The organism is Rhizobium sp. BK212 (assembly GCF_014197475.1).
Taxonomy (GTDB): Bacteria; Pseudomonadota; Alphaproteobacteria; order Rhizobiales; family Rhizobiaceae; genus Rhizobium; species Rhizobium anhuiense.
Window position 1 is genome coordinate 798,277 of record NZ_JACIFS010000001.1, and the last position, 115,343, is coordinate 913,619.

106 protein-coding genes and 1 pseudogene (2 of these 107 only partly in view) are annotated in these 115,343 nt (G+C 61.4%); 57 read left to right on the plus strand and 50 right to left on the minus strand.

Features of this window, described 5'->3' with window-relative positions:
* The 4 genes from FHT79_RS03810 to FHT79_RS03825 form a co-directional block, all read left to right on the plus strand.
* Positions 1-524, plus strand: partial view of an ABC transporter permease gene (locus tag FHT79_RS03810; RefSeq protein WP_028755717.1) — the 3' portion only. It extends 484 nt beyond the left edge of the window; only the last 524 of its 1,008 coding nucleotides appear in the window; the start codon falls outside the window, past its left edge; its stop codon occupies positions 522-524.
* Complete coding sequence (gene rhaM, locus FHT79_RS03815) at positions 521-841, plus strand: L-rhamnose mutarotase (protein ID WP_028755716.1); 321 nt, start codon at positions 521-523, stop codon at positions 839-841. Before FHT79_RS03810 ends, rhaM begins: the two co-directional genes overlap by 4 nt.
* Positions 838-2,217 (plus strand): FGGY-family carbohydrate kinase, encoded by a 1,380-nt coding sequence (locus FHT79_RS03820; RefSeq protein WP_183902973.1) that lies wholly within the window; start codon positions 838-840, stop codon positions 2,215-2,217. Before rhaM ends, FHT79_RS03820 begins: the two co-directional genes overlap by 4 nt.
* 79 nt (positions 2,218-2,296) lie before the next feature.
* Entirely contained in the window at positions 2,297-3,055 is a 759-nt protein-coding gene (locus FHT79_RS03825) for a fumarylacetoacetate hydrolase family protein (RefSeq protein WP_183902974.1), read from the plus strand.
* Positions 3,056-3,068: 13 nt separating this feature from the next.
* Here FHT79_RS03825 and mmsB read toward each other — a convergent pair whose 3' ends face one another.
* From mmsB to FHT79_RS03860, 7 genes are all read right to left on the minus strand, one after another.
* On the minus strand, positions 3,069-3,950 hold the full coding sequence (gene mmsB, locus FHT79_RS03830) for a 3-hydroxyisobutyrate dehydrogenase (RefSeq protein WP_183902975.1): 882 nt from the start codon (positions 3,948-3,950) through the stop codon (positions 3,069-3,071).
* Between the two features lie 9 nt (positions 3,951-3,959).
* Positions 3,960-5,555, minus strand: a complete 1,596-nt coding sequence (locus FHT79_RS03835; protein WP_183902976.1) for a GMC family oxidoreductase N-terminal domain-containing protein — start codon at positions 5,553-5,555, stop codon at positions 3,960-3,962.
* A gap of 137 nt (positions 5,556-5,692) precedes the next feature.
* The gene (locus tag FHT79_RS03840; protein ID WP_028755711.1) at positions 5,693-6,682 is read right to left on the minus strand and encodes a branched-chain amino acid ABC transporter permease; all 990 of its coding nucleotides are present in this window, start codon (positions 6,680-6,682) and stop codon (positions 5,693-5,695) included.
* Position 6,683: 1 nt separating this feature from the next.
* On the minus strand, positions 6,684-7,571 hold the full coding sequence (locus FHT79_RS03845) for a branched-chain amino acid ABC transporter permease (protein WP_047612951.1): 888 nt from the start codon (positions 7,569-7,571) through the stop codon (positions 6,684-6,686).
* A gap of 4 nt (positions 7,572-7,575) precedes the next feature.
* Positions 7,576-8,277 carry an ABC transporter ATP-binding protein gene (locus FHT79_RS03850; RefSeq protein WP_028755709.1) on the minus strand — a complete coding sequence of 234 codons (702 nt, stop codon included), beginning with the start codon at positions 8,275-8,277 and terminating at the stop codon, positions 7,576-7,578.
* Positions 8,277-9,059, minus strand: coding sequence for an ABC transporter ATP-binding protein (locus FHT79_RS03855; RefSeq protein WP_047612949.1), 783 nt, complete (start codon positions 9,057-9,059; stop codon positions 8,277-8,279). The genes FHT79_RS03850 and FHT79_RS03855 overlap by 1 nt, the downstream gene beginning before the upstream one ends.
* 5 nt (positions 9,060-9,064) lie before the next feature.
* On the minus strand, positions 9,065-10,270 hold the full coding sequence (locus tag FHT79_RS03860; RefSeq protein ID WP_028755707.1) for an ABC transporter substrate-binding protein: 1,206 nt from the start codon (positions 10,268-10,270) through the stop codon (positions 9,065-9,067).
* 174 nt (positions 10,271-10,444) lie between these two features.
* Between FHT79_RS03860 and FHT79_RS03865 the strand changes: the two genes are divergently transcribed.
* Entirely contained in the window at positions 10,445-11,395 is a 951-nt protein-coding gene (locus FHT79_RS03865; RefSeq protein WP_047614914.1) for a LysR family transcriptional regulator, read from the plus strand.
* Here FHT79_RS03865 and FHT79_RS03870 read toward each other — a convergent pair whose 3' ends face one another.
* A complete protein-coding gene (locus FHT79_RS03870) occupies positions 11,396-11,734 on the minus strand; it encodes a cupin domain-containing protein (protein WP_028755705.1) in 339 nt (112 codons plus the stop codon).
* Positions 11,735-11,907: 173 nt separating this feature from the next.
* Between FHT79_RS03870 and FHT79_RS03875 the strand changes: the two genes are divergently transcribed.
* From FHT79_RS03875 to FHT79_RS03890, 4 genes are all read left to right on the plus strand, one after another.
* Positions 11,908-13,095 carry an acyl-CoA dehydrogenase gene (locus FHT79_RS03875; protein ID WP_063476028.1) on the plus strand — a complete coding sequence of 396 codons (1,188 nt, stop codon included), beginning with the start codon at positions 11,908-11,910 and terminating at the stop codon, positions 13,093-13,095.
* Between the two features lie 82 nt (positions 13,096-13,177).
* Positions 13,178-13,639, plus strand: coding sequence for a DUF4126 family protein (locus FHT79_RS03880; RefSeq protein WP_183902977.1), 462 nt, complete (start codon positions 13,178-13,180; stop codon positions 13,637-13,639).
* The gene (locus tag FHT79_RS03885; protein ID WP_028755702.1) at positions 13,636-14,997 is read left to right on the plus strand and encodes an FAD-containing oxidoreductase; all 1,362 of its coding nucleotides are present in this window, start codon (positions 13,636-13,638) and stop codon (positions 14,995-14,997) included. The genes FHT79_RS03880 and FHT79_RS03885 overlap by 4 nt, the downstream gene beginning before the upstream one ends.
* Before the next feature lie 41 nt (positions 14,998-15,038).
* Entirely contained in the window at positions 15,039-15,608 is a 570-nt protein-coding gene (locus FHT79_RS03890; RefSeq protein WP_028755701.1) for a DedA family protein, read from the plus strand.
* Positions 15,609-15,633: 25 nt separating this feature from the next.
* Here the strand turns inward: FHT79_RS03890 and FHT79_RS03895 are convergent, their stop codons facing one another.
* Positions 15,634-16,677, minus strand: a complete 1,044-nt coding sequence (locus tag FHT79_RS03895) for an NAD(P)-dependent alcohol dehydrogenase (protein ID WP_097543456.1) — start codon at positions 16,675-16,677, stop codon at positions 15,634-15,636.
* Positions 16,678-17,170: 493 nt separating this feature from the next.
* On the opposite strand from FHT79_RS03895, the gene FHT79_RS03900 reads away from it, so the two are divergent.
* The 7 genes from FHT79_RS03900 (at position 17,171) to FHT79_RS03930 (ending at position 26,120) form a co-directional block, all read left to right on the plus strand.
* A complete protein-coding gene (locus FHT79_RS03900; protein ID WP_082008793.1) occupies positions 17,171-17,260 on the plus strand; it encodes a K(+)-transporting ATPase subunit F in 90 nt (29 codons plus the stop codon).
* A gap of 68 nt (positions 17,261-17,328) precedes the next feature.
* On the plus strand, positions 17,329-19,032 hold the full coding sequence (kdpA, locus tag FHT79_RS03905) for a potassium-transporting ATPase subunit KdpA (protein ID WP_183902978.1): 1,704 nt from the start codon (positions 17,329-17,331) through the stop codon (positions 19,030-19,032).
* Positions 19,033-19,241: 209 nt separating this feature from the next.
* Positions 19,242-21,302, plus strand: a complete 2,061-nt coding sequence (gene kdpB, locus FHT79_RS03910) for a potassium-transporting ATPase subunit KdpB (protein WP_028755698.1) — start codon at positions 19,242-19,244, stop codon at positions 21,300-21,302.
* A 36-nt stretch (positions 21,303-21,338) separates the two neighbouring features.
* Entirely contained in the window at positions 21,339-21,908 is a 570-nt protein-coding gene (gene kdpC, locus FHT79_RS03915) for a potassium-transporting ATPase subunit KdpC (protein ID WP_183902979.1), read from the plus strand.
* 302 nt (positions 21,909-22,210) lie between these two features.
* Positions 22,211-24,919 (plus strand): sensor histidine kinase KdpD, encoded by a 2,709-nt coding sequence (locus FHT79_RS03920; RefSeq protein WP_183902980.1) that lies wholly within the window; start codon positions 22,211-22,213, stop codon positions 24,917-24,919.
* A complete protein-coding gene (locus FHT79_RS03925) occupies positions 24,916-25,608 on the plus strand; it encodes a response regulator transcription factor (protein ID WP_047612934.1) in 693 nt (230 codons plus the stop codon). Before FHT79_RS03920 ends, FHT79_RS03925 begins: the two co-directional genes overlap by 4 nt.
* 56 nt (positions 25,609-25,664) lie before the next feature.
* The gene (locus tag FHT79_RS03930) at positions 25,665-26,120 is read left to right on the plus strand and encodes a PTS sugar transporter subunit IIA (protein WP_028756383.1); all 456 of its coding nucleotides are present in this window, start codon (positions 25,665-25,667) and stop codon (positions 26,118-26,120) included.
* A gap of 50 nt (positions 26,121-26,170) precedes the next feature.
* Here FHT79_RS03930 and FHT79_RS03935 read toward each other — a convergent pair whose 3' ends face one another.
* Positions 26,171-27,187, minus strand: a complete 1,017-nt coding sequence (locus FHT79_RS03935; RefSeq protein ID WP_028756382.1) for a porin — start codon at positions 27,185-27,187, stop codon at positions 26,171-26,173.
* A 361-nt stretch (positions 27,188-27,548) separates the two neighbouring features.
* On the opposite strand from FHT79_RS03935, the gene FHT79_RS03940 reads away from it, so the two are divergent.
* The 5 genes from FHT79_RS03940 to FHT79_RS03960 all read left to right on the plus strand — a co-directional run bounded on the left by FHT79_RS03940 (position 27,549) and on the right by FHT79_RS03960 (position 32,448).
* Positions 27,549-28,574 (plus strand): sulfate ABC transporter substrate-binding protein, encoded by a 1,026-nt coding sequence (locus tag FHT79_RS03940; RefSeq protein ID WP_047612933.1) that lies wholly within the window; start codon positions 27,549-27,551, stop codon positions 28,572-28,574.
* Between the two features lie 8 nt (positions 28,575-28,582).
* On the plus strand, positions 28,583-29,440 hold the full coding sequence (gene cysT / locus FHT79_RS03945; RefSeq protein WP_183902981.1) for a sulfate ABC transporter permease subunit CysT: 858 nt from the start codon (positions 28,583-28,585) through the stop codon (positions 29,438-29,440).
* The gene (cysW, locus tag FHT79_RS03950) at positions 29,430-30,302 is read left to right on the plus strand and encodes a sulfate ABC transporter permease subunit CysW (protein WP_047614903.1); all 873 of its coding nucleotides are present in this window, start codon (positions 29,430-29,432) and stop codon (positions 30,300-30,302) included. Before cysT ends, cysW begins: the two co-directional genes overlap by 11 nt.
* A gap of 10 nt (positions 30,303-30,312) precedes the next feature.
* Entirely contained in the window at positions 30,313-31,353 is a 1,041-nt protein-coding gene (locus FHT79_RS03955) for a sulfate/molybdate ABC transporter ATP-binding protein (RefSeq protein ID WP_047614902.1), read from the plus strand.
* A gap of 252 nt (positions 31,354-31,605) precedes the next feature.
* Positions 31,606-32,448 carry a cell wall hydrolase gene (locus FHT79_RS03960; protein ID WP_047614901.1) on the plus strand — a complete coding sequence of 281 codons (843 nt, stop codon included), beginning with the start codon at positions 31,606-31,608 and terminating at the stop codon, positions 32,446-32,448.
* Positions 32,449-32,573: 125 nt separating this feature from the next.
* Here the strand turns inward: FHT79_RS03960 and pepT are convergent, their stop codons facing one another.
* The 8 genes from pepT to FHT79_RS04000 form a co-directional block, all read right to left on the minus strand.
* Positions 32,574-33,806, minus strand: a complete 1,233-nt coding sequence (pepT, locus tag FHT79_RS03965) for a peptidase T (RefSeq protein WP_097543460.1) — start codon at positions 33,804-33,806, stop codon at positions 32,574-32,576.
* A 101-nt stretch (positions 33,807-33,907) separates the two neighbouring features.
* Complete coding sequence (locus FHT79_RS03970) at positions 33,908-34,660, minus strand: metallophosphoesterase (protein WP_097543461.1); 753 nt, start codon at positions 34,658-34,660, stop codon at positions 33,908-33,910.
* A 68-nt stretch (positions 34,661-34,728) separates the two neighbouring features.
* Positions 34,729-35,787 (minus strand): sn-glycerol-3-phosphate ABC transporter ATP-binding protein UgpC, encoded by a 1,059-nt coding sequence (gene ugpC, locus FHT79_RS03975; RefSeq protein WP_047612917.1) that lies wholly within the window; start codon positions 35,785-35,787, stop codon positions 34,729-34,731.
* Between the two features lie 5 nt (positions 35,788-35,792).
* Positions 35,793-36,623, minus strand: coding sequence for a carbohydrate ABC transporter permease (locus tag FHT79_RS03980; RefSeq protein WP_047613474.1), 831 nt, complete (start codon positions 36,621-36,623; stop codon positions 35,793-35,795).
* A 4-nt stretch (positions 36,624-36,627) separates the two neighbouring features.
* Entirely contained in the window at positions 36,628-37,563 is a 936-nt protein-coding gene (locus tag FHT79_RS03985) for a sugar ABC transporter permease (protein WP_097543462.1), read from the minus strand.
* A gap of 97 nt (positions 37,564-37,660) precedes the next feature.
* Complete coding sequence (locus FHT79_RS03990; protein WP_097543463.1) at positions 37,661-38,920, minus strand: sugar ABC transporter substrate-binding protein; 1,260 nt, start codon at positions 38,918-38,920, stop codon at positions 37,661-37,663.
* A 35-nt stretch (positions 38,921-38,955) separates the two neighbouring features.
* The gene (locus tag FHT79_RS03995; RefSeq protein WP_097543464.1) at positions 38,956-40,128 is read right to left on the minus strand and encodes a PLP-dependent transferase; all 1,173 of its coding nucleotides are present in this window, start codon (positions 40,126-40,128) and stop codon (positions 38,956-38,958) included.
* Positions 40,125-40,847 (minus strand): FadR/GntR family transcriptional regulator, encoded by a 723-nt coding sequence (locus FHT79_RS04000; protein ID WP_047612905.1) that lies wholly within the window; start codon positions 40,845-40,847, stop codon positions 40,125-40,127. The genes FHT79_RS03995 and FHT79_RS04000 overlap by 4 nt, the downstream gene beginning before the upstream one ends.
* 255 nt (positions 40,848-41,102) lie before the next feature.
* Here FHT79_RS04000 and FHT79_RS04005 point away from each other — a divergent pair, with 255 nt between their 5' ends.
* The gene (locus FHT79_RS04005; protein WP_183902982.1) at positions 41,103-42,728 is read left to right on the plus strand and encodes a carboxylesterase family protein; all 1,626 of its coding nucleotides are present in this window, start codon (positions 41,103-41,105) and stop codon (positions 42,726-42,728) included.
* Between the two features lie 284 nt (positions 42,729-43,012).
* On the plus strand, positions 43,013-43,588 hold the full coding sequence (locus tag FHT79_RS04010) for a hypothetical protein (protein WP_097543540.1): 576 nt from the start codon (positions 43,013-43,015) through the stop codon (positions 43,586-43,588).
* A 54-nt stretch (positions 43,589-43,642) separates the two neighbouring features.
* Here FHT79_RS04010 and FHT79_RS04015 read toward each other — a convergent pair whose 3' ends face one another.
* Positions 43,643-44,458 carry an endonuclease/exonuclease/phosphatase family protein gene (locus FHT79_RS04015; RefSeq protein ID WP_047612893.1) on the minus strand — a complete coding sequence of 272 codons (816 nt, stop codon included), beginning with the start codon at positions 44,456-44,458 and terminating at the stop codon, positions 43,643-43,645.
* 186 nt (positions 44,459-44,644) lie between these two features.
* Positions 44,645-46,108, minus strand: a complete 1,464-nt coding sequence (locus FHT79_RS04020; RefSeq protein WP_047613468.1) for a phosphatidylserine/phosphatidylglycerophosphate/cardiolipin synthase family protein — start codon at positions 46,106-46,108, stop codon at positions 44,645-44,647.
* Positions 46,109-46,319: 211 nt separating this feature from the next.
* On the opposite strand from FHT79_RS04020, the gene FHT79_RS04025 reads away from it, so the two are divergent.
* The 5 genes from FHT79_RS04025 to FHT79_RS04045 all read left to right on the plus strand — a co-directional run bounded on the left by FHT79_RS04025 (position 46,320) and on the right by FHT79_RS04045 (position 50,795).
* Positions 46,320-46,961, plus strand: coding sequence for a UdgX family uracil-DNA binding protein (locus tag FHT79_RS04025; protein WP_097543541.1), 642 nt, complete (start codon positions 46,320-46,322; stop codon positions 46,959-46,961).
* A gap of 142 nt (positions 46,962-47,103) precedes the next feature.
* Positions 47,104-47,358 carry a DUF2934 domain-containing protein gene (locus FHT79_RS04030; RefSeq protein WP_097543466.1) on the plus strand — a complete coding sequence of 85 codons (255 nt, stop codon included), beginning with the start codon at positions 47,104-47,106 and terminating at the stop codon, positions 47,356-47,358.
* A 137-nt stretch (positions 47,359-47,495) separates the two neighbouring features.
* Positions 47,496-47,678, plus strand: coding sequence for a hypothetical protein (locus tag FHT79_RS04035; RefSeq protein ID WP_097543467.1), 183 nt, complete (start codon positions 47,496-47,498; stop codon positions 47,676-47,678).
* Positions 47,679-47,687: 9 nt separating this feature from the next.
* Complete coding sequence (locus tag FHT79_RS04040; RefSeq protein WP_164735898.1) at positions 47,688-47,861, plus strand: hypothetical protein; 174 nt, start codon at positions 47,688-47,690, stop codon at positions 47,859-47,861.
* 216 nt (positions 47,862-48,077) lie between these two features.
* Positions 48,078-50,795, plus strand: coding sequence for a response regulator (locus tag FHT79_RS04045; protein ID WP_097543468.1), 2,718 nt, complete (start codon positions 48,078-48,080; stop codon positions 50,793-50,795).
* Positions 50,796-50,819: 24 nt separating this feature from the next.
* Here the strand turns inward: FHT79_RS04045 and FHT79_RS04050 are convergent.
* A pseudogene (locus tag FHT79_RS04050) lies at positions 50,820-51,207 on the minus strand (hypothetical protein).
* Positions 51,208-51,386: 179 nt separating this feature from the next.
* Between FHT79_RS04050 and FHT79_RS04055 the strand changes: the two are divergent.
* Genes FHT79_RS04055 through FHT79_RS04065 form a run of 3 tightly spaced genes read left to right on the plus strand, consistent with a single transcriptional unit; the run spans position 51,387 to position 52,801 of the window.
* The gene (locus FHT79_RS04055; RefSeq protein ID WP_097543469.1) at positions 51,387-51,716 is read left to right on the plus strand and encodes a plasmid stabilization protein; all 330 of its coding nucleotides are present in this window, start codon (positions 51,387-51,389) and stop codon (positions 51,714-51,716) included.
* A gap of 56 nt (positions 51,717-51,772) precedes the next feature.
* Complete coding sequence (locus tag FHT79_RS04060) at positions 51,773-52,063, plus strand: DUF3175 domain-containing protein (protein WP_063476017.1); 291 nt, start codon at positions 51,773-51,775, stop codon at positions 52,061-52,063.
* Between the two features lie 6 nt (positions 52,064-52,069).
* Complete coding sequence (locus FHT79_RS04065) at positions 52,070-52,801, plus strand: glutathione S-transferase (RefSeq protein WP_097543470.1); 732 nt, start codon at positions 52,070-52,072, stop codon at positions 52,799-52,801.
* A 12-nt stretch (positions 52,802-52,813) separates the two neighbouring features.
* Here the strand turns inward: FHT79_RS04065 and ligD are convergent, their stop codons facing one another.
* From ligD to FHT79_RS04125, 12 genes are all read right to left on the minus strand, one after another.
* On the minus strand, positions 52,814-53,692 hold the full coding sequence (gene ligD / locus FHT79_RS04070) for a non-homologous end-joining DNA ligase (RefSeq protein ID WP_047612878.1): 879 nt from the start codon (positions 53,690-53,692) through the stop codon (positions 52,814-52,816).
* Positions 53,689-54,696, minus strand: a complete 1,008-nt coding sequence (locus tag FHT79_RS04075) for a DNA topoisomerase IB (RefSeq protein WP_063476015.1) — start codon at positions 54,694-54,696, stop codon at positions 53,689-53,691. Before FHT79_RS04075 ends, ligD begins: the two co-directional genes overlap by 4 nt.
* Positions 54,697-54,711: 15 nt before the next feature.
* Positions 54,712-56,868: a glycogen debranching protein GlgX gene (gene glgX / locus FHT79_RS04080; protein ID WP_097543471.1), complete on the minus strand. Its 2,157-nt coding sequence runs from the start codon at positions 56,866-56,868 to the stop codon at positions 54,712-54,714.
* A 95-nt stretch (positions 56,869-56,963) separates the two neighbouring features.
* Positions 56,964-57,758, minus strand: coding sequence for an SDR family NAD(P)-dependent oxidoreductase (locus FHT79_RS04085; RefSeq protein WP_018448491.1), 795 nt, complete (start codon positions 57,756-57,758; stop codon positions 56,964-56,966).
* 158 nt (positions 57,759-57,916) lie between these two features.
* Positions 57,917-59,833 carry a sugar phosphate isomerase/epimerase and 4-hydroxyphenylpyruvate domain-containing protein gene (locus tag FHT79_RS04090; protein ID WP_097543473.1) on the minus strand — a complete coding sequence of 639 codons (1,917 nt, stop codon included), beginning with the start codon at positions 59,831-59,833 and terminating at the stop codon, positions 57,917-57,919.
* 41 nt (positions 59,834-59,874) lie between these two features.
* On the minus strand, positions 59,875-60,324 hold the full coding sequence (aroQ, locus tag FHT79_RS04095; protein WP_028756371.1) for a type II 3-dehydroquinate dehydratase: 450 nt from the start codon (positions 60,322-60,324) through the stop codon (positions 59,875-59,877).
* 1 nt (position 60,325) lies between these two features.
* Positions 60,326-61,435 (minus strand): Gfo/Idh/MocA family oxidoreductase, encoded by a 1,110-nt coding sequence (locus tag FHT79_RS04100; protein WP_097543543.1) that lies wholly within the window; start codon positions 61,433-61,435, stop codon positions 60,326-60,328.
* Positions 61,436-61,457: 22 nt separating this feature from the next.
* A complete protein-coding gene (locus FHT79_RS04105; RefSeq protein WP_179867822.1) occupies positions 61,458-62,264 on the minus strand; it encodes a sugar phosphate isomerase/epimerase family protein in 807 nt (268 codons plus the stop codon).
* 16 nt (positions 62,265-62,280) lie between these two features.
* Positions 62,281-63,042, minus strand: a complete 762-nt coding sequence (locus FHT79_RS04110) for an amino acid ABC transporter ATP-binding protein (RefSeq protein WP_280178056.1) — start codon at positions 63,040-63,042, stop codon at positions 62,281-62,283.
* Between the two features lie 31 nt (positions 63,043-63,073).
* A complete protein-coding gene (locus tag FHT79_RS04115; protein ID WP_164735896.1) occupies positions 63,074-63,913 on the minus strand; it encodes a transporter substrate-binding domain-containing protein in 840 nt (279 codons plus the stop codon).
* A gap of 2 nt (positions 63,914-63,915) precedes the next feature.
* Positions 63,916-64,605, minus strand: coding sequence for an amino acid ABC transporter permease (locus FHT79_RS04120; protein ID WP_183902983.1), 690 nt, complete (start codon positions 64,603-64,605; stop codon positions 63,916-63,918).
* Between the two features lie 5 nt (positions 64,606-64,610).
* Positions 64,611-65,180, minus strand: coding sequence for an amino acid ABC transporter permease (locus FHT79_RS04125; RefSeq protein WP_246713899.1), 570 nt, complete (start codon positions 65,178-65,180; stop codon positions 64,611-64,613).
* A 500-nt stretch (positions 65,181-65,680) separates the two neighbouring features.
* On the opposite strand from FHT79_RS04125, the gene FHT79_RS04130 reads away from it, so the two are divergent.
* Positions 65,681-66,388 carry a TetR/AcrR family transcriptional regulator gene (locus tag FHT79_RS04130; protein ID WP_052213310.1) on the plus strand — a complete coding sequence of 236 codons (708 nt, stop codon included), beginning with the start codon at positions 65,681-65,683 and terminating at the stop codon, positions 66,386-66,388.
* Between the two features lie 48 nt (positions 66,389-66,436).
* On the opposite strand, the gene FHT79_RS04135 is transcribed toward FHT79_RS04130, so the two are convergent.
* The 5 genes from FHT79_RS04135 to FHT79_RS04155 form a co-directional block, all read right to left on the minus strand.
* Entirely contained in the window at positions 66,437-67,651 is a 1,215-nt protein-coding gene (locus FHT79_RS04135; protein ID WP_097543475.1) for an MFS transporter, read from the minus strand.
* A gap of 131 nt (positions 67,652-67,782) precedes the next feature.
* Positions 67,783-68,265, minus strand: coding sequence for an N-acetyltransferase (locus FHT79_RS04140; RefSeq protein WP_097543476.1), 483 nt, complete (start codon positions 68,263-68,265; stop codon positions 67,783-67,785).
* Positions 68,266-68,351: 86 nt separating this feature from the next.
* A complete protein-coding gene (pcaF, locus tag FHT79_RS04145; protein ID WP_183902984.1) occupies positions 68,352-69,557 on the minus strand; it encodes a 3-oxoadipyl-CoA thiolase in 1,206 nt (401 codons plus the stop codon).
* A 9-nt stretch (positions 69,558-69,566) separates the two neighbouring features.
* Positions 69,567-70,256, minus strand: a complete 690-nt coding sequence (locus tag FHT79_RS04150) for a 3-oxoacid CoA-transferase subunit B (RefSeq protein WP_047612856.1) — start codon at positions 70,254-70,256, stop codon at positions 69,567-69,569.
* Entirely contained in the window at positions 70,253-70,960 is a 708-nt protein-coding gene (locus tag FHT79_RS04155) for a 3-oxoacid CoA-transferase subunit A (RefSeq protein ID WP_047612854.1), read from the minus strand. The genes FHT79_RS04150 and FHT79_RS04155 overlap by 4 nt, the downstream gene beginning before the upstream one ends.
* Before the next feature lie 260 nt (positions 70,961-71,220).
* Between FHT79_RS04155 and FHT79_RS04160 the strand changes: the two genes are divergently transcribed.
* Entirely contained in the window at positions 71,221-71,979 is a 759-nt protein-coding gene (locus FHT79_RS04160; RefSeq protein WP_063476007.1) for an IclR family transcriptional regulator, read from the plus strand.
* Between the two features lie 96 nt (positions 71,980-72,075).
* Here FHT79_RS04160 and FHT79_RS04165 read toward each other — a convergent pair whose 3' ends face one another.
* The gene (locus FHT79_RS04165; RefSeq protein WP_097543479.1) at positions 72,076-73,620 is read right to left on the minus strand and encodes an acid phosphatase; all 1,545 of its coding nucleotides are present in this window, start codon (positions 73,618-73,620) and stop codon (positions 72,076-72,078) included.
* Positions 73,621-73,817: 197 nt separating this feature from the next.
* On the opposite strand from FHT79_RS04165, the gene FHT79_RS04170 reads away from it, so the two are divergent.
* The 12 genes from FHT79_RS04170 (at position 73,818) to FHT79_RS04225 (ending at position 87,361) form a co-directional block, all read left to right on the plus strand.
* Positions 73,818-75,107: a cytochrome c peroxidase gene (locus tag FHT79_RS04170; protein WP_097543480.1), complete on the plus strand. Its 1,290-nt coding sequence runs from the start codon at positions 73,818-73,820 to the stop codon at positions 75,105-75,107.
* Positions 75,108-75,233: 126 nt separating this feature from the next.
* A complete protein-coding gene (locus tag FHT79_RS04175) occupies positions 75,234-75,482 on the plus strand; it encodes a plasmid stabilization protein (RefSeq protein ID WP_027687869.1) in 249 nt (82 codons plus the stop codon).
* Positions 75,479-75,901 (plus strand): type II toxin-antitoxin system VapC family toxin, encoded by a 423-nt coding sequence (locus tag FHT79_RS04180; protein WP_097543481.1) that lies wholly within the window; start codon positions 75,479-75,481, stop codon positions 75,899-75,901. The genes FHT79_RS04175 and FHT79_RS04180 overlap by 4 nt, the downstream gene beginning before the upstream one ends.
* Positions 75,902-76,016: 115 nt before the next feature.
* Positions 76,017-76,943 (plus strand): ArsR family transcriptional regulator, encoded by a 927-nt coding sequence (locus FHT79_RS04185; protein WP_174824429.1) that lies wholly within the window; start codon positions 76,017-76,019, stop codon positions 76,941-76,943.
* Between the two features lie 210 nt (positions 76,944-77,153).
* The gene (locus FHT79_RS04190) at positions 77,154-78,662 is read left to right on the plus strand and encodes an alpha-N-arabinofuranosidase (protein WP_097543482.1); all 1,509 of its coding nucleotides are present in this window, start codon (positions 77,154-77,156) and stop codon (positions 78,660-78,662) included.
* A gap of 165 nt (positions 78,663-78,827) precedes the next feature.
* Entirely contained in the window at positions 78,828-80,732 is a 1,905-nt protein-coding gene (locus FHT79_RS04195; RefSeq protein WP_028759135.1) for an ABC transporter substrate-binding protein, read from the plus strand.
* Between the two features lie 113 nt (positions 80,733-80,845).
* Positions 80,846-81,850 (plus strand): ABC transporter permease, encoded by a 1,005-nt coding sequence (locus FHT79_RS04200; protein ID WP_097543483.1) that lies wholly within the window; start codon positions 80,846-80,848, stop codon positions 81,848-81,850.
* A gap of 3 nt (positions 81,851-81,853) precedes the next feature.
* On the plus strand, positions 81,854-82,711 hold the full coding sequence (locus FHT79_RS04205; protein WP_047612835.1) for an ABC transporter permease: 858 nt from the start codon (positions 81,854-81,856) through the stop codon (positions 82,709-82,711).
* A gap of 1 nt (position 82,712) precedes the next feature.
* Positions 82,713-83,702 (plus strand): ABC transporter ATP-binding protein, encoded by a 990-nt coding sequence (locus tag FHT79_RS04210; protein ID WP_183902985.1) that lies wholly within the window; start codon positions 82,713-82,715, stop codon positions 83,700-83,702.
* Positions 83,699-84,511 carry an ABC transporter ATP-binding protein gene (locus tag FHT79_RS04215; protein WP_063476002.1) on the plus strand — a complete coding sequence of 271 codons (813 nt, stop codon included), beginning with the start codon at positions 83,699-83,701 and terminating at the stop codon, positions 84,509-84,511. Before FHT79_RS04210 ends, FHT79_RS04215 begins: the two co-directional genes overlap by 4 nt.
* A 107-nt stretch (positions 84,512-84,618) precedes the next feature.
* Positions 84,619-86,847 (plus strand): EAL domain-containing protein, encoded by a 2,229-nt coding sequence (locus tag FHT79_RS04220; protein WP_183902986.1) that lies wholly within the window; start codon positions 84,619-84,621, stop codon positions 86,845-86,847.
* Positions 86,848-87,082: 235 nt separating this feature from the next.
* Entirely contained in the window at positions 87,083-87,361 is a 279-nt protein-coding gene (locus tag FHT79_RS04225) for a hypothetical protein (protein ID WP_047612826.1), read from the plus strand.
* A 236-nt stretch (positions 87,362-87,597) separates the two neighbouring features.
* Here the strand turns inward: FHT79_RS04225 and FHT79_RS04230 are convergent, their stop codons facing one another.
* The 3 genes from FHT79_RS04230 to FHT79_RS04240 all read right to left on the minus strand — a co-directional run bounded on the left by FHT79_RS04230 (position 87,598) and on the right by FHT79_RS04240 (position 91,731).
* Entirely contained in the window at positions 87,598-89,691 is a 2,094-nt protein-coding gene (locus FHT79_RS04230) for a carboxy terminal-processing peptidase (RefSeq protein WP_097543485.1), read from the minus strand.
* Between the two features lie 256 nt (positions 89,692-89,947).
* A complete protein-coding gene (locus FHT79_RS04235) occupies positions 89,948-90,412 on the minus strand; it encodes an NUDIX domain-containing protein (RefSeq protein WP_097543546.1) in 465 nt (154 codons plus the stop codon).
* Positions 90,413-90,513: 101 nt separating this feature from the next.
* The gene (locus tag FHT79_RS04240; protein WP_097595680.1) at positions 90,514-91,731 is read right to left on the minus strand and encodes an NAD(P)/FAD-dependent oxidoreductase; all 1,218 of its coding nucleotides are present in this window, start codon (positions 91,729-91,731) and stop codon (positions 90,514-90,516) included.
* Between the two features lie 100 nt (positions 91,732-91,831).
* Between FHT79_RS04240 and FHT79_RS04245 the strand changes: the two genes are divergently transcribed.
* Both FHT79_RS04245 and FHT79_RS04250 read left to right on the plus strand, forming a co-directional pair.
* A complete protein-coding gene (locus FHT79_RS04245) occupies positions 91,832-93,373 on the plus strand; it encodes a cation:proton antiporter (protein ID WP_097543486.1) in 1,542 nt (513 codons plus the stop codon).
* Between the two features lie 304 nt (positions 93,374-93,677).
* Positions 93,678-93,983: a hypothetical protein gene (locus FHT79_RS04250; RefSeq protein ID WP_047612813.1), complete on the plus strand. Its 306-nt coding sequence runs from the start codon at positions 93,678-93,680 to the stop codon at positions 93,981-93,983.
* A gap of 92 nt (positions 93,984-94,075) precedes the next feature.
* On the opposite strand, the gene FHT79_RS04255 is transcribed toward FHT79_RS04250, so the two are convergent.
* Positions 94,076-94,972, minus strand: coding sequence for a GGDEF domain-containing protein (locus tag FHT79_RS04255; RefSeq protein ID WP_047612810.1), 897 nt, complete (start codon positions 94,970-94,972; stop codon positions 94,076-94,078).
* Between the two features lie 204 nt (positions 94,973-95,176).
* On the opposite strand from FHT79_RS04255, the gene FHT79_RS04260 reads away from it, so the two are divergent.
* The 7 genes from FHT79_RS04260 (at position 95,177) to FHT79_RS04290 (ending at position 103,182) form a co-directional block, all read left to right on the plus strand.
* On the plus strand, positions 95,177-95,611 hold the full coding sequence (locus tag FHT79_RS04260; protein WP_097543488.1) for a hypothetical protein: 435 nt from the start codon (positions 95,177-95,179) through the stop codon (positions 95,609-95,611).
* 511 nt (positions 95,612-96,122) lie between these two features.
* Positions 96,123-99,113 carry an adenylate/guanylate cyclase domain-containing protein gene (locus FHT79_RS04265; RefSeq protein ID WP_097543489.1) on the plus strand — a complete coding sequence of 997 codons (2,991 nt, stop codon included), beginning with the start codon at positions 96,123-96,125 and terminating at the stop codon, positions 99,111-99,113.
* A 15-nt stretch (positions 99,114-99,128) separates the two neighbouring features.
* Positions 99,129-100,277 (plus strand): YcaO-like family protein, encoded by a 1,149-nt coding sequence (locus tag FHT79_RS04270; RefSeq protein WP_097543490.1) that lies wholly within the window; start codon positions 99,129-99,131, stop codon positions 100,275-100,277.
* Entirely contained in the window at positions 100,270-101,034 is a 765-nt protein-coding gene (locus FHT79_RS04275; protein ID WP_097595654.1) for a TfuA-like protein, read from the plus strand. Before FHT79_RS04270 ends, FHT79_RS04275 begins: the two co-directional genes overlap by 8 nt.
* A gap of 42 nt (positions 101,035-101,076) precedes the next feature.
* Complete coding sequence (locus tag FHT79_RS04280) at positions 101,077-102,297, plus strand: hypothetical protein (protein ID WP_183902987.1); 1,221 nt, start codon at positions 101,077-101,079, stop codon at positions 102,295-102,297.
* 19 nt (positions 102,298-102,316) lie between these two features.
* Positions 102,317-102,793, plus strand: coding sequence for a hypothetical protein (locus FHT79_RS04285; RefSeq protein ID WP_047614865.1), 477 nt, complete (start codon positions 102,317-102,319; stop codon positions 102,791-102,793).
* 23 nt (positions 102,794-102,816) lie between these two features.
* Positions 102,817-103,182, plus strand: coding sequence for a hypothetical protein (locus FHT79_RS04290; RefSeq protein ID WP_097543493.1), 366 nt, complete (start codon positions 102,817-102,819; stop codon positions 103,180-103,182).
* A gap of 97 nt (positions 103,183-103,279) precedes the next feature.
* On the opposite strand, the gene FHT79_RS04295 is transcribed toward FHT79_RS04290, so the two are convergent.
* From FHT79_RS04295 to FHT79_RS04320, 6 genes are all read right to left on the minus strand, one after another.
* Positions 103,280-104,650, minus strand: coding sequence for an alpha-glucosidase/alpha-galactosidase (locus FHT79_RS04295; RefSeq protein WP_047614861.1), 1,371 nt, complete (start codon positions 104,648-104,650; stop codon positions 103,280-103,282).
* 22 nt (positions 104,651-104,672) lie between these two features.
* Complete coding sequence (locus tag FHT79_RS04300; RefSeq protein WP_047614859.1) at positions 104,673-106,340, minus strand: ABC transporter ATP-binding protein; 1,668 nt, start codon at positions 106,338-106,340, stop codon at positions 104,673-104,675.
* Between the two features lie 10 nt (positions 106,341-106,350).
* On the minus strand, positions 106,351-107,487 hold the full coding sequence (locus FHT79_RS04305) for an ABC transporter permease (RefSeq protein ID WP_047613456.1): 1,137 nt from the start codon (positions 107,485-107,487) through the stop codon (positions 106,351-106,353).
* Between the two features lies 1 nt (position 107,488).
* A complete protein-coding gene (locus FHT79_RS04310; protein ID WP_047613455.1) occupies positions 107,489-108,496 on the minus strand; it encodes an ABC transporter permease in 1,008 nt (335 codons plus the stop codon).
* 173 nt (positions 108,497-108,669) lie between these two features.
* Positions 108,670-110,757, minus strand: coding sequence for an ABC transporter substrate-binding protein (locus tag FHT79_RS04315; protein WP_047612783.1), 2,088 nt, complete (start codon positions 110,755-110,757; stop codon positions 108,670-108,672).
* A gap of 122 nt (positions 110,758-110,879) precedes the next feature.
* A complete protein-coding gene (locus tag FHT79_RS04320; protein ID WP_047612781.1) occupies positions 110,880-112,346 on the minus strand; it encodes an alpha-glucosidase/alpha-galactosidase in 1,467 nt (488 codons plus the stop codon).
* Positions 112,347-112,591: 245 nt separating this feature from the next.
* Here FHT79_RS04320 and FHT79_RS04325 point away from each other — a divergent pair, with 245 nt between their 5' ends.
* Entirely contained in the window at positions 112,592-113,434 is an 843-nt protein-coding gene (locus FHT79_RS04325) for an AraC family transcriptional regulator (protein ID WP_047612778.1), read from the plus strand.
* 19 nt (positions 113,435-113,453) lie between these two features.
* Here the strand turns inward: FHT79_RS04325 and FHT79_RS04330 are convergent, their stop codons facing one another.
* Positions 113,454-114,515 (minus strand): class I SAM-dependent methyltransferase, encoded by a 1,062-nt coding sequence (locus tag FHT79_RS04330; RefSeq protein ID WP_097630772.1) that lies wholly within the window; start codon positions 114,513-114,515, stop codon positions 113,454-113,456.
* A 329-nt stretch (positions 114,516-114,844) separates the two neighbouring features.
* Between FHT79_RS04330 and FHT79_RS04335 the strand changes: the two genes are divergently transcribed.
* Together FHT79_RS04335 and FHT79_RS04340 are read left to right on the plus strand one after the other, a co-directional pair.
* Positions 114,845-115,165, plus strand: coding sequence for a helix-turn-helix transcriptional regulator (locus FHT79_RS04335; protein WP_097595650.1), 321 nt, complete (start codon positions 114,845-114,847; stop codon positions 115,163-115,165).
* Between the two features lie 3 nt (positions 115,166-115,168).
* Positions 115,169-115,343, plus strand: partial view of a hypothetical protein gene (locus FHT79_RS04340; RefSeq protein WP_047613454.1) — the 5' portion only. The gene runs 86 nt beyond the window's last position; the window shows 175 of its 261 coding nt (coding positions 1-175); its start codon is at positions 115,169-115,171; its stop codon lies beyond the right edge, outside the window.

Below are 115,343 nucleotides of genomic sequence, written 5' to 3' on the forward strand. Positions count from 1 at the left end.
ACCCGGCCGATTTTGCCTATTTCGGCCAGGGTTATGTCGTCTGGGTGTTCTCCTTCGAATTCGTGCTCTTCATCGTGCTGGCGATCCTCTTCGCCATCCTCTTGCATGCGACGAATTTCGGCCGGCAGGTCTATGCGATCGGCAATAACGACTTCGCCGCCCGCTTCTCCGGCATCCCGGTCGAGCGCGTCAAATTCATCCTCTTCCTGCTGACCGGCGTCATGAGCGGCGTCGCCGCCGTCTGCCTGACCTCGCGCCTCGGCTCGACCCGGCCGTCGATCGCCCAGGGCTGGGAACTCGAGGTCGTCACCATGGTCGTGCTCGGCGGTATCTCGATCCTCGGTGGCTCCGGCACGATCGGCGGCGTCGTCATCGCCGCCTTCGTCATGGGCCTCGTCACCTTCGGCCTCGGCCTCTTGAACGTGCCCGGCATCGTCATGTCGATCTTCATCGGCCTGCTTCTGATCATCACCATCGCCATCCCGATCATCGCCCGCCGCGTCAAGCTCATGAGTTCCCGATGACAGCAGAGAAACACGCTTTCAAGATGCAGCTCCATCCCGGCATGGAAGCCGAATACCGCAGACGGCATGACGAGATCTGGCCGGAACTGGTCGATCTCCTGCACAAGTCCGGCGCCAGCGACTATTCCATCCATCTCGACCGCGAGACCAACACGCTGTTCGGCGTGCTGACGCGGCCGGCCGACCATACGATGGCGAGCCTGCCGGACCACCCTGTGATGAAGAAATGGTGGGCCCATATGGCCGATATCATGGCGACGAATCCGGATAATTCGCCCGTGCAAAGCGACCTCGTCACCCTCTTCCATATGCCATGAACGCCCCCTCCTATCACCGCATCGCCGTCCTCGACATCGGCAAGACCAATGCCAAGGTCGTCGTGCTCGACAGCGAGACCGGCGCCGAAATCGCCGTGCTGAAGCGACCGAACATCGCGATCAAAACGGGTCTCTATCCGCACTACGATATTGAGGCGCTCTGGTCCTTCGCCCTCGATGCGCTGAAGAGCCTTGCGCGTGAGCCGGGTTTCGACGCCATTTCGATCACCACCCATGGCGCCTCCGCAGCACTCCTTGCCCGGGACGGCGCGCTTGCCATGCCTGTTATCGACTACGAGCACGAATATCCGCAGGAGATCCGCGATGCCTATACGGCGTTGCGTCCCTCCTTCGACGAAACCTTCTCGCCGCGCCTTGCGATGGGCCTCAATGTCGGCGCGCAGCTGCACTACCAGAAGACCGCCTTTCCCGAGGAATTCGCTAAAGGTGCGACCATCCTCACCTATGCGCAATATTGGACGGCGCGGTTGACGGGTATTGCCGCCAATGAGCTGACCTCGCTCGGCTGCCATACCGATCTGTGGAACCCGAGAGTCGGCAACTATTCCTCACTCGTCGACAGGCTCGGGATCCGCGACCTGATGGCGCCGATCCGCTCCGCCTTCGATGCGCTCGGCCCGGTCCTGCCCGAGATCGCCGCAGAACTCGGCCTTGCCGCACCCGTGCCGGTCTATTGCGGCATTCACGATTCAAATGCCTCGCTGCTGCCGCATCTGGTCCATCGGGAGGCGCCCTTCGCCGTCGTCTCCACCGGCACATGGGTGATCAATTTCGGCGTCGGCGGCGATCTCGACCATCTCGACCCCAACCGCGATGCGCTCGCCAATGTCGATGCCTATGGCCGGGCCGTCCCCTCGTCGCGTTTCATGGGCGGCCGGGAATTCGAGATCCTTTCTGCCGAAATCGGCCCAGTCGACGAAAAGGCCGTCCAGGCGGCAATCGGCCCGGTCATCGACAAGGGCATGATGCTCTTGCCGAATATCGCCGCCGGTTCCGGGCCTTTTCCGGGAAAGGCAAGCCGCTGGATCGGCGCCGAAGAGGCAAGCCGCGAGCAGCGCTATGCAACTGCCTGCCTCTATCTCGCTTTGATGACCGATGCCTGCCTCGGTCTGATCGGCGCCAAAGGCCCGGTTATCGTCGAAGGGCCTTTTGCCCTGAATGGCACCTATCTCAAGCTGCTCGCCGCCCTAACCGGTCGTGAAGTCATGGCCCTTCCGGGCTCGACCGGCACCAGCCAGGGGGCGGCCCTTCTGACCGGCATCCGGCCGGCGTCGGGTACCGAGACGCATATTCCGCCGACCGATATCCCGGGTCTGACCGCCTATCGCACCCACTGGTACGCGGCGATGGAATAGGAGCTTTTCCAAGAACGGACCTTGTTCATCCCTGTCTTGTGGTTAGTGTGCACCTCGAAAATCAGGTCGAGGAGATAGCATGACAGAGACATTCGATCCGCGCGCCCTTGCAACCAGGCTTCACGGCCTGCACCAGGCCGGCCGGCAGGAGGCAACGAGCACTTTCGCGCTGCCAGCCGATCTGCATCAGGCGATGGCGGTGCAGAATTTGCTGGCCGCCGCAGACGGCGTTTCCAGCAATGCCTGGAAGGTGACGGTCTCGCCGCAGGGCCAAGCGGTCGCTGCTCCGCTGCATCCCTATGCCGAAGCCGTTTCGGGCGCTGATATTCCCTGGTATCCGGGCCTGAAATTCGAGACCGAGATCGCGGTGCGCCTCGGCAGCGACCTGCCGATCCGCGCGGGCACAGCCTACAGCCGCACCGAAGTGGTCGGGGCGATCTCCGCTGTCCATCTCGGCGCCGAGCTGCTGGTCAGCGCCGTCAGCGAGAGCGGCAGCGTTTCGTTTCTGCTGTTCGTCGCCGACCGACTCGGCAATAGCGGCTATGTGCTCGGTCCGACGCTCGAAAAAAGCGTCGTCGACACCGTCGGCGGAACGCCGCTCAAGGTCACCCATGCCGGCCGCACGATCTATGATGGCCCGGCGCAGCATCCGAAGGGCGACGTTCTCACCTGGCTGATCGATTACGCCAATGACGGTTTGCGCCCCGAGACATCGCTGAAGGCAGGCGCGCTCATCACGACGGGCACGTTGAGCGGCGCGATCGAACTGACCGAACCCGGCGACATCGACATCCTGCTCGGTGACGCCAGGTTGAGCTTCTCGGTGTCGAAGGATTGATTGACCGCGGTGCCTACGCCTTCTCGCGAAACATCTCGATGATCGCGGAAAAATCCTTTCCGCCATTGCCCAGCTTCTCGAAGAGCGCAAAAAGCTGTGCTGCTTCCGCGCCGAGTGGCGTGGAAGCGCCGCTCGTCAGCGCCGCTTCCTGGGAGAGTCTCAGATCCTTCAGCATCAAAGCCGCGGCAAAGCCCGGCTTATAGCCGTTGTTCGCGGGCGAAGTCGGCACCGGCCCCGGAACCGGGCAATAGGTATTGAGCGACCAGCATTGGCCCGACGAGGTCGAGGCGACATCGAACAGTGCCTGATGCGAAAGCCCGAGCTTCTCGGCAAGCACGAAACCCTCACAGACACCGATCATCGAAATGCCGAGGATCATGTTGTTGCAGATCTTCGCCGCCTGGCCGGCGCCGGCCTCACCGCAATGGACGATCTTCTTTCCCATCGCCTCCAGGATCGGCTTTGCCTTGGTGAAGGCCTCTTCCGCGCCGCCGGCCATGAAGGTCAGCGTGCCGGCGGTCGCCCCGCCGGTACCGCCGGAGACGGGGGCGTCGAGCGACAGGCAGCTGGCGGCCTTGGCCATCTCATGCGCCTTGCGGCTGCTTTCGACATCGATTGTGGAGCAATCGATGACCAGCGTGCCTTGCGCAGCCGACTGCAGGATATCGGCCCAGGCCGTCAGCACATGTTTGCCCTGTGGCAGCATTGATATGACGATGTCGGCGTCCTTGACCGCCTGGCTGGCATGGCTAGCCGGCTTGACCCCGCTCTCCTCGGCCGCCTTCAGCACCGACGCCGCGAGATCGAAGCCGAGGACCTCGTGACCTGATTTGACCAGATTGGCCGCCATCGGCCCGCCCATGTTGCCAAGCCCGATGAATGCGATCCTTGCCATGGTCTTCTCCTATCGATTGTCTTCGAGGATCATCGCTGCCGCCTTTTCGGCGATCATGATCGTCGGCGAATTGGTGTTGCCCGAGGTGATCGACGGCATCACCGAGGCGTCGGCGATCCTGAGCTTTCCGAGCGCCCGGAATTTCAGCCTGGGATCGACGACGCTGTCCCTGTCGGCGCCCATCCGGCAGGTGCCGACGGGATGGAAGATCGTCGTCCCGATATCGCCCGCCGCCCGCTCCAGATCGGCCTCCGTCTGATAGCTCGGCCCCGGCTTGAATTCTTCCGGCCTGAAACGGGCAAAGGAAGGCTGCGCGACGATCTTGCGCGTCAACCGTATAGAACGGACAGCTATGTCACGATCGCGCTGCGTCGAGAGGTATTTCGGACTGATCGTCGGCTGGGCGGCAAAATCCGGGCTCGACAGATGCACCGAACCCCGGCTTTCCGGCCGGAGATTACAGACGCTCGCAGTGATCGCCGGGAAAGGATGGACGGGATCGCCGAACTTATCCAGCGAGACCGGCTGCACGTGATATTGCAGATCCGGCGTTTCCCGGTCCGGGCCGGAGCGGGTGAAGATGCCGAGCTGGCTCGGCGCCATCGCCATCGGCCCGGAGCGGCGCACGAGATATTCAAGCCCGATCGCCGCCTTGCCGATCAGCTTCGTCGCCTTCTCGTTCAGCGTCGGAACACCCGTCACCCTATAGGCGAGACGCAGCTGCAGATGATCCTGCAGGTTCTCGCCGACACCCTTCACTTCCGCGACGACATCGACGCCGGCTTGGCTGAGAACCTCGCCCCTGCCGATACCGGACAGTTCCAGGATATGCGGCGAGCCGATCGAACCGGCTGAAAGGACGGTTTCTTTGGCGGCATAGGCGCGCTTCGCCTCACCGCGATGCTGGAATTCGACGCCGGCAACGGCGCCTTCCTCCACCAGCAGCCGCCGGACCTGCGCCTTGGTGAGCACCGTCAGGTTGGAGCGCTTCATCGCCGGGCGCAGGAAGGCCTTCGAGGTGTTCCAGCGAATGCCGGAACGCTGATTGACGTCGAAATAGCCGGACCCTTCGTTGCTGCCGCGGTTGAAATCCGCGATCTCCGGGATGCCCGCTTCCCTGGCCGCCTGTTGGAAGGCATCGAGCACGGCCCAGCGCACACGCGCCTTCTCGATGCGCCATTCGCCGCCGGCGCCATGCATCTCGTCTTCGCCGCGATAAAAATCCTCGGACTTGCGGAAGAAGGGCAGCACATCGTCCCAGCCCCAGCCGCTGCAGCCCATCTGCCGCCAGAGGTCGTAGTCGCGCGCCTGACCGCGCATGTAGATCATGCCGTTGATCGACGAACAGCCGCCGAGCACCTTGCCACGCGGATAGCTCAGCGCCCGGCCATTCAGACCGGCTTCCGGCGCAGTGGTGAAGCACCAGTCGGTGCGCGGATTGTTGATGCAATAGAGATAACCGACCGGAATATGGATCCAGTGGTAGTTGTCGCTGCCGCCGGCTTCGAGCAGCAGCACCCGGCTCCTGTTATCAGCGGATAGCCGGTTTGCGAGCACGCAGCCGGCGCTGCCTGCCCCGATGATGATGTAGTCGTAACGATCCATGTGCCCTGCACGAAACTCCAGATGCTTGCCGCTTCCCCCTCCCCGCAGCGCGGGGAGAGGAAGAGTCGCAGCGCCGCCGCCCGTCTCCTTTCCCGGGAAAGAGGGATTCTTTCCTGGAAAAAGAGAGGTCCGCCCGTTCAGCGGCGATAGACGAAGCCCAGTTTCCGCCCCAGCCGCGAGGCGTAGAATTCACCGATGATGCCGCGGCGGAAGATCAACACGCAGACCATGAAGACGATGCCGGTGATGATCGTCACCGGGAATTCCGACGTGGCCAGGTAGTTTTCCAGCGCCACCACCAACCCGGCGCCGAAGAGCGGGCCGATCAGCGTGCCGATGCCGCCGAGCAGCGTCATCAGGATCACCTCGCCCGACATCTGCCAGGCGACGTCGGTCAGCGTTGCGAACTGGAAGACAATCGATTTGACAGCACCCGCGAGCCCGGCAAGCGCTGCCGACATGACGAAGGCGCCGAGCTTGTAGCGCGCCACGGAATAACCGAGCGAGATCGCCCGCTGCTCGTTTTCACGGATCGATTTCAAGATCATGCCGAACGGTGAGTTGATGAAACGCCAGATGATCAAGACGCCAATGATGAAAACAGCCAGCACGAAATAATACATGTTGGTCGAGCTGTTCAGATCGATGAAACCGAAGAGATGGCCCCGCGGCACGGACTGGATGCCGTCCTCGCCCTCGGTGAACTCCGCCTGCAGGCAGAAGAAGAAGAACATCTGCGACAGCGCCAGCGTGATCATCGCAAAATAGATGCCCTGGCGGCGGATGGCGAAGAAGCCCATGACCAGGCCGAGAAACGCCGCACCCACCACCCCGATCAGAATGCCGAGTTCCGGCGGCAGGCCCCATGTCTTCACCGTGTAGGCGGTGAAATAGGCCGCTCCCCCGAAGAAGGTGGCATGGCCGAAGGAAAGCAGGCCGGTATAGCCGAGCAGCAGGTTGAAGGCGCAGGCAAAGAGGGCGAAGCAGAGCAGCTTCATCAGGAAGATCGGATAGAAGAAGAACGGCGCCAAGAGCAGGAGCAGCAGCCCCGCCAGCAGGAAACCCGCCTGCACCGACAGAGCGGTTCGGTTTTTTTCCGTTCGGATGGTTTCGGTGATGTCAGCCATGTCAAGCATCCCGTCCGAAGAGGCCCGCGGGCCTGATGAGAAGCACGATCGCCATGATGACGAAGATCACGATGTTGGAAGCCTCGGGATAGAAGACCTTGGTCAGACCCTCGGCGATGCCGAGCACATAACCGGTGATGATCGCGCCCATGATCGATCCCATGCCGCCGACGACGACCACGGCGAAGACGACGATGATCATGTTCGATCCCATCAGCGGCGAGACCTGGTAGATCGGCGCCGCCAGCACGCCGGCAAAGGCGGCAAGACCGGCGCCGAGCGCGTAGGTGAGCGTCAAGAGCACCGGCACGTTGACGCCGAACACCTGCACCAGCACGGCGTTTTCCGTGGCGGCCCTGAGATAGGCGCCGAGCTTGGTCTTCTCGATCAGCAGCCAGGTGCCGAGGCAGACGACGAGCGAGACGACGACCACCCAGCCGCGATAGATCGGCAGGAACATGAAGCCGAGATTGGCCCCGCCGGCAAGCGCTGCCGGCGTCGCATAGGGCTGGCCGGAAGAGCCGTAGAGATAGCGGAAGGTGCCCTCGACCGCGAGCGCCAGGCCGAAGGTGAAGAGCAGGCCGTAGAGCGGATCGAGATCGTAGAGCCGGCGGAGGAACAGCCGCTCGATGATGGCACCGGCAAGGCCGACGATGACGGGCGCCACGATCAATGACGGCCAGTAGCCGATGCCGGCATAGGTCAGCAAGAGGTATGCGACGAAGGCGCCGAGCATATATTGCGCGCCGTGGGCGAAGTTGATCACCCGCAGCAGGCCGAAGATGATGGCGAGGCCGAGGCTGAGCAGCGCATAGAAGGAGCCGTTGATCAGGCCGATCAGCAGCTGGCCGAACAGCGCCTGCAGGGGAATGCCGAAGATCATCGTCATCTGGTCACACTCCCAGAACCTTGTGCAGCGTATCCATGCGCTGCGGCAGTTCACCGACCGGGAATTCCGACACCATCTGCCCATGATCCATCAGATAGAAGCGATCGGCAATACGGCTGGCGAAACGGAAATTCTGCTCGACGAGCAGGATCGTCATGCCGCGCTCCTTCAGCGTCTTCAGCACCTCGCCGATGCGCTGGACGATAACGGGGGCAAGCCCTTCCGTCGGCTCGTCGAGAATGAGCAGCTTGACGCCGGTACGCAGGATGCGGGCGATCGCCAGCATCTGCTGCTCGCCGCCGGAAAGCTTGGTGCCCGGGCTGCCGCGGCGCTCGTAGAGATTGGGGAAGAGCTCGTAGATTTCGTCGAGCGTCATGCCGCCCTCTGCCACGACAGGCGGCAGCAGCAGGTTTTCCGAAACGGTGAGCGTCGAGAAGATACCCCGCTCCTCCGGCACGAAGCCGATGCCCCGGTGCGCCGTCTTGTGCAGCGGCACCTGCATCATATCGCTGCCGGCAAAACTGATCTTGCCCTTGCGGGCGCGGACGATGCCGGTGATGGTGCGCAGCGTCGTCGTCTTGCCGACGCCGTTGCGGCCGAGAATGGTGATCGTCTCGCCTTCGGCCACCCGCATGTCGACGCCGTGCAGGACGTGACTTTCGCCGTACCAGGCATTGAGCCCCTGGACTTCGAGGAGAGCGGCCATCAATGCTCCTCCGTGCCCATATAAGCCACGCGGACGCGCTCGTCCTGGCTGACGGTGGCATAGTCGCCCTCGGCGAGGATCTCGCCGCGCTGCAGCACGGTGACGTGCTGGCAGATGTTGGCGACGACGGAGAGATTGTGCTCGACCATCAGCACCGCGCGCTCGCGGGCAACCTCGCGGATGATGGATGAAACGACGCCGACATCCTCCAGCCCCATGCCGGCCATCGGCTCGTCGAGCAACAGCACTTTGGGATCGAGCGCCAGCGTGGTGGCGATCTCCAGCACGCGCTTGCGGCCATAGGAAAGATCGGCGGCGATATGATCGCGCTCCTTGGAGAGCCCGACGCTGGCGAGCAGTTGCTCGGCGCGCTCGTTCAGCCGGTCGAGCGCCGACAGAGGCCGCCAGAACTGCGTGGAGAGATTGTTCGGCCGCTGCAGCGCCACCCGCACATTGTCGAGAACGGTGAGGTGTGGAAAGACCGCCGAGATCTGGAAGGAGCGCACCAGTCCCATGCGCGCCACCTTGTCGGGCGGCGTCCCGGTGATGTCGGTGCCCATCAGCGTGATCGTGCCCGATGTCGGCTGCAGGAACTTGGTCAGCAGGTTGAAGACCGTGGTCTTGCCGGCGCCGTTCGGGCCGATCAGTGCATGCACGCTGGCGTCATGCACGTCGAGATCGACATTCTTGACGGCCGTGAAGCCGCCGAAATCGCGGCGCAGGCCGCGGGCGGAGAGTACCACCCGCGGCTTTACCTGAGTTTCTATTGCGGAAACCGCCATCGTGCTTACTTCACCAGATCGCAGCCGCTCTTGGCGGGATCGATATAGGCTTCCTTGCCGGGAATGGTGGCGAGCACGTTGAAATAATCCCACGGCTCCTTGCTTTCGGACGGCTTCTTGACCTGCAGCAGGTACATGTCGTGGATCATGCGGCCGTTGGCGCCGACCGTGCCGCCACGGCCGAAGACGTCATCGACCGGCATTTCATGTAGTTGCTTGGCGACGGCTTCCGTTTCGTCGGTGCCAGCCTTCTGCACCGCCTTCAGATATTGCGTCACCGCCGAATAGGTGCCGGCATGGATCATGTTCGGCATCTTGCCGGTGCGGGCGAAGAACTTCTTGGCGAAGGCGCGGCTCTCGTCGTCGCGGTTCCAGTAATAACCTTCCGTCAGCGTCAGCCCCTGCGCCGCCTCGAGCCCGAGGCCGTGCACTTCGGCGAGCGTGAACAGCAACGCCGCCAGATGCTGGCCACCCTGGGTGATGCCGAATTCGGCCGCCTGCTTGATGGCATTCGAGGTGTCGAGGCCGGCATTGGCAAGGCCGATCACCTTGGCGCCGGATGATTGCGCCTGCAGCAGGAAGGACGAGAAGTCCTGGCTCGACAGCGGATGCCGGACGGCGCCGACGACCTTGCCGCCGCTCGCCTTGACGTAATCGCTGGTCTGCTGCTCGAGCGAATAGCCGAAAGCATAGTCGGCGGTCAGGAAGAACCAGCTGTCGCCGCCCTGCTTGACGAGTGCGCCGCCGGTGCCGACGGCGAGCGCATGGGTGTCGTAGGCCCAATGGAAGCCGTAAGGCGAGCAGGCCTTGCCGGTGAGATCGGTCGTCGCCGCACCGGTGACGATATCGATCTTCTTCTTCTCCTTGCCGATCGCCTGCACGGCGAGCGCCACCGACGAAGTCGTCAGTTCCATGATCGCATCCACCTGCTCGGTGTCGTACCACTGGCGGGCGATGTTGGAGGCGATATCCGGCTTGTTCTGGTGGTCGGCATCGACGATCTCAACCGGCACATCGAGCACCTTGCCGCCGAAATCCTCGACCGCCATCTTGGCGGCTTCGACGGAGGACTTGCCGCCGAAATCGGCATAGACACCCGACTGGTCGTTCAGGATGCCGATCTTGACCTTGCCGTCGGTCGCGCTCTGCGCGAGCACTGCGGTGCTGCTCGCAAGCAGAAATGCAACTGATGCAATAAGATTCTTACGCATTTTCTCTCCTCCCAGAGATTGGCCAGATTGCGGATCTGTTCAAATTTGGCCAGCCGCACTCCTCAGAACGACGGACCCTCACCTTACGATCACGGAAATTCCGCCCTGAGGCAACGGGTGGTTTACAACTAATTCCAAACAGTATCTGTTCATTTTTGAACAGAGGGGATCGCGATGAACAATCCACCGCAGTTTACTTGGGACGATCTGCAGTTTTTTCTAGCCGTCGCCCGCACCGGACAGCTGTCGACGGCGGCGCGCCAGCTGCGCTCCAGCCATGCCACCGTCTCGCGCCGCATCGACCGGCTGGAGTTCACCCTCAAGGTCAAGCTGTTCGAGCGCAATCCGCGCGGCTATGTGCTGACCGCCATGGGCACGCGCTTCGTCGAGACGGCCGAAAGGATGGAGCAGGAGACCGAACGGCTGCGCGCCGACCTTGCCGACGGCTCGATGGCGCAGCGCGGCCTGGTGCGCCTCAGCGCGCCAGAAGGTTTTGCCAATTTCTTCTTCGCGACCGTGCTGCCGCAGTTTGCCGCCCAGCATCCGCATCTGTCGCTGGAACTGGTGACGATCCAGCAGATCATGTCGCTGTCGCGCAAGGAGGCCGATCTTTCCGTCGTGCTCGACGAGCCGAAGGGCGGGCCTTATTTCGCCGAGAAACTGACCGACTACCATCTGCAGATCTACGGCTCGCGCGACTATCTGGCGAAGGCGCCTGCGATCACCTGCCGCGAAGACCTGCTTGAGCATCCCTTCGTCAGCTATATCGAGGAAATGATCTTCGCGCCGGGCCTGGACTATCTCGGCGACGTGCATCCGCGCATCAAGCCGCAATTCCAGAGCTCCAGCATCTTCGCGCAGCTCACCGCCACGAGAAACGGTCTCGGCCTCTGCATCCTGCCCTATTTCTTCGCCAGCCGTTATCCCGAACTGGTGCGCGTGCTGCCCGAGGAAATCGACCTCAAGCGCCATTACTGGATTACCTGCCACCGCGACCTGAAACAGGCGCCGCGCGTGCGCGCCGTCATCGATTTCCTGCGCGAGGCGGTGCGCGGCGAGGATACGCGCTTCGTGCCGCCCTATGTCACCGCCGCCGGCCCGGCGCGCCGGGCAAGGGAAAGCTGATTATTTCAGGAATTCAGCCCGGTGCGGGGTGAACGTATCGATCAGCCGGCCCTTTTCCAGGGCCTTGACGCCGTGGACGAGATTGGGAGGCACGATGAAGCTGCCCCCCTGCTGCAGGACTTCGGTCCGGCCATCGATCGTCACCTCGAAACTGCCTTCGGCGACATAGCTTGCCTGGATATGCGGATGCGAATGGGCAGCCCCGACGGCGCCGCTTTCGAAGGCCACTTCCACCATCATCATCTCGGGCAGATAGGTCATGATGCGCCTGACGACGCCGGGCTCCGGGTTGACCCATTCGGCGCCTTCGGCCGATACGAACAGATCGCTTGACGACATTTCCGCCTCCTCGTTGCAGAATCGATCGCGGGCAAAGTGGAGCATGCCGAGACTTTTGAAAAGATGGCGCGGCCCGTCTTTTCGAGACTGCCGCCTTCTGTTGACGCGGTCGGCTGGCGGGTCTATGGCCACTTAAGCGAGGCAAGCCAGAACCGGGATGAGGAGACGCGGCCATGCAGCATACGCGCGAAGTTTTCGACTGGGCCGATCCATTCCGGCTGGTGGAGCAACTGACCAGTGAAGAGCGCATGGTGCAGGACACCGCCCACGCCTATGCGCAGGAAAAGCTGGCGCCCCGGGTTCTCGACGCCTTCCGCCATGAAAAGACCGATCCCGAAATCTTCCGCGAAATGGGCGAACTCGGCCTGCTCGGCCCGACGATCTCTCCCGACTACGGCGGCGCCGGCCTCGGTTACGTCGCCTACGGCCTGATCGCCCGCGAGGTCGAACGGGTCGATAGCGGTTACCGCTCGATGATGAGCGTCCAGTCCTCACTCGTGATGGTGCCGATCGAAACCTTCGGGTCGCAGGCGCAGAAGCTGAAATACCTGCCGAAACTCGCCACCGGCGAATGGATCGGCTGCTTCGGCCTGACCGAGCCCGATCACGGCTCCGACCCCGGCTCGATGGCGACGCGCGCCAGAAAGGTCGACGGCGGTTACAGCCTCACCGGCTCGAAGACCTGGATCTCCAACGCGCCGATCGCCGATGTCTTCGTCGTCTGGGCAAAGACCGAGGATGGGCTCATCCGCGGCTTCATCCTCGAAAAGGGCTGGAAAGGGCTTTCGGCGCCCGCCATCCACGGCAAGGTCGGCCTACGCGCGTCGATAACAGGCGAAGTGGTGATGGACAGTGTCTTCGTGCCCGAGGAAAACCTTTTGCCTGGCGTCACCGGCCTCAAGGGACCGTTCACTTGCCTGAACTCGGCCCGCTTCGGCATCGCCTGGGGCGCGCTCGGCGCGGCCGAGGATTGTTATGCGAGAGCACGGCAATATACGCTGGAGCGCAAGCAGTTCAGCCGGCCGCTTGCCGCCAACCAGCTGATCCAGAAGAAGCTCGCCGACATGGCCGCTGAGATCTCGCTCGGCCTTCAGGGCTGCCTGCGGCTCGGCCGCATGAAGGAGGAAGGCCATCCGCCGGTGGAACTGACCTCGATCCTCAAGCGCAACAGCTGCGGCAAGGCGCTGGAGATCGCGCGAGCAGCCCGCGACATGCTCGGCGGCAACGGCATCTCCGACGAATTCGGCATCGCCCGTCATCTCGTCAACCTCGAAGTGGTCAACACCTATGAGGGCACGCACGACATCCACGCACTGATCATCGGCCGGGCAATCACCGGCATCGCCGCCTTTGCGAACTAGGCCGGGAAGGCGAATTGCCACGCGCCTGACAATGTGCAACTTTCCTTAATTGCGGCAAGCGCCGGCAAAAAGGGGGTCATGCATGTTTCTGCTTCTTGCATTGCTGATCGGTGTCATATCGGGCCTTCGCACCATGACCGCACCGGCCGCCGTCGCCTGGGGCGCAGCACTCGGCTGGTTCGACGTGTCGCAGACGCCGCTTGCCTTCATGGGGTACCGATGGACGCCGTGGATCTTCGCGGTTCTCGCCATCGTCGAACTGATCGCCGACCAGCTGCCGTCCACGCCGTCGCGCAAGGTGCCGATGCAGTTCGGCGCCCGCATCGTTTCAGGCGCCTTGGCAGGGGCGACGATCGGCGCCGCCAGCAGCCTGCTCTTCGGCGGGCTGATCGCCGGGGTGATCGGCGCCGTCATCGGCACATATGGCGGCGCTGCCGCCCGTAGCCGGCTTGCCGCCTCGTTTGGCAAGGACCTGCCGGCGGCTCTCATCGAAGACGCCGTCGCCGTCATCGGCGCGGTACTGATCGTGGCGGCCGTGCCATGAAGAGCTTCGACGCCATCGTTATCGGCGCCGGCCAGGCCGGTCCATCGCTTGCCGCCCGCATGGTCGAAAAGGGCATGAAGGTGGCGTTGATCGAGCGCAAATTCCTCGGCGGCACCTGCGTCAATGCCGGCTGCATGCCGACGAAGACGCTGGTCGCCAGCGCCCGCGCCGCCCATGTCGCAAGAACCGGTGCCGCCTATGGCGTCAATATCCCGGGCGAGATCGCCATCGACATGAAGGTGGTCAGGGCTCGCGCCGAAACGGTGACGATGAATGCCCGCAACGGCCTGATCGGCTGGCTCGCCGGCATGGACGGCATGACGGTGGTCTACGGCCACGCCTGTTTCGAAGGCCCGAAGACCGTCAGCGTCAACGGCGACACACTGACGGCACCGCGCATCTTCCTCAACGTCGGGGCGCGGCCGGTCATCCCCGCGCTACCCGGCATCGACGACATCGACTACCTCACCAGCACCTCGATCATCCAGCTCGACACGGTGCCGCGGCATCTCACCATCATCGGCGGCAGTTATATCGGGCTGGAATTCGCGCAGATGTATCGCCGCTTCGGCGCCGAGGTCAGCGTCATCGAGCATGGCCCGAAGCTCGCGTCGCGCGAGGACGAGGATATATCCGACGCGATCGCCGATGTGCTGCGCTCGGAGGGCATCGACATTCATACCGGCGTCAGCGACATCGCCTTCGCCAGGAGCAGCGACGGGATAACGGTCGCCACCGATTCAGCGAGGATCGATGCGAGCCATGTGCTGATCGCCACCGGCCGTAAGCCGAATACCGACGATCTCGGCCTCGATGCCGCCGGCGTCATTACCGATCAACGCGGTTTCATCACCGTCGACGACAGGCTCGCCACCAATGTCGAGGGCATCTGGGCGCTCGGCGATTGCAACGGCCACGGCGCCTTCACCCACACCTCCTACAATGATTTCGAGATTGCCGCCGCCAACCTGCTCGATGGCGACGACCGCAAGCTCTCGAGCCGCATCCCGGCCTATGCGCTCTACATCGACCCGCCGCTCGGCCGCGTCGGCATGACGGAAAAACAGGCGCGCGCTTCCGGACGCAAGATCATGGTCTCGACCCGGCCGATGAGCCGAGTCGGCCGCGCCAATGAACGCGGCGAGACCAAGGGTTTCATGAAGGTGGTTGCCGATGCCGAGACAAAGGAAATCCTCGGCGCGGCGATCCTCGGCATCGAGGGCGACGAGGTGATCCACGGCCTCATCGATGCGATGAATGCGGGAACGACCTATCCCGCATTGCAATGGTCGGTGCCGATCCATCCGACGGTGTCGGAGCTGATCCCGACCCTGCTTGGGGATTTGAAGCCGGTTTAGCGGTAGAAACCCAGGGGCAAGGACGGCTGGAGGCGGACTGCGTGTCTATCGAACTGCTGATCGAGAATTACGGTCTGCTGGCCATCTTCCTGGGCGCCGCCTTCGAAGGCGAAACAGCCGCGTTTCTCGGAGGCGTGATTTCCCATCGCGGGCTGCTGACTTATGGGGCGGCGTCGCTTGCGGCAACGGCGGGCTCCTTCGCCGGCGATCAACTATGGTTCTTCGTCGGTCGTTACGCCGCGCAATGGGGCTTTGTCCGCCGGCTGATGGAAAAGCCGGCCCTGGCGCGCGCAACCGGGCTTCTGGAAAGATATCCCACCGGCTTCATCTTTGCGTTTCGTTTTCTGGTGGGGTTGCGGACAATCAGTCCGATCGTCATCGGCACGACGCGGATTCCGACCGGAAAATTCGTCGTCATGAATGCCGCAGCCGCGTTGGTGTGGGGGCAGCTGTTCACGGGGCTCGGTTATCTCTTCGGGCATGGCGTCCAACAGACATTGGGCCACCTTCCGCTTCACCGCCACCTGCTGATCGCAGTCGGAGCCGCGGCTGTCGTCGCAGCCGCGGCGCTTGCCTTTCGCAAGATGAAACTGAGTGCCAGGCACTCATAGGAGCAGACTGGGGAGCAGACTGGCTCTATTCCATCACGATCTGCAGCTTCACATCGCTTGGCCGCGCCTCGACGGCGCGATCGAACGCCTTGATCGAATCTTCGAATTTGAAGGTCTCTGATATCAGCGGCTTCAGGTCGACGCGGCCCGAGCCAAGCAGCGCGATCGACCGCTCATACTGATGCGCGTAGCGGAACACCGTCTCGATGCGGATTTCCTTGGTGGATGCAGTCGAGACGTCGAAGCCGATCGGGTTGACCGGCAGGCCGACGACGACGATGACGCCGCCCGGGCGCGGCAGCGCCATGATCGTCTCCCAGGCCTTCGGCGAACCGGAGCATTCGAAGACGACATCGGCGCCCCAGCCGTCGGTCAACCGGCCGACCTCTTCGCTCAGGTTCTGCTCGCGGATATTGACCGGAATGACGCCCTGGTATTGCGCGGCGATATCGAGCTTCGGCTGGGCGAGATCGGCAACGATCGCCCGGGCACAGCCGCCGGCAAGCGCGGCGATCGCCACCATCGTGCCGATCGGTCCGGCCCCGAGAACGACGGCAGTATCACCAGGCGTTATCTTCGCCTTGGCTGCCGCCTGCATGCCGACGGCGAAGGGCTCGACCATGGCGCCTTCGGCAAAGCTGACATTGTCGGGCAGCTTGAAGGTGTAATTGGCGGGATGCACGACCTCCGGCGTCAGCACGCCGTGGATCGGCGGGGTCGCCCAGAAGGTCACGGCCGGGTCGATATTGTACAGGCCGAGCCGGCTTGCCTTGGAATTCGGATCGGGAATGCCGGGCTCCATGCAGACGCGGTCGCCGACTTTCAGATGCCTCACGCCGGCACCGACCTCGACCACCGTGCCCGCCGCTTCATGGCCGAGCACCATCGGCGCGTTGACGATAAAAGGACCGATCTTGCCGTGCGTATAATAATGCACGTCCGAACCGCAGACACCAACGGTGTGGATCCGGATCTTCACCTCGCCGGGGCCGGTTTCGAGCGGTAGATCGATATCGCGAAGCGCAAGCTCATGCTGGCGCTCGAGGACAAGCGCGCGGACTTTGGTCATCGTCGGTTTCCTTCCCTAGTGGCTTGCCCATGACTCCATCGGGCAGCGTCGAAGCTGACTATAAGGCCCGAAGCCGTCCCAATTCAACCGGATTGCGAAGGCTTTTGCTCAACAAATGAAAAAATGCTCACAGCAAAGATCCAGGGCCGAGGATCGGCTCGCCCGCTGGTCCGATGGCGGTCGGCCTCGCAAGGGCATTTATAAGATTTTTATATTGACGGTCCGTCGCCCGTCTCGAACCTTTATGCCGTTCGGCTCCATATTGATGTCCGAGAGATCGAAAAGATCATCTCCACGCCAGAAAGCATGAAAGGCGACGTCCCTGGATCCGGCCTGAATCCGGATAGCGCCCTTTGTCTTGTCTGACTCCAAGAAGAACAACAGGAGTCACGATCATGATGGATATCATTCTACTCGCCACGGCGATCATATTCTTCGCGCTGTGCTTTGCCTATACCAGAGCCTGCGACAGGCTTTGACAGGAGAAACGACGATGATCCTCGATTATGTCTTGAGCGGTGCCGTAACCGTGTTTCTCACCGTTTACCTCACCTACGCTCTCCTTCGCCCAGAACGCTTTTGAAGAGAACCGGCGCTTCTCGGTCGCGCATGCGCGCCCTCAGATGCAGCCGGGTATTGAAAGTTTACCCCATGAACCTCAACGGATGGCTTCAGATCCTGCTTTACTGCGGGATCGTTCTTGTGCTCGTCAAACCGCTCGGCGGCTATATGACGCGTGTCTTCAACGGCGAGCGCACCCTCCTCTCACCCGTGCTCGTTCCGATCGAACGGGGACTTTACCGCATTGCCGGCACTCGCGAAGGCGAGGAGCAGCATTGGACCTCCTATGCCTTCGCCATGCTGATGTTCAACCTTCTGGGCGTCATCGTGCTTTACGCGCTGCAACGCCTGCAAGCCGGCCTTCCCTATAATCCGGCCGGCATGGCAGCCGTCCCGCCGGAGCTTTCCTTCAACACCGCCGTCAGCTTCGTCAGCAACACCAACTGGCAGAATTACGGCGGCGAAAGCACCATGTCCTATCTGACGCAGATGGCCGGCTTCACCGTCCAGAACTTCGTCTCCGCGGCGACCGGCATTGCCATCGCCCTTGCCTTCATCCGCGCCTTCTCGCGCGCCTCGGGCAAGGCCATCGGCAATTTCTGGGTCGATATGACGAGGGCCACCTTCTATGTGCTGTTGCCGATCTGCATCGTGCTGACGCTGGTCTATGTCTATCTCGGCGTGCCGCAGACGCTTGGCCCCTACGTCAATGCGACGACGCTTGAGGGCGCGCAGCAGACGATCGCCGTCGGCCCCGTCGCCTCGCAGCTTGCCATCAAGATGCTCGGCACCAATGGCGGCGGCTTCTTCAACGCCAATTCGGCCCATCCGTTCGAAAACCCCGATGCGATCTCCAACCTCATCCAGATGGTGTCGATCTTCGCGATCGGCGCGGCTTTGACCAACGTCTTCGGCCGCATGGTCGGCAATCAGCGCCAGGGCTGGGCGATCCTCGCCACGATGGGCGTCCTGTTCGTCGCCGGCGTCATCGTCACCTATTGGGCGGAAGCCGCCGGCAATCCGCTGATGCATGCCTTTGGCCTTGGCGGCGGCAATATGGAAGGCAAGGAAGTCCGCTTCGGCATCGCCCTATCCTCGCTGTTTGCGGTCATCACAACGGCCGCCTCCTGCGGCGCGGTCAACGCCATGCACGGCAGCTTCACCGCCCTTGGCGGCCTCATCCCGCTGATCAACATGCAGCTCGGCGAAGTCATTGTCGGCGGCGTCGGTGCCGGTTTTTACGGCATTCTGCTCTTCATCATCGTCGCCGTCTTCGTCGCCGGCCTGATGGTCGGCCGCACCCCGGAATATCTCGGCAAGAAGATCGAGGCGAAGGAAATGAAGATGGCCGTTCTCGCCATCCTCTGCCTGCCGCTCGCCATGCTGGTCTTCACCGCGATCGCAAGCGTCCTTCCGAGCGCAGTGGCATCGGTCGGGACTTCCGGTCCGCACGGCTTCTCCGAAATCCTCTATGCCTATACGTCGGCTGCGGCCAACAACGGCTCGGCTTTCGGCGGCCTGACCGGCAATACGCCCTGGTACAACATCACCCTTGGCCTCGGCATGCTGATGGGCCGCTTCCTGGTCATCATCCCGGCTCTTGCCATTGCCGGTTCGCTGATCGCCAAGAAGTCGGTTCCGGCCTCGGCGGGCACCTTCCCCACGGATGGTCCGCTCTTTGTCGGCCTGCTCGTCGGCACGATCCTGATCGTCGGCGGCCTGACCTTCTTCCCGGCCTTGGCCCTTGGCCCCATCGTCGAGCACCTGGTCATGATCGCCGGTCAGACCTTCTGAGGTGATGCCATGATCCTCCGTCACAGGCTTCGCAATGCCTTCCACCCACGTCCCGGTGCGCCGGGACGTGGGAATGGCCCGGGGCCCCAGGCCTCCGACATCATCCTGGTGATGATGGCAGGCCTCCTCGTCATCGCCGCCATCTTCAAAATCCTACAGGGCTGACCGGCTTCCGGTTCGCCATCCTCGTTTCAAAGCTGGAGTCTCTTATGAGCCAGGCAAAATCCGCGAGCATCATGGATTCTCGCATCCTCATTCCGGCGGTGAGCGCCGCTTTCAAAAAGCTCAACCCCCGGGCGCTTGCCAGAAATCCGGTCATGTTTGTCGTCGCCACGGTTTCGGTGCTGACCACCGTGCTTTTCCTGCGCGATCTTGTGGCCGGCAACGGCAATCTCGGCTTCTCGTTCCAGATCAATCTCTGGCTCTGGTTCACCGTGCTGTTTGCCAATTTCGCCGAAGCCGTCGCCGAAGGCCGCGGCAAGGCGCAGGCGGATTCGCTGCGCAAGGCGCGCACCGAAACCCAGGCCAAGCTGCTGACCGCCAATAATGGCAGCGGCTACCGCATGGTGCCGGGCACCAGCCTCAAGGTCGGCGACGTCGTGCTCGTCGAGGCCGGCGACATCATCCCGTCGGACGGCGAGGTTATCGAAGGCGTGGCCTCCGTCAACGAAGCGGCGATAACAGGCGAATCCGCCCCGGTTATTCGCGAATCGGGCGGCGATCGCTCGGCGGTCACAGGCGGTACGCAGGTGCTGTCCGATTGGATCCGCGTGCGCATCACCGCCGCGGCCGGTTCGACCTTCCTCGACCGGATGATCGCCCTGGTCGAAGGTGCCGAGCGTCAGAAGACCCCGAACGAGATCGCGCTCAACATCCTGCTCGCCGGCATGACGCTGATCTTCGTGCTTGCGACGGCGACGATCCCGAGCTTTGCCATCTATGCCGGCGGCTCGATCCCGATCATCGTGCTGGTCGCCCTCTTCGTGACGCTGATCCCGACGACGATCGGCGCACTGTTGTCGGCGATCGGCATCGCCGGCATGGACCGCCTCGTCCGTTTCAACGTGCTCGCCATGTCTGGCCGTGCCGTCGAAGCCGCCGGCGACGTCGACACGCTGCTGCTCGACAAGACCGGCACGATCACGCTCGGCAATCGCCAGGCGACGACCTTCCGCCCGGTTCGCGGCGTTTCCGAACAGGATCTCGCCGATGCCGCCCAGCTCGCCTCGCTTGCCGACGAAACGCCGGAAGGCCGCTCCATCGTCGTGCTCGCCAAGGAAAAATACGCGATCCGCGGCCGCGACATGGCAAGCCTGAAGGCCACCTTCGTACCCTTCACCGCCCAGACCAGGATGAGCGGCGTCGATCTCGAAGGCTCTTCGATCCGCAAGGGCGCCGTCGATGCCCTGCTCGCCTATGTCAACGGCGACGCACCTTCGAAGAACGGCAGCGAAGTCATGCGCGAATTGCAATCGATATCAGACGAGGTCGCCAAATCAGGCGGCACGCCGCTGGCAGTCGCCCGCGACGGCCGGCTGCTCGGCGTCATCCAGCTGAAGGATATCGTCAAGGGCGGCATCCGCGAGCGCTTCACGGAACTCCGCCGCATGGGCATCCGCACCGTGATGATCACCGGCGACAACCCGCTGACGGCAGCCGCCATCGCCGCCGAAGCCGGTGTCGACGACTTCCTTGCCCAGGCAACGCCCGAGATGAAGCTGGCGCTGATGCGCGAGGAACAGTCGAAGGGCAAGCTCGTCGCCATGTGCGGCGACGGCACCAACGATGCGCCGGCCCTTGCCCAGGCCGACGTCGGCGTCGCCATGAACACCGGCACGGTTGCCGCCCGCGAGGCCGGCAACATGGTCGATCTCGACTCGGACCCGACGAAGCTCATCGAGATCGTCGAGATCGGCAAACAGCTGCTGATGACGCGCGGCGCGCTGACGACGTTTTCGATCGCCAACGACATCGCCAAGTACTTCGCCATCATCCCGGCGATGTTCCTGACCTTCTACCCGCAGCTCGGCATCCTGAACGTCATGGGACTTTCGACGCCGCAAAGCGCCATCCTCTCGGCGATCATCTTCAATGCGCTGATCATCATTGCCTTGATCCCGCTGTCGCTGAAGGGTGTTCGCTACCGTCCGATCGGCGCCGGCGCGCTGCTGTCGCGCAACCTGCTGATCTACGGCCTCGGCGGCATCATCGTCCCCTTCATCGGCATCAAGGCGATCGACATGGCCGTCGCAGCCCTCGGCCTGGCCTAACAAAATTGGCCTGAAACACTCCAAGGAGTCAGAACAATGTTGAAAGAACTTCGTCCGGCGGTCGTCATGATTGTCGCCACCACCGCCATAACAGGCCTTCTCTATCCGCTCGCCATGACCGGCGCCGCCCAGGCCCTCTTCCCAACCCAGGCAAACGGCAGCCTGGTCGAGAAGAACGGCCAGGTGATCGGCTCGACGCTGATCGGCCAGGCCTTCACCAGCGACAAGTATTTCCACGGTCGCCCGTCGGCCGCCGGCGACGGCTACAATGCCGCCGCCTCCAGCGGCTCGAACCTCGGCCCGACCAGCCAGAAGCTGATCGACCGCGTCAAGAGCGATTATGAGGCCGCCAAGGCGGCAAACCCGAGCGCGGCGGTACCGGCCGACCTCGTCACCGCTTCGGGCAGCGGCCTCGATCCCCATATTTCGCCGGAGGCCGCCTATTTCCAGGTGCCGCGCGTCGCCAAAGCGCGAAGCCTGGATGAGGCCAGGGTCAAGGCGTTGATCGATGGCGCCGTTCAAGGCCGCGAGCTCGGCCTTCTCGGCGAACCCACTGTCAATGTTCTGGCGTTGAACCAGAGCCTTGATGCTTCTATGACTGAGTGAGGGTTGGCAGGTTCAGTGCCGGTTTGGCAACAAGGCCAACCCCATCCTCCGTCATCCTCGGGCTCGACCCGAGGATCCATGCCGCAGCTAACGGTGGATGCGGCTGTGGATGCTCGGCTCAAGACCGAGCATGACGGAGGATGGGGCGGGCGTAACGCACCACTTACGGCGCAGACATTTGTGTCAGGAATGCCATCCGCCAGCTGAGCCAAACCATGCCGGCACCTCGGCTAAACTGAGTTGACGAGGGATACGTAGACGTAACGCATTCTCGGTGGCCATCTGCAGAAAGACCGAACTACATGCTAGACGACAATCGCGACCAGGCCGGCAGGCCCTCGCCCGATGCGCTTCTCGAAAAAGCCAGGGCGGAGTCGCGTGGCCGTCTGAAGATTTTTCTGGGTGCCGCGCCCGGCGTCGGCAAGACTTACGAGATGCTGATCTCCGGCCGGGCCAAGATCGCCGACGGTCTCGATGTCGTCATCGGCGTCGTCGAGACCCACGGTCGCAAGGAGACCGAAGCGCTCGTCGCCGGTTTCGAGATCATTCCCCGCGTCGAAATCAGCTACAAGGGCCGGCCGCTCGAGGAAATGGATCTCGACGGTATCCTCGCCCGCCGGCCTGATCTCGTGCTGGTCGACGAACTCGCCCATACCAATGCAGAGGGCAGCCGCCATCCGAAGCGTTACCTCGACGTCAAGGAATTGCTCGATCGCGGCATCGACGTCTATACGACGCTGAACATCCAGCATGTCGAGAGCCTGAACGACGTCGTCTCACAGATCACCCGCATCCGCGTGCGCGAGACGGTGCCGGACTCGATCATCGACCTTGCCGACGACGTCGAGATCATTGACCTGACGCCGGATGATCTGATCAAGCGCCTGCAGGACGGCAAGGTTTATGTGCCACGCACCGCCGAGCGGGCGCTGACCAATTATTTCACGCCCGGCAATCTGACGGCGCTCAGGGAACTGGCGCTGCGCAAGACCGCCCAGCGTGTCGACGACCAGTTGCTCACGCACATGCAGGCCCATGCCATATCGGGCCCCTGGGCGGCGGGCGAACGCGTTCTCGTCTCGATCGACCACCATCCGCGCTCCGCCTCGCTGGTGCGCTACGCCGCCCGCATGGCCTCGCGGCTGCGCGCGCCCTGGGCCGCCGTCTATATCGAGACCAACCGCTCGATCAATCTCACCGAGGCCGAGCGCGATACCGTTGCATCCACGCTGCGTCTTGCCGAGCAGCTCGGCGGTGAAGCGATCACCCTTCCCGGCCGCGAGGTGGCCGAAGAACTCGTCCGCCACGCCACCGCCAACAACGTCACCCATATCGTCATCGGCGCCCCGAAGAAGCCGACATGGCGCGACTGGTGGCATCACTCGATCACCGACGAACTGATCCGCAAGACCGGCGAGATCAGCGTCCATGTCATTTCAGGCAATGAGAAGGACGGCACCACCGCGCGCGGCGTCAGGGCGGCCGCCACGGCGCCGGAACTGGATTTCAAGGCCTACCTGCTGGCGACCGGTTATGTCGCCATCGCGCTCGGCGTCAGCGTCGTGCTCGACCAGGTGCTCGACGTGCGCAACCTCGCCCTCGTCTTCCTGATGGCGGTGCTGACCTCCGCCGTCCTCCATGGACTGCGGCCGGCGCTTTACAGCTGCATCCTCAGCGCTCTATCCTTCAACTTCTTCTTTCTGCCGCCGCGCTACACGCTGACGATCAGTGATCCGGAAAGCGTGCTGGCCCTGTTCTTCTTCCTGGGCGTCGCCATCATCGCCAGCAATCTGACCGCCACCGTGCAGCGCCAGGCGGCGTCCGCGCGCCAGCGGGCGCGCACGACGGAGGATCTCTATCTCTTCTCCAAGAAACTCGCCGGCACCGGCACGCTCGACGATGTGCTCTGGGCGACCGCCTTCCAGCTTGCCTCGATGCTGAAGGTCCGCGTCGTGCTGCTGCTGCCGGAAGACGGCACGATCGCCGTCAAGGCCGGTTATCCGCCCGACGACACGCTCGACGATGCCGACATCGCCGCCGCCCGCTGGGCCTGGGAGCACAATCACGCTGCCGGCCGCGGCGCCGATACCCTGCCCGGCGCCAAACGCCTCTACGTGCCGCTCCGAACCGGGCGCGCCGCCGTCGGCGTCATCGGCCTCGACAGCGACCGCCGCGACGGTCCGCTGCTGACGCCGGAGCAGCAGCGGCTGCTCGATGCGCTGGCCGACCAGGCAGCCCTTGCCATCGAACGCGTCCAGCTCGTCGCCGATGTCGACCGGGCAAGACTTGCGGCCGAAGCCGACCGGCTGCGCTCGGCTCTGCTGACCTCGATCTCGCACGATCTGAAGACACCGCTTGCCGCCATCCTCGGCGCCGCCGGCACGCTGCGCGACTATTTCGACTCGATGCCGGTGGAGGACCGCAGCGACCTGCTGTCGACCGTCGTCGACGAATCCGAGCGCCTCAACCGCTTCATCGCCAACCTGCTCGACATGACCAAGATCGAATCCGGCGCGATGGAGCCGAACCATGCGCTGCATTATGCCGGCGATATCATCGGCAGCGCGCTGCGCCGTGCCGCCAAGATCCTCGACGGCCACAAGACCGAGATGAGCATTCCCGCCAACCTCCCGATGGTGCGCGTCGATCCCGTCCTGTTCGAGCAGGTGATCTTCAACCTGCTCGACAATGCCGCGAAATACGCGCCCGAGGGATCGGTGATCCATATCGAGGGCTGGGCCGATGCCGACAACGTCGTCATCCAGGTTTCGGACGAGGGCCCGGGCATCCCGCCGGCCGATCTCACCCGAGTCTTCGATACCTTCTACCGCGTGCGCAAGGGCGATCAGGTGCGCGCCGGCACCGGGCTTGGCCTTTCCATCTGCCGCGGCTTCATCGAGGCGATGGGCGGCACGATCACCGCCGGCAACCGGACGGGCCGTCCGGGCGCCGTCTTCACCATCCGCCTGCCGAAACCCAACGACATTCCGAAACTGGACGAACTCAGATGACCGGTTCAGCCGTCAAAATCCTCGTCGTCGACGACGAGCCTCCGATCCGCAAGCTGCTCCGCGTCGGCCTGACCGCGCAGGGTTACGAGGTGCACGAAGCCCCGAACGCCAGCGCCGCCCGGCAGTCGGTCGCCGACGACATGCCCGACCTTATCGTGCTCGACCTCGGCCTGCCCGACAAATCAGGCCACGACCTCTTACAGGACTGGCGCGACGAAGGGCTTTCCATGCCCGTCGTGATCCTGTCCAGCCGCACCGACGAGGCCGGCATCGTCAAGGCGCTGGAAAGCGGCGCCGACGATTACGTCACCAAGCCCTTCGGCATCAACGAGCTCGGCGCCCGCATCCGCGTGGCGTTGCGCCATCGCCTGCAGCAGCAGGGCGAAAAGGCGATCTTCCAGACCGGCGGCCTGTCGATCGATCTCGTCAAGCGCATCGTCAAGGTCGACGGCAACGAAATAAAATTGTCGCCGAAGGAATACGACATCCTGCGCGTGCTCGCCCAGCACGCCGGCAAGGTGCTGACACACCAGTTTCTTCTGAAGCAGGTATGGGGGCCGGCGGCGGATGTGCAGTATCTGCGCGTCTACGTCCGGCAGCTGCGGCAAAAGGTCGAGCAGATTCCCGACCAGCCGCACTATATCACCACCGAGACCGGCGTCGGCTACCGGCTCAGGGAACCGGATTGACCTCCCCTGCCTCCCGCTGCCCGAACAGTATTGAGCCGAACAGCATTGAGAATGACATGAATCTTCCCAACATCATCCGGCCGGAACACACCTTCATCGGCGTGTCGGCGCCGACCAAATGGCGCGCGCTGCAGACCATTGCGGACAAGGCGGCCAAGGCTTTTTCCGTCGACGGCCAGACCATCCTGAAGGCGCTCGAAGCGCGTGAAAAGCTCGGCTCCACCGGCATCGGCAACGGCATCGCCATTCCCCATGCGGCAATCGACGGCATGACCAGCCCGCGCGGCCTTCTCCTCCGCTTCGCCCAGCCGCTGGATTTCGAAGCGATCGACGATATTGCGACGGACATCGCCGTCGTGCTGCTCTTCGGGGAAAACAATCGCGGCGAATATCTGAACGTGCTGTCCGCCATCGCCAGGCGGCTGCAATCGGACGGCGTGCTTGCCGCCATGCGCAAGGCAAGAACGGTCGACGAATTCTATTCCGATTTCATCGCCGATTCCCGGGTGTGAAAAAGGCGCGACCTTCGGGCCGCGCCCCATTTGTCTGCAATCAGACGATCTTAGAAATCGCGCTGGAAGCGCAGGAAGCCGAACACTTCGTCGTCGCCTTCGTCCTCATCGTGATATTGCACGCTGAGCTTCGAACGCAGGTCTTCGACGATCTGATAGTCGATCGTGACACCTGTGGTGTAGGCGCTGCCGCCGGTGAAGCCATTGCCGTCAGCTTCGAGAGCGATGTTTTCGAAGTACTGGAAGCCGGGGGTGACCGACCACTTGTCGTTGATCTTCAGGGCGTATTCTGCTGCGATCGTCCATTCGGACTCTTCGTAGTAGTAGTTGGCGCCGCTCGCCCATACGCCGGCAATGCCGAGCGTGCCAGGGCCGATATCGGCATAGACGATGCCGCGGACAGCGACTTCGCTGGTGTCGGTGTCATAACCGGCAAGCAGGTAGGCGCTGATGGCGCCGGCCTTGTAGGAGACCTGGCCTGCGACACCGAAGTTGTTCGGGCCTTCGCCCGGCTTGGTGGCGTAGTCGTCTTCCAGCTCGTCGACCGAAATGCCGGCCGCGAAAGCGCCGGACTCATACTGATAACGGATCGAGTTATGGGTCGTCTCGTTGCTGGCGAGCGTATCGGTCTCGCCGCTCATGTCGTCATCCCACCAGCTGTACAGCTTACCGACGCGGAAGCCGGCGATGTCGAGATAGCCTTCGTCAAGCAAGGCTTCCTGGTCGGAGGCATTGTCGACATTGTAACGCAGGGTGATGACGCCGGTGAGCGTACCGTACTCGGTGTCGTTCTTGGCCTGGAAGGTGACCTGACCGCGAGTCCAGAAGTTTACGTCGGAATCGCCGGCTATGTCGTCACCGAAACGCACTTCGGTACGGATGTAACCGCCGATCGAAAGGCATGTTTCCGTCCCCGGAATATAAAAATAGCCGGTCCCGTAGGCGTCGCAAACGCGAACATATTCCACGGGCTCGGGTTCCGCCGCCACGATGGCGTCGGCTGCGCGGGCTCCGGAGGCCGCGGCAAGGGCGGCAACGGAGGCAAAAAGCATAGTTCTGATATTCATTTTGAATGGCCCTAACAGGTTTGGAATGCGAGGCGCACTTCAAGGGTTGCCCCCGCGTAGCGGCCGGTGAATACGACCGCACGGAGGCCATATAGGAATCCGCAAGTGTCATCGCGGCAAAATCCAGGCAAAAATCTGCCGGACCATGTCGTTTTCGTGGAGGAACTGTGGCGAAAAAAACACGGTCCTGCCGCACGGCCGTAGCTGACCCCATTGGCCGCGGCCAACTTCGGCACGTCCATTTCCAAATTGCCCCTTAAATGGAATGACATTCTAACGGCAGTGCCGGAACCGGAAGAACCTTCGTTTCATTATACGACTGACTTGATAGTGTTTAGGCACAAACACGGAGGGTTCCCCAATGCAGACACAACGGCTCACCCGGCTCATCGCAGCCGCGGTCATGGCAGGCAGCTTCGCAATCGGGAGCATCGCTCCTGCATTCGCGGATCAGACGCTTCTTAACGTTTCCTACGATCCGACCCGCGAATTGTATAAGGATTTCAACGCCGCCTTTGCCGCCAAGTGGCAGAAGGACACCGGTGAAACCGTGACGATCCAGGCATCGCATGGCGGCTCCGGCGCGCAGGCCCGCTCCGTCATCGACGGCCTCGACGCAGACGTGGTCACCCTGGCCCTCGAAGGCGATATCGACGCCATCGCCAAGAAGACCGGCAAGATCCCGGCCGACTGGAAGTCCAAACTGCCCAACAATTCAACGCCCTATACGTCGACGATCGTCTTCCTGGTCCGCAAGGGCAACCCGAAGGGCATCAAGGATTGGGGCGACCTGATCAAGGACGACGTGCAGGTCATCACCCCGAACCCGAAGACCTCGGGCGGCGCCCGCTGGAACTTCCTGGCCGCCTGGGCATGGGCCAAGCAGGCGAATGGCGGCGACGACGCCAAGGCGCAGGAATATGTGACGAAACTGCTACAGCACGTTCCGGTTCTCGATACCGGCGCCCGCGGCGCGACGACCACCTTCGTCCAGCGCGGCCTCGGCGACGTGCTGCTCGCCTGGGAAAACGAAGCCTATCTTTCGCTTGAAGAGCTCGGTCCCGACCAGTTCGAGATCGTAACGCCGGCCTTCTCCATCCGCGCCGACCCGCCGGTCGCCGTCGTCGACGGCAATGTCGACAAGAAGGGCACGCGCAAGGTCGCCGAAGCCTATCTCAACTACCTCTATTCGGACGAAGGCCAGAAGATCGCTGCCAAGCACTTCTACCGGCCGATCAAGCCTGAAGCCGCCGATCCGGCCGACATCGCCCGCTTCCCGAAGCTGACGCTGGCGACCATCGACGACTTCGGCGGCTGGAAGGACGCACAGCCGAAATTCTTCGGCGACGGCGGCGTATTTGACCAAATCTACAAGCCGGCCCAATAATAGACTTCATGAAAGCACATAGCCCCACGCGGTGGCGGTTCAAGCGGCCGAGCGTCATTCCGGGTTTCGGAATGGCGCTCGGCCTTACCTTGACCTGGCTCACCCTTCTGATCCTCATCCCGCTCTCGGGCCTTGCCGTCCGGTCGAGCGCCCTCGGCTGGGAGCAATTCTGGTCGATCGCGTTCGATCAGCGCATATTGAACGCGCTGCGCATCAGCTTCGGCAGCGCCTTCATCGCCGCGACCATCAACGCCATCTTTGGCATCATCCTTGCCTGGGTGCTCGTGCGCTACCGTTTCCCCGGCAAGCGCGTCATCGATGCCATGGTCGACCTGCCCTTCGCGCTGCCGACCGCCGTCGCCGGCATCGCATTGGCGGCGCTCTATGCGCCGAATGGCTGGGTCGGCCAGTTTCTGACGCCGCTCGGTATCAAGATCGCCTTTACGCCGGCCGGCATCGTCGTGGCGCTGATCTTCGTCGGCCTGCCCTTCGTGGTGCGCACCGTGCAGCCGGTCATGGAGGAAATCGACAAGGAAGTGGAGGAAGCCGCAGCAACGCTCGGCGCCAACCGCTTCCAGACGATTTTCCGCGTGTTGCTGCCGGGGCTGGCGCCTGCCGTGCTCACCGGCTTCGCGCTCGCCTTTGCCCGCGGCGTCGGCGAATACGGCTCGGTGATCTTCATCGCCGGCAACCTGCCGTTCAAATCGGAGATCGCGCCGCTGCTGATCATCATCAAACTCGAAGAGTATAATTACGCGGCAGCGACCGGCATTGCGGCAATCATGCTGGTGATCTCGTTCGCCATGCTGCTCGTCATCAACATCATCCAGAGCTGGAGCAGGCGGAGGTACGGCTATGGCGCTTGATGCGACCGTTCAACCCGCGAAGCTGCGTTCGGTGACCACCGAAAACAGGATCGCGCGCTTCACCCTGATCGCCATCTCGCTGATCTTCCTGCTGCTGATCCTGCTTCTGCCGCTTGCAGCCGTCTTCGTCGAGGCCTTCCGCAAGGGGCCTGCCCCCTTCTTCCAGGCGCTCGCCGATACCGAGACCTTCTCGGCGATTCGCCTGACGCTGATCGTTGCCGGCGTCAGCGTGCCGCTCAACCTCATCTTCGGGGTTGCCGCCGCCTGGGCGATCGCCAAGTTCGAGTTCAAGGGCAAGGCCTTCCTGACGACGCTGATCGACCTGCCCTTCTCGGTCTCGCCCGTCATATCCGGTCTGGTCTTCGTTCTGCTGTTCGGCTCCAGCACCTGGCTCGGCCAGTGGTTCAGCGCGCACGACATCAAGATCCTGTTTGCGGTGCCGGGATTGATCCTCGCGACGATGTTCGTCACCTTCCCCTTCGTCGCCCGCGAACTGATCCCGCTGATGCAGGAACAGGGAACGGCCGACGAGGAGGCAGCCCTTTCGCTCGGCGCCAGCGGCTGGCAGACCTTCTGGTACGTGACGCTGCCGAATATCAAATGGGGCCTGCTCTACGGCGTGCTGCTCTGCAACGCCCGCGCCATGGGCGAATTCGGCGCCGTCTCGGTGGTGTCGGGCCACATCCGCGGCCAGACGAACACCATGCCGCTGCAGGTGGAGATTCTCTACAACGAGTATAATTTCACCGGTGCTTTTGCCGTCGCCACGCTTTTGGCCTTGCTCGCGCTCTTGACTCTTGTTTTGAAGACGCTGCTGGAAATGCGCTATAGCGCTGAAATCGCCGCCAGCCGGCGGCACTGAAGGATTTGGAATGGAAGTACGCGTTCAAAACATTCGCAAGGAATTCGATCGCTTTCCGGCGCTGCACGATGTCTCGCTCGACATCCGCTCCGGCGAGCTGATCGCACTGCTCGGCCCTTCGGGCTCCGGCAAGACGACATTGCTGCGCCTGATCGCCGGCCTGGAAAGCCCGACCGAGGGACTGATTTTCTTCGGCGACGAAGATGCCTCGAAGAAATCGGTGCAGCAGCGCAATATCGGCTTCGTCTTCCAGCATTACGCTCTGTTCCGCTACATGACGGTGCTCGAAAACGTCTCCTTCGGTTTGAAGGTCAGAAGCGGTGCGCGGCGGCCGCCTAAGGCCGACATTCGCCGGCGGGCACTGGAACTGCTCGAACTCGTCCAGCTTTCCGGCCTTGAGAAACGTTATCCGGCGCAGCTTTCCGGCGGCCAGCGCCAGCGCGTGGCGCTCGCCCGCGCCATGGCCGTCGAGCCGAACGTGCTGCTGCTCGACGAACCCTTCGGCGCGCTCGATGCCCAGGTGCGCAAGGACTTGCGCAAGTGGCTGCGCGAGATCCACGACCGCACCGGACACACCACCGTCTTCGTCACCCACGACCAGGACGAGGCGCTGGAGCTTGCCGACCGCGTCGTCGTCATGAGCCAGGGGGCGATCGAACAGGTCGGCACGCCGGACCAGGTCTACGACAATCCGAATTCTCCCTTCGTCTTCGGCTTCATCGGCCAGTCGAACTGTCTGCAGGTCGAGATATCGGACGGCGACATCCGCTTCGACAGCCGCTCGCTCGGCCTCAATGCCGAGGGCGAACCGGATGGCGCGGCGCAGCTCTACTTCCGCCCGCATGACGTCAGGCTCTGCGAATCAGCTGAAAACTGCATCGCCGGCCAGCCGGTCTCCAGCCGCCGCGTGGCGGGCACCCGCCATATCGAACTCGATATCGGCAACGACCGCCCGCATATCGAGATCGAGCTGCCGCCGAGCGAGGCGGAAAGACTCGACCGCAATCGCGTGGCCTTCAAGCCGACCCGCTGGAAGCTGTTCCGCAGTTGATGGAGATTATTCCGCGCGTCTTTTTAGGCCGCGCAAACGGCGCTGTAACCTTTTGAGTTGCTGCATAATTCCTTAATTTTCAGGAATTATGCAGCAGGCGGCATCGGGGCTTATCGCCGAAGTCGCACATGGCGAGAGTCCTTCAGGCTTTTTGTGATCTAAGGTTGTTTGTATTTCAGTCATATGACGAGTAAAAGATTTTGCGCGTTAATCATAAAGGGCTGGACTAATCCCGATAGGAGGCACCTGGCGTTGAGGGCGGAGATTTCCTTTGGAAAATCCCTGATCGGGATTTTGTTCGTAGGACTGGCAGCCGCAGGCTGCACGACGACATCGAAACCGGCGGCAACGGCGGCGAAGACCACGACGAAGCAGGTTCAAACCGCAAAGGTCACCTTCAATTATACGGCCAAGGATCGCGAGTGCCTGCAGCGCGCCATGTATTTCGAATCGCAGCATTCGGATGAGGACGGCTACATGGCTGTCGGGACCGTTGTCATGAACAGGCTCACCTCAGGCGCCTATCCCACGTCAATCTGCGGTATCGTGGCCCAGAAAAGGCAGTTCGCGCCCGGCGTGATGACTCGCGAAGTCAAGCCGCAAGCGGAAACGGAGCTTGCCAGCGCGGCGGATGCGATCCTTATCAAGGGCGCGCGCCATCCGGCGGTGAAGGATGCGATGTTCTTCCACACCGAAGGGCTGAAATTCCCCTACGACAACATGCATTATGTGACGGTCGCCGGCGGCAACGCCTTCTACGAGAAGCGCGATTCCAACGGCATGCTTGAAACGCCGCCGCCGCTGCCCTCCTACGAGGTGGCAATGAATTATGTGCCTGGCGAAAGCATGCTGCCGCCGCAATTCGAGGCGCTGATCCCTTCGGCCGTTCCCGTTCCTCTGCCAGCTCCCGACCCCATGGCCACGGCGAGCACGGCGTCGATGCAGATCACGGCGCCGGTGACTTCTCCGGGGCCGGCACCGTCAATCGAGCCCGAGCCGGGAATGCCGATTGCAATCCCCATTCCCCGCCCGGCCTATGACAGCGTGATGCTGCGCGAAAGCCTGCCGGCGAATGTCGCTAAACCCGCCATTTGAGAACTGCCCATAGCGCCGTGCGTCCTTTCGGACGCACAAAGGACGCACTGACACTTTCACCGCTCGCATCGTGCTTTCAAAAATCGATTCCGATTTTCGCGCCGATGCGCTGGAGGCAAGAAGCTTTAGGCGCGCTCTTCCCAGACCTTCGCCAGTTCCACGATCGTCTTAACGGCCTTTTCCATGTCCTGCCGGCTCACCCATTCGAGCGGCGAGTGAAAAGCATGGCCGCCGGCGAAGATGTTCGGGCACGGCAATCCCATGAAGGAAAGGCGCGAGCCATCCGTGCCGCCGCGGATGCTGCCGCGCACCGGCGTCATGCCCGCCCGGCGCACCGCCTCGACAGCGTTGTCGACGATCTCCGGGTGACGGTCGAGCACCACCTTCATGTTGCGATACTGCTCCTTCACCTCGAACCGATAGGTCGAGCCCGGATAGGCTGACATCACGTCCTTGACGATGGCTTCGAGCATGGTTTCCTTTTCCACCAGCCCCTTGTCGGTGAAGTCGCGGATGATCAGACTGAGCATCGCCTTCTCCATCGAGCCGGTCACACCTGTGGGATGAATGAAGCCCTGCTTTCCCTCGGTGGTCTCAGGCGCGACATCCCTAGGCAGCCGGTCGATGATGGCGCCGGCGATCTTGATGGCGTTTTCCATGCGGTCCTTGGCGAAACCGGGATGGATCGCCACACCTGATATGCTGATCTCGACGCCGTCGGCCGAGAAGGTCTCGTCCTCGATATGGCCTGATGTCTCGCCGTCCATCGTATAGGCGAAGTCGGCGCCGAGCTTCTTCAGGTCGACCTTGTTGACGCCGCGCCCGACTTCCTCGTCTGGTGTGAACAGGATCTTGATCGTCCCGTGCCTGATATCGGGATTGTCGACGAGGATCTGGGCGGCGGCCATGATCTCCGCCAGTCCGGCCTTGTCGTCGGCGCCGAGCAATGTCGTGCCATCGGTGGTGACGATGTCGTTGCCGATCTGGTTTTTCAGTTCGGGATGATCGCTGACGCGGATCACCCGGCTGGTGTCGCCGGCAAGCTCGACATCGCCGCCGGCATAATTCCTGACGATCTGCGGCTTGACGCCAGTGCCGCTGAAATCGGGCGCCGTATCCATGTGCGAGCAGAAACAGATGACCGGCACCGTCTTGTCGCTATTGGCCGGAATGGTCGCATAGACATAGCCGTGTTCGTCGAGATGTGCGTCCGCAAGACCTATCTTCAGCAGTTCCTCGACCAGAACCCGGCCGAGATCCTTCTGCTTGCCGGTGGTCGGCTGCGTCGACGAGGAAGGATCGGATTGCGTGTCGATGACGACATAGCGGAGAAAGCGGTCGAGAACAGTGTCGGTCATAGCATCCATTCCAGCAAGAGCACGCGAAGGATATAGCCCTCATGGGCGATGCGGCAAAAGATTTTTCCGCGCGGCACGTGAGGAATGACCATGCAATCCTTTCATACGCCCATGTCGGATGCCGGAACCGAGACCACGTGCGAAACCAACCTGCCGTCGCTGACCTCATGCATAAGAAAGGACGGAGCGTCGATCACCGAAAGATCGGGCCGGCCTTCCAGCAGAAGCGGATTGGGCGGGCAGAGGGAGCCGCAGGTCTGGACAGGGATCGATCCCAAAAGACCAAACGCGGGGCGGTGGACATGGCCGCAGAGAATCGCCAGCGGCAGCTTGTGCATCGTCTCGAGGCAGCCGAGAAGCGCACTGCCGTTCCTGCATCCGACCTGGTCCAGCGCCTCGATGCCAATCCTAAATGGCGGCTGATGCATGAACAGAAGGGAGGGCATCGTCACGTCGGCAAACACGCTCATCAGCCACGGCAGATGCGGCAGGACGTCGCCGTAGCTCTGACCGGCGACGGTCAGATCGACCCCGAAGAGAGTCAGGCCATCGACGGCTGTCCGGAAGTGCATCGGGCCCGTCGCGTTGATCCACGTGCCAACGGCGGCAAGTTCGGACCGCATCAATCGCACATCGTCACCGTTGCCCGGCAACAGGTGGACAGGGCAGTCCAGCGACCGCAGGCATTCGGCGACCAGGCGATAGCCTTGCCGCCATCCGTCGTCCACCAGATCTCCGGTGACAACAAGCGCATCCGGGCGGAACATTCTCAGCCAGCCGATTGCTCGCTCCAGCGTCTGGAGCGACGAAAGGTCCGGCCTGGCATGGATATCGGATATCTGCGCGACGAGCATATCGTCTCCCATCTCTGCCGGAGACAGTATGCCGAAACCGACAGCATCGGGCTACCGGCCTTAACCTTTCAATCGACGCGTTTTCCCTCGTCGTCGAACACATGCAGATATTGCGCCGGGAAGGCGACGTTGACCTTCGGGCCGGCCTTCAGCGCTTCGCGGTTCAGCGTGAAGATCTTGAACGGCAGGCCATGCAGGGAAAGGTGCAGGATGATGCCGAAGCCTGTGGGTTCGACGAGTTCCACATCCGTGGCAAGGCCCGCGCCGCCGTTGCTCATCACTACATGCTCCGGCCGGATGCCGAGCGTCACCTTTGCCCCGTCGGCAAGCGGCAAAGGCTTTGCAAGCGGCACGATCGTGCCGTCCTTCAGCCTCACGCCGCCGGCATCATAGGTGGCCTCGAGGAAGTTCATCCCCGGCGATCCGATGAAGCCGGCAACGAAGAGATTGGCGGGGCGGTCGTAGAGTTCGAGCGGACTGCCAACCTGCTGGACCACCCCGCCATGCATGGCGACGATCCGGTCCGCCAGGGTCATTGCCTCGATCTGGTCGTGGGTCACGTAGATCGAGGTTGCCTTCAGGTCGCCATGCAGTTTCTTGATCTCGGCGCGCATCTGTTCGCGCAGGCGGGCATCGAGATTGGACAGCGGTTCGTCGAACAGGAAGGCCTTCGGCTGACGCACGATCGCGCGACCCATGGCGACGCGCTGGCGCTGACCGCCCGAAAGCGCCTTCGGCCTTCGTTCGAGCAGCGGATCGAGGCCGAGCTTGGCGGCCGCCGCGGCCACCGCGCTGGTGATTTTCTCCTTCGCCACCTTCCGGAGCTTGAGGCTATAGCTCATATTGCCGGCGACGTTCATATGCGGATAAAGCGCATAGGACTGGAACACCATGGCGATGTCGCGATCCTTGGGATGCAGCTCGTTGACCCTGGTGCCGGCGATGCGGATCTCGCCTGATGTGACATCCTCCAGCCCGGCGATCATGCGCAGCAGCGTGGACTTGCCGCAGCCGGACGGGCCGACGAGCACGACGAATTCGCCATCCTGGATTTCGAGCTCGACGCCGTGCAGCACCTGCACGTGGCCATAGGCTTTGCGGATATTCCGGATATCGATCGATGCCATTTTGTTTAACCCTTGACCGCGCCGGCCGTCAGGCCCTGGACGAGATAGCGCTGGATGAGCAGGAAGAAGAGGCCGGCCGGAATGAGCGCCATGATGCCCGCCGCCATCATCTGCCCGAAATCCACCGAGAATTTCGAAACGAAGGTGAGCAGGCCGACGGGGAAGGTCGCCGCGTCATTGCCGTTGATCAGCATCAGCGCGAAGAGCAGTTCGCTCCAGGCGGCGGTAAAGACGAAGCCGAGCGTGGCGGCGATGCCCGGCAGCGTCAGCGGCAGGATGATCTGACGAAACGCCGTGAACTGCGTCGCCCCGTCGATCATCGCCGCCTCTTCGAGATCTCTCGGAATGCCGTCGAAGAAGGACTGCATCAGGAAGGTGGCGAAAGGCACGTTGAAGGCGGTGTAGACGATGACGAGCCCGGTCAGACTGTTGGTCAGATGTAAGGGCGACAGGATCTTGAAGATCGGCGCCACCAGCATGACGAGCGGGAACATCTGGGTCAGCAGCATGAGGGCGACGATCCAGTATTTTGCCCGGAAATTGAAGCGCGACAGCGCGTAGCCGGACAGCGAGGCGCAGATCGTCACGGTCACCGCCGTCGCGGTCGAGACGATCAGGCTGTTCTTGAAGAAGGTCGGAAAGGCGCTGTGCTCCAGCACGAAGGCATAGTGATCCCATGTCGTGCGCGACGGCCACATGCGCACACCTTCGGTATAGAGCAGGTCGTTCGGCGTCACCGAAACCTTGAGCAGCCAGAACAATGGAAAGAGCGCGAAGGCGATGTAGCAGAGGATCGCCAGGCGGTGTGCGATGGTGGGAATGACGGATCGTCTCATCATCTCAATCCTTGTTCAGCAGCGTCTGCCGGAGCAGGATGATCAACATCGAATAGGCAAGCAGCAGCACCAGCAGCACCAGCGCGATCGCCGAGGCATAACCGAAATCGAGCCGCCGGAAGGCCGTGGTGAAGATGTAGCTGGCGACGATCTGTGTGCGATCCGCCGGCCCGCCATTGGTCATGACGACGATGAGATCGGCGAAATTGGAAATCCAGACGGTGCGCAGCAGTACGGTGATGGCGATCGTCGGCGCCAGAAACGGCAGGGTGATCGAGCGGAAGCGCTGGAACCAGCCGGCGCCGTCGATCGACGCCGCCTCATAGAGATCGCGCGGGATCGCCTGCAGGGCGGCAAGCAGCGTGATGGCGAAGAAGGGAATGCCCCACCAGACGTTGGTGGCGATCGGCCCCCACATCGCATAATTGGGATCGGAGAGGATATTGCCCGGCTCATGCATCAGCCCAAGGGCGAAGAGCCAGTGCGGGATCGGCCCGATGACGGGATTGAACAGCCAGGCCCAGTTGAGGCCGGCGAGGAAGGACGGCACGGCCCAGGGCAGGAAGACCAACGCCTGCGCGATTGCCCTGCCCTTAAACGGCTTGTCGAGCAGCAGCGCCAGGATCAGCCCGAAGACGAATTGCAGGACGACGGAGGCGCCGGTCCACCAGAGCGTATTCCTCAGCGCCCCGTAGAAGGCGGCATCTCCGGCAAGCTCGCGGAAATGTTCGAGCCCGACGAAGCCACCGGAAAACGGATTGAGCAGCTGGATATCGCGGAAGGCATAGGAAATCCCGACCGTCAGCGGCACCAGCATCACCGCGATGATCAGGATCAGCGACGGCGCGCTGTAGAGATAGGGCTCCGAAGCATCGGCAACGCGACGCAGCCATGGCCTGCGGTCGCGACGCATGTCGAGCGTATCGGCGGAAATGGTCATCAGCCAAGGGTTCCCGTTCGCGGCGTTCTTGCGCCGTCTGCGTCATAAAAAGAAGCGGCGGCGGCCTGTTCTGCAGCCGCCGCCGTCGGTCCGTCGCTTACTTCTTGGCGAGGAACTTCTGCTGCGCCTTGGTGAGGTAGTCCCCCCACTGGTCAGCCAGGGCCTTCGCCGAGATATCGCCGAGCAAGGCCTGCTGCGAGGTCTTGATCGCCAGCGAATCCTTGAAGAAGGCGAATTCCTCGAGGTAGGTCGGCATGACGGTCGGTACGGTGTTCGGGTCCGCCAGTTCCTCGAACCAGCCCTTGAACTGGTCACCGGCATAGAAGGGATCCTTCTCGGCCGCCGTATAGGCCGGCAGGGCGCCGATGCGCTTGTTCCACTCGATATTGCCTTCCGGCCCTTCGAGGGTGGCGATCAGCTTCCAGGAGAGATCCTTGTTGCCGCTGGTCGAAAACATCGACCAGCCGCCATAGCCGATCGTCGGGAAGGACTTGCCGTCGGGACCCTTCGGCAGCGGCATGACGCCGAAATCTTCTTTTTTCATGCGTTCGGCAATGGCGATCAGCGCATCCGGATCCTGATCGAGGAACGCGCAGGTGCCGGAATAGAAACCGGCGACGACTTCGTTGAAGCCCCAGTTGACGCTATCCTTCGGCGCATAGCCCTTCTTGTAGAGATCGACCATCCATTCGATGCCCTTTGCCCAGCCGGGGCTGTTCATCGTCGAGGTGCCGTCGTCGTTGAAGTACTTGTTCGAACCAGCCATGGTGGCGGCGAAGATCATCCAGCCGTTGAGGCCACCCGGTCCGCCGCGCATGCAGTAGCCGTATTTGCCGGAGAGTTTGGAGACCTTTTCCGAAGCGGCGGTGAACTCTTCCAGCGTCTTCGGCGGCGCGGCCACACCGGCTTCCGAAAGCAGCTTCTTGTTGTAGAACATCGCCCTGAGATAGAAGCCGTAGGGCAGCATATAGGCGGTGTTCTTGACGTCGCGGCCGAGTTCGAGCGCGCGCGGCGTCAGCTCCTTGGTGTGCTCCCACTTTTCGAGGTAGGGCTCCAGGCTCTCAAGCATGCCGTTGTTGGCATAGAGCGACAGCCAGGTATCGGGCATTTCCATCACATCGGGCACGTCGCCGGCCGATACCATGGTCGCGAACTTCTGGAACGCTTCGTTCCAGGGCAGCGAGATGATGTCGACCTTCGTGCCGGGATTGGCGGCTTCGAACTTGCCGACGATCGATTTCAGCGTTTCGGTGCGCTCCGGGCTGGTGATGACTTCGACAAGCTTCAGCGTCGTATCGGCAAAGGCCGTGCCGGCCATCATCGAAGCAAAGAGCGTTGAGATTATTAGTTTTTTCATGGCTCAGTTCCCCCTTGTTAGGTTTCTCTCAGGTTTCAGGATAATGAGGCGGCGGCGAGCGCCTCCTCGATGTCCCTCCACAGAGCCTCGGTTCCTTCGAGGCCGACATGGAGGCGTACGGATCGCGCATGGATGCCGAAGGCATGTGCGGAATTCGGCTGTGCCTTCTGCTGAAGCACCACCTCGCCCGGTACGATCAGGCTTTCATGTCCACCCCAGCTCACACCCAGTTTGAAGAGCTTGAGGTGATCGGCGAAGGCGCGGATATCGACGCCTTCGCGGAAGATGAACGAAAACAGGCCCGAGGTGCCGTTGAGGCCGGCGGGCAGACGGTTGGCGAGCCCGGGATGGCAGACCGTCTCCACCACATCGAGCTTCTGCAGGCGCCTGGCGATTTCAAGCGCCGATGCCTCGTGGGCCTTCATGCGCAGCGGCAGCGTGCGCAGGCCGCGGATCAATAGCCAGGCGTCGAACGGCGAAAGCTTGCCGCCGAGATAAGGATAGGCCTCGGCCTTGACGCGCGCAATCATCGCCTTCGAGCCGGCGATGACGCCCGCCACCACATCGCTGTGGCCGCCGAGATATTTGGAAGCCGAATGGATGACCAGATCGACGCCGAGCGTCAGCGGCCGCTGGAAGAACGGGCTCGCCCAGCTGTTATCGATCATCGAGACGACGCCGTGTTGCCTGGCGAGCGCGGCAAGCGCGCCGACATCATGCGCCTCCATCACCCAACTCGTCGGGCTTTCCAGATACAGGACCTTGGCGCCGGGCAGCGCCCTGGCGACGGCTTCCTCGTCGCGGCCGTCGACATAGGTCACCTCGATCTTCATCCGCTTCAGGATGGTGCCGAACAGACGGAAGGCATCGGGATAGACATGCTTGACGGCGATGATGCGGTCGCCCGGCTCGACGAAGCTCAGCACCGCCGACGAGATCGCCGCCATGCCGCTGGCAAAACCCAGCGCATCTTCCGCTCCTTCGAGCTTGGCCAGCATTTCCTCGAAAGCGCGCACCGTCGGATTCAGCCCGCGCGTATAGATCGGCCGCACCTTCTCGCCGCGATAGGAGGCGATCATCTCGTCATAATCGGCAAAGGTGAAAAGCGAGGTCTGGAAAATCGGCGGCACGACGGCTTCGGCGAAATTGCCTTCGTCGTGCGCCGTAATGAGGGAGGCAAGGTCGAACGGTTCTGCGCCGTTGCTCATTTGGACATTTCCTTGATGTCTTCTTCGACGATGTCGAGAATTTTCAATGTTTCCAGACGCGCCGCCTCGGGATCCCCGGCAGCGATCGCGTTGAAAAGCGTGCGGTGAAAGGGAAAGGACCGGCGGGCGAAATCCTGCCGGTCGAACGGATGTTCCCAGAAGCGCTCGAAGGTCTCGCGCATCTGCTCGAGCAGCTGGCGAAACAGCGGATTGTGGGTGGCGTCGTAAACGGCGAGGTGGAAGGCCAGATCCTCCGGCCCGGAGGTGCCTTTCTCCAAATGCACCCGCTCCATTTCATCGAGCTTTTCCTCGATGACGACGAGATCCCTTGCTGTGCGCCGCCGCGCCGCGACCATGCCCGCCTCGCATTCGATGCCGCGGCGGACCTCCAGCGTCTGCAGCAGCGCGTCGCGCAGATGCACCGCGTCGAACGACAGCGGCATATGGATCGTCGCCCGGGAAACCGGCTTCAACAGATAGGTGCCGCTGCCCTTGCGCGTCTCGATGACGCCGAGCGCCTGGAAATGGCGGATCGCCTCGCGAATGGTCGAACGGCCGACGGCAAGGGCTGCCATCAGCTCCCGCTCGGCCGGCAGACGGTCACCCGCCTGCAACCGTGCCTCCTCGACATAATCCGCCAGCGCATCAGTCACCTGACGCGCGCGGTCCATGACCGGAAGCGGCCGGATCACCGGCCTGTCGCTACGATTTGCCTTCATGGTTCCCCATTTTCTTATCAGGCAGTCACCGCGTGAAATTGGTCTGACATCTTAGCATTTCTCAAAGAGCGAAAGACGTCAAGCAGTGATTTTCGGCAAAGAAGAACTGTCCAACTCTCCCGTGTGATCCCTCTTCAACAACCATCTGACATGGCCCTGACAATCGTCCGCTCTGACCTAGTTAGTCACCGACGGCCGGGGACGGCGGCCGTCGGGCTTTTGAAAAATCGAAATCAACGACAAGAGGAAAAGTTGATGAAAAGCATATTGTTACCTCGTTATGCTGTGCTGTTTGCGCTGTCGGCGATGACAGCTCCCATTGTCGGCGCGCCGGCTCTCGCCGAAGAGTTTGTTGCCTCGCAGAGCAAGACGGTCGTCGAAACCAACAAGGGCAATCTCGTCGGCGCACTCGATGATGGAATCTACAGTTATCTCGGCGTCCCCTATGCACGTGCCGACCGCTTCATGCCGGCCGAAGAGGTGGCGCCCTGGAAAGGCATCCGTCCGGCCGTCACCTACGGCGAGAACTGCTTCATCCCCCGAATGAAGGAAGTGGCGGGCGACGAACTCTTCAATCCGCACCGCTATCTGCCGATGAGCGAAGCCTGCCAGTTCCTGAACATCTGGACGCCAGCGATCAAGGACGGTAAAAAGCGGCCGGTCATGGTCTGGTTTCATGGAGGCGGATTCACCAACGGCTCCGGTATCGAGCTGACCTCGTATGACGGCCACAATCTGAGCAAGGACGGCGATGTTGTCGTCGTCACCCTCAACCACCGGCTCAACGCGCTCGGCTTCCTCGATCTTTCCGCCTATGGCGAGAAGTACAAACGGTCGGGCAATGCCAGCATCACCGATCTCGTCGCTGCGCTGAAATGGGTCCACGACAACGCCGAAGCCTTTGGCGGCGATCCCGGCAATGTGACGATTTTCGGCCAGTCCGGCGGCGGCTACAAGGTGCGCGCCCTGATGGGGACGCCTTCGGCGAAGGGCCTCTTTCAGAAGGCGATCGTCCAGAGCGGCTCGCGGACCGATTCGGTCGTCGATCAGGCGTCCTCGCGGAAGGTGGCCGAGCTGACGCTCGCCAACCTCGGTCTGAAGGCTGAGGAAATCGACAAGCTTGCCGACGTCGATTACTACGATCTCCTTGCCGCAGCCGACAAGGCCATCAAGGACGCGACCGCCCAGGGCGCGAAGGACGCCCGCTATGCGCCCGTTCAGGACGGCGACTACATTCCAGCGAATCCTGTCGGAACAGAGTGGGTCGATCAGGCCAAGGACATTCCGCTGATGGTCGGCAACACCCTCAATGAATTCGAGACGGTCATCACTCACAAGGCGGACGAACTGCTTGCCGACAATAAGAACGGCTGGGACGATGCGAAGTCTGAGGCCAAGCTGAAGGAGCGCTTCGCCGATAAGGCCGAGGCGGTCGGCAAGGCATTCATGGCCGCATACCCCGAAAAGAAGATCGCCGACGCCTATTTCCTGGATCTGCGCTTCCGGCCGGGCGCCATCCGTGATCTCGACCTGAAGGCGAAGCAGAACGGGGCTCCGGTCTACTCCTACATGTTCGCCTACGAGTCACCAGTCCTGGATGGGATTGCCATGGCCTGGCATTGTGCGGAACTGCCCTACGTGTTTGCCAACGCCGCCCTGGTCAAGACGTCGACCGGCGGTGGCAGCGACGCCCTCGCGCTGTCCAGGAAGGTGAGCCAGGCCTGGGTGAATTTCGCCCGCAATGGCAAGCCGAGCGCCGATGGTCTGCCCGACTGGCCGGCCTACACAACCGACAAGCCGGCGACCATGGTTCTCGATAAGGAGTCCCGCGTGGCAGTCGATCTCGATCGCAAGCTGCTGCAGGCGGCGGGCGCTCTCTAGCGCCAATTGCACGACAGGACATACGGCGCCGGCTGACATCGACCGGCCGGCGCCAGCTCGCATGCGTCTTCGCCAACATCAGCCGTCTTCAGGCCGCCGATCCGGGAGCTGACCCAGCGACCTCCCAGCCGCGGCCGATCGAAAATCGCAGACGCCATCCCTTTCGGTTCTGAATATTTTCAGATACGCGTGCTGACAGACGCTTGCGACGACACAAGCGTCCGTTGTGCCTTCGAGCATGCCGTGAGATGCTCCAGCGCGAGGCATACCCCTGGGACAAAGGCATGCGCGACTACCTGAAAAGCAGAGATTTTCACCGACATATGCGCTCGCTGCTGGCTCCGAGATTTCGGGAGTTCGGCTGGGAATCCGAGAACTCGGGCAGGTGCAGCTTTGCGCGGGACGGAAGGGTTTGCTGGCTGCAGGTATCCCAATATTCGAACAGCATTATGGGCGCCAAATTTACGATCAACATGACAGAGGGCTCCGGCCCAGCCGGAGACACAAGAATACTTGGCCGCCTCGACGAGGCGGATCGAAGAATTGGAAAAGCTCTGGAAGAAAGCATCATCGCGCGTCTTCCCAGGCCCGATCCCGACCCGGAAATCGAAGTCGTCGGAGACAACGGCCAAATGATATTGGTCAAGCTCGGCGATCTGGCTCGAGCAAATCCACGACAATGGGAGGCCCCCTCCGACGTATGGCTGCCTTATTTCAGCAAAAGCGATCTTGACGATTGGGCTGCGTTTCTCTTGCCTCGTATTGAGCGATTAACCGCACCATCCTCATCGGAAAAGATCGATCCGCAATTGTGGGCTCAGCGGTTTCGCCGTCTCACGCGGGTGTTCCGCCCGAAGTGAGAGCACTCGGCGATCCATCGAGCCGCTCCGATGACGTCTCAGTCGATGGCGTTTTTAACCGCCCACCGGCTCCAGATCGATCAGCGCCTTGATCGGCAGGTGGTCGGAGGCGATGCGCGCCAGCGGCGTATCATGCGCTTCCACCTCTGAAATAATCCCCTTGCGGTTGGCGATGATGCGGTCGAGCGCCAGAAGCGGCAGACCGGCGGGAAAGCTCGGTACGGCCGGCGGCAGCTCACCGAAGGCGGATTGGAAGGTGTTGAGCGAGGAGCGGTCGCCCAGTCGCCATTCGTTGAGGTCGCCGAGCAGGATGGTCGGCATTTCGTGCCTGTCATTGATAAGCTCGACCAGTGTGCGGGCCTGCTGGGCTCTGTTATGACGCAGCAGGCCGAAATGCGCGGCGATGATGCGCAGCACCCCGCCCTGCTCCAGTTCGATTTCGGCAACGAGGGCACCGCGCGGCTCCAGCCCCGGCAGTTTGACCTGGTGCACGTCGTGCACCAGCCCCTTCTTGAAGAGCACGACATTGCCGTGCCAGCCATGCGCCTTGGCCATGCCGGCAACCGGCACCGGGATCAGTCCCGTCTCCCGCTCCAGCCGGCCGAGATCGAGAAGGCCGGTGCGCTCGCCGAAGCGCGTATCGGCCTCCTGCAGGGCGATCACGTCGGCGCCGATTTCATGGATCACCCGGCTGGTGCGCTCCGGATCGAAGCGCCGGTCGGTCCCGACGCATTTATGCACGTTATAGGAGGCGATCAGCGTTCCCGCACTGCGCGGCCTTGCCTCCGTTTGGGCTGCGTCGAGCCGCTTTTTCCTGCTCCTGATCGAGGCGAGAATGCTGGCGGGAAGGCTATCTTTTCTGGCGTGCATCGGCAGGCGCACTTGTTCCGTTGATCAAAAGGCTACTCACTCCGCAGTATAGGCGGCCGAGCGGAACTTGCCATGTCCGATGACAAAAAAGCGCGTTGCGTCGACGATAATTCATGCGACGCGCCAGATTTTGATTTTATGCATGTCGTCCTCCCAAAACCGCCGCACAGTTTTGAGCGATATGCATTAGAGATAGGGCGAACCCAGCCATAGCACCTTTTCGAGCAGCCGCACCGCAAAGGGCCGCGCCTGCAGCCCCTCAAGCGTCACCAGCGTCGCCGATTTCAAGGTTTCCTCGATATGCTCATCGACCTCGGCGGCGAAGCCTTCGTTCAGCACTTCGAGATCGACCTCGAAATTCAGCCGCAGCGAGCGCGGGTCGAGATTGGAAGAGCCGACATAGGCCCAGGTGCCGTCGATCGTCAGCAGCTTCGAATGACTGAAGCTGCCGGTCGAGCGCCAGATTCGGCAATAATTCTTGAGGATCTGATCGAATTGCGCCGTCATCGCCCGGTCGACCAGCACGAGATTGTTGACCGCAGGCACGATGATATCGACTTCGACGCCGCGCCGCGCCGCCGTCACCAGCGCGCTGATGAGTTCGCGGTCCGGCAGGAAATAGGGCGACATGATGCGGATCGACTGGCGCGCCACCGAAAATGCGCCGGTCAGCATCTTGTGGTTGGTCTCGACGCTGCGGTCCGGGCCGGAGGCGACGACGCGCATCAGGATGGGATCGCCGGGACTGCGCTCTGGCGGTTCGATGCGCCAGGGTTCGTCGTTCAACAGCTCCTGAGTCGAGAAGCGCCAGTCTTCGGCGGCGAGGTCGAAAAGGTCGGCGACAACAGGGCCGGTGACGCTGAAATGCGTATCGTGAGCGAAGCTCTCACCCGTCGCCTCCTCGCTGAAACCCGCCCGGATGTTCATCCCGCCGGTCAGCGCAATTTTCCCGTCGACGATCAGGATCTTGCGGTGGGTGCGCAGATTGGCATAGGGCAGCCGCAAACCCATGATGACGTTGCCGTTGAAGACGGCGACGGTGACGCCGCCCTCGCGGAGATGGCCGAGAATGCTCGGCACCGAATACCGCGCACCGACCGCGTCGATCAGCACCCGCACCTCCACGCCGCGCCTGACCGCTGCAATCAGCGCGTCGGCGATGCGAAGGCCGATCACGTCGCGGTCGAAGATATAGGTTTCGAGCAGGATGCTGCGCGTCGCCTCGTCGATGCTGGTCTTCATCGCCGCATAGGCCTCGTCACCGGTCTCCAGCATGTCGATCGTATTGCCGGAGGTCAGCGGATTGCGCGTCACCCGGTCGCCGAGCCTCTGAAGCGCCGCGAAGCGGCGCCCGAACTGGCTGATCACCGTCTCGGCCTCGGCATCGAATGTCTCCAGCTCATCGAATTCGGCCGCAAGCAGCAGCGCGTCGCGGCGGATGCTCAGCGATTTGCGGCGGATGCGGTTGATGCCGGCAATCGCGTAGAGCAGCGCACCGATGATCGGAGACAAGATGATGACGCCGACCCAGCCGATCGCGGCGCGCACTTCCTCCTTGGTCATGGCGGCATGGATCGCCGCCGCGGCCCCCATGGCGATCGAAACGACAAAGAGGATATGCGGCCAGTAGGTCGACAGGAGATAGAACATCGCTGGCAAATATAGCCGCGAAACGGCGACGTTCAATCGCAGGGCGGCTCTCCCATGACGCGAAATTTTTCGCCGTGATCGTTTGCCGGCCGGGAACCGATCGCGAAAGTCCCGGAATGGGTCAGCAGATTAGGAAAGCCCGCTGCCCATTCCCGAACGGGAACAATCCCGGCACAGATCGATTGATCTCGTCGAGATGAGGATCGCCATCATGAACATAGTTGCAAGCGTCGGTCCCGCCCTGACGCTCGAAGTCGCGGAGGCGACAAGCATTGCCGAGCTCCGGCATCAGGCCGAAGGCTGCACCCGTTGTGATCTCTACAGGAATGCCACGCAAATCGTCTTCGGCGAAGGCCCCGGCAAAGCCGAGATCGTCCTGGTCGGCGAGCAGCCGGGCGATCAGGAGGATCTGACCGGCAAGCCCTTTGTCGGTCCCGCCGGCCGGCTGCTCGATCGCTGTCTTGACGAGGCCGGTCTCGACCGCCGGCGCTGCTATGTCACCAATGCCGTCAAGCACTTCAAGTTCACGCCGCGCGGCAAGCGGCGGCTGCATGCAAAACCGAATGCCGGCGAGATCAGGCGTTGCGCATGGTGGGTCGGCGCAGAGATCAACATCCTGCAGCCGAAGCTCGTCGTGACGCTCGGCGCGAGCGCGCTTTATGCGCTGCTCGGGCCGAAGGTGAAGCTGACACCGCAGCGCGGCCATATTCTGCAGCCGACAAACCGTCCGCCCGTTCTGGTCACCATCCACCCTTCCTATCTGTTGCGCATCCGCGACGAGGCGGACCAGCGCCGGCAGCACCTGGATTTCGTGTCAGATCTGCACAAGGCGGTGGAGTTTCAGTCCTCGTGAAGGCCGATTCTCAACCCTAATATGCTGCAACGCGAAATATTCCAGCGTGCAGAGCGATTTCGCTTGAAAGAGTTCCCCTCCTCTGGAACCATCTCAGCAGTATCGCGTTCGAACGACGGCATCATGTGACTGGAGATCAGCGATGGCAGAAACTCGAGAAGAGTGGATCAAGAAACGTGCATACGCCCTCTGGGAAGAAGAGGGTTATCCGACAGGGCGAGATTCCATCCATTGGGAACAGGCACGCTACGAGCGCGAAGCGCTCGAGGGTTCTGCGGCGTCTTCCGACGGCAAGGAAGTCAAGCCCAAAGCGAAGCGCACGGTGGCGGGCAGCAAGACGAACGGCGTCGTCACACCGGCACCAAAACGGACTGCGAGCCGCAAGACGGCGTCCTGACCACTGGAATACCGAACATGTCGATTAGGAAAGGGCGTCGTCACGACGCCCTTCGACCCCTTTTGTCATATGCCTGAATTAGTTGTGCTTTATCGAATTTTAAAGGTGGCTTCCATGCGGGGGTGAACAGAGGCCGGATGACGCTGCAAGCTTTGAGGCGTTCAAGAAAATTGAGCGCTGGCCCCGATAATCGGGAACAACAACAAAGAATGGCTGTTTATGGCGGGACTGGGGAAGTTGCCATGAATAACGGCCATATCGAAATCCTTTCCGTCCCGCTCTTGGCGGCCGCCACCCGCGCTTTTACCGCGACCGTGTGAGGGATGGAGATGTCGCTCCTCGTCATCGCCGCGCTGCTCTATCTCGGTGTCGCGCTGGGTTTCATCCTCGTCGTCGACAATCTCGTCGGACTGGTTTTCCGTGATCCGCGCGCGCCGGTGCAACTGGTCTCCGTCTATATCGGCCGCGCCTTCGCTGCATCGCAAAAACTCTACCGAAAATAACCGCTTGCAGGCCATGTCCGCAGACCGCTTCCACTGTTGAACGCCCTGGCGTATCGCCCTTTGCGCGTCCGAAAGGACGCACGAAGCTCTGGGTTAAGGATATTTCGACCGCGCCCTTTCCCTCCTATCGCAAGCCTCTATGTTGAGGGTTTGGCAGGCTGAACCCCGAGGTGGCCAATCACTCCGGCGCAGCGGATGACAAGGAAACGATTTTGAATGGGAAGCGTCGGGAACGGCTGGCCGAGAGGCGGCGGCGAAATCGGCGAATTGTTGCGGCATCCAACCTTCCACGCCGTCGGTCTCGGTTCGGTCGAAAGCTGGCCTGCTTCTCTCAAACATATCGCCGAAATGGTGCTGAATTCCCGCCAGCCCAAATTCGTCGCCTGGGGTCCGGACCTCGCCTTTCTCTACAATGACGCCTATGTGCCGGTTTTCCCGGAGCGGCATCCCGATGCACTTGGGAGGCCCTTCCGCGAAGTCTGGGCGGATATCTGGGAACAATTCGCCCCGATCGTCGCCAGCACGCTGGAAGGCGGTTCGCAGCTCTTCAAGGAGTTGCTCATCCCGATGCGCCGGGACGGACGCACCGAGGACACCTGGTTCACCTTCTCCTACACGCCGCTGCGCGACGATGACGGCACGGTCGCCGGCATCCTCTGTGCGGCGCTTGATGTCACCGACCAGGTGGCGGCCAAGCGCGGCGAAGAGATGGCGCTGGAAGAGCTGCGTGCCAAGTCGGAGGCGCTTGCGGTCGTCAACCAGGCGGGTGCAGCGATTACCGCCGAGCCCAGTGTCGAACGCCTCACCCAGATCGTCGTCGATGCCGGCGTGACGCTGACCGGCGCGGAATTCGGCGCTTTCTTCTACAATGTCGACGATGGCGAGGGCGGCAGCTACATGCTCTATGCCCTCTCCGGTGTCGACCGGAAGAACTTCGAGAAATTCCCGATGCCGCGCAATACCAAGGTCTTCGCGCCGACCTTCGAAGGCGAAGGCATCGTGCGCTCCGACAACATCCTGCTCGACCCGCGCTACGGGCAGAATGCGCCGCATGCGGGCATGCCGAAGGGACATCTGCCGGTCAGGAGCTATCTCGCCGTGCCGGTGAAATCACGGGACGGCAGCGTCATCGGCGGCTTGTTCTTCGGCCACGGCCAGCCCGGCCGTTTTTCCCAGGCGGCCGAGGCAAGCCTCGTCAGCCTGGCCGGCCAATCAGCCGTCGCGATCGACAATATCCGGCTCTTCCGTGCCGCCAAAGTCGAAATCGACCAGCGCCGCGACATGGAAGATCAGCTGCGCAAACTCAATGAAATGCTCGAGGTCCGCGTCGCCGCCGAGATCGCCGAGCGCCAGCAGGCCGAAGCCGCACTCCAGCAGTCGCAGAAGATGGAATCGATCGGCAAGCTCACCGGCGGCGTTGCCCATGACTTCAACAATCTGCTGCAGGTGATCTCCGGCAATCTGCAGCTTCTCGGCAAGGACGTGGCCGAGAACGGCCGGGCCAAGGAGCGCATTTCCAACGCGCTCGCCGCCGTCGAACGCGGCTCGCGGCTGGCAAGCCAGTTGCTCGCCTTCGGCCGCCGCCAACCGCTGGAACCGAAGGTCGTCAATATCGGCCGCCTCGTCACCGGCATGGACGACATGTTGCGCCGCGCGCTCGGCGAGGAGATCGAAGTCGAGACCATGGTCTCCGGCGGCCTCTGGAACACCTTCGCCGATCCGATCCAGATCGAGAACGCATTGCTCAACCTTGCGATCAACTCCCGGGACGCGATGGACGGCGCCGGTAAGCTGACGATCGAGGTCGGCAACGCCTTCCTCGACGATTCCTACAGCCGCATCCATCCCGAAGTCACCGCCGGCCAATATGTCGTGCTCGCCGTCACCGATACCGGCTCCGGCATGACGCAAGAGATCATGCAGCAGGCCTTCGAGCCCTTCTTCTCGACGAAACCGGAAGGCAAAGGCACCGGTCTCGGCCTGTCGATGGTCTATGGCTTCGCCAAGCAATCCGGCGGCCACGTGAAGATCTACAGCGAGATCGGCGAAGGCACGACCCTCAAGCTCTACCTACCCCGCTCGCTCCAGAGCGAAGATCGCGTCACCACCACCGACGCCGTGCCGGCAACCGGAGGCACGGAAACCATCCTCGTCGCCGAGGATGACGAGGGCGTTCGCGCCACCGTCATCGAAATGCTGTCGGATCTCGGCTATCACGTGCTGAAGGCCAAGGATGCACAAAGCGCGCTCACCGTTATCGAAAGCGGCGCCCATATCGACCTGCTCTTTACCGATGTCGTCATGCCCGGCCCATTGAGGAGCCCGGAGCTGGCGCGTATGGCGCGCGAGCGTCTGCCTGATATCGCCGTGCTCTATACATCGGGCTACACCGAAAATTCGATCGTCCATGGCGGCAGGCTTGATCCCGGTCTCGAACTGCTCTCCAAGCCCTATACGCGCGAGGAACTCGCCCGCAAGATCCGCCAAGTGCTTGCCAACCGGCCGCAACGCCGCCAGGGGGCGGCAGATGCCGCGGTGCCTGTTGCCAAACATTCCGAGATCGCAGCTGAAAAGCTGAAGTTGCTGCTCGTGGAGGACGACGCCTTCATCCGCATGGACACGGCCGAGATCCTGCAGGATCTCGGCTATGAGGTCATCGAGGCCGATAGTGGCGAACGGGGCGTGGAAATCCTCGGACACACCATTGTCGACATCATCGTCGCCGATATCGGCCTGCCCGGCATGTCGGGCCTGGTCTTCGCCGCCAGGGCGCGCGAGGCCTTTCCGTCGATCGGCCTGGTCTTTGCCACCGGCAATAGCAGCTTGCCGATTGCCGACCGCTTCTCCGGCTCGGTGCTGCTGGCGAAACCTTTCAGCAGCACCACGCTCGAGCGGGCGGTCAAGACCGCCGTCCAGCAGCGGCCCGTCGGCTAGCCCGCGACGCCCTTTGCTGATTATTTACCCGGCGCCGTTGAACTCGGGATATTTGCGCATCAAATCCACCTCGCTGGTGCAGCTGTCGTCGCGCGCCGTCAGTTTGATCGAGATCGTGTCGGCAAGGTCGAGACGGCCGTTGCCGTGATGATTGCCATTGTCATGACGATTACCATCGTCATGACAATGGCGCCATCGTGATAAATGGGAATGCGCGCGCCGCTCTGGCTGACCAGCACGGCATCCCGCTCGAAACCTCGCTGCACCAGCCAGTCACGCGGCGCCATCAAGCGGATGTCGACCTAGTAGGAATGCCCCTTCCCTTGCTTGAGACTGACGGTATAGGTGACCGGCGATACCTGGCCGTTCACGTCGCGCCGTTTCCATCGGCTTTGACGATGTGTTTTTCCATGTTCTCGGCTCCTTCTTTGTGCGGGCCTGTGTCCAGGCTTTTCCCATCGGAAACCTGATAAAATCGGCTTTTGTTCCCGAAACCGGCCGTTGCAGACCATGGCGGGCGCCGGAACTTTTGGGCTCCGTACCGGTTCAATTCCTTTGAAAACCAGCAGGGCAAAACCAGAGGAGGTTGAGATGCCGAGAGGTGATAAATCCGACTATACCGACAAGCAGAAGCGCAAGGCCGAGCATATCGAGGAGAGCTACGAGGAGCGCGGCGTCTCCGATAAGGAGGCCGAACGGCGTGCCTGGGCAACCGTCAACAAGGAAAGCGGCGGCGGCAACAAATCCGGTTCCGGCCGCGGCAAGAAGGATACGCATGAATCTTCCGAAAAGGGCGGCCGCATCGGCGGCGCGGCATCCGCCGCACGCTCGAAGGAGGAGCGGTCCGCTTCTGCGAAGAAGGCCGCTGCGACACGCAAGCGCAATGAACATCACAGCCCCCACTCACGAGGGACAGGATGAGCGGTGGCTTGCCGCTGCCTGCATCCTGCACCCGCACCTGGTAAAGGATTTTCGCTATGGCCAAAGCGCAGAAGAAATGGTCGCAGGACGTCACCGAACACAGCGATGCGATGGACCTGAAGGAAGGCGTGTTCAAATCGGACGATCCGAAGAAGATTGCCCGCTCCGTCAAGCGCTCCGCCGAGAAGAGCGATCGCCGCAAGGCTAGCCCCTTCCGCGCGGCCATGTCGATGCTGACCTTCTACATCAACCGTGCCGGCGACCACCTGACGAAAAAGCGGCGCGGCACCCTTGAAAAAGCCAAGGACGAATTGCGAAAAGACTTCGGTCGCCAACCGAAGGATTGAGCAGTCATGGCATACGAGCTTTATTACTGGGACGGCATTCAAGGCCGCGGGGAATTCGTGCGGTTGGCGTTGGAGGAAGCCGGCGCCGACTATATCGACATCACCCGCCAATCCGGCCGCGGGCGCGGGACCGGCGCCATGTTCGAGATCATGGAGAGCCAAAGCGAAGCGCATATTCCCTTCGCGCCGCCCTTCCTGAAGGATGGCGACCTCATCATCCCGCATGTCGCCAACATCCTGTTTTACCTCGGCCCGAAGCTCGGCCTCGCGCCCGAGGACGAAGGCCTTCGCCATGTCGTCAACGGCCTGCAGCTGACCGTCACCGATTTCGTCGCCGAAGTGCACGATACGCATCACCCGATCGACACGTCGCTCTACTACGAGGACCAGAAGCCGGAAGCCAAAGCCCGCTCAGCCGCCTTCATCCGCGAGCGCATTCCGAAATTCCTCGGCTATTTCGAGCGTGTGCTGCGGCAGAACCCAAAAGGCTCGGGCCATATGGTCGGCGATACGCTGACCTATGTCGACCTCTCGCTCTTCCAGGTGATCGAGGGCCTCTCCTATGCCTTCCCGAAAGCCATGGCGAGCCGCAAGGCTGATTACCCCGGCCTGCTGGCGCTGCACGACGCGGTGGCGAAGCGTCCGAATATCGCCCGCTATCTCGCCTCTCCCCGTCGCCTCGCCTTCAACGAGGAAGGGATTTTTCGGCACTATGCCGAGCTCGACAGCGCGGGATGAGGCAAGAGCCGTTTAGGCGAGCGGCACGGCCGCAGCGAAGAAATTTTCCCAAGGATCCTTCGGCCGGGTCTCCAGTTGCTGCGGTACGTTGCCGAGCGTGAAAGCGGCCGGACCTCTCACCACGTTCAAATCCGGCCAATCGATCGGCATCGAAACCGGCGCGCCTACTCGTGCTCGCGTCGAATAGGCCGCGACCGCCGTATTGCCGCGGCCGTTGCGGAGATAATCGATGTAGATATGCCCCCCGCGTTTCGCCTTCGTCGCGGTTGCCAGATACTTCTCCGGCGCGTCGGCCGACATGCTTTCGGCAAGCGAATGGGCGAAATCCTTCACCTCGGCCCAGCCGGCCTTCGGCGCAAGCGGCGTCACCACATGCAGCCCCTTGCCACCCGATGTCTTGACGAAGGCGGCTAGGCCACGCGCCTCCAGCCGTGTCTTCAATTCTAGCGCTGCTGTGATGACCGCGCACCAGGCCACGTCCTCGCCGGGGTCGAGGTCCATGGTGATCATGTCGGGTTTTTCCCAATTGTCGGTGGTGACGCCCCAGGGATGAATTTCGAGCACGGCCGATTGCACCAGCGCCACGAGACCGTTGAAATCGCCGATGCGCAGCAGCTTTTCGCCGTCCGGATCCTCCGGGTCGGCGATCTCCTCGATATGCGGATTCATGCCTTTCCAGGCATGTTTCTGGAAAAATCGTTGGTGGCTTTTTATCCCATCCGGCAAACGCAGCAGCGCCAGTGGCCGGTTGACGACATAGGGCGCCATGAACGGCCAGACCGCCGCGTAATAATCCGCGAGCGCCTGCTTCGTCACGCCCTCATCCGGCCAGTAGAGCCGGTCGGGATGGGTCAGCGAGACGTCAGATGCTGGCGGATGTCTGGGGTTCATTCTTCGATCTCGCGTGTGAGGAAATCAAGTAGCCTGTTTTCCTCGGCCCGCAAGCCCCGCAGCGGCTCGTTACCGCTCTCGACCAGAGGATGGTCGTTGCCGGCGAGTGCGATGATCGCCGGATGGATATAACTGGAACGCGAGATCGCCGGCGTGTTGTGCAGTGCCTCGGCCGCGGCTTCCGACATCTGCTTGACCGTCGGCCGGCCGCCTCCGGTAATCGCCTCGCGCGCCGCGCCGAAAGCCGCCAGCGAGCCGGCCCAGGTGCGAAAGGTTTTCGCCGAGATGGGAATGCCCGATATCTCGGCGAGATAGGCGTTCAACCGGCCGGAATCGATCGGCTTCAGCGCCCCGCTTTCATCCTTCCAGACGAAGAGCTGGCGCCCGGGCAGGTCGGCTATTTCCTCCAGGATCTTCTGCAGCCTGGGATGTTTGAGACTGCGCTGGACGCGCTTGCCGCCCTTGGCGCGGAATTTCAATTCGATCCGCCCGTCGACGATCTTCAGGTGGCGCTTCAGCAGCGTCGTTGCGCCATAGGTGCCGTTCTCCCTGACATAGGCCTGGTTGCCGACGCGCAAATGCGCCTCGTCGAGCAGGGTCGTCAAAGCCGCAAGCACACCGTTGACGTCCTCCGCGCCGGTGTCGAGATGGCGCAGCACGGTGCGGCGTATCTTCGGCAGCGCCCGGCCGAATTCGATCAGCTGATGGAATTTTCCCGCACTGCGGAAGGATTGCCATTCCTTGTGGTAACGGTATTGCTTGCGCCCGCGCGCATCGATGCCAGTCGCCTGCAGATGGCCGTTATCATAGAGGCAGATCCACACATTCTCATAGGCCGGCGGCAGACCGAGCGCACCGATGCGTGCCCGCTGTAATTCGTCAGCGAGCGTCGTGCCGTCGGGCATCACATAGCTGAAGCCCTTGCCTTTCCTGCGTCTTCGGATGCCTGGTTCGGTATCGCTGACATAGACGAGACCAAGTTCGGTGATGGCTTCGGCATTCATCTTCGCTGCGACCTGTTACCTGCTCCTGCGGCCGAACTGGAACCACCGCCGACGCTCGGCTTTTGTCGCATCCTTCGGCGGCTCGGTCTGGCCCTTCGGCGCGAAGACCGCCACGCTCTGGGCATAGACGATGACCGGATTCTGCGGCTCGTGCACCTTGAAGGCGTCCGTCTCCGCGCCCGTGTCGAGAACCCTCGACCACTGTTTCAGCCCATTCACGACAGGCAGGTGAACCTCGCAATCGCCACCGGCATTGAAGATGAGGAAGAGGTCGTCCATCGTCTCGGTGTCTGGCGCATTCACGCTCCTCGAGACATAGACCCCGAACACCTGCAATCCGTCGTCGTTCCAAGCCCCATCGTCCATGAAGTTGCCGTCCGGCTTGTACCAGGCGATCTCGATGCGGCCATCCTCGGCGGTCTCGCCGGTCAGGAACCGCTCCTGCCGCAAGACGGGATGGGCCTTGCGGAAGGCGACGGCCTGCCGGCAGAAATCGAGGAAAGGGTCGTCGAGCCCCGCCCAATCCGTCCAGCCGATCTCGTTGTCCTGGCAATAGGCGTTGTTATTGCCGCCCTGGCTGTTGCCCACCTCATCGCCGGCAAGGATCATCGGAACGCCCTGGGAGAGCATCAGCGTCGCCATCATGTTGCGGCGCCGCCGCGTCCGAAGGCTGTTGATGTCGTCGTTATCCGTCACTCCTTCGGCACCCATATTGTCCGAATGATTGTCCGAATGTCCGTCCCTGTTATCCTCGCCGTTCGCGTCATTGTGCTTGTCGTTGAAGGAAACAGTATCCATCAGCGTGAAGCCGTCATGGGCTGACAGCAGATTGATCGATGATGTCGCACCGCGATCCGAGTGGTTGAACTGTACCGCCGAGCCGGTGATGCGCTGCGAGATCTCCGACACCATGCCGCCGTCGCCCTTCCAAAAGCGGCGCACGTCGTCACGAAACTTGTCGTTCCACTCACGGAAGGGGTGCGGGAAGCCGCCGACCTGATAGCCGCCGTCGCCCACGTCCCAGGGCTCGGCGATCAGCTTGACACCGGCGAGGATCGGATCCTGGCGGATGGCACCGAAAAACAGGCCCTGCCTGTCGAATTCCATATCCTGGCGGCCGAGCGTGCTGGCAAGGTCGAAGCGGAAGCCGTCGATATGCATGACGCCGACCCAATAGCGCAGACTGTCGAGCACCATGCGCATCACCATAGGATTGGCGGCATTCAGGGTGTTGCCGGTACCTGTTGTATCGAAGGTGTGGCGAGGATCGTCGGGTGAGAGGGTATAATAGCTGGCATTATCGAGCCCACGGAAGGAGAGCGTCGGGCCTTTCTCGCTGCCTTCAGCAGTGTGATTGTAGACGACGTCCATGATGACTTCGATGCCGGCGGCATGGAACTTCTTCACCATGGTCTTGATCTCGGTGATCTTGTCGCCGGACATGTAGCGCGATTGCGGCGCGAAGAAGCCGAGCGTCTGGTAGCCCCAATAATTGCGCAGGTTGTTTTCCAGGAGATAACGATCGTCGAGGAAATACTGGATCGGCAAGAGCTCGATCGCCGAGATGCCGAGCTTGACGAGATGGTCGATGATCGGATCGCTGCACATGCCGAGAAAGGTGCCGCGCAGCCTGTCGGGCACCTTCGGATGGGTCATCGTCAGGCCGCGCACATGCGCCTCGTAAATGATCGTATCAGGCCAGGGACGGCGGATCGCCTCTTCACCCGCCCAGTCGAAATCCGGATCCTGCACCACGCCCTTGACCATGAAGGGGGCGCTATCACGTTCGTCGAAGGAAAGATCGTCCTTGCCGATCTGGTAGCCAAACAGCGCGTCGTCCCATTTCAACTCGCCCGTCACCTGCTTCGCATAGGGGTCGAGCAGGAGCTTGTTCGGATTGAAGCGATGACCAGCTTTCGGATCGTACGGACCATGGGCGCGATAACCGTAGACGGTTCCCGGTCCGACGCCGGCGATATAGCCCGACCAGATATCGCCTTCACGCTTGGGCAGCGGCAATCGCGCGACCTCCTTCTTGCCGTCCGGCGAAAAGAGGCAGAGCTCAACCTGTTCTGCATGCGCTGAGAATACCGCGAAATGGGTGCCCGAACCCGTATATTCCGCCCCGAGCTCCGGCTTGAGAAAGTCGAGTTCTGAAAATGAATAGCTCATAATGCCCCGCTCGATAAAAAGACCATGCGGGAAACGTAACGGCGGCTCGAAAGTTCCCTTGGCTTGCAAGGGAAGATCTCTCGAGGAGGCGGAGACTAAGGCATCAACTGTCCGCCGTTGACCTCGATAATCTGTCCGGTGATGTAGCCAGACAGCGTCGGCGATGCGAGGAAGAGATAGGCTCCAACGCAATCCTCGGAGGTGCCGACGAAGCCCATCGGGATCGACTTGCGCTGCAGCTCCATCTGCTCGTCATTGGTATAACGTTCGTGGAAGGGCGTGGCGATGACACCCGGCGCCACCGCATTGACGCGGATCCTGTCGGCGACGAATTCCTTGGCATGGCCGCGGGTGATCGTCGAGACGAAACCTTTGGACGCCGCATAGAGGATCGCACCATTGCCGCCGCCATTGCGCGCGGCGATCGAGGTGGTGTTGATGATGAAGCCTCCCTGCTTCTTCAGCCAGGGATGCGCTGCACGCGTTGCCGCCAGCACCGAGCGGGCGTTGAGGTCCATGACCGCGGCATAATGCGCGTCGGTATATTCCGAGGTCGGCTTGCGCCCCAGCATGCCGCCGGCATTGTTGATGAGCCCATCGAGATGACCGAAGGTCTTCGCCGTCTCCTCGACGACACGCTCGGTCTCGCCCTCCCTCGACACGTCGCCCTGGATCAGATGCACGGTGCCGCCGGCAGCACGGATCTCCTCGGCAAGTTTTTCCGCCGGTTCGCGGCTGGCATTGTAATGCACGCCGACCTTGGCTCCTTGAGCCGCGAAGGCACGGGCGAGTGCCGCGCCGATGCCGGTCGAGGCGCCGGTGATCAGCACGGCTTTGCCGGACAGGTCCGGCAGCTTGATGGATGCGAGCGATTGCGCAAGTTCGACCATGGCGACGAATGCCTCCCGAAAAACCAAGGACATAGGTGATGAAACGAATAGGAGAAGTCTTATCTAGGGGAAATCGACGAAGGGCAATGCACGAAAGGGCGAGATTTGCGTGAGAGGCCGAGGCTGACGAGCGGCGATGTGCTCGGTCGCCGGGAAAATCAGTCGGTCTGATGTCCGCGATTTTTCGTGACCGTCGGCATGCCTGCCGGCCTCAGATGTTTCCTCAGCGCCGCGATCCTGAAGATGGCGTTGGCAGCACCATAACCACGATAACCGCGCCGCTCGACGATCTCGAAGAACAGGCCTTCGCCATAGGTCGGGCTATAGAGCTGGAAATATTCGCCGTGCTCATCGCGATCATAAAGGATGTTGCCCGCCTTGAGGCGCTCGGCAAATTCGGCGTCGAGGCCGAAGCGGGCTTCGAGATCGTCATAATAGTTCGGCGAAATCGCCAGCGAGACGAAACCGTTTGCGGCAAGGGCTGTTGCAGTGGCAAAGATGTCGTCCGTCCTGAAGGCCAGATGCTGGATGCCGGAGCCGAAGGTTTCGGCGATGAAACGGCCGGCCAGCGTGTTGCGGTTCTCGGCGCCGTTCATGGTGATGCGCAGCGAGCCTTCCGCATTCTCGACCACCTGGCTCCTGACGATGCCCGAGGGATCAACGATATCGACCATCGGCGTCTTCTGCACGTCGATCAGCGACGTATAGAACAACAGCCAGGTCAAAAGCTCCTCATATTTCATCGTCTGCGCCATATGGTCGATCGACTGCAGCCCGGCCGGCTGAAGAGGGATATGGTCCTCGATCGCGTCGAATTCGATCTCCCAGATGCGACCGAGTTCGGTCTTGCGGTCGAGGAAATAGAGGATGCCGCCGCCGACGCCACGCACCGCCGGCACCTCGATTTCGCCGGCATCGAGCGATTGCTCGAACCGTTGGGCGCCGAGCGCAACGGCGCGTCGCAACGCTGCCGTTGCATCATCGACCATCAGGCCGGCGGCATAGGCCGAGGTGCCGTGGACGGAATAGGAGGCGCTGGCAAAGCCCTTCTGCTCGGTATTGACGACGAGGTTGATGGCGCCCTGGCGAAAGACGGTCACGCGCTTGCTCTTGTGTCTGGCCGCTCTTCTAAAGCCGAGGCTTGCAAACAGCGCCTCGAGCTCAGGCGCCTCGTCTTCAGCGGCGGTGAACTCGACGAAGGAGATGCCCTCGACCAATGCGCGGGGCGGCATTGGAGGCACCGGCAGCGCACTCTGCGGCTGCTGCCGCTTGACCTGGTCGCCGAGATAGATCAACGAGCGGCGGCCGTCGACGGCGATTGCGCTCGCAGACCCGCCGCGGAATTGATCGTTGAAGATCTCCAGCGACAGATATCCGTCATACCCCGTTGCGGCGACAGCCTTCATGAAGTCGAGCACCGGCAGATCGCCTTCGCCGGGCATGTTGCGGAAGTGCCGGCTCCAATAGAGCAGATCCATGTCGATCAGCGGCGCGTCGGCAAGCTGGATCATGAAGATCTTCTCCTTCGGGATCGAGCGGATCGAGTTGACGTCGATCTTGCGCGACAGCGTATGAAAGCTGTCGAGGACCAGGCCGATATTTGGATGATCGGCCCGCCGGACGATCTCCCAAGCGTCGCGGTGATCATGGATGTGGCGGCCCCAGGCGAGCGCCTCGTAGCCGACGCGCAGACCGCGCCCGGCGGCCCGCTCGCCGAGTTCATGAAAATCTGCAGCCGCCCGGTCGAGACCGCCGAGCGACGCTGGCGAAACGTTCGAGCAGACGAGCACGAGATCGGTGCCCATTTCCTGCATGACGTCGAACTTGCGCTCTGCCCGGTCGAAGGTGCGGCTGCGCAGCGGTTCCGGCATGCCTTCGAAATCGCGAAACGGCTGAAACAGCGTGATCTCCATGCCGAGATCGCGCACCATCCGGCCGACCTCCTTGGGGCTGGCGTCGTAGATCAAAAAGTCGTTCTCGAAAATCTCCACCCCGTCGAAGCCGGCCCTGGCGATCGCCTCCAGCTTGTCGCGCAGGTCGCCGCCTAATGAAACGGTCGCTATCGATGTCTTCATCGCAGGAGTCCTTTCGCGACAGTGATCGGGATGGGAGCGCCCTATGCCGCCTTTGTCTTGGCGACGAGCCGTGATGCCGCCTCGAGTGCGAACTCATAGCCATCCGGCCCGAGGCCGCAGATCACGCCGGTCGCAGCAAGGGAGATGTAGGAGTGGTGGCGAACGCTTTCGCGCCGATGCACATTGGTGATGTGCAGTTCGATGATCGGGCCTTCGAAGGTCCTCAGCGCATCGTGGATGGCGAGCGAGGTATGGGTATAGGCACCGGCATTGATGACGATCGCGTCGGCCGCATGGCGGGCTTCGTGGATCCAGTCGATCAGTTCGCCCTCGTGGTTGGATTGCCGGAAGTCGACACCATGCTTTCGGCCCGCCGGGCTCGCATGGCACATGGTTTCGATGTCGGCGAGTGTCGTGCTGCCGTAGATATGCGGCTCGCGCTGGCCAAGCAGATTGAGGTTGGAACCGTTGAGAACGAAGATCGGCTTCATGTCAGAATGCTTTCCTTGGATTTGTAGCTTGCAATGTCGGTGAGAATTTTCCGGCTGCGAGCGCCTCGTAACGATCGTGGAGATCGATCCGGCTTCCCGATGCGGCAGCCTCCGCCACGGCAAGCGTCGCGATCAGCGTACGGGCGCCATCCTCAACGGTGAGCAGCGACTCCGCCTCGCCGCGGACGACATCGCGGAAATGGTCGAGCTGGGCGTGGTAGGGATCGATGAAGCTTGCAAGCAGCCGCTGGGACCGGATCGGCTCGTTCCAGTTCTGGTTACCCTCTGCCTGCGCCCAATGGACCAGGGTCGGAAATTCCAGAGAACCACGGCTGCCGACGAAGCGATAGTTGCTCTCTCCGCTGAACGGAAACTCGACTGCTTCGCCGGCCCCCTGCTCCGTCGTCCAGGGGGAAACCGCGCTGTCGCTCGCAAAGAAGGTGCCGATGCAGCCGCTATCGAATTGAAGCAAGGCGCCGGTGGTATCTTCAACCGGGAACTGCCGCTGCCGGTTTGAGGAGATGGCGCTGACACCAAGGATCTCGCCTGCCGTGTAACGCAGGAAATCGATCTCGTGAATGAGGTTGATCAGGATCGGTCCGCCACCCGGCTGCGTGCGCCAGGGGGCGATGCGGAAATACTCATCCGGCTTGTAGGCCGCCCAGATGGCGGAGACGCCGACAAGATTGCCAATCAACCCTTCACGCAGCAAGCGTCTCAGCGTCTTGACCTGGTCATGATGGCGGCGATGATGACCGACGAGCGTCCGGACATTGTTTGCGCGCACTTCCAGGAGCAGATCGGCGGCGCTTTCGAGCGTATCGGTCACCGGCTTTTCGATCAGCATATCGATCCCGAGGCGCGCGCATTCGATACCGATTTCGGCATGGCTCTGGTTGGGCGAGGCAATGATGACGGCCTGCGGCCGTGCTTCATCGAGCAGCGACTTGTAATCCTTGAAGACCGAAATACCCGGATATTGCGCCGAGATGCTGTCGCGGTTGACGTCAGCGATACCGGCAAGGTCGAAATCGGGATGATCGATGATCTTCTTGATGTGTTTGCGGCCGATCAGGCCTGCGCCGATGACGCCGATGGAGATATTTGCCATGCTTTCAACCATTCCGTTCCAGTCACAAGAGGGTTTGCAGGCGGGTGCGAGAAGCAACCGCATCCGCCAATGGATTTTCCGAGATGATTTCGATGACCACGTCGCCGTCGAAGCGACGATCTTCGATGGTCTTCAGGATCGGCCGGAAGTCGATCTGTCCCGAGCCGATCGGCGCGTGCTGCCATTTGCCGTCGTCGGCATCCGAGAGGTGGATGACGCGAACCCTGTCCTTCAACATTTCCAGGCCGGCGGACGGATCCTCGCCGATCGCCCGGGCATTGGCGACGTCATAGACGACGTCGATATTGTCCCGGCCGCAGCGGTCGAGCATCGATCGGATCGAGGCCGCATCCGGGAAGACACCGATCGGGTGGTTTTCGAAGAGAAGTCGGATTCCGCAGGCGGCGGCGTGGTCCGCCAGCCGGACGAGGCAGTCAGCGACGATATCTTCCAGCACGCCCGGTGTCGCGGCGATGAGCGCGTGTTTACGCCCTGAACTCACCGTGACATAGCGGCTGCCGAGAAAGGCGGCCGCTTCGATTGCTCTGCCATAGGCGCCGACAGCAAACTCGGTCACATCGGGCATAGGGCTGGCGAGATTATAGTCGCCAACCGGCAGGTCGAGCGCGACCAGCTTTCCGCCAGCAGCGGCGATGCCGTTCCTGAGCGCGATCCAGTCCGTCGAACCGTGATCACGGATATTGAAATGCGGATCACTGGCAAGCAGCTGGAATTTCCTAAAACCCTGATCCGCCAGCCTGGCGATGGCCTCGGCCGCCGTCGCGTTCCAGACGAAGCCGAACGTATGAACACCGTAATCGAGTGGCATTATTCTCGTCCCGCTCTCAGTGCCCGAGAATCTGTCCGAGAAAAGCGCGCGTGCGCTCGTTCCGGGGCGCGGTGAAGAATTCCTCGGGCGACGCCTCCTCGATGATCTCGCCATTCGCCATGAAGATCACACGATCGGCCACGGCGCGGGCAAAACCCATCTCATGGGTCACGCAGATCATCGTTCGCCCTTCGCCGGCGAGCGAGACCATTGTGTCGAGCACTTCCTTGACCATCTCGGGATCGAGCGCCGAGGTCGGCTCATCGAAGAGCATCACCTTTGGATCCATGCAGAGCGCGCGGGCAATCGCCACACGCTGCTGCTGACCGCCGGAAAGCTGCGCCGGATATTTGTGCATCTGATCGGAGATGCGCACGCGCTCCAGATAGGCTCGCGCAACTTCTTCCGCCTGTGCTGCCTTCATTCCGCGCACCTTCATCGGTGCAAGCATGCAGTTTCTCAGAACCGTCATATGCGGGAAGAGATTGAACTGCTGGAAGACCATGCCAACCTCACGACGGATGGCGTCGATCGAGGCGCCTGTCTTCAACTCGATACCGTCGACCACGACCCGGCCGCTGGCGAAATTCTCGAGATAGTTGATGCAGCGGATGAGGGTCGATTTCCCCGAGCCGGAAGGCCCGCAGAGAACGACCTTCTCCCCCTGCTTCACCGTCAGGTTGATGCTCTTGAGAGCGTGGAAGGCGCCGTAATATTTGTCCACGGCTTCCATGACGATCATCGGATCGACAGCGGCATTGTCCGCAATTGTCACCATCGCATTCACGGCGTCTTCCTCATCTGCTTTGTTATTGAACGGTGAAGGGGATATTAGGCAGCGAGTCCGGGAAGTCGGGCGCGTCCTGGCCAAGCCATTTCTGGTAGATCTTCTCGAGGCGGCCGTCGGCGCGCGCCTTGTCGATGAAGGCGTTCAGCTCCTCGACAAACTGCTTTTGACCGGGACGCACGGAGATGCCGTTATATTGGCGGTTGAACTGCAGTTTCTTTTCGAATTTGAAGTCCGGCGCGATCTTGGCGATGCTGAGGAAATAGGTGTTGTTGGCGCCGAGCGCGTCGACCTGACCGGAAAGGAAGGCCTGGATGGCGGTAGCATCGTCATCGAAACGCTGGATCGTCGCGCCTTCCGGAGCGTTCTGCGTCACCTGCGTATCCTGTGCCGAGGAGCGCGCAACGGCAATTCGCAGGCCCTTGAGATCGGCCGGCGCCTTGATATTTGTCTCCGGCTTGGCGAGCAGCATGATGTCGATCGCCGAATAGGGCTTGGTAAACTGCACCACCTTGGCGCGGTCGGGATACATGCCCATCACTGCAATCAGTGCATCGACTTTGTTGGTCATCAAGGTCGGGATACGATTGGCGACGGCAACGCGGTTGAACTCGACCGGCACGCCGATTTCCTCACCGAGAAGCTTGGCGAAATCGGCATCGAAGCCGGCGCTCTGATTGTTTTCGTCGACGAACCCCCATGGTGGATTCTCGCCCTGGATACCGATCACGATCTTGCCGCTGGCCTTCAGCTCCGCAAAGCTCTGCGCATCGGCCTTGCCGGCGCCGAATGCGACGACAAGGCCAAAACCGATCGCGCCGACTGCCCCCCAGGCCTTCCTCAACATATTGGTATTCTTCATCATTAGGCTTCCTCCTTGCCCTTAGCGTTATTCCCTGCGCGCGCTAGCGGGCGCTCGCAAAGCGTTTTTCCAGTTGGAAACTGAAGTGCGAGCGGCCAGCAGAGCGCGAAGTAGAGCGCGCCGACGAGGCCGAAGACGATGAGCGGTTGATAGGTCGCGTTGGAGACGATCTGCCCGGCCCGCGTCAGCTCGGTGAAGCCGATAATGGCAGCAAGCGACGTACCCTTGACCAGTTGCACCAGGAAACCGACGGTGCTTGGCAGCGAAATCCGCAGCGCCTGCGGCAGGATGACGTCGACGATACGGGTCCGGTATCCGAGGCCGAGCGCCTTGGCCGCTTCTTCCTGCCCCTTCGGCAGCGCCATGATTGTGCTGCGCCAGATCTCGCCGAGATAGGCGCTCGCATGCAGCGTGAGGCCGGCGGCAACGGCGACCCAGGCGTTGACCGTGATGCCGATCAGCGGCAGGCCGTAATAGATGACGAAGAGCTGCATCAACAGCGGCGTGCCCTGAAAGACGATGATGAATGCGGTCGCCATGGCTCGCAGCGCCTGGAACGGCGCCGTGCGGATCAGGGCGATGCAGAGCCCTCCACCGGCACCGCAGACGAAGGCGATCGCCGCGAGCAGGATCGTCCAGCGGAACGCTTCGAGCAGGATGACGATCTGATTGAGGCCGAGTGTCTGAACCATCGCCGTCACCGCGTCGGATAGGAGAGAAGGCCGCGCTCGATCAGGGAGAAAAGCCCCGTGAGCATGGCGGACATTCCGAGGTAGAGACCGGTCAGGGTCAGGTAGACCTCGAAACTGCGAAAGGTCGTCGATTCCAGCTGCTGGCCAATGCTGGCTAGCTCCATCGCCGATATCGAGGCGACAACGCTGGAGGTCAGCATCAACAGAATGAACTGGCTTGCGAGTGCAGGAAAGCTGACGCGCAGCGCCGGCCGCAGGATGATATAGCGGAACACCTGGATGCCGCTGAGGCCGAGCGCGCGGCCTGCCTCGACCTGGCCCTTCTGGATCGATTCCACCCCGCCACGGATGATCTCGGCGGCATAGGCGCCGCCGTTGAGACCAAGCGCGACGATGGCGGCGGTATCTGGCGCGAGCCTGATCCCGATCGACGGCAGGCCGAGATAGATGAAGAAGGCCTGAACCGGAAAGGGAGTGTTGCGGATGATCTCGATGAAACACTTCACCAGCCAGACGAACGGCCCGATCCCGGTCCGGCGCAAGGCCACGCAGAGAAGGCCGATGGCAAAGCCCATCGCCATCGCCTTGGTCGAAATGGCAAGCGTCAGCCAGCACCCATAGAGAAGCCGGGGCCAGGCGGCAAAAATAACGCTAAATCAAATTGATAGCTCACGGTGAGCTCCTCCCGTCGCTGCAAGCGCCTTCTCCGTCCCCGGCCCTCACACGAAAAATGTTCGCTTACGTACATAAGTAGCCAGATGACGAAATATCTGTCAACTCCCTGGGAGGATTAATGCAAATCTGAAATATTTCGTTTTCTTTCAATAATTTAGCATAACAACCTGATCTACTTTGAAGATTCAATCTGACATTTTTTCTTGAATATTCACCGATGCCAGCCTCAAAAAATTGTTCGCAATGGTTCAAAATTCATTCCTCGCTATGCAAGTAAAAGCCATCTCACGTGGGGATCGGCTCAACTGTCGGTTTTTGGAATGTTCGAGGGCGGCCATGCTTGCAAAGCGAGGCAAAGGCCGCGATAAGGGCGATTGCATTGGCTGGTCAGCGAGGAACCATGGCTGAGAGTGCGGTTAAACCCGGCAAGTCGCAGGCGACGCAAAAATATCAGCGTCAGCAGCGGACGAATGATCCCGATCAGACCCGCGCAGACATCCTCGAAGCGGCCGAGGGTGAGTTCGCCCGGCATGGCTACGCCGGCACGACAATCGACAGCATTGCCCAGAAGACCCGCCGCAGCAAGCGGATGATCTATTACTACTTCAACTCGAAGGCGAAGCTCTACGTCGCCGTGCTCGAAAACGCCTATGCGCGCATCCGCGTCGCGGAAGCGAAGGTAGACCTCGGTGAGGAAGATCCACGCCAGTCGCTAAAGAACCTCGTGGACTTCTGCTTCGACTTTCACTTCGATCATCCGACGTTCGTCAAATTGATCATGAGCGAGAATCTCAACGACGCAAAATACCTGCCGGCCTCATCCCTGATCGGCGAATTGCACCGGCCGATCCTGCAACGCATCGATCAATGCCTGCGTCTCGGATACCAAAAGGAACTATTCCATCAGGCCGTTACGCCAATAGAGATCCATATGACGCTGAGCGGTCTCTGCTTCTTCAATGTTTCAAACCGTGCCACCTTCTCGGCGATCTTCGATGTCGATATGACATCGGCGGCAGCGCGGCGAGCCCGCAAGCAGCAGATCCTGCTGACGATCCTTGGGCGGCTGAACACGACGATGGAAGGCTTCGTTTCGGATTTCTCGTAAAGATCGGTCCTTCGCAACCGCCGCACCACAGAACAGCCCGGCGTCGTCTCATGGAGCCACGCCAAAGGCCGGCTGCGGTTTTTGGCGGGCGAGTGGCGGGAATGCGAGGGCGATCGCCGCCGCCCCCAGACCGACCATTGCGGAGCCGATGAACAGCCAGGAATAATTGGCGAAGGTGTCGAAGATCCAGCCTCCGACGAGAGGGCCGAAGGCCATGCCGAGGCTGGAGAGCATCGTCGCCGCACCAAAGACCGTGCCGATAATGCGCGGCCCGAAATATTCCCGCGCCAGCACCGCATAAAGCGGCATCACACCGCCATAGGCGCTGCCGAAAATGATGGCGAGCGCATAGAATTCGCCGAGCCGGCTGACCAAGAGATAGGTCGCGAGTGCGGCCGCCTGCACCAGCAGGCCGGCGACCAGCACCGGCTTTACCCCTATCCTATCGGCAAGGCTGCCATAGAGCAGCCGACCACCCAGTCCGGCCAGACCTTCGACGCTGTAGATGCTGACGGCTGCCATCGGTGCGACGCCGCAGATCGTCGCATAATTCACCATATGGAAGATCGGTCCGGAATGTGCCGCGCAGCAGGCAAAGAAGGTCAGGCCGAGCACGATGAATTGCGGCGACCGAAAGACTTTCGACAGCGGGGGCCTGGCGCCGTCGGCTGCGAACTCGGTTCCGGTTTCAGCGGTTTCGGCCGGTGGACGCCTGACCAGCAGAGCGGCCGGCACCAACAGCAGCCAGGCGCCGATACCGATCATCAGCATGGCGGGCCGCCATTCATAGGCCGAGATCAGCCAACGCGCGAAGGGCGAGATCGTCATCGGCGCAACGCCCATGCCGGCGGAGACGAGCGACACCGCAAGGCCGCGGTTTTCGTCGAACCACGCCGTCGTCGCCGCGATCATCGGCGCGAAGAAGGTGCTGGCGGCGAGCCCGACGAGGATGCCGTAGGTCAGTTGGAACTGCAGCAGCGTCTCGGCCCGGCTCGCCAGCACAAGCGCCAGGCCGAGCAGCACCGACCCGATCATCACGACGACGCGCGGGCCGAAGCGGTCGCTTGCCGCGCCCCAGAAGAAGCCGCCGAAGCCCATGACGATGAAATTCAGCGTCATCGCGCTGGCGATGCCGACATGCGACCAGCCGGTCGCCGTTGCGATCGGCCCCTGGAAAATCGCCAGCGAAAACATCGCGCCAAGCGCAACGCAGGTCATCAATGCGCCCGCAGCGACGATGACCCAACGATAGGAAACACTCATGGCTTCATAACCTCCTTGCCGACAGAGTGATCGCGACGCATGCGGCAAGCCTACCGCACTCCGCGCCTGCAATCCAAAGACGTTTGAACCGCTGCGATTTCGACAGCGCGCTCACATCTTTTTCGTCGCACTTAGAGAGTACGAAACATCACCAATGCATCGACATAGCCCTGCGTCGGATGAAGAAACACACCGGGAAGACGACCGACGATTTCGAAACCGAGCGATTGCCACAGCGCGACGGCGCGTTCATTGCTGCAGACGACGAAATTGAACTGCATCGCCCGAAAGCCCCTGGCGCGGGCATGCTGCAGGGAATGGTCATGCATCCGGCGAGCGACGCCACTGCCGCTCGCGGCGGCGTCGGTCATGTAACCGCAGTTGCAGACATGCCGGCCGCCGCCGGCCTGATTGGCCTTGATGTAATAGGTGCCGAGGATCACACCATCCTCTTCCGCGACGAAAGTCTCGCGGTCCGGTCCCATCCAATAGGCGAGCGCATCGGCTTCAGAGAGATCACGATCGAGCGCATAGGTTTCGCCGGCGCGGATCGTCGGACCGATGATCCTCCAGATCGCGTCTTGATCGTTCTTATCTGCGGGGCGGATCAGCATGCCCGATGTCTACAGAAGCCTGATATGGCTTGCAACGGGTGGGCGGCCTCCGGCAAATGCCGGAAGCGCCTCCCTTTCGAGCGACATCAAACCCTTTCGAGCGCGATAGCGATGCCCTGCCCGACGCCGATGCACATGGTCGACAGCGAATATTTTCCGCCGGTATCATGAAGCTCCAGCGCCGCCGTGCCGGTGATGCGTGCACCCGACATGCCAAGCGGATGGCCGAGCGCAATCGCGCCGCCATTGCGGTTCACCCGCGCATCATCATCGGCAATGCCGAGCGCGCGCAACACTGCCAGCCCCTGGCTGGCGAAGGCCTCGTTGAGTTCGATCACGTCGAACTGTTCGGCGGTCATGCCGAGCCGCGCCATCAGCTTGCGTGAGGCCGGGATCGGCCCGACACCCATCACCCTTGGCGGAACGGCGGCGGCAGCACCACCGAGAATGCGGGCGATCGGCGTCAGGCCATATTTCCGGGCCGCCGCTTCCGAAGCGACGATCAGCGCCGCCGCCCCGTCATTGACGCCGGAGGCATTGCCGGCCGTCACCGTGCCGCCCTCCTTCTTGAAAGGCGTGGCGAGTTTCGCCAGCGTCTCGATCGTCGTCGCCCGCGGATGTTCGTCTTTTTCGACGATGACGGGATCCCCCTTACGCTGCGGAATGATCACCGGGGTGATTTCCTTCGCCAGCCGTCCGTTCGCCTGGGCGGCCGCCGCCTTCGCCTGGCTTCGCACCGCGAAGGCATCCTGGTCCTCACGGCTGACATGATAGTCCTCGGCAACGTTCTCACCGGTCTCCGGCATGGAATCGACGCCATATTGCTTCTTCATCAGCGGATTGACGAAGCGCCAGCCGATCGTCGTGTCGTGGATTTCGGCGGCCCGGGAAAAGGCCGTCTCGGCCTTTGGCATGACGAAGGGCGCGCGCGACATGCTTTCGACGCCGCCGGCGACCATCAGCTCGGCCTCGCCGGAGCGGATGGCCCGCGCTGCGGTGATCACCGCGTCCATGCCGGAGCCGCAAAGCCGGTTGATCGTCGTGCCCGGAACTGAGATCGGCAGGCCGGCCAGTAGCGCCGACATGCGCGCGACATTGCGATTATCCTCGCCCGCCTGGTTGGCGCAGCCGAAGATCACATCATCGACGGCTTCCCAATCGACGGCGGCATTTCGTTGCATCAGCGCTTTCAGCGGAATGGCGCCGAGATCGTCGGCGCGCACTTGGGATAGCGAACCGGCGAAGCGGCCGATCGGCGTTCTGACATAGTCGCAGATAAAGGCTTCGGTCATGGCTTTTCCTCAGAGTTGCGGGACGACGAGGTCGCCAACCGGTCCTTCGACGTGCAGCGGCGCGCCGGTCATCGCCTGCAATTCCTCTTGCGACATCGCGGCCAGCTTTTCGCGCAGGACGAAGCGTCCCTTGACGATGTCGATGACGGCGTGGCTCGTATAGACGCGGGTGATGCAGGCAACGCCGGTCAGCGGGAAGGTGCACTTCTCCACCAGCTTCGGCTCGCCCGTCTTGGTGACGTGTTCGGTGATGACACAGACTTGCTTGGCGCCGTGCACCAGGTCCATGGCGCCGCCGACGGCCGGCACGCCTTTGCTGCCCACCCGCCAGTTGGCGAGGTCACCGCTCTGAGCCACCTGATAGGCGCCGAGGATCGCGACGTCGAGGTGGCCGCCGCGCACCATGGCGAAGCTGTCGGCATGATGGAAGAAGGCGGCACCCGGCTTCAGCGTCACCGCCTTCTTGCCGGCATTGATCAGGTCCCAGTCCTCTTCGCCTGCGGCCGGCGGCTCGCCGAAATTCAGGATGCCGTTTTCCGTGTGGAAGATCGCCTGACGGCCGGGCGGCTGATATCGGGCGACCATTTCGGGAAAGCCGATGCCGAGGTTGACATAGGCGCCGTCGGCAATGTCCTGCGCGGCGCGCCAGGCGATCTGCGCGTTGGAAAGCTTGATGTCTTCACGAGTGTCGATGGTCATACGTAGGCCACTCCGGCTCGAATGAGCTCTTCTTCCTGTTGGGGATTGGGAACGGCGACAACGCGGTCGACGAAGATGCCGGGTGTCACCACGTGTTCGGGATCGATGCCGCCGGCCGGCACGATCGACGAGACCTGGACGATCGTCTTTTCCGCCGCCATGCACATCAGCGGATTGAAGTTGCGGCCGGCCTTGTTGTAGGTGAGGTTGCCCTGGATATCGCCGATTTCAGCCTTCACGATCGCAAAGTCGGCCTTCAGCCAGCGCTCCTGCACATAGTGGCGGCCATCGAACTCGGCGATGACCTTGCCGTTGGCCAGTTCGGTGCCGTAAGCCGTCGGCGTATAGAAAGCAGGGATGCCCGCCCCGCCGGCGCGGATGCGCTCGGCAAGCGTTCCCTGCGGCACCAGCTCGAGCTCGATCTCGCCGGCTAGATATTTATCCGTGAAGGCGCGCGGATCCGACGACCGGGGAAAGGAACAGATCATTTTCCGGACCAAGCCGGCATCGATCATCGCGGCGATGCCGATGCGCCCGTTGCCGGCATTGTTGTTGATCACGGTCAGGTTCTTCGAGCCCTTGTCGATCAGGGCATGAATGAGCTCGATCGGCGCGCCCGAGCCACCGAAACCACCGATCATGACGGTCGCGCCGTCACCGATCTCAGAGACGGCTTCCGCCGTGCTCCCGACTGTCTTGTCCATGCGGGATCTCTCCTTGGCTATGCGATCGGGAACTGGTTCCCGTCCTTCGAGCGTCAGGGATAAAGCGCAGCGGGCCGGACGGCAAGAAATTTGTGCGATATTTGACATTTGTTCGTATATCGCACAATAAGGAGTGGTCGGGCGCAGCCCGAGCAATCGATCCAGCGAATCGATTGCAGCGACGAATGCCCGAAGCGCAAGCGAAGGGCGAAGCACGATAGAACGCGGTCCGACAGGCAACCCCAAGACAGGAGCCCACCATGCGCGAAACGGATTTCGTCAGCGGTTTTGCCCGCGGCCTGAAAGTCATCGAAGCCTTCGGTGAGACGCGGCAGCGGCTTTCCATTGCCGAGGCGTCGAAACTGACGGCGCTCGATCGCGCCGCCGTGCGCCGCTCGCTGCTGACGCTCGCCGAACTCGGTTATGCCGATTACGACGGCAAGTTCTTCACCCTGACACCGAAGATCCTGCGGCTTGGCCATGCCTATCTCGCGGCGACGCCGCTGCCGGCGCTGCTGCAACCGCATCTCGATCTTCTCTCCGAAAAGGCCGGCCAGAGTGCCTCGGCCTCGGTGCTCGACGGCACCGAAATCGTCTATGTCGCCCGCGCCTCGCAGCGCCGCGTCATGTCGATCAATTTGACTCCCGGAAGCCGCCTGCCCGCCTACTGCGCCTCGATGGGCCGGGTGCTGCTTGCGGCTCTCCCCGAGAGCGAAGCGCGCGCCATCCTTGCCCGCAGCGAGCTGAAGAAGAACACTGTGAATACCAGAACCGATCCGGAGGAGCTCATCACAGAATTCCGCCGTGTGCGCGCCGAGGGTTACGCCATCATCGATCAGGAGCTGGAGATCGGTCTCTGCTCCATTGCCGTGCCCATCGACAACGACCGCGGCGAAACCGTCGCGGCGATCAATATCGGGGCGCCGGCCGCTCTCGTGCCGGCCGCGGAGATGAAGGAGCGGTATCTGCCGCTGCTGAAGGAAACGCAGACCGCATTGCGACCATTACTGCGGCGGTGATGGCAAGCAGTGCCAGCAAAAGTCCGCAGCGGTTTTGCGTCCGGAATACGTAAAGAAACAGATGGAGCGGCCCCGAACAGGGGCCGCTCGCAATCGTCAATGCGTCAGGTCGAGCGCGGCTGTGAGGTCGCCCATCGGCGGCCGATCATTGTTGCGCAGCGCCTTGTCGCGGGCGAGGATGCCGGGCAGCACCGGCAAATCATAGCGCGCGGTGATGAAGCGGATGATCGAGGTCGTGTCGTACTGGGTGTGATCGACCATGCCGCTCTTGGCGAAGGGCGAGATGATGAAGGCCGGAATGCGGTTGCCCGGGCCCCAGCGATCGGCCTTCGGCGGCGCGACGTGATCCCAGAAGCCGCCATTCTCGTCATAGGTGACGATGACGAGCATATGGCCCCATTGCGGGCTCTTCTCGAGGTGGGAGACGATATCGGCAAGATGCTGGTCGCCGCTCGACACGTCGGCATAACCGCCATGTTCGTTGAGGTTGCCTTGCGGCTTGTAGAAGGAGACCGCGGGCAGCTTGCCATCGTCGATATCCCTGAGGAAGGCTTCGCCGCCAAGACCGCCATCCCTCAGATGTTCGGCGCGCGCCGGCGTGCCGGGCGCGAAATTGGCGAAATAGTTGAACGGCTGGTGGTGGAACTGGAAGTTCGGCACCGGCGTGGCGTTCTTGCCGTCGAGGGCTGCCTGCCAGGCGCCGCTATACCATGCCCAGCTGACACCCTTCAGCGACAGCAGGTCGCCGATGGTGATTTCATGCTGCGGCGGCAGCGTCGTTGCGGCGGTGGGATCGGCATAGGCCGGATCGCCGTCCTTGGCCGGCGGATTGGCGCTCGGCTGGTAGGGCGGCTGCATGGTGTTGACGGCATAGAAGTCAGGGGTCAGCGTGCCGTCGGAGACGAATTTCGGGGCGCCCTCCAGCGCCGACTTCGGGGCGTTTTCCGCCACAACAAGCGACGTGCCGGCCGCATCGACCTTGGCAATGGTCGGCTTTGCCGGGCTCTTGTCGGCGTCGGGATAATAGGGCGTGCAGGCGCAGACGAGTGCGAAGTGATTGAGGAAGGAACCGCCGAAAGCGCCCTGGAAGAAGTTGTCGGCAATGACGTATTTCTTGGCGACCTGCCACATCGGCAGGATGGAGCCGTCGTAGTGCCCCATGACGAGGCTGCCGGAATCGGCCCAGGCCACGAACTTGTCGTTCTTGCCGCCGTCGATCTGCATCTGCTCCTGGTAAAAGCGATGCCAGAGATCGCGGGTGATGACCGAAGGCGCCTGCGCAAAACCCTTGGGATCGTCGATCGCAAAGGTGGCGTTGGCAAGATGGGCCGACTGCGCCTCGGTGACGGCAGGCGTAACACCCTTGGCGGTGAGGCCGCCCCAGGCGGGCGGCAGTTCGGATAGCAACTGGCCGTCGCGGTCGAGCTGGCGGGCGTGATCGGCGGTCGCGTTCGAGAGCCCGTCGACGCCGGGAAAGCTGCCGTAGAGATTATCGAAGCTGCGGTTTTCGGCATAGATGACGACGACATTGTCGATCTTGTCGTAGCCGGCGGGCGCCGCATGGGCTGCCGTTGTGATCGCAAACGGCACGATGGCCGATCCGGCGAGACAGATGGAATGGAGGGTCTTCAGTCTTTTCACGTCAGTTCCTCATGGCTAGGGGGCGTTGGCTAGAGGGAGCGGAGAACGCTCGGGGGCGTCCAAACGCTATTCCGGCCGTCTATCAACTTTGTGACATCGGGGGTTGGCGTGATGCCGCAGGCGATAGCCGTCATCAATTTGTTGCAACAAGGTTCGATCATGGAGCAAACCAGTCTTAAGCTATTGGAATCCTTATCATGGCAATCAAGACCATCTGGCTTGTGCGGTCCGGCCTGGCGGTGAGCATGGGTGCTGTGGCGCTCTGTCTTGCCAGTCTTCCGCTGCGGCAAAGCAGCGCGGCGACCACGGCCGGCCTGCATCCCGGCCCGATGTCGCGCGCCGAGGCCTTTGCCCGAGCCGAAACGCTCACCGCGCTCGGCCGCAACATATTCTCGGATGCCTCGCTGTCGGCCTCGGGGCTCCAGGCCTGCGCGTCCTGCCATGATCCGGCTCACGCCTTCGGTCCGGCATCGGCGACGCCGGTCGAAATCGGCGGCCAGCATATGGACCGGCCGGGGCTGCGCGCCGTGCCGACGCTGCGCTACCTCCAGGCGGTACCCGCCTTCACCGAGCATTATTACGATTCCGAGGACGAGGGCGACGAAAGCGTCGACAATGGCCCGACCGGCGGCCTGACCTGGGACGGCCGTGTCGACCACGGCGCCGATCAGGCAAAGATCCCGTTGCTTTCGCCCTTCGAGATGGGAAACAAGGATGCGGCCGAAGTGGTGGCAAAGCTGCAGAAGGCAGCCTATGCCGGTGACATCGAGGCGGCCTTCGGCGCGACGGTGTTCGACAACCCCGACGACGCCTTCGACGCCGCCGCCGAGGCGCTCGCCACCTTCGAACAGAGTGGCCCGGATTTTTATCCCTATTCCAGCCGCTACGACGCCTTTCTCGCCGGCAAGGCGACGCTGACGGCGCAGGAATTGCACGGGCGACAGCTGTTCGAGGATCCGGCCAAGGGCAACTGTTCGAGCTGTCATCTGAGCGAGCCCGCCAATGACGGCGAACCGCCGCAATTTTCCGATTTCGGCTTCCTCGGACTCGCCGCTCCCCGCAATATGGCAATCCCGGCCAATAGCGATCCGAACTATCACGATCTCGGCCTCTGCGGCCCTCAGCGCACCGACTTTGCCGGACGCAGCGACTATTGCGGCCTGTTCCGCACCCCGACGCTGCGCAATGTCGCTCTGAAGAAGAGCTTCTTCCACAACGGCTATTTCCACTCGCTGCGCGACGTCGTCTCCTTCTATGCGACCCGCGACAGCGATCCCGGCCGGTGGTATCCGAAAAATTCAGATGGCACGGTCCGTAGATATGACGACCTGCCGCAAGCCTATTGGGACAATCTCAACCAGGACCCACCCTTCGGCCGGAAGTCCGGCGATGCGCCTGCCCTCACCGACCTCGAGATCGACGACATCGTCGCCTTCCTGGGAACGCTGACGGATGCCGATCTGCAATCTGATGCGATCGGGCATTGACCCGGGGCCGGCGGACCACTCTTGTTATGGACTTGCTAGGCTAAGGACGGAAACGCATCTCGCGACCGTTGCTTGAGAATATGCAATCAATGATTTATATGCTGTCATTGATGAATGGAGGCAATGATGGCCAGCATGACGATCCGCAATCTCGATGATGGATTGAAGCAGCGGCTGCGCGTTCGCGCCGCCACGCATGGGCGATCAATGGAAGACGAAGCACGCGATATTCTGCGTACGGCACTTGCGACCACCGAGCCGGTGGCGCGCAATCTCGCCGATACCATTCGCGCCCGCTTGCAATCGGTCGGAGGGGTTGAGCTCGAAATTCCGCCCCGGCAGCCGATCCGGGACGCGCCGGACTTTGACGCGTGATCGTTCTCGATACCAACGTCATTTCGGAACTGCTCACGCCGGCGCCGAATGCGGCTGTAATCGAATGGCTCGGGGCACAACATCCACTATCCGTATTCACGACCGCGATCACCGAAGCGGAAATTTTGTATGGCTTGCGTCTCCTTCCTCCCGGCCGGCGTCGGCGTGATCTCGAGGCAGCCATCCTGCCGATATTCAATGAGGACATGAGTGGCCGTATCCTGCCATTCGATCGTGACGCGGCAGATGTCTATGCCATCATTGCCACCGATCGCCGCAAGGCTGGCAGGCCGATCAGCCAGTTCGATGCGCAGATCGCAGCCATCGCCATCTCGCGCGGCGCTTCACTCGCAACGCGAAATGTGTCCGATTTCGACGGAATCGGCTTGCAGATCATCAATCCGTGGAAGGATCTCTAAGTCCCTCGCATCGTAGAATTCTAAACCATCTAAGTCAGCCAAGGTCGACCTAAGCATTCCCACTTGATGTATCATAATTTCCGATATACATCATTTTACTGGAAATGATGGGGGAATGATGGAACGCTCGTTTTTGACGATTGCCGCCGGCGAGAATAACGATGCGATCCGCGCCCTTTCGGCGCCGGCGCGAATTGAGATTCTCAAGCTGCTCTGTGCCAAAGGGCCGATGAATATCAACGACATCGCGCGCGCACTTTCCCTCCCCCAATCCACCGTCGCAACCGGCATCCAGATTTTGGAAGACGCCCGGCTTGTCGATTCCCAGCTGGCGAAAGCCCGCAAGGGAAATCAGAAGATCTGCTCGGCGATCTACAGCGAAATTCTGATCAGCTTCGAGGAAAGTGCGGCCCAAAGGGCCAACAATATCATCGAAGTCGAGATGCCTGTGGGGCTCTACACCAGTTGCGATGTCCATGCGCCCTGCGGTCTTTGCTCTACCGAGAGCGTCATCGGTCCCCTCGATGTGCCGGACTATTTCCTCGATCCGCAGCGCATGCAGGCCGGGCTCGTCTGGTTCGGCCGAGGCTACGTGGAATATAAATTCCCCAATAACGCCAAGGTGTTGAACAAGGATATCCGCGCCATCGAGTTTTCGCTGGAGCTGTCGTCCGAGGTGCCCGGCACCAATCCGGACTGGCCCTCCGATATCACGCTCTGGGTCAACGGCATGGCGATCGGCACCTGGACATCGCCCGGCGATTACGGCGACAAGCGCGGCGCCTTCACGCCGGCATGGTGGAAGCTCGAGGGCTCGCAATATGGGATGATGAAGACCTGGCGCATCTCGACGCGCGGAACCTTCATCGACGGCATCGCCGCATCGAATGTCACGCTCAGCGATCTGGCGCTTGCCCAGCACTCCTCGATCCGGCTTAGGGTCGGCATCGCCGAGAATGCCGGCCATACCGGCGGCGTGAATATTTTCGGCCGCGGCTTCGGAAATCATGGACGCGATATCATCATGCGGCTGCATGTCTAAATTATAAATATCGGAAATCTTGATTTAAATATCACGCTTCTTTCCAGATTTGACAACCAAAAATGCACGACAACATACTGTAATAAAACAATTATTTCCGAAAATTGAATTAGTATGATTAAAACCGCAACTCGGTTGACAGAACGACATTCCTGATATCAAGTTAGAGGCAAGAAAACAAAAATTCTGATATATAAACGGGAGGATCCGTTGAAGACGAATGTCGTTGCCCACCGCGATTTCCGAGTCGCGACCATTGACGCCAGGCTCTACAGTTCATTTCTCGAACATCTCGGCAGAGCGATTTACGGCGGCATCTATGAGCCCGGACATCCCACAGCCGACGAGGACGGATTTCGCCGCGACGTGCTCGATCTTGTGCGTGAGCTCGACACGCCATATTGCCGTTATCCCGGCGGCAATTTCGTCTCGGCCTATAATTGGGAAGACGGCGTCGGCCCGCGTTCGGAGCGCCCGGTTCGCCTCGATCTTGCCTGGCGCACCCGCGAAGCCAACCAGATCGGCGTCAATGAATTCGTCGACTGGTGCAAGAAGGCCAACACCAAGCCGATGCTCGCCGTCAATCTCGGATCACGCGGCCTCGATGCCGCCCGCAATTTCCTGGAATATTGCAATCATCCCGGCGGCACCTACTGGTCGGACCTGCGCCGCAAGCACGGCTGGTCCAATCCGCACGATGTCAAATTGTGGTGCCTCGGCAACGAGATGGATGGGCCCTGGCAGGTCGGTCACAAATCGGCCTATGAATATGGCCGGCTGGCGGATGAGACGGCCAAAGCCATGCGCGGCTTCGACAAGTCGCTCGAACTCGTGGTCTGCGGCTCGTCCAATTCCGACATGAAGACCTATCCCGAGTGGGAAGCGCAGGTTCTCGACCAGTGCTATGACAGCGCCGACCATATTTCGCTGCACATGTATTTTGCCAATCGCGAGAAAAATACGCTCAATTATCTCGCCCGCGCGACGAAACTCGACCGCTACATCACCACGATCGGCGGCGTGATCGACTACATCAAGGCGAAAAAACGCTCGAAGAAGACGATCGGCATTTCCTTCGACGAATGGAATGTGTGGTATCATTCCAACCAGCAGGACAAGGATATCCTGGCGCGCGACGAATGGCCGGATGCGCCGCATCTCCTGGAAGATATCTATAATTTCGAAGACGTGCTGCAGGTCGGCGGCATTTTGAACACCTTCATCCGTCGCTCCGACCGGGTGCGCATCGCCTGCATCGCGCAGCTCGTCAACGTCATCGCCCCTATTATGACCGAGGACGGCGGTGCGGCCTGGCGCCAGACGATCTATTATCCCTTCTACTACGCTTCCCGATATGGCCGCGGCTCGGCCCTGCAGCTGGTCGTCGACGGCCCGACCTATGACAGCGACGAAGAGAACGACGTCCCCTATCTCGACGTATCGGCCGTGCATTCCGAAGACGGTAGGCAGCTCACCTTCTTTGCCGTCAACCGTCATCCGAACGCGGCGCTCGATCTCGACGTGCGGCTGGAAGGTTTCGGAGCCGCCCGGGTGGTCGAGCAGGTGGAGATGACCCATGGCGACCTGGAAGCCGTCAATACGGCTGCGCGACCGAAGACGGTCGCTCCGGTCAATGTCGAGACTGCGAAGGTCGAGGATGGACGGGTGCGGGCAGCGCTGAAACCGCTGTCTTACAATGTCATCCGGCTGTCGGTGTGACAGCCGCCGCCGGGTAAGCCCGGCTGAAGATATTCGGCTCACTGCGAGGAGGCAGGCGGGCCGGAGGGATGGTTCACTGAGGCTCTGCCTCTGCGAACCGACAACCGCGACGTGCCCATGCGTGCCTTTGCGGCCGCCGTATCGTCGCTTTCTAGGGAGGAGTTCATGCAACAGTGGAAGAGGCTCGCATTTGGCGTCGCGCTGGCCGCACTCGGCCTGACAGCGACGGCCAAGGCCGATGACTACACCTCCTTGCCGCGCAAGGAGACGCTCATCGTCGAAAATCCGGAAGGGACGATCAAAAATCCCGGCTGGTTCAACATCTGGGTCAATGGCGGCGGCGGTGTATCCACAGGCCTGCAGCAGCTGACCATGGATACGCTCTGGTATATCGACCCCGAACAAGGGCTTGGCGGCGCGACCTGGGACAATTCGCTGGCTGCCGACAAGCCGCAATATAATGCCGACTTCACCGAGATGACCGTGAAACTGCGCAAGGGGCTCTTCTGGAGCGACGGCGTGGAGTTCACGGCAGACGACGTGGTCTATACCGTCAAGACGCAGATGGATCACCCCGGCATGGTCTGGAGTGCTGCCTTCTCGGTGCAGGTGGCAAGCGTCGAGGCGACCGACTCCTCGACTGTGGTGTTCAAGCTGAAGAAGCCCAATTCGCGCTTCCACGCCATCTTCACCGTTCGCTGGAACGGCGCCTGGATCATGCCCAAGCATGTCTTCGAGAAAGTCGAAGATCCGCTTCGCTATGATTTCGCCAATCCCGTCTCGCTCGGCGCCTACAAGCTCAAGTCCTACGATCCCCAGGGCAAGTGGTATACCTGGGAGAAGCGTGACGACTGGCAGCGGACATCGCTTGCCCGCTTCGGCGAGCCGGCCCCGAAATACGTGACCTATACCGATCCCGGCCCGCCGGATAAACGCACCATCGCTCAGCTCGAGCACAATCTCGATATCATTCACGACAACACGCCCGAGGGCATGTTCACGCTGAAGGAAAAATCGAAGTCGATCGAGACCTGGTTCCCGGGCTTCCCCTTCGCCCATCCGGATCCGACACTTCCGGCTGTCATTTTCAACACCCAGAATCCGCCCTTCGACAACGCCGATGTACGCTGGGCGCTTGCCCTGCTGATCGACATCAAGGCCGTTGACATGGCGAGCTACCGCGGCGCTGCGACGCTGTCGGCGCTCGGCGTGCCGCCGACGGCGGCCACGATGAAGGACTATCAGGCGCCGATGCAGGATTGGCTGAAGGATTTCGAGATCGATACCGGCAAGAGCAAGATCAAGCCTTATGACCCGACGGTCGGGCAACAGATCGCCGATATCCTGCGCAAGCAGCCGAAGTTCAAGGACCAGATCCCGACCGACCCGCAGGCAATCAGCGGCGCCTTCGGCTATGGCTGGTGGAAGCCGGATCCGAAGGCTGCCGGCGAACTGCTGGAAAAGGCAGGCTTCAAGAAATCCGGCGGCAAATGGCTGACCCCGGATGGACAGCCCTTCAAGATCCGGATGACGGTCGAGGGCGACACCCGCTCGGTCTTCACCCGCGCCGGGACGCTGATTGCGCAGCAATGGGCCGCCTTCGGCATCGACGCCAAAGCCGTGCCGGCCGCGAAACTTTGGCAGACGGCGCTCCAGCCCGGCGATTTCCAGGTGGCGATCGCCTGGAGCGTCGAAACCTGGGGCGGCGATCCCGATCTGTCGTTCTTCCTCGACAGCTGGCATTCGCAGTTCGTGGCCAAGAAGGGTGACAATCAGCCGCCGCGCAACTGGCAGCGCTGGAGCAATCCGGATCTCGATAAGATCATCGAAAGCATTCGCGGCATCAGCGCCGATGATCCGAAGGGCGTCGAGCTCGGCAAGGATTATCTGAAGCTGGTGGCCAAGGAAATGCCGACGATCCCGCTGATGTCGTATAACGTCTTCACCTCGATGGATACGACCTATTGGACCGGTTATCCGACGATCGCTGATCCTTATACCGATCCGGTGCCGAATTGGGCCAACTCCAGGCTGATGATGGTCAAGCTGAAGCCGGCACAACCGAAATAATCCTCCCAACGCCGGCGCGAGTGTTGCGCGCCGGCCCCCTAATCGACGGGCATGTGGCATGTCCGTCGATCCTTTCCACTTGATGAAGGGAACCAGAGAGGAACCACCGCCCTATGACGTCCTATCTGATCTTTGTGCTGAAGCGGTTCGGTCAGTTTCTGCTTGTTGTATTTCTTGGCGTGACGATCACATTCTTCGTCACCCACCTGACCCCGATCGATCCGGTCGAAGAAAGCATAGGCGCCATCACCCAGATGGGGCAGTCCGATCCGAATGCGATCGAACTCATGCGCCAGTCGCTTCGCGAGCTTTACGGCATGGAGGGCTCGATCTGGCAGCAATACCTGCATTTCTGGCTGCGGCTTGCGACCGGTGATCTCGGTCCCTCGCTGTCGGCTTTTCCGACGCCCGTTTCCACCATCATAATGCGGTCCCTGCCCTGGACCATCGGGCTGATGTCGGTGTCGACCCTGATCACCTTCGTGCTCGGCAATGCGATCGGCGCGCTCGCCGGTTATTACCGCAAGGACATAGTGCTGAAGGCCGTCAGCCTCGTCTTCATCGCCCTGCTTCCCATTCCCTATTACATCCTGGCCTTCGTGCTTCTGATTGTCTTCGGCTATCTCTGGCCGGTGCTGCCGATCAATGGCGGCTACGAGATGAACGCGAATCTCGACCTCTCCTTTGCCCTCGTCCTCGATATCCTGAAACACTCGATCCTGCCGGCCTTGTCACTGATCATGGTCGGCGCCGGCAGCTGGCTGATCGGCATGCGCGCGCTCGTTTCCAACATCATCACCGAGGATTACGTCGTCTTCGCCGAGCTGGGCGGCGTTCCGAAGCGCAAGATTCTGCGCTCCTATATCGCCCGCAATGCCATGGTGCCGCAGTTCACCGGGCTTGCCATGTCGCTCGGCGCGATCTTCAACGGCACGGTCATTACCGAAATCGTCTTCGGCTATCCGGGCATCGGAAACCTGCTGATCGAAGCGGTGCATGCCGGCGACTACAGTCTGGTGCTCGGCCTCAGCGCATTGTCGATCGTCGGCGTTGCCGCCGCCGTGTTCATCATCGACATTCTGAGCCCGCTGATCGATCCGCGCATCAAGGTGGAATAGAGCATGTTTACGATCGTCCGCGACCTCGCGCGCCAGAATATGGAATTCCTCAGCGGCCTGCTGCTCTTTGCCGTCATCGTCGGGCTGGTCATCATGTCCTACTTCTCGCCGTACGGCGCGACCGACATCTATCTTCTGCCGCCCGATATGCCGCCCGATGGCGAATATTGGCTCGGCACGACATCGCGTGGCCAGGATGTTTTCTGGCAATTGACGACCGCGCTCCGCAACACCCTGTTTTTCGGCATCGGCGTCGCCTTCATTTCACGCATCATTTCGCTGGTCGTCGGCCTCGTCGCCGGCTATGCCGGCGGCGCGGTCGACCGGGTGCTGATGGCCATCAACGACAGCGTCATGGTCATCCCGCAATTTCCGCTGCTGATCCTGTTCTATTTCGTGCTGAAGGACAGCATGACCTGGACGGTGCTGATCGTCATCATGGCCTCGCTCGGCTGGTCCTACGATGCACGCCTCATCCGTTCGGTGGCGATCAGCCTGAAGACGAGATCCTTCACCACCCAGAGCGTCTATTCCGGCATGAGCATGCGCAAGATCCTCGTCGAGGAGCACCTGCCCTATGTTCTGCCGATCGTCTTCGCCACCACGATGAACAACATGATCTGGTCGATCGGCATGGAGATCACCCTGTCGGTGCTGGGCTTCACCGATATCGAGACGCCGACCATGGGCATGATGATCTATTGGGCCAATGCGCATTCGGCGCTGATATCAGGCATATGGTGGTGGGTGGCCGCCCCCGTCGCCGTCATCGTCGTCCTCTTCCTGGCGCTCTTCCTGCTGTCCATGTCGATGAACGAATACAATGATCCGCGCAGCCGGCTCAACCGGATGGGAAGTTAGTATGGATCCTTTGGTCGAAATCGAGAATCTGAAAGCCTATTACCGTGCCTTCCTCTACGGCGTCGATCGCGAGGTGCGCGCCGTCGACGATATCAGCCTGACGATCGCCCGCGGCGAGGTCTATGGCGTTGCCGGCGAATCGAGCAGCGGCAAGACGACCTTGATCAAGACCATCGCCGGCGCGATCCGGCCGCCGCTGAGGGTCGTCTCGGGAAAGGTGACATTCCATTTCGACGGCGGCACCCAGGATATCTACGCGATGAAGCCGGAAGAGCGCCTGGCGCTGCGCTGGCGGCATCTGTCCTATATCATGCAGGGTTCGATGAATGTGCTCAATCCGGTGCGCCGGATCCGTCACTCCTTCATCGATTTCGCCTTTCGCCACATGAAGGTCGGCAGGAATGAGTTTTTCGAAAGGGTCGCCACCCATCTGCAACGGCTGAAGCTGGATCCGCATCTGCTCGACGCCTATCCCCACGAGCTCTCCGGCGGCATGCGCCAGCGCATGACCATTGCGCTGGCCACGATCCTGACGCCGGAATTCATCATCGCCGACGAACCGACGACCGCGCTCGACGTGATCGTTCAGCGCGACGTCCTATCGATGATCCGCGAAATCCAACGCGAGATGGGTTCGTCCTTCCTGTTCGTCACCCATGATATGGGGGTTCATGCGACGGTCTCCGACCGCATCGGCATTGTCTATGCCGGGCGTCTTGTCGAGGAGGCGCCGACCGCCAAACTCTTCAACATGCCGCTCCACCCCTATACGCAGCACCTCGTCGGCAGCCTGCCGCGCATCGGTGATGCGACGGCCCGCCCTTCGCTGGAGGGTCGTCCGCCGAACCTCGCCATGCCGCCGGAAGGCTGCCGGTTTCACCCGCGCTGTCCGAAGCGCATGGAGATCTGCTCGCAGAAGGTTCCGCCGCTGGTCACCGTCGAGCCGCAGCGGCGCGTGGCCTGTTTTGCCGTTACGGGAGATCAGGTTTGAGTGCTCTTCTTCGTCTCTCGCATGTCACGAAAGTCTACCGGCAGGGCGGCATGCTCGGCCGGCGCCTGATCACCGCGGTCAAGGACGTCAGCTTCGAACTTGGAGCGGAGCCGGAGATCCTGTCGATCGTCGGCGAATCCGGCTCGGGAAAATCGACGATCGCGGCAATGATCCTCGGCCAGACCGAACCGACGGAAGGCGAGCTTCAATTCAGCGGCAGGACCGTTGCCATCCATAGCAGATCCGAACGCAAGGCTTTCATGAAAGAGGTCCAGCCGGTTCTGCAAAACCCCTTCGAAGCCTTCAATCCGCTGAAGCGTGTCGACCGTTATCTCTTCGAGACGGCCCTCAATTTTTCATTCTCGGGAAAACGGCCGGACCGGCAGCAGGCGGAGCGGATGGCCGATGCCGCGCTCGTCCATGTCGGCCTGACCCTTGAAGAAGTGAAAGGCCGGTTTCCCCACGAACTATCGGGCGGCCAGCTTCAGCGCGTCGCCATCGCCCGGGCGCTGATCCCGCAACCCCGCCTGCTGGTGGCCGATGAACCGGTCTCCATGGTCGACGCATCACTGCGCATGGCGATCGTCAACCTCTTTGGCCGCCTGAAAAACGAGCTCGGTCTCTCCATCGTCTACATCACCCATGACCTCGCCACCGCCTATTACATCAGCGACAACATCATCATCATGCGCAAAGGCGAAATCGTCGAACGCGGACAGGCCCGCCCCGTCCTGGACAACCCGCAGCATCCCTATTCGCGCGCGCTCAAGGACGCGGTGCTGGCCGCCGATTTTAGCCCAGCGACCTAAGCCTCGCAACGAGCAGGCAGCTTTCCTTCATAGGGCGCCGGCGAGTTTAGCGTTGCCTTAAAGAAACCGTGCAAGGATGAGTGTCTGTCATCCACGCCGGCAACCTGATGAAGTTTCGAAGAAATCTCGCTCGCTCCGCAATAAGCCATACCAGCGCATTCGCTCCCGCAATATTTGCGGCGATTATTGCAGCAACCGTCGTCTGGGTGGCAACGAACTGGCGGCTGGAGCGATCGCTGGCCGAGGAACGTTCGATCGTCGCCGGCGAGCTTGCCACCATATCCTCCCGACTTCAGACGAACCTCAACAGCAATGTGAAACTGTTGCAGGGGTTGGCGGCCGGCATCGCAGTCAATCCGGAGATGGGCCAGAACGGATTTTCCAAACTCGCCGCGCAGATTCTGCAGCCCGATTCACAATTGCGAAGCTTCGCCGCCGCGCCCGACATGGTGGTCCGGTGGGTCTATCCGGAGAAGGGAAACGAAAAGGCCATCGGGCTCGACTACCGCACCAATGAGAAGCAACGGGCTGCCGCGATGCTGGCGCGCAACACCCACAATATCGTTCTCACAGGCCCGGTGGAGCTTGTCCAAGGTGGAACCGCTTTGGTGGTCCGGTACCCAATTTACATCACTGAGGGAAAAAGCCAGATTTTTTGGGGACTGCTTTCCGGCATCATCGACATACCAAGGCTCTACCAGGAAAGCGGTCTTGGTTCGACCGAGCTTGAACTCGCCATCAGCACCGTGCCGGAGCCGAACGAGCCCAAACAGGTCTTTTTCGGTAGCTTGGCAACCTTTTCCAGGAAGCCGGTCCTGGCATCCGTCGATATGACCTACGGCCGTTGGACCCTCGCCGCACTGCCGAAGCGCGGATGGGGCCAAAAGAGCGGGATCGGCATTTTTGAGTTCTACGCGAGCCTGCTGGCACTATGTGTCGTTGCGCCGATCGTCTGGATCGGCTTTCTGACCAGATCGCGCCAAAGAACGATCGAAAAGCTTCGCCTTCACAAGAAGAAGCTCGTTCGGGCCCGGCAGAGGCTGGAGTTCCTGTCCTTGCATGACGCATTGACGGGGCTTCCCAATCGACGATTTGTCGACCGGATGATCGCGCAACCGCCGAGACCCCGTGCACAGGATTGTCTGATCCTCATTCATATCGACCTCGACCGGTTCAAGGAGATCAACGACACGAAAGGCCATGCCGGAGGTGACGCGGTCTTGCAAGGGACGGCTTCGCGCCTTGCCGATTTGGCTGGTCCAGACGACGTTGCGGCTCGGATCGGTGGAGATGAGTTCATCTTCGCCAGCTGGAGCGCCGATCCGGAGCCGAAGGCAAACGCATTGGCCCGGCAGATTGTCGAGACCCTCGAGCAACCTCTCTTCATTGACGGTATGGCCTGCGTTGTCGGGGCAAGCGTCGGCGTCGCCTGGGAGACCGATCTCGGGCGGGACCTCGGCCAATTGCTTCTCGATGCCGATCTGGCCCTGTACGAGGCGAAGAAGGCGGGCCGCGGCCGCGCGGCGGTGTTTACCGAAGAGCTTCGTAGCGCCGCGATCCATTCGAAAGAATTGGCGGACGAATTCAATCACGCGCTCGATCGCGATGAACTCGTTGCATTCTTCCAGCCGCAGTTCGATGCCAACACATTGGCCATTGCCGGCGTCGAGACGCTTGCCCGTTGGGACCACCCGCAAAAGGGCCTGCTCGCCCCGATCAGATTTCTCGACGTCGCGGAAAAGCTGGGGCGCAGCGGCGACATGGACAGGCTGATCCTGCAAAAGGCCCTGTTCGAGCTGACGCGATGGGACAGCCTGGGAATGCAAATCCCCCGTGTCTCGGTCAATATTTCAGCGCGCCGGCTGGCGCAGGCAAATCTGCTTGCCGAGCTGTCCGAGCTTCCCATCGCCAAGGGTCGCCTGTGTTTCGAGCTGCTCGAGACGATCTCCTTCAACGATCTTCAACCTGTTCTCAACGAGATCATTCCAGCGGTTAAAAAGCTCGGCATCGAAATCGAGATCGACGACTTCGGCACCGAACATGCCAGCATCGTCAGTCTGCTTCGATTTGAGCCGCGACGGCTGAAGATCGATCGCGAGATCATCAAGCCGATCATCGCGTCTCCATCGCAGCGCCGTCTGGTCGCCTCGATTATCGAAATCGGCCGATCGCAGAACATCGACATCGTTGCAGAGGGCGTGGAGACGATGGAGCATGCGAAGATCCTGAAAGAGCTCGGTTGCCATATATTGCAAGGTTATGCGCTGGCACGGCCCATGACCTCGGAGCAATTGATTGAATTTTGCCGCGGCTCGAACGCGTTGCAGTCCGGTTGATCAGTTACGGTCGGCCTGCGCGACTATTGCTCTGACGCAGATTCATCAGGTTCCGGAAAGCGTCATCGCGCGGAGATACCGTGGTCGTCGTCGTCCATGAAGGACCATGAGCGTGCCCAACAGAGACATCGTCACCGTCACCGTCACGCAGCCCCGATACGACGGATGGCGACGCTGACGCAGTGGAACCGGCTGTCTCTTGAGGTGTTTCTCCCGATCAACAGGGAGCTTCCAAATGACCTACGTCGCATCGCCAAGCTACGATCGTAACGACGCCAGCCGCGCGTCCAACCTCCGTCAGTGTCTCGAGACTGCCAGACGCCACCTGAATGAGACTTCACACAATTCGGAAACCGAGAAAATCGAGAGGCTCGTGGCTTCGGCCATCGAGGCGGGTTGGGAAGAGGATGAAGTGCGCCAGGCACTGAGCGGCGGCGAGGAGCAAGGAAACAAGACGCCGAAGCAGGAACGACCTGTCCCGACTATGGGCGTGGTTCCATCGTCATCCTTCTAGCGCATCGGCCCGAAAATCCGATTTTCGGAAAGCACGATGCGAGGATTGAAAGTGTTGGAGCGCCGTGCCTCCTTTTGGACGCACGGCGCTCTAACGAGGGGCATCAGCCACAGTTCCAGGCTTGTTCCTGGATTGGGACTGACGCCGTCATCAACAGCAATTGGCTGATGCGGACGTGCTAACCCGGTCCAGGAGGAGGAAGTTCGCAGTGCCTTATGTCTTCCGTCCGCATTCCCTTATTGTTTCGTGGCTGCCTTGAGCACGCCTTGCTGCAAATCCGCCTCGTCGGCAAGAATGGCGGCTGCCTCGTTGAGCAGGACGTCCTTGGCGTTCTTGCGGGCATTCTCGATGGCAATATCGGCGCTCAGGCTGCGCTCGCCTGCCTCCAGGCCATCATCGCCAAGGTCCTCGCCATCCCCTGCTTCGGCTCGATCCTTGAGCCGTTTCTCGCGAGCCGCCGCTTCTTTGCGACGTTCGGCTTCGTTGAGGGAAATGACCCCTTTTTCGCGCTGCGCCTTGAGGTCGGCAATGTCTTTCACCAGGCGCTGGAAGTCCGGATCGGTCTTGACCCGCGCATCATGGCGGCTTTGCAATGCCGGAAGCAATGTCGCGACTGTCTCGGCACGCGGGTATTTCGCGGGCTTGATCTCAGCCCACGGCAGCGCATTGTCATAACTGGTCTCGCCGAAAGCAGTCGGATCGGACAATCCCGGCAGGCTGAGATCAGGCGTCACGCCATGCAACTGCGTCGTGCCACCATTGACCCGGAAGAACTGGGCAATCGTCACTTTCAGCTCGCCGAACTCGGGTTTGCTGTTGTGCACGATCTGGTCGAGATCGACGACCGTCTGAACGGTGCCCTTGCCGAAACTGGGTTCGCCGACGATCACGCCGCGACCATAGTCCTGGATTGCCGCGGCAAAAATCTCCGAAGCCGAGGCCGAGCCGCGATTGATCAGGACACCCATCGGGCCTGTCCAGACAGGCGCTGCAAGATCGGCGCTTTTGACCTCGACCTTGCCGTCGCTGCCGCGTTGCTGAACGACCGGCCCCTTGCCGATGAACAGACCGGTCAAATCGATCGCCTCGTCCAATGAACCGCCGCCATTGTTGCGCAAGTCGATAAGAACGCTGTCGACCTTTTCGTCCTTCAACTCGCCGAGAAGCTTGGCGACATCGCGGCTTGCGCTTTTGTAATCCTTGTCGCCCTTCCGCTTGGCGTCGAAATCCTCATAGAAGACCGGCAGCGTGATAATCCCGATTTTACGCGTGGCGTCGCCCGCCTTGACGGAGAGTACGGTCTTCCTGGCTGCCTGCTTGTCGAGAGTGATTTTATCGCGCACCAGGCTGATGACGCGATGCGTGCCATCGGCTCCGGCATCGGCCGGGAGGATATCCAGCCGCACGACGGAGCCTTTTTTGCCGCGGATCATCTGCACGACTTCATCAAGGCGGGTGCCCACCACTTCCTTGATCGCGCCATCCTTGCCCTGGCCAACGCCGGTAATGCGGTCTCCGACCGCAAGCTTGCCGGAGAGTTGCGCCGGCCCGCCGGGCACGAGTTCACGGATCGTCGTGTAGTCGTCGCGTTCCTGCAGCACGGCGCCGATGCCGAACAGCGAAAGCTTCATCGAGACGTTGAAATCGGCCGAAGCGGCCGCGCCGAAATAATCCGTGTGCGGATCGATCGACGTCGAATAGGCGTCCATGAACGACTGGAACACGTCGTCGCTTTTGAACTTGTAGGCGCGCTCGAGCGTGTTTTCATACCGTTTGTCGAGTGTTTCGCGAATAGCCGCATCGGTTTTGCCGCCGAGCTTCAGCCGCAGCCAATCGCTTTTGACGCGCTTGCGCCAAAGCTCATTGCTCTCGGCATCCGATTGCGGCCACGGCGCTTTATCGCGGAGCACCGAAAAATCTTCCTGCGCACTGAAATCGAAGCCCTGCTTCAGCAGGCCGCGCGCATAGGTCATGCGATCGACGACGCGCTGTTCATAGGCGTTGAAAATCGCAAACGGGATTTTCAGATCCTGCTTTTCTATCGCATCGTCGATCTCGTTGCGATCCGCCATGAACCTGTCGACATCGGCCTGCAGGAACAGCATGCGGTCCGGATCGAGCGACTTGATGAACCCATCCATGACCTTGGCCGACAAAGCATCGTCGAGCGGAACGGGCTTATAGCTATACCGCGAAAGGAATTGCGCGCTCAACTCAGCGGCCTGCGCCTGCCGCTTCAGCGGCTCCAAGACCGGCGGCGACGCGACTTCAGCATAGGCGGCCTGTGCGAGTGCAAGAAATGCACCGAGAAAAACATAGTGTATGCGCATCCAGCGTCGATCCAATTCTTCATGCCTGTGGTCAATGTGTGATCTATGTGAGGCAATCATGGTTTTTTGGCAACCGGGTGGCAAATGGGATGGCTGAAAAGCCGCGGATTGCGGATCGCAGCTCCAATTTTCTCGATCTGATTCAGATGGCGGCGATTGTCGCACGCCGGCGGCCTCCAGAAGCAATTCATGGCTGCCGCGTGATTCACCCATAAGTGCGGCGAGACGGGCCTCTGAAGCTGGAATTTGGGGCCGGTCACTCAAGATGCGTCAGGAGGTCGACGACCATCGGTCGCTGTCCTTTCAACAGTTTAAGCGTTGCGTCGGCTAAGGAAAACCAACCCGCGCGATCAACCTCCGGAAAGCTTCTTACCTGGCCCGACCTTGGCGGCCATTCCATGTGAAATTCGGAACTCCGTATCGCGTTCACATCCAGGACTGGATCAGCTTCGATCGACCACACGACGACAATCTTGCCGCCAGATTGCCGGTATTCGCCAAGCGGTCTGAATATGCCATCGATTGTTACACCAAGCTCTTCGGCAGCTTCCCTTTTCGCAGCCGCGAGTACGTCCTCTCCAGGCTCGACCAATCCTTTAGGGATCGACCAGGCAGCCTCGTCTTTCTTCGCCCAGTAAGGTCCGCCCGGATGGACGAGAAGGACTTCGTAGTTCTCGGAAGCGCGCCGGTATATGAGAAGTCCGGCGCTACGGATTGCCATTGCGTTGTCCTCTCGCGTTGATGGCGCGGCCATTTCGGGTGTAGGGCCGGCTCTCCCATCAATAAAGCGAACGAAGTTCGCCCTTCTATGTCACGAGGGCATTAAACTGCTGCGGCCTGGTCGGCAGCCCGCAATCCGCTTTGCCACGCACCATGGGCTGTCGAGAAGTCGGACTGGTGCGTCGCCTCGCCGGCGAAAAACAGCCGGCCGCCGACGGGACGCGCCAAGACTGCGCGTGCGCCCGCATGGCCGGGCAGCGCATGGCTGTAGGAGCCGCCTATCCAATCGGTATGACACCAGGAAGAGGCTGCCAGGGGCCGCAGGTGGTGACGAATATTGCTCCCGAGCAGCGACGACAGCTGGTCCAGGGCGAAGGCGAATGCTTCCAGTAAACCCGCGCGTTCGATGACGACGGCGCCATTTCCGCCAAAGAAGCCTTCGACGACCGGCCGGCCGAGCGGGCGGATATAATAGCTGCCGGTCTCAGCATTTTGCGGGTCGCCGAGCAGATGGGTTTCCGGCTCCAGACCATGATTGCCATGGAGTTCCAAAAACAGCTTGTCTGCGAGGCCAAGCGGCAGCTGACTTGCGGCGTGGAGGTGATCGTCGGCCTCCGGGTCGAAGATAATGGCTCCGCGGGCTAGAACGTTGGTCGATGACGTGATGATTGCCGCACCGGATGTGACAGGACCGCGGTCGGTCTCCAGTTGGACGCCGTTCGCGGTCAAGGTCACGGCTCGAACAGGCGTCGAAAGGCGCAAGGCCACGTTGGGAACGGCGGCGCTGATCAGACTTCCGTAGCCCTCCAGCACGCGCCAATTGGCATCGGTTGCCGCATTGTCATAGGCAAGAAAGTCAGAGACCGACAGCCGATCGAGTGGTGCGCCGTTCAGATATCCGCTGAGCGACTGGCAGTAGGCGTTCCATTCTCCGCCCGGCTCCAGCGCGTCCGAAGCCCTGTCGCTGGCGGGAGGATTGGCGCGCATCCGCTCCTCAAGCGCGTTCCATGCAGTCGCCGCAGCCGCCCGCTCATCCGGCGTAAAGCCGAGATCGCGCCACTGGCTTTGCCACGCCGTGCGCCCGCGCTCGATAGTGAACCCGGCTGCACGGCCAATGGCGACGAGAGGATTGCGCTCGGCAGAATGCAGCCAGCCGCAACCCATATCCAGCGGCATCCCGGCCAATTCGATTGTCCAGGCGCGTCCACCCACGCGGTTGCTGGCTTCCAGGATGACGACCGAGCGGCCGGCATCGACCAGCCTTTTTGCTGCTGCAATGCCGGCCGCGCCAGCGCCGACAACAGCAACCTCGTAATCCATCATCGCCCTCCGCCGCTGCGTCGCCAGCTTGATACAACACAAGCTTTACATCTAGGCTGCACCCGCTTCAACGGGCCCGAAAGCCTGCTAGTATGCTGACATGACATTCTTCGAAACACTTGTTGCATTGCTGGCGGTTGCCATCCTGCTGCTGCAGGTGACGCGCCGCATGCGGCTGCCCTACCCCGGCATTCTGGCTGCCGCCGGCGTCGCCGTGGCAATGCTGCCTGGCGCGCCGACGATCCCGATTGATCCGCCGACGGCGCTCGCCTTGTTCATCGCCCCCGTCCTTGTCGACTCGGCCTATGACTTCCCGGTGGGTGCGGCGCGGCGCATGCTGCTGCCGCTGTTGTTCTATGCCGTCGTCGCCGTTCTCGTCACGACAGGTGTCGTCGTGTCGATCAGCATGCTGAACGTCGGGCTTCCGATTGCGGTTGCGGTCACGCTGGGCGCAATCGTCGCGCCACCTGATGCGGCAGCCGCCACGGCGGTCCTTTCCAATTTGCCCGTCGCCCGCCGTGTGGATGCCCTGCTCAAGGGAGAAAGCCTGTTCAACGACGCGACCGCGCTGCTGCTTTTCGGGGCCGCGCTCACTGTCCAAGCGCGGGGCGGGCTGGATGCCGGGACGGCGCTTCAGGTGGCTATCGCCGCACCGGGAGGGATCCTATTCGGCATCGCTTTCGGCTTTGTCGTCTCGCGGCTTCGACCGATAACCGAAAACACCGTCGGCGGGACCCTGTTTCAATTCGTCTACGCATTTTCGACCTGGCTGATCGCCGAGCATCTGCACCTGTCGGCCGTCCTTGCCACCGTCGCGAGCGCAATGACCATCGCCACCCTTTCTTCGGTCGAGGATTCGCCACGCATGCGGGTGCATTCCTTCGCGGTCTGGACGACGGTCGTGTTCCTCTTGAACGTGGTGGCTTTCCTGCTGATGGGGCTGCAGGCGCGCCGCATCCTTGAGGCGATGTCGGCTGAAGAGCTTCAGCGGGCGGTGGGATTTGCCGCGATCGTGGTGGTCGGCGTCATCCTGGCGCGCATGGCGATGGCGTTCCTGTTTCACGCCGTCGTCGCGACCCGTCACCGGCGCGGCCGTGAATTGGCGCCTTTCACATCCGGGGAAACCTTGCTGGTGGGTTGGGCCGGTATGCGCGGCCTTGTTACGCTGGCGACGGCATTCGCACTCCCTGCCGACTTTCCCGAGCGAGACCTGGTCGTGCTCACGGCTTTCGCGGTGGTGCTTGCAACCCTGGTCATTCAAGGGGCGACCCTGGCACCGATGATCCATCTCCTGAAACTCGGTCGGCAGGCAGAAGTGCGCGATGAACTCAAGGCGGCCCGCTTGTCGCTCGCCGAGGCCGCCTTTCAGCGGCTTGAGAAGGAAAGCGGTACTGAAGCCGAAGCGATCCGGACGATCTGCAAGGATCATTGGACAGCATCCACCGATGCGGCCAGAACCTCGCCGCTCAATCGGCGCCGTGACCTGACCATCGCAGCCGTTCTCGCCCAGCGCCAGCGCCTCGAGGAATTGCGCGATACAGACCAGATCGGTGCGACGCAATATCTCGAGTTGCAGGAGGACCTTGACTGGAAGCAGCTCTCCATCGGCTCAGATGAGGATCGCCGCATCACAGAAAGCTAGATCTGACCAGGCAGTGGTCGACGCCAGGACAATCAACGGTTCCCTGATAGCGAACGGGGGTCGGATGGTCCCTTGCCGTCCCCTCTATTGGAAAGCGGCGCCATTCTCAAACACAAGCCTCGCAGTCGTTGCTACCGCTGGGCTTCTTGACGGCCTCACCCGGGAGAAGCGCTTGGCTCTTCGTCATCAGCGCCTGCACTGTCAGTTCCTGCAGGCGTCGATGGGGATGGTTCTGCAAAGTTTGAGTTGACCGTTTTCGATCGTGAGGCGACAGTTGCACTTGAGGAAAGCAGGAGGAAAGACGATGGACGAGCCGGATCGCTGGCGCAATATGGCAAACGCTCCGAAAGACGGCAGCCGGATCCTCGTCACGATTCGCTCGTCCGAACAGGGGCCGGCGGAAGTTGACCTTGCCTATTGGACGAATGGCGATCAGTTCGGTGGAGAAGGCTGGCGCGCCTCCGATTCCTCGCCCGGGCACATCATCGAATATGCCGAGCCGGAATTGAAGTGTTGGATGCCGATGCCCTCGGCAAACCTCGCCAGCAGCTCGATGCCCTCACCCTGGGAAGGCGACGATGACCAGGAGCTTTACGGGTCGGGGATCTGAGACATCGCGCCCGATTATATTGGTTCCGGCCGCAGCGAACAGGCCCGGATCGCCGTCCTCCACGGCTGTCGCACACTTCCGGGCGACATGCTTTAGGCTGCGCGCACCCTGTCCCGGCCGCTTAGCTTTGCCGCATAGAGGGCTTGATCGGCGCGTCGATAAAGATCCGACGTGCTATCGGACGGGGCGCAAGCGGCGATACCGGCAGAGCAGGTGTAGCTGAAGTCGGGTGACGCAGGCAGGGGCCGGGAAAACCGGATCACCGTCAGCATGCGCTCGACAATGGCAATGGCGTCTTCCGTCTCGGTTGCCGGCATCACCAGAAGGAATTCTTCTCCGCCGACCCGCCCAAAACAATCGTTGCGGCGAACATTCTGATGAATGCGATGCGCAAAATCACGCAGGACCTCATCCCCGGCGTGGTGGCCAAGGCGATCGTTGATGTATTTGAAATTGTCGATGTCGAATACGGCAAGGCATCCGTTGCTGCCATGCTGGGCGGCCGCCAGCATGTCGTCGACGCGCGCCATCACGAAGCGGCGGTTGGCGACACCCGTGAGTTCGTCGGTGTAAGACGCCTTGATCGCCTGATCGCGATCTTGCCGGACAGTCCTGCCATGCGCGCGCAAACCGGTGATGTCGCTCGCAATGCACAGCATCCAACCGTTCTTCTGCACCGCCTCGGTCATCCAGAACCATCGGCCGTCCCACTGGTCCGTCTCGAAAGCGCGATAGCCGATCTTGCCGCGGCGCGACTGAGTCGAGCGCAGCCACTCTTCGAAATTGCTCGTTCGAATGACCGTGCCCCGCTGCTGTTGGAAATTACGCCGCATGAGATCCGGCCAGAGGGGCGTTTCATCCGGTTCGATGAAATAGGCCGAACGAAAGGCGCTGTTGGCGTATTGCAGCCGGTCATGACCATCATAGACCGCAATCAGCGTTTGCGTGCATGCAGAAAGGTGCAGAAGCTGTTCGAATATCTCGTCCATCCCGAACCCTGTCTGGTTGCCTCGGTATGACATGGCGCAGAGATCCTATGAGAAAAGAGCCTGTCAGCAAGCAAAAGACGCCTCCAGTGATTACGGAAGCGTCAACGAGCTGCCGGTCCCAATCGTGATTGGACATCGGCTGCCACCTGAGCGACGCTATCTTTGGGAGCGGACCATCTATTTTTCCGGAGATAGGAGGCCGAGATGGAACAGTACGCACTCGATCAGTTGAAAACCATTGCCAAGGTCAGCACGACCTGCACGCGCCTTGACATGACGCGGCGCGAACGGCTTGAGCGGTGGGCCGAAAGTCTCGACCGCAGCCCCAGAGCGTTTCTGAACACGCTTCACGAAACAGAATATAAGTCGATGGCAGAACGGCTTGCTCTGCGGGATGACGACACCCCGATCTCCGTTGCATTCGCTGACCCCATTCTGCGGGCGGCAGGAATGGAAAATGACAGCTATGGAGAGGCCAGGCGGTTCTTCGAGCTCAGCGACGAGCAATTGCACGGCCTTGTCTGCTTCTGCCATTTCGGTGAACACGTCAGCGCGGCAGTCATCGCTCGCCGCCTGCGAAAGATGGCGAGTTACAAACCAGGCGGGTTCTTCGCTCAGCTTCGTGCGTTCTTTGCCTGATTGAGGCTGAAGGCCATCTGGCGCTGCAAGGCCGGCAGTCGCCGCGGCGGTGAAAGCGCCGCCACGGCGACCGACAGGCCCCCGTTACTGGCAATCTCCGGTGGCCCGGCGGTGAACGTCGTCGTCGACAAAAACCGGCGCGGTTCTTCGTAACCTGCCTGACGGAATGCCAACGGCTAGGAATAGCGACGCGCGAGCCGTGGCGGCGGGCTTGATTTTGATGTGCCTTCGATCGGGCTGCTGCACGTTCAAGCAAAGGCGATGCAGTGCGGCAGGCCCATCTGGCCATCCCTTGAACGCCAAACGGTCCAATCTCACGCGAAAGGAAAAGATGGCGGGCCCGAAGCGATATGGCCGGGGCACGTGTATGCGTCGCGCTGACAAAAGGGCAGCCCATAATCAAGCCGCAGGCCGCATAACGGATATATTGGCACCGCCGCACGAAAAGCTTGCATGCAAGCTATAAATCGGATGTCCTGAAAAAGGCTTCTGTGGTGTTGGGCGACTCCGAATGAAAACCCTCGACGCGCGAATTCGGTTTACAGGTGAGCGGCGACAGGTCACTGCCCTTTTCTATGACATTGTCGGCTCCACGGAGCTCTTATTGCGGAGCGAGCCGGAGAAATTCTTTCGCTCCGTCTCGGCATTACATCAGAATGCCGAGACGATCATAAAAAAGCATGGAGGTTTTCTTCATCAACGGCTCGGTGATGGGGGATGCTGTTTCTTCGGATATCCCGACCAATCCGAAGATGCGGCTGAAAGTGCGGTGCAGGCTTCTTTGGAATTGTTAGGCATTGCAGCGAGCACCAAGGGCAAGGCGCGCACAGCTTTCAGGCTGCGGATCGGGGTTGCCACCGGTCTTGTCGTCTTCTCCGCGCAAGGAGACGAGATTGTTGGCACAGCACCGGTGCTGGCGGCTCGCTTGCAGGCAGAGGCCGAACCGAATTCCGTTCTGGTCGCAGATTCGACCGTTCAGCTCACCCGACACAATTTCGACTATAGCCTGGTGCGGAAGGCCAAACTCAAAGGCTTCGAAGAGCCGATTGCGCTCTGGCGTCCGCAGGAACGTGATCGCTCAACGTCTGCGCTGTCGCCATTCAGCGAATGGGATCGGCCGATAAGAGGCAGGGAAAGAGAACTTGCCGCTCTTTCGAGCGCCTGGAATTCAGCTCTCGACGGCAAGGGCAGTTCAATCACCGTGGTCGGAGAGGCGGGCATCGGCAAATCCAGACTGATCGGCGAATTCGCCCGCAGCCTGTCCCATACTTCGCACGAGACCCTGATCTTTCAGTGCGGCAGGCGCTTGGAGAGCCAGCCGCTGCACCCCTTTATGTCGTTTCTCGAGAGGCTTGTGGCCGAACCCTCTGTTCTGAAGAATGGCGACAGCGGGGCTTTCATGCAGGCCCTTCAAACATCCGGCCGAGCCTTAGGGGCAGACATCGTCGACACCATTCTCTCATTTACATCAGACCGATCGCCGGCGACCTCGCGCAATCTTCGCGTGTCGGATCTGTCGGGGCGGGCATTCAGGCGAAAGGTCATCGAAGCCGCTGCCGACATCCTGACCTGCAAGGCGACTGGCGTTCCGACGCTCCTCGTCTTCGAGGATGTCCACTGGGCTGACGGCATGACGTTGGAGCTGATCGATCGGCTTGAATCACTCGCAGGCACGTTGCCGATCCTCGTGGTTCAGACATCGAGGATCAGACGATCCCTGGCACTGGCGACCGAGATAGAATTATCCGGATTAGCCTCTGCGGCGGTTCGCGATCTCGTCGCCTCGGTCTGGCGTGAGCGCCCCCCGCCGGGCCTGTCCGATTTCATTCTGGATCAATGCGATGGCATGCCGCTCTACGCCGAAGAACTGGCCAACTTCTTCCTGGAAAGGCAACCCTTGGGCAAGGCCTTATCCGAATGGAAAGGGCTGCTTCTGGAAGGTGGCGTCAGCTCGCTGAATGATCTGCTTTCCGCCAGACTCGCGGCGACCGGTTCCGCACGACGGGCGGCGCAATTTGCGAGCGTCATCGGCCGCGAATTCAACATCTTACTGCTCGCCTATCTTCTTGAAGGGGTCAGCCGGCAGACGGTGGAGATCGCGGTCGAGCGGCTTGTTTCCCAAGGCATCATCGAGCCTTCTGCCGACACGCCCGGCTCCTTTCAGTTCCGGCACGTACTCACCCAGGAAGCCGCCTATAGCAGCCTTCTCAAAAGCGACAGACGACGCATACACAAGCGGATCGCCGAACTCCTGATCGGAGAAGCAAAGCCCAGTCTGCCGGCTGCCATCGCTGCCTGGCAGTGCGCCGAAGCAGGCTTGCACGACGCCGCGGCCAGGTTTGGCCTGGCGGCGGCGGAGGCGAGCGTTCTGCGCTCCGCCATGCACGAGGCGAACGTATCGCTCGAACTCTGCGCGCAGGAGGTCGACAGGCTTTCCCGGCGCCATCCCGATCGCACCGAACTGGCACTGGGCCTGCTCGAACTTCAGGGGGTCGTTGCGACCGCGCTCGAGGGAGAGGGCTCGGAAAGCGCGCGCCGGGTCTATTCCCGCGCAATGCAGCTTCTGAGGAAACAGGCCTCGGCTGTCCGGTCGAAACATTTCCCGGTCTATTGGGGATGGTGGTTCACGGCACCCAACATTCTGACGCAGCAGTCTCGCGCGCGCATCCTCGTCGGCGACATGCAAACCGTCGAAGATCAGGAGACGCGGCTTCAATCCTATCACTGCGGATGGGCGACGAGCTTTCACGCCGGCGAGCACGAATTCTGCCTCGATTGCGTCGCCAGAGGCCTTGATCTTTACGATCTGGAAAGAGCGGTCAGAAATCGCGCCTTTTTCGGCGGACATGACGCCAAGGTCTGTGGCTTGGGCGAGAGCGCCCTGTCCTACCTGCTTCTCGACAATGCCGATGCCAGTGAACATGCGATCGGACAGTGCCTGGACTGGGCGGCCTCGACCGATCATGCCGGGAGCATGGTTCACGCGCTTTATTACGCCGTCGTCCTGCGCCGCTGCCAAAGCCGATATGACGATGTCCATGACCTCGGCGAACAAATGCTGGCGCTTGCCGAGCGACACGGCCTCGCCGCCAGCCAGGCGCGCGCCAACATGTATTGCGGCTGGGCGGAGCTGATGACGTCGTTTGCCGAACGCGGCGAAGAGCGATTCCAACACGGTCTGCTGCTCCAGCAGCAATTGGGCACCGACGATAATTTTTCCATGCACAGCGACATGCATGCGCAGGTGTTGCAGCGGCTCGGCAAGCCTGCTGAGGCCCTGGCGACCATTCACAATGCGATCAACGTTGGCCGCAACAGCGGTCAACGGTTCTGGCTGGCCGAACTCTACCGCCTCAGCGCAAGACTGAGACGAGATCTAAACGACCCTCCATCCTTGATAAGAAGAGACCTGACGAGGGCGGTGCAGATTGCCGAGGGACAAAAGGCTGCCTGGCTGGCCGAAAGAGCAAAGCGCGCCTTGGACGGACTGCCAAGGTCGTAGGGCCAGGAGGAGGCGATGGAGAACGGGGGGCTCGACAACATCTTTGATGCCCCTACCCTCTCGCCCCCTGATCCCTGGCAGACGGTGCAGCGCATCCTGGCGCGCAAGCACGAATACGGGATCACCAGGCTGGGCTCGGTCACGGAACTCGACCGGATCGGGATCCCCGTCGTCCAGGTTGTCAGGCCGCGCTCCCTTTCCGTCGCCGTCAGCCAAGGCAAGGGCCTGACCTTGCCGCTTGCGGCGATATCGGGCCTGATGGAATCCCTGGAGGGATGGGCCTCGGAGCGGATTTCCCCGGAGCGCGTCTTCGGAGCGGCTTTCCGCGGGATGAACGAGCAGAAATTCTGGTCGCACCTCGGCGTCGGACGAGAGGCGGAGAGGCTTTCCTGGATCGACGGGCTGGATCTCTTTTCAGGCCGGAGAACCCCTGTCCCGCTTGCCCTTGTCGACTCCGCCTACACCCTCCCCTCGCCTCATCCGCATTGGCTGCCCAGAGACACAACGGGTCTGGCAGCCGGCACCAGCCTGCAAAGCGCAACCTTGCATGCCTGCCTGGAGATTCTGGAGCGGCAGGCGCGATGCACGGCGATGAAGACGCCGCATTTCTTCGACCGCTTCCAGATCGACTCCAGGTCGGTCCGCTCAGGCAGCGCCGGGGAGATCATGCAACGGCTGGCCAAGGCGGGGTTTATCGTCGGCATCTGGAAAATCCCGGCGCCGCATGCGCTGCCGATCTACTGGTGCCACGTGATGGAAGATGCCGGCCGCGCGCCCTTTGCGCCCTTGCCGGCCGAAGGCTTCGGCTGCGACTTCAGCCACGATCGGGCGCTGACGAGCGCATTGCTCGAAGCGTGTCAATCGCGGCTGGGAGTGATTTCGGCTGCGCGCGACGATATCAGCAGCGAAGTCTACGCATATGCCGACGCTTCGGAGCTCGCCGCATGGCGCGCGCAACTCGTAAAGGGCGGCAGCTCCTACCGCCCCGATGAAGGTCCTGTCGCCAGCGGCCACTCCATCCTGGCGGTCGTCGAGGCGCTGAGGCTGGCCGGCGCGAAGGCGGCGATCCTTGTGGTTCTTCATTCCGACGATCGCGTCCCTCTTCACGTCGTCCGGGTGGTTGCTCCTCCGCTGGAAACAAATCCGGAGGCGGATCTTGCGTGACGATATCGTGGTCTTTCTCGGCCCCACCCTCTCCGCGACGGCGGCGCGGAAATATTTGGAGGCGATCTATCTGCCCCCCGTCGGCTGCGGCGATGTCGTGCGCGCCGTGGCGGACTACGCGCCATCGGCGGTCGTGCTGATCGACGGCGTCTTCGCGCAGCGTCCCGCCGTTCGCCACCAGGAAATTCTCTGGGCGATGGCCCGAGGGCTCCGCCTCTACGGTGCGGCCAGCATAGGCGCGCTCAGAGCAGCGGAGCTCGCTCCCCAGGGAATGCTCGGGCATGGACTGATCTACCGGTGGTACCGACGGCACTCGCTCGCCGACGATGCCGACGTCACGGTGCCGATGGCTCCCGTCGAACTGGGCTCGCGCGCATTGAGTGATGCTCTCATGAACATCAGGCTCAGCCTGAAAAAAGCGGAACGCGCCGGGGTCATCGAAAGACGACTGAGACATCAGCTTGAGTCACTGGCACGCTCGCTCCACTTCAGCGAAAGGTCGTACGCCAGGCTTTTCGCGGCCGCAGAAAACAATCTCAGCGCTGCGGACCAGATCGCAGTTCTAAAGGCGTGGTTGAAAGCCGGAACCATGAACCAGAAGCGAACCGACGCTGTAAATCTCCTGAGATATCTGGCCGATCACAAGATCAATAGTCTGAACAAGCCTCCTTCGTTCGAATTTGAACTTACGGAATCATTCGCCAATGACATGGAGTATTGTGGAATTCTCGACACGCTATTGTCGAAATGCCCTTAGTACTGGTATAGTCGAAGATCGCTCGGCGTTGGGCAACGAGCGGTGGGGGCAGCTTTGGATGCCATCACACATTCGCGGGGAGCAGGCGACGGGTCGGCTTTGGAGCGGCCGCTCGGAACGCGTTTCCTTGTCTTTCCGCAGCCATCCTTCATTCCCGGCTATGAAAAGCCGGAAGTGGTGTGGATCGGGCCGTCTGCAGGCCCGATTCTCGCAGGGCCGTCGGACAGCCGGATGTACGTCGCAAATCCGATTGAGCCGAAAATCCCTTACGCATCGACGAATCTGCCCCCATATCGGGGTTTTTTGAGGCCGCCAGCAGAACCCGGCCCCGACGGCCATTTTGACCACATCGGTCCCGACTCACCTGCTTTCCTTTCGACACACAGCTTTGCCTGTGCACGTCGCGTTCTCGACATTTGTGAGAGCTACGTTGGGCGCCCGATCAGCTGGTTCTTCGAACCGACGCTGGAACGGCTGGAAATCGTTCCCCGCATTCCCCATTGGCAGAACGCGCAATCCGGCTTCGGCTTTCTGGAGCTCGGCGAAAGCGAACCGGAAGGCCCGACATCCTGTTTCGCGCTGAATTTCGACGCGGTTGCCCATGAAATGGGACATCTCGTTTTGCTGAGCGAACTTGGGATTCTCGAAGGCGACGGATCCGGCAGCGACTTCTTTTCCTACCACGAAGCGATCGCCGATTTCATATCGCTCCTGGGATTGCTGCAATTCGATACCGCGCTGGACCGGCTGCTTCGCCGCACAAGAGGCAACCTGCTCCTGCACAACGAACTCGACAAATTTGCCGAGCTCAGCGACGAAAAGCAGCTCAGATCGCTCAACAACTCGCTTCGTGTCAGTGATGTCAGCCAGGAAGTGCACGACCAATCGAAGCCCTTTGCGGCGGGCCTCTTCGACTGCCTGATCGAGGTCTACCAATCACTGCTGTTCGAGCGCGGACTGTCGAAGATCAATCCCAGGAAGTTCAGTGACCTTCGCCAGCAGATGGCGCCGGCGCTGATAGAAGAAGGATTTCGGGCATCGGCGACATCCTATGAGCTGACGCATTTCGCCGCGAAAGCCGCCCTGCAGGAGGCGCGCGACGTGATCGGCGAGGCGGTGACGCGCTCCTGGACATATCTCGACCCGGATAGCCTGACCTTCGAGGCTGCGGCTTCGGCCTTTCTCGAGGCCGCCTGGCGGGGGCGCGGGCGCGCTTATATCGACCAGCTCGAAGATTGCATGAGGTGGCGCGGCATCCTTTAACCAAAGACGGGAGGCATCGATGACAGACGACAGCGTTCCAGCACCTTCACTTCCTGGACTCCCCTATGTGGCGGGCCAGATCATACTCTACGGCATAGACTTGAACGACACCAATCGCATTACCCACCTGGATGTCGGGATGGCGGGAAAGGCGGAACTGCAGATAAAACTCGCAAGCGGAGTCGGCATAACGGGATCGACGGTCCTCGCTTACGGCTACGCATTCGAGGGTCACTGCTACAGGCTGGATTGCAACCGCATTTTCGTTGTCACAGGTCCGCATGCCGAGCCTGCAGCCGGCTGCGGCTTTGACCCCGCGTTGGGGTACAAAATGTGGCGGCTGACGGCATCCACACAAATCCTGGAGATCTCGACGGCTTTCGGCGACGCCAGGACGCTTATTCTGGATGCCCAGTTGCCCGGCAAGAGGTCCCCGAGTTCCTACGCTATCACACTCAGAATGGCCCATCGCAATGGTCGCCTCAGCAACGATTAAACTTCCAACGGGGGAGAACAATCATGCCATGTGACGTGACAATAGATGTGACGGAAGCCTTCACCGCTTTAACAGTGGACGATGGGCTTAGTCCCTACGTGGACAAAAACAATCAAAAGCTTGAGAACTTAGCTGTGGGGCCTGCAACCTTCGACATATCGGTTGCGCTCGATAGCAAGAATGAAGCTATGGTCTTCGTCCGGGCGACGGATGCCAAATCCACAAAGTGGATCTTCAAATACAGCATTCCCGATGAACTCGATGGCGGGGGTAGGATCTATGTTCCCAAGAGAGTGCCGACATCGCAAGCCGCATCGCAGGCGGACCTCGATAAGCTTGCGCAAGAGGTCGAGAGCTTGAAGGAGAGTATTGCAGGCGGTCCAAGGTAGCGAGTTACACATCCCGGCCGTCCCGCCAATTATACGCAAAAACCCCGCGGTGTGTTGCCACCGCGGGGCTCTTTGACGCCCGACCCGGGAGAGAGGGTCAGGCAGCCTGAACCTTGCGGCTGGTGCGCGCCCATTCGGGCAGCCAGTCGCCGTGGGTGGCGAGCAGATCGTCGACCAGCGACCAGATCTGGTCGAGGTCGAGTTCGGCTGCCGTATGCGGGTCCATCATCGCGGCGTGGTAGATGTGCTCGCGATTTTCCGTCATCAGCGCCTGCACCGTCAGTTCCTGCACGTTGATATTGGTGCGGATCAGCGCGGTCAGCTGCGGCGGCAGGTCGCCGATGAAGGTCGGCTGGATGCCGGAGGCATCGACGAGGCAAGGCACTTCGGCGGCGCAATTGGTCGGCAGCGAGGTGATGCAGCCATTGTTGCGGACATTGCCGTAGATCACCGAGGGTTCGCCGGTCCAGACCGAGTTGATGATCGAGGAGGCATATTCCTTCGACGGCTGAACCTCGATCTTGTCGGCCGAACGATAGGCCTCCGCCTGCCCCTTCCAGCGCTCGATCTGCTCGATGCAGCGTTTGGGATATTCATCGAGCGGGATGCCGAATTTCTCGATCAGGTCCTCGCGGCCCTCCTTGATGAAATAGGGCGTGTATTCGGCGAAATGCTCCGAGCTTTCGGTGACGAAATAGCCGAGCCGGGTCAGCATCTCATAGCGCACCTTGTTCGGGCAGCGCGGGTTCCAGCCGGGCTTCGGCGCCCTGCCCTCGCGATAGCCGCGCAGGAGATCGGGATAGAGGTTGCGATAGGACCCGTCCGGCTGGCGATGCTCGAATTTGAGATAGAAGGCCATGTGGTTGATGCCAGCCGCGCGGTAGCGGATCTCCTCGTAGGGAATGTCGAGGTCGTGGGCCAGCTCCATCGCCGTGCCCTGCACCGAATGGCAGAGACCGACCTGGCGAATGGTCGGGTATTTCTCCGATATCGCCCAGGTGTTGATCGCCATCGGGTTGACATATTGCAGCATGATCGCCTCGGGGCAGACGGCGAGCATGTCCTCGCAGACCTTCCAGAGATGCGGCACGGTGCGAAGCCCGCGCATGATGCCGCCGACGCCGAGCGTATCGGCGATCGTCTGGCGCAGGCCGTATTTCTTCGGCACCTCGAAATCGGTGACCGTGCAGGGCTCATAGCCGCCGATCTGGAAGGCGACGACGACGAAATCGGCGCCGGCAAGCGCCTTGCGCTGGTCGGAATAGGTCTCGGCCTTCGCCTTCACGCCGAGCGTCGAGATCAGCTTGTTGACGACGATGGCGCTTTCTTCCAGCCGCTGCGGGTTGAGATCCATCAAGGCGATCGTCGCGCCCGACAGGGCCGGACGCTGAAGCACGTCGCCGACGATGTTCTTCATGAAGACGGTGGAGCCAGCTCCGATGAACGTGATTTTGGGATTTGCTGCCATTATAACCTCCGGCATTCGGCAATCATGCTACCTCGAAAGCGGCCTTGACGAGCCGTTCGGTGTAGGCGGTCTTGGGATGGGATAGAACTTCGTTGACGGGGCCCTCTTCGACGATCTTGCCATGCTGCATGACGATGACGCGATGGCAAAGAGCCCTGACGACCTTGAGATCGTGGGAAATGAACAGGTAGCTCAGGCCCCGCTCGTCCTGCAGCTTCCGCAGGAGTTCGATGATCTGCGCCTGGACGGAAAGGTCGAGCGCCGATGTCGGCTCGTCGAGCAGAATGAATTCCGGCTCGAGCGCGATGGCGCGGGCAATGGCGATGCGCTGGCGCTGGCCGCCGGAAAATTCGTGCGGGAAGCGCGACAGGATATTGCCGGGCATGCCGGCGGCAATCAGCGCCTCACGCACCCGGTCCTGCCGTTCGGCCTTGGTCGCCCCCAGCTTGTTGACGACAAGCCCTTCCTCGATGATCTGGCCGATCGTCATGCGCGGGTTGAGCGATGAGAACGGATCCTGGAACACCACCTGCATGCGGGCGCGCAACGGCCGCATCTCGGCTCTGGAAAGGCCGTGGATCGGCTGATGGTCGAAATGGATCTCGCCGCTCTCGGGCGTGTTCAACCGCAGGATCGCCTGGCCGAAGGTCGTCTTGCCGGAGCCGGATTCGCCGACGAGGCCGAGCGTCTCGTGACGGCGCAGGGTCAGGTCGAGGCTGTCGACGGCGACAAGCTCGCGCATCGCCGGCTTGAGAAAGGTACCGTGACGCATCATGAAGGAGACGCGCACGCCCTTGGCATCGAGGATGACATCCGATCCCTCCGGCAGCGGATTGGCCTGGCCGCGTGGCTCGGAGGCAAGCAAATGCTTGGTATAGGCGTCCTGCGGATTGGCAAACAGAGCTTCGGTGGTGTTGTGCTCGCGCACTTCGCCAAGCTGCATCACATAGACGTAATCGGAGAACTGCCGCACCACGGTCAGATCGTGGGTGATGAGGATGACGGCCATCCCCAACTCCTTCTGAAGGTTGCGGATCAGGTTCAGGATCTGCGCCTGCACGGTGACGTCGAGCGCCGTCGTCGGCTCGTCGGCAATCAGCACGTCCGGATCATTGGCAAGCGCCATGGCGATCATCACGCGCTGGCGCTGGCCGCCGGAGAGCTGATGCGGATATTGCATGAGCCGCGCGGCAGGATCGGGGATCTGCACATGTTCGAGCAGTTCGAGCGCACGCTTTTGCGCATCCCTTTTGCTGATCCGGCGATGCACACGGATCGCTTCGACGATCTGGCTGCCGATCGTATAGATTGGGTTCAGCGAACTCATCGGTTCCTGGAAGATCATCGAGATGCGATCGCCGCGCAGCTTGCGGCGCGCCCGCTCGGAGAACTTCAGGATATTGCTGCCGTCATAGGCGACCGTCGATGCCTCGGAGACGACGGCGCGCTTCGACAAGAGCCCCATCACCGTTCGCGCCGTCACCGATTTGCCCGAACCGGATTCGCCGACGATCGCGATCGTCTCGCCGCGATAGAGCTGGAAGGAGACGTCCTTGACGGCTTCGACCATGCCGTCTTCGACCTTGAAATTCACCGCCACATTGCGGGCGTCGATGATGGGCGTGTCCGAACGGCCATCATGGTCGTGGCGGACGGGCGGGGCGAAGGAATTGACCAGTGCAAGAGCCATATCAATCACCTCAATAAGGATCGACCGCGTCGCGCAGTCCGTCGCCAAGCGCATTGAATGCGAAGACGGTGACGAGCACGAAGCCGACGGGGGAGAGAATCCAGGGATAGGAGCCGATCACCGAATAGGTCGCCGTATCCTGCAGCATCAGCCCCCAGGAAATCAGTGGCGGCTTGACCGCGAAGCCGAGGAAACCCAGGAAGGATTCCAAGAGCACGACGCTCGGTATGGCGAGTGTCACCGCGACGATGACGTGGCTCATCACGTTCGGGAAGATGTGCTGCATGATGATGCGCATGTCGGTGGCGCCGACGGCCATTGCCGCCCGGACATAATCGATACGGGCGAGCGCCAGCGTCTTGCCGCGCACCTCGCGCGACATCTGCGCCCAGCCGAGCGCCGACATGACGGCGATGACGAAGGCAAGGAAGACGTTGGTCGGCGCCGTCACCGGGATGAGCGAGGTCAGCGCCAGATAGAGCGGCAGTTGCGGGAAGGCGAGCACCAGTTCGACGAAACGCTGCAACCAGATATCGAATGTGCCGCCGAAATAGCCGGACACCATTCCGACGGTCGTGCCGATGATGGTGACGATGAAGACCACCGTCAGGGCGATCGTCAGCGAAATGCGCGAGCCGATGATGGCGCGCGACAGCACGTCGCGGCCGAACTTGTCGGTGCCAAGAAAATGCACCGGCTGGCCGTCAGTCGAGCCGAAGAAATGCCGGTTGGCCGGGATCAGGCCGAAAAGCCGGTATTCGGCGCCCTTGACGAAGAAGCCGAGCAGCCGCGGGTTGTCGTAATCCACGCCAACGATCGGCTGGAAGGTGACCGGGTCGAGCTCCTCGGAATCCGACAGCGCATAAACGCGCGGCTGGAAGACGAAACCTCCGTCCTTGTCGTGGAAGCTGATCATCTGCGGCGGCGCGAAGCCGACATCGGTTGCCTTCGGGTCCATCGGCGCAAAGAAATCGGCAAAGATCGCCATGACGATCAGGAGCACGACGAGCACCAGCCCTGCCATGCCGGTCCAGGAGCGTCTCAGCCGGCGCCAGACAAGTGCGATGTAGCTTTCATGCCCACGCGATGGCTTGTTGATGGAAAGTTCTGTCGTCGGCGGAGGCGGCGCGGAGTCGAAAGCCAGCATCTCAGGCTCCTCCATACTGGCGGACACGGGGATCGAGCAAAGCAAGCAGCATGTCGGCGATGATGTTGCCGACGATCAGCGTCGCCGACAGCACCATCATGAAGGTGGCGGTGACATAGACGTCGCCGACCGCCATCGAGCCGACGATCGCCGGGCCGACGGTCGGCAATGCGAAAATGATCGCGGTTTCGATCTCGCCGGTCAGCATGTAGGGCAGCACGACACCCTGATACATCACCAGCGGGTGCAGCGCGTTCGGCACCGCATGGCGCATCACCACGGCGGCGCCGGAAAGGCCCTTGGCCTTGGCCGTCTCGACATATTGGGCATTCAGCGTATCGAGCAGATTGCCGCGCATGACGCGCATATTGTAGGCGAGCCCGCCGAAGGTGGCGATCGCCACGACCGGCCAGACATGGCGAACCAGATCAGCGAATTTCGCCCAGGACCAGGGCGCCCCGCCATATTGCGGCGAGAAGAAGCTGCCGATTTCGGAGACGTTAAGCTGGAAGACCAGCAGATAGACGATGATCAGCGCCATCAGGAAGCGCGGCACCGTCATGCCGAGGAAGGAAATCGCCGAAAGCGTGCTGTCGATCCAGCTATACTGTCGCGTCGCCGCCCAGATGCCGAAGCCGATGCCGAGCACCGAGGCAAAGAGATGGCAGACGAGCGCCAGAAGCAATGTCCGCGGCAGGCGTTCACCGACGACATCGGCGACCGGCTTGTTGTAAAACATGCTGTAGCCGAAATCACCACGGGTCACTATACCGCCGATCCAGTTGACGTATTGGATGACCAGCGGCTTATCGAGTCCGTGCTCGACCCTGTAGAGCTGCGCCTGCGCTTCGGCCTGGGCATAAGATGCGCCGCCCTGGTTGATCAACTGGGATCTTATATAATCGGCGTAATCGCCGGGCGGTGCCTGGATGATCGCGAAAGTCACCACGCTCAGGATGAAGAGAATGGGGATCGCCGAGGCTATGCGCACGAGCAGGAATCGTAACATCGAACGGTTCGCTTCTCCTTGCCGCCAGTCGCTGCTTGTCAGCGCGACCGGCTTGTTGGTCATATCAGGCCGCGCGCCACGCGCGGCCTGAATCTCACTTCAGCTGGGAGGGAACTCTCCGGCGTCGCATCACATGCGACGCGCTCTAGCTCTTTGTGTCCTGATGACACGCATCAGTTGATCGGGCCCTTGTCGCCGGGCTTGCCAGGCAGCTGCTCGGGGAACAGCTCGTATTTGCCCTGCTTGTCGGCAGCCACCCACACGCGTTCGCGGATGATGGAGTCTTCAGCCCAGTTGAACATGAAGATCGGCGTACCCTGGGGCACGTTGGAGAACCGCTTGTTGATGATCAGCGCGCCCGGATATTCTGTCAGGCCGACGGTGTTGACGTGCTCCGTCGAGATCTTCTGATACTGCTTCATCAGATCGACGCGCTCGTCGTTGCTCTGGCTCGTCGTGAACTTGTTGACGACATCGACAAGTTCCTTTTCGAACGGCATCAGATCGAGCTGATCGTCCTTGCCGGCACGATGGTGCCAGCTGGTGCGCGGACCGACAGGGGCAAGCTGTTCGGTATTCTGCACCACCGACGACAGTTCCGTCGTATTGCGCTGGATCAGCCAATCAAAGCGGCCGGCATAATGCGCTTCGTCGCGCTTTGCACCGTCGAGCCCATTGAGGATGACCTTCAATCCGAGCTTTTCCATCTGGCCGACGACACCTTCGGCGAGGCTCTTGTCTGTCGTGTAGTCGTTGTTGACGAGCATGACGATTTCGACATTCTTGCCGCCTTGCGTGCCGGACGGGAAGTTCACGATGCCGTCGCCATCCGTATCCTTGAGGCCGGCCTTGGCGAGTTCCGCCTTGGCACCCTTAAGATCATAGGGGTAGTAAACGGTCGAGTTGCGGTCGTAGAAGCTGGTGCCGGAGGAGAGCCCACCGGGATAGATCGCGGTAAACGGTCCCTTGACCAGCGAGTCGCCGATTGCCTTGCGGTCGAGCGCCATGGTGACGGCCTTGCGGAAGTCCTCGTTGCGGTTCAACTCGCGGATCGCCTCACCGCGCTCGTCCGGGTTGCCCCAGCCGTTGGCGGAGAAGTTCATGCGCAGATTGTAGCCGATCAGGCGCGGGCCGAAGGCAAGGCGGGCGGGTGCGGTCTTTTCGGCGGCTCGCTTCAGCGACGCGACGAAGTTTTCCGGCTGCTCGAGGTTCGAGATGTCGGCTGATCCGGCCACGGCCTGAACGTCACGGTCGGCCCAGGTCGAGAGCTTGTAGTGCAGCTCATTCAGATAGGGCAGTTGATCGCCCTTCTCGTCGACCTTCCAGTAATAGGGGTTGCGGCGCATGACGATGATGTCGTCCGGGCGATATTCGACCGGTACCCAGGCACCCATCACCGGCATGTTCATGAACTCGGGCGGGAAGGCGTTCTTGAACTGGTCATAGGTGTTCTTCGAATATTTCGGATGCTTCGACTTCAGGATGTGCGACGGACCCGGGCAGAAATTCGGGTAGGACATCGTGTAGAGATATTGCTTCGGGAAGGCCTCCTTGAAGGTCCATTCGACGGTGTAATCGTCGACCTTCTTCAGCGTCGTGCCGACGCCGAAGGCTTCCGGCGAGGCGCCGCCGCCGAGCGGCGAAACGTTCGGGTCGATGACTTCGTCATCCCAGTAGAACATGATGTCGTCGGCATTGAATGGCGCGCCGTCAGACCATTTGGCGCCTTCGATCAGGTGCATGGTCAGCTTATGGCCGTCTTCGGACCAATCCCAGCTCTTGGCGAGGTTCGGCAGCGGCTCGGTGTCTGAGGCCTGTACCTGGAACAGCGGCGCGGTGCGCGTCAGGCATTCGGAAAGGCCGATATCGATACCGCCCCAGCCCTGCGTCTGGCCGGCGCCGTAGTTCCAGCCTTCCGGCCGGCCGCCGATGACGTGGCGCATCGTATCGCCGTAGACGCCGATACCGTCGGGCATATTGCCCGTCTTGAAGACCAGCGGCTCCTTCGGCAGCCGGTCCTTGACCGGCGGCAGCTTGCCGGTGGCGACGAAATTCTTCGTGACCCAATCCGGCTCATGATATTCGGGCAGCGCCTTGAACTCCAGGATGGAGTCGCGCGCCACATATTTGATCTTGCCTTCGGCCGGAAAGTCCGCCGGCGCCGGCGGGATGGTTGCCTCGGAAGCATATGCATTCAGCGCCGCGGCCGAGACGCTGAGCGCCAGCCCGGCAAGAATGCCCAGATTGCGGAAATTCATCATCGTTTCTCCCTCTGTTCCGGAGCGCGGGTCACACGGCTCCTTTTCCTCGCACGACATGAAAGCGGGCTTGATGTCACGGATTTCCCTCCCGGAAACCCATGACGACCCAACCTTCACAAAACTTAGACGGCCTGCTTCAGCGCCGCCTTTTCGGCGCGCAACTCCTCGATCGAGCGGACGTTGCGGCGCGCAGCCCCCGCCCAGTCGCGGGTCTGCACCTTCGATTTCGACAGCCGCTCCTTGGCGGCCGGCACGGCATCGGCATATTGCGGCAGCCAGCGTGCCTGGGCAACGACCATCTCGTCGACCATCTGCCAGACTTCCTCAGGCGTCGAGACGGCGCCGACCAGCGGATCGTGCAGCACGGCGAGCTTCAGGAGATCGATGTCGCCTGAAACAGCCGCATGCACCGACATGCGCTGGACGTTGATCGAGGCAATGCAGGTGGCGGCACAAGCTTCCGGCAGGGTGACGCCGGAGACCATGTTGATGCCGAAGCGGTCGACGAAGCCGGGCGATTCGATGATCGCGTCGGACGGCAGGTTGGTGATGACACCATTGTTCTTGACGTTGAAATGGCCGCGATAGACCCTGTTCGTCTCCAGCGCCTCCAGGATGTGGCTGGCGTGTTCGTTCGAGCGCTTGGCAGGATCGATCGGCTTGGCGGCCGATTCCAGGAATTGCGGATATTCCGTCTCGAACCAGTTGCGCGTTTCGGTGGAGTGGCGGAGATAGCCGCCGGTCTCGCCGTGGATCCAGTCGGACATATCGATCCAGCGGGTGATTTCGTCCGGCCGTTTGCGATACCAGGGCAGGTATTCCGAGAGATGGCCGTTGCTTTCCGTGGAATAGACGCCGAAACGCTTCAGCACGTCGATGCGCAGCTTCTCCTGCTGCGAATAGACGGGGTGCGCCTCGAAGGCGGCAACCAGCTCGTCCTTGCCGATCTTGCGGCCGTTGAGGCGCAGGTCGATGAACCAGGTCTGGTGGTTGATGCCGGAGCAGATGTAATCGAGTTCGCTCACCGACTTTGCGCCCAGCACCTCGGCGATCTGTTCGGCGCCGTGCTGGACACCGTGGCAGAGGCCGACCGTGTCGACCTTGCCGTATTCGATCGCCGCCCAGGTGTTCATCGCCATCGGGTTGGCATAGTTCAGGAACTTGGCACCCGGCTCGGCGACTTCCCTGATGTCCTTGCAGAAGTCGAGGATCACAGGGATGTTGCGCTGGCCATAAAGGATGCCGCCGGCGCAGATCGTATCGCCGACGCACTGGTCGATGCCGTATTTCAACGGGATGCGGATATCGTCGGCATAGGCTTCGAGGCCGCCGACCCGGACGCAGCTGATGATGTAACGTGCGCCTTCCAGCGCCTTGCGCCGGTCGGTCGTCGCCGTGACTTTCGTCGGCAGTCCGTTCGCCTCGACGACACGATCGAGGATCGCCTTGATCATTTCGAGATTGTGCTCGCTGAGATCCGTCAGCGCGAATTCGATGTCGCGAAACTCGGGAACGCACAATATGTCGGTAAACAGCTTCTTGGTGAAGCCAACGCTGCCCGCACCGATGATAGCGATTTTGAAACTCATGATCTTCACCTCGACCCAATCGAATGCTAGAGAAAAGATGGCTATGGAGGTTCAGGCCGCATGCCGGCGCATGTGGTTGAAAAAGCCGTAAAACTGCCTGTTTTCCTCCCGGCCGCTCTAATCGGCCGTGGTCTCTTCCTTCTTGTCGACCGGGATTATGCCCGAAATCGTCGGGGCGACCAGAGAAGGATTATGCTTTCAGGGGTAATTTTGTGCTGCAGGATTTAATTGCCAATGGACAGTCGATGAGGACGGTTTCGCTGCCCCGCGGCCGCCAGCGATTGCACGCCATGCCGACCAGTACCGGCTATGAGGTGCGCGAGAACGAGACCTATGACTGGGATGGCCGACGGCGCGGCCAGACGCCCTTCACGGTGCTGCAGCACACGATCAGCGGCAGCGGTCGGCTGCGCTACCAGAACCGCAATTATCGGCTTCAGGGCGGCGATACGCTGCTGGTGCTCGTCCCGCACAATCACCGCTACTGGCTGGAGAAGGGCGACCGCTGGGAATATTTCTGGATCTCGATGAATGGCGAGGAGACGCTGCGCATCCATCAGCTGGTGCTTTCCACGTCAGGCCCGGTGTTGAAGCTGCAGCCCTCGACCATCGATCATCTGGCCGATTGCAGCCTGCGCCTCGTCAGAGGCGCGACGTCGCCAGGTGCTGCCTCGGCGATCGCCTATGAGGCGGCCATGGCGCTCTACGACGATGTCTTCGGCTCGCCGGCCTTTGCCGCCGAGCTCAGCCTGATGCAGCCGGTGATCGACCATATCAACGCCAATCTCGACAAGCCGCTGCCGGTCAGCGAACTCGCCGGCATCGTCGGCCTCAGCCGCGCGCATTTCTCGCGCAGCTTCGCCGAAAGCGAGGGCATGCCGCCCGCCGAATTCGTGCTGCAGCAACGCCTGCAGCGCGCCGTCAAGCTTCTGACCAAGGCCGACTTCCTGCCGGTCAAGGAAGTCGCCATCATGTGCGGCTTCGAGGACGCCAACTATTTCTCGAAAGTCTTCCGCCGCGTCTACGGCACCAATCCCACCGAATTCCGAACGACGGGCATGTATGCCAGCATCGGCAAGCTGAAATAGCGGACCGTCCCAAGTCGCGTCAGGCCCGCACCTCGAACACCATGTTGAACGGGGTTTCGGTCGCGCGGCGGAAATGCGTGAAGCCGGCGTCGAGCGCCACCTTTCGAAGCTTCATTTCTCCCGCCTGTGCGCCGAGCCCGAGCCCGACCTCCTGGGAGAGCGATGCCGGCGTGCAGATCATCGTCGATGCTCCGTAAAAGACGCGGCCGACCGGATTGAGATTGTCCTTGAGATGGTCATGGGCAAAGGGCTCGACGATCAGCCATGTCCCGTTCGGCCCAAGCGTGTCCTTGACATGCCGGCCGGCGCCGACCGGATCGCCCATGTCATGAAGGCAGTCGAACATGGCGACCATATCATAGCCGCCGCCTGGAAATTCCGCCGCCGAGCCCTGCTTGAACGTCACGCGGTCGGCGACACCCGCATCTTCCGCGGCGGCCTTTGCCCTTTCGATCGACGGGCCGTGATAGTCGAAACCGGTGAAGCGGGACGCGGGATAGGCCTGCGCCATCAGAATGGTCGAGGCGCCATGACCGCAGCCGACATCGGCGACGCTGGCACCGGCCTTGAGCTTTGCCTCCACCCCGGCAAGCGCCGGAATCCATTCGTTGACGAGATGGCTGTTGTAGCCCGGGCGGAAGAAGCGCTCGGTGCCTCGGAACAAGCAGGTGCTGTGCTCATGCCAGCCGAGACCCTTGCCGGTGCGGAAGGCATCGGCGACCTTCGGCTCATCCATCCACATGGATTGCACGACCTCGAAGGCCCCCACGAAAAAGGCCGGGCTGTTTTCCTCGGCAAACACCATCGCCTGTTCCGGCGTCAGGCTGAAACGATCGGTTTTTTCATCGTAAGCGACATAGTCCGCAGCCGCCTGAGCGCTCAGCCATTCCCTGAGATACCGCTCCTTCACCCCTGTTTTCGCGGAGAGTTGCTGGACAGTCATCGGCGTTCCGTCGGCCATCGCCTTGAACAACCCCACCTTGTCGCCAAGCACGACCAAGGCCCCTGACATGGCGGCGCCGACGTCCCCAACAAGACGACCGACGAGCGCATCGAGTTTCTGCATATCTGGCTCACGCATTGTTACCTCCCGGGTGCGTGATGAAGGAACAGTTAAATTAGTCTTTAATAATATTCAGTCAATCAACCTTCCCGTTTCACCAGATGAGCGTGGAGTATTGACGGTCGAAAGAATGTAAAAGGCGGGATGAATAGGCCGTTCCATTCCGGCGCAATTTACGCGTGACTACATAATCCGGGGAGATTGCCATTCCACGAGAAGACCAACGTCAACCGCTCAAAACATCTTGTGTCGTCATGCGCTTGCTCTCATCATCGCTTGTATCGAGATTACATTTTTCATATCATCCGCGGGAAGCAGCGCTACACTTTTGATGCAAGGTTATTGTTTTGAGCCTATCTTCCGCCCAATGCCGCGCCGCGCGTGCCCTGCTGGCTTGGTCTCAGGACGACCTCTCATCGGCCTCAAAAGTCGCCAAAGCGACGATTGCCAATTTCGAGGCCGGGAAGCGTTCACCCTATGAGCGCACCCTTCAGGATATGAAGCACGCCCTGGAAGGCGGCGGGGTTGTTTTCATCCCGGAAAACGGCGGCGGCGCCGGTGTCCGCCTGGCAAAACGCGCAAGCCCCTCGATCGACACGAATGAGACCGAAATGGTTCAATATGAAGAATATCTCGAAAACGACGCACCGCCCGGTGCGGGTGGCTGAATGATGGCAAAAAAAGAGAAGCTCGAACATTCCGAACTGGCGGGAGAATTCACCGATGACGGGATCACCGTGCTCGTCGATATCTTCCGCACATCGGGCAGCAATGAAGACTGGACGATGGAAGTGGTCACGCAGGCGGAGGATCTGATCCGTTGGGACGAGCCATTTGCGACAGACC

Bases quoted from the DNA above. Each gene is read 5' to 3' on its own strand.
- rhaM (WP_028755716.1), top strand. From the start codon at position 521: ATGACAGCAGAGAAACACGCTTTCAAGATGCAGCTCCATCCCGGCATG.
- FHT79_RS03820 (WP_183902973.1), top strand. From the start codon at position 838: ATGAACGCCCCCTCCTATCACCGCATCGCCGTCCTCGACATCGGCAAG.
- FHT79_RS03825 (WP_183902974.1), top strand. From the start codon at position 2,297: ATGACAGAGACATTCGATCCGCGCGCCCTTGCAACCAGGCTTCACGGC.
- mmsB (WP_183902975.1), bottom strand. From the start codon at position 3,950: ATGGCAAGGATCGCATTCATCGGGCTTGGCAACATGGGCGGGCCGATG.
- FHT79_RS03835 (WP_183902976.1), bottom strand. From the start codon at position 5,555: ATGGATCGTTACGACTACATCATCATCGGGGCAGGCAGCGCCGGCTGC.
- FHT79_RS03840 (WP_028755711.1), bottom strand. From the start codon at position 6,682: ATGGCTGACATCACCGAAACCATCCGAACGGAAAAAAACCGAACCGCT.
- FHT79_RS03845 (WP_047612951.1), bottom strand. From the start codon at position 7,571: ATGACGATGATCTTCGGCATTCCCCTGCAGGCGCTGTTCGGCCAGCTG.
- FHT79_RS03850 (WP_028755709.1), bottom strand. From the start codon at position 8,277: ATGGCCGCTCTCCTCGAAGTCCAGGGGCTCAATGCCTGGTACGGCGAA.
- FHT79_RS03855 (WP_047612949.1), bottom strand. From the start codon at position 9,059: ATGGCGGTTTCCGCAATAGAAACTCAGGTAAAGCCGCGGGTGGTACTC.
- FHT79_RS03860 (WP_028755707.1), bottom strand. From the start codon at position 10,270: ATGCGTAAGAATCTTATTGCATCAGTTGCATTTCTGCTTGCGAGCAGC.
- FHT79_RS03865 (WP_047614914.1), top strand. From the start codon at position 10,445: ATGAACAATCCACCGCAGTTTACTTGGGACGATCTGCAGTTTTTTCTA.
- FHT79_RS03870 (WP_028755705.1), bottom strand. From the start codon at position 11,734: ATGTCGTCAAGCGATCTGTTCGTATCGGCCGAAGGCGCCGAATGGGTC.
- FHT79_RS03875 (WP_063476028.1), top strand. From the start codon at position 11,908: ATGCAGCATACGCGCGAAGTTTTCGACTGGGCCGATCCATTCCGGCTG.
- FHT79_RS03880 (WP_183902977.1), top strand. From the start codon at position 13,178: ATGTTTCTGCTTCTTGCATTGCTGATCGGTGTCATATCGGGCCTTCGC.
- FHT79_RS03885 (WP_028755702.1), top strand. From the start codon at position 13,636: ATGAAGAGCTTCGACGCCATCGTTATCGGCGCCGGCCAGGCCGGTCCA.
- FHT79_RS03895 (WP_097543456.1), bottom strand. From the start codon at position 16,677: ATGACCAAAGTCCGCGCGCTTGTCCTCGAGCGCCAGCATGAGCTTGCG.
- FHT79_RS03900 (WP_082008793.1), top strand. From the start codon at position 17,171: ATGATCCTCGATTATGTCTTGAGCGGTGCCGTAACCGTGTTTCTCACC.
- kdpA (WP_183902978.1), top strand. From the start codon at position 17,329: ATGAACCTCAACGGATGGCTTCAGATCCTGCTTTACTGCGGGATCGTT.
- kdpB (WP_028755698.1), top strand. From the start codon at position 19,242: ATGAGCCAGGCAAAATCCGCGAGCATCATGGATTCTCGCATCCTCATT.
- kdpC (WP_183902979.1), top strand. From the start codon at position 21,339: ATGTTGAAAGAACTTCGTCCGGCGGTCGTCATGATTGTCGCCACCACC.
- FHT79_RS03920 (WP_183902980.1), top strand. From the start codon at position 22,211: ATGCTAGACGACAATCGCGACCAGGCCGGCAGGCCCTCGCCCGATGCG.
- FHT79_RS03925 (WP_047612934.1), top strand. From the start codon at position 24,916: ATGACCGGTTCAGCCGTCAAAATCCTCGTCGTCGACGACGAGCCTCCG.
- FHT79_RS03930 (WP_028756383.1), top strand. From the start codon at position 25,665: ATGAATCTTCCCAACATCATCCGGCCGGAACACACCTTCATCGGCGTG.
- FHT79_RS03935 (WP_028756382.1), bottom strand. From the start codon at position 27,187: ATGAATATCAGAACTATGCTTTTTGCCTCCGTTGCCGCCCTTGCCGCG.
- FHT79_RS03940 (WP_047612933.1), top strand. From the start codon at position 27,549: ATGCAGACACAACGGCTCACCCGGCTCATCGCAGCCGCGGTCATGGCA.
- cysT (WP_183902981.1), top strand. From the start codon at position 28,583: ATGAAAGCACATAGCCCCACGCGGTGGCGGTTCAAGCGGCCGAGCGTC.
- cysW (WP_047614903.1), top strand. From the start codon at position 29,430: ATGGCGCTTGATGCGACCGTTCAACCCGCGAAGCTGCGTTCGGTGACC.
- FHT79_RS03955 (WP_047614902.1), top strand. From the start codon at position 30,313: ATGGAAGTACGCGTTCAAAACATTCGCAAGGAATTCGATCGCTTTCCG.
- pepT (WP_097543460.1), bottom strand. From the start codon at position 33,806: ATGACCGACACTGTTCTCGACCGCTTTCTCCGCTATGTCGTCATCGAC.
- FHT79_RS03970 (WP_097543461.1), bottom strand. From the start codon at position 34,660: ATGCTCGTCGCGCAGATATCCGATATCCATGCCAGGCCGGACCTTTCG.
- ugpC (WP_047612917.1), bottom strand. From the start codon at position 35,787: ATGGCATCGATCGATATCCGGAATATCCGCAAAGCCTATGGCCACGTG.
- FHT79_RS03980 (WP_047613474.1), bottom strand. From the start codon at position 36,623: ATGAGACGATCCGTCATTCCCACCATCGCACACCGCCTGGCGATCCTC.
- FHT79_RS03985 (WP_097543462.1), bottom strand. From the start codon at position 37,563: ATGACCATTTCCGCCGATACGCTCGACATGCGTCGCGACCGCAGGCCA.
- FHT79_RS03990 (WP_097543463.1), bottom strand. From the start codon at position 38,920: ATGAAAAAACTAATAATCTCAACGCTCTTTGCTTCGATGATGGCCGGC.
- FHT79_RS03995 (WP_097543464.1), bottom strand. From the start codon at position 40,128: ATGAGCAACGGCGCAGAACCGTTCGACCTTGCCTCCCTCATTACGGCG.
- FHT79_RS04000 (WP_047612905.1), bottom strand. From the start codon at position 40,847: ATGAAGGCAAATCGTAGCGACAGGCCGGTGATCCGGCCGCTTCCGGTC.
- FHT79_RS04005 (WP_183902982.1), top strand. From the start codon at position 41,103: ATGAAAAGCATATTGTTACCTCGTTATGCTGTGCTGTTTGCGCTGTCG.
- FHT79_RS04010 (WP_097543540.1), top strand. From the start codon at position 43,013: ATGCGCGACTACCTGAAAAGCAGAGATTTTCACCGACATATGCGCTCG.
- FHT79_RS04015 (WP_047612893.1), bottom strand. From the start codon at position 44,458: ATGCACGCCAGAAAAGATAGCCTTCCCGCCAGCATTCTCGCCTCGATC.
- FHT79_RS04020 (WP_047613468.1), bottom strand. From the start codon at position 46,108: ATGTTCTATCTCCTGTCGACCTACTGGCCGCATATCCTCTTTGTCGTT.
- FHT79_RS04025 (WP_097543541.1), top strand. From the start codon at position 46,320: ATGAACATAGTTGCAAGCGTCGGTCCCGCCCTGACGCTCGAAGTCGCG.
- FHT79_RS04030 (WP_097543466.1), top strand. From the start codon at position 47,104: ATGGCAGAAACTCGAGAAGAGTGGATCAAGAAACGTGCATACGCCCTC.
- FHT79_RS04035 (WP_097543467.1), top strand. From the start codon at position 47,496: ATGACGCTGCAAGCTTTGAGGCGTTCAAGAAAATTGAGCGCTGGCCCC.
- FHT79_RS04040 (WP_164735898.1), top strand. From the start codon at position 47,688: ATGTCGCTCCTCGTCATCGCCGCGCTGCTCTATCTCGGTGTCGCGCTG.
- FHT79_RS04045 (WP_097543468.1), top strand. From the start codon at position 48,078: ATGGGAAGCGTCGGGAACGGCTGGCCGAGAGGCGGCGGCGAAATCGGC.
- FHT79_RS04055 (WP_097543469.1), top strand. From the start codon at position 51,387: ATGCCGAGAGGTGATAAATCCGACTATACCGACAAGCAGAAGCGCAAG.
- FHT79_RS04060 (WP_063476017.1), top strand. From the start codon at position 51,773: ATGGCCAAAGCGCAGAAGAAATGGTCGCAGGACGTCACCGAACACAGC.
- FHT79_RS04065 (WP_097543470.1), top strand. From the start codon at position 52,070: ATGGCATACGAGCTTTATTACTGGGACGGCATTCAAGGCCGCGGGGAA.
- ligD (WP_047612878.1), bottom strand. From the start codon at position 53,692: ATGAACCCCAGACATCCGCCAGCATCTGACGTCTCGCTGACCCATCCC.
- FHT79_RS04075 (WP_063476015.1), bottom strand. From the start codon at position 54,696: ATGAATGCCGAAGCCATCACCGAACTTGGTCTCGTCTATGTCAGCGAT.
- glgX (WP_097543471.1), bottom strand. From the start codon at position 56,868: ATGAGCTATTCATTTTCAGAACTCGACTTTCTCAAGCCGGAGCTCGGG.
- FHT79_RS04085 (WP_018448491.1), bottom strand. From the start codon at position 57,758: ATGGTCGAACTTGCGCAATCGCTCGCATCCATCAAGCTGCCGGACCTG.
- FHT79_RS04090 (WP_097543473.1), bottom strand. From the start codon at position 59,833: ATGAAGACATCGATAGCGACCGTTTCATTAGGCGGCGACCTGCGCGAC.
- aroQ (WP_028756371.1), bottom strand. From the start codon at position 60,324: ATGAAGCCGATCTTCGTTCTCAACGGTTCCAACCTCAATCTGCTTGGC.
- FHT79_RS04100 (WP_097543543.1), bottom strand. From the start codon at position 61,435: ATGGCAAATATCTCCATCGGCGTCATCGGCGCAGGCCTGATCGGCCGC.
- FHT79_RS04105 (WP_179867822.1), bottom strand. From the start codon at position 62,264: ATGCCACTCGATTACGGTGTTCATACGTTCGGCTTCGTCTGGAACGCG.
- FHT79_RS04110 (WP_280178056.1), bottom strand. From the start codon at position 63,042: ATGGTGACAATTGCGGACAATGCCGCTGTCGATCCGATGATCGTCATG.
- FHT79_RS04115 (WP_164735896.1), bottom strand. From the start codon at position 63,913: ATGAAGAATACCAATATGTTGAGGAAGGCCTGGGGGGCAGTCGGCGCG.
- FHT79_RS04120 (WP_183902983.1), bottom strand. From the start codon at position 64,605: ATGGTTCAGACACTCGGCCTCAATCAGATCGTCATCCTGCTCGAAGCG.
- FHT79_RS04125 (WP_246713899.1), bottom strand. From the start codon at position 65,180: ATGGGCTTTGCCATCGGCCTTCTCTGCGTGGCCTTGCGCCGGACCGGG.
- FHT79_RS04130 (WP_052213310.1), top strand. From the start codon at position 65,681: ATGGCTGAGAGTGCGGTTAAACCCGGCAAGTCGCAGGCGACGCAAAAA.
- FHT79_RS04135 (WP_097543475.1), bottom strand. From the start codon at position 67,651: ATGAGTGTTTCCTATCGTTGGGTCATCGTCGCTGCGGGCGCATTGATG.
- FHT79_RS04140 (WP_097543476.1), bottom strand. From the start codon at position 68,265: ATGCTGATCCGCCCCGCAGATAAGAACGATCAAGACGCGATCTGGAGG.
- pcaF (WP_183902984.1), bottom strand. From the start codon at position 69,557: ATGACCGAAGCCTTTATCTGCGACTATGTCAGAACGCCGATCGGCCGC.
- FHT79_RS04150 (WP_047612856.1), bottom strand. From the start codon at position 70,256: ATGACCATCGACACTCGTGAAGACATCAAGCTTTCCAACGCGCAGATC.
- FHT79_RS04155 (WP_047612854.1), bottom strand. From the start codon at position 70,960: ATGGACAAGACAGTCGGGAGCACGGCGGAAGCCGTCTCTGAGATCGGT.
- FHT79_RS04160 (WP_063476007.1), top strand. From the start codon at position 71,221: ATGCGCGAAACGGATTTCGTCAGCGGTTTTGCCCGCGGCCTGAAAGTC.
- FHT79_RS04170 (WP_097543480.1), top strand. From the start codon at position 73,818: ATGGCAATCAAGACCATCTGGCTTGTGCGGTCCGGCCTGGCGGTGAGC.
- FHT79_RS04175 (WP_027687869.1), top strand. From the start codon at position 75,234: ATGGCCAGCATGACGATCCGCAATCTCGATGATGGATTGAAGCAGCGG.
- FHT79_RS04185 (WP_174824429.1), top strand. From the start codon at position 76,017: ATGATGGAACGCTCGTTTTTGACGATTGCCGCCGGCGAGAATAACGAT.
- FHT79_RS04195 (WP_028759135.1), top strand. From the start codon at position 78,828: ATGCAACAGTGGAAGAGGCTCGCATTTGGCGTCGCGCTGGCCGCACTC.
- FHT79_RS04200 (WP_097543483.1), top strand. From the start codon at position 80,846: ATGACGTCCTATCTGATCTTTGTGCTGAAGCGGTTCGGTCAGTTTCTG.
- FHT79_RS04205 (WP_047612835.1), top strand. From the start codon at position 81,854: ATGTTTACGATCGTCCGCGACCTCGCGCGCCAGAATATGGAATTCCTC.
- FHT79_RS04210 (WP_183902985.1), top strand. From the start codon at position 82,713: ATGGATCCTTTGGTCGAAATCGAGAATCTGAAAGCCTATTACCGTGCC.
- FHT79_RS04220 (WP_183902986.1), top strand. From the start codon at position 84,619: ATGAAGTTTCGAAGAAATCTCGCTCGCTCCGCAATAAGCCATACCAGC.
- FHT79_RS04225 (WP_047612826.1), top strand. From the start codon at position 87,083: ATGACCTACGTCGCATCGCCAAGCTACGATCGTAACGACGCCAGCCGC.
- FHT79_RS04230 (WP_097543485.1), bottom strand. From the start codon at position 89,691: ATGCGCATACACTATGTTTTTCTCGGTGCATTTCTTGCACTCGCACAG.
- FHT79_RS04235 (WP_097543546.1), bottom strand. From the start codon at position 90,412: ATGGCAATCCGTAGCGCCGGACTTCTCATATACCGGCGCGCTTCCGAG.
- FHT79_RS04240 (WP_097595680.1), bottom strand. From the start codon at position 91,731: ATGGATTACGAGGTTGCTGTTGTCGGCGCTGGCGCGGCCGGCATTGCA.
- FHT79_RS04245 (WP_097543486.1), top strand. From the start codon at position 91,832: ATGACATTCTTCGAAACACTTGTTGCATTGCTGGCGGTTGCCATCCTG.
- FHT79_RS04250 (WP_047612813.1), top strand. From the start codon at position 93,678: ATGGACGAGCCGGATCGCTGGCGCAATATGGCAAACGCTCCGAAAGAC.
- FHT79_RS04255 (WP_047612810.1), bottom strand. From the start codon at position 94,972: ATGGACGAGATATTCGAACAGCTTCTGCACCTTTCTGCATGCACGCAA.
- FHT79_RS04260 (WP_097543488.1), top strand. From the start codon at position 95,177: ATGGAACAGTACGCACTCGATCAGTTGAAAACCATTGCCAAGGTCAGC.
- FHT79_RS04265 (WP_097543489.1), top strand. From the start codon at position 96,123: ATGAAAACCCTCGACGCGCGAATTCGGTTTACAGGTGAGCGGCGACAG.
- FHT79_RS04270 (WP_097543490.1), top strand. From the start codon at position 99,129: ATGGAGAACGGGGGGCTCGACAACATCTTTGATGCCCCTACCCTCTCG.
- FHT79_RS04285 (WP_047614865.1), top strand. From the start codon at position 102,317: ATGACAGACGACAGCGTTCCAGCACCTTCACTTCCTGGACTCCCCTAT.
- FHT79_RS04290 (WP_097543493.1), top strand. From the start codon at position 102,817: ATGCCATGTGACGTGACAATAGATGTGACGGAAGCCTTCACCGCTTTA.
- FHT79_RS04295 (WP_047614861.1), bottom strand. From the start codon at position 104,650: ATGGCAGCAAATCCCAAAATCACGTTCATCGGAGCTGGCTCCACCGTC.
- FHT79_RS04300 (WP_047614859.1), bottom strand. From the start codon at position 106,340: ATGGCTCTTGCACTGGTCAATTCCTTCGCCCCGCCCGTCCGCCACGAC.
- FHT79_RS04305 (WP_047613456.1), bottom strand. From the start codon at position 107,487: ATGCTGGCTTTCGACTCCGCGCCGCCTCCGCCGACGACAGAACTTTCC.
- FHT79_RS04310 (WP_047613455.1), bottom strand. From the start codon at position 108,496: ATGTTACGATTCCTGCTCGTGCGCATAGCCTCGGCGATCCCCATTCTC.
- FHT79_RS04315 (WP_047612783.1), bottom strand. From the start codon at position 110,757: ATGATGAATTTCCGCAATCTGGGCATTCTTGCCGGGCTGGCGCTCAGC.
- FHT79_RS04320 (WP_047612781.1), bottom strand. From the start codon at position 112,346: ATGAGTTTCAAAATCGCTATCATCGGTGCGGGCAGCGTTGGCTTCACC.
- FHT79_RS04325 (WP_047612778.1), top strand. From the start codon at position 112,592: ATGAGGACGGTTTCGCTGCCCCGCGGCCGCCAGCGATTGCACGCCATG.
- FHT79_RS04330 (WP_097630772.1), bottom strand. From the start codon at position 114,515: ATGCGTGAGCCAGATATGCAGAAACTCGATGCGCTCGTCGGTCGTCTT.